We start from the raw sequence: 98,540 nt of genomic DNA on the forward strand, positions 1-98,540 counted from the left end.
CCGAGCCGCTCTCGCTCGTGGTCGTCGACAACGGCTCGACCGACGGCGCCCCCGAACGCCTCCGCGACGCGCGTCCCGAGGCCTCGGTCCTGATGCTGAGCGAGAACAAGGGGTACGGAGGCGCGGTGAACGCCGCCTGCGTCGGCCTCGGCCCCGAGATCGACTGGATCCTGGTCGCGAACCCCGACGTCGAGCTCGGCCGCGGCTCCGTCGACGAGCTGCTCGACGAGCTCGATCGGCACGACGACGTCGCCGCGGTGGGCCCGCACATCGCCGACGCCGCGGGGAGGACCTACCCGTCGGCCCGGCGCTTCCCGTCGTTCACCGACGGCATCGGCCACGCTCTGCTGGTGCGGATCTGGCCCGGCAACCCCTGGTCCCGGCACTACCTGCAGACCAGCACCGCGGTCGAGCCGCGCGACGTCGACTGGCTGAGCGGAGCGTGCATCCTGCTCCGCCGGTCCGCCTTCGACGAGGTCGGGGGCTTCGACGAGCGGTACTTCATGTACTTCGAGGACGTCGACCTCTGCTTCCGCCTCGGCCAGGCCGGCTGGCGGCGCCGCTACCGGCCGTCGTCCGAGATCATGCACGTCGGCGCGCACTCGACCACCACCCGCCAGGCGGCCATGGTCCGGGCCCACCACGAGAGCGCGGCCCGCTTCGTGGCTACGCGGTATCCCGGCCCCCTGTGGGCTCCCGTGCGCGGGCTCGTCCGGGTGGGTCTCCGGGTCCGAGCCGCTCTCGGCACGCGGGCCGGACGCGGCTGAGGCCCACCTCGTCGCTACCATCGAGCGACAGCACTGACCGACGTCGGCCACGGCCGCGGGAGGCGAGATCATCATCGGAACACGGACACCCTCGCTGGGCGACCTGAAGGGCGCCCTCTCCCGATCGTCGGCCGCGTCGCTCGCCCGCCGGGAGGCCTGGGCCCGGCGACTCGATCGCGCCGGAGTCCTCGACCGCGAGTACTACGAGCTGCAGACCGGCGAGGTCTTCCGATCCGATCTCGACGCCCTGCGGCACGCCGTCACGCGGCCGAGCGGCAGCGATCTCTCGATCAGCCCCTTCTTCGAGCCCGAGTGGCTGAGCGCCCGGCACGGTGACGGCACCTCGAGCATGGCGCAGCTGCTGGCGCCGGAGCCCGGCCGCGCCCCCGGGCCGTTCTGGTCCGACCAGGTCGACGTCAGCCCCGTCGAGGCCCTCCGCGCGGCGACCGCCGAGTCCGACCGCGACCCGGGCTCGGCCGAGGCGCGCTTCCGCGCCGCCGTCGTCGCGAACGCCCGGCGACTGCGCACGCTGGCCGACGCCGCCCGCATGGTCGAGACCGCCCCCGCCCCCGCGGCGGGCGGCCCGCTGCCCGTCGACGTCGTCGTGCCCACGGGCGACGACCCCACCGACCTCGCCCTCCGTCTCGACGGTCTGCTCGCGCAGACCACGACCTCCTGGCACGCCGTGGTGGTCGCCGAGCCCCACCCGGGCGAGACGGTCGCGATCGCCCGGAGCTACGCCGACCGCGACGCCAGGGTCTCGGTGCTCGACGCCGAGAGCGGCAGCCACGGCGAGAGCCTCGACGGGGCGATCGCCCAGGGCTCCGCTCCCCTGGTCGCGTTCCTCCCGGTCGGCTCACGCTGGTCGCCGACCCACCTGTCGACCATGACCGCCGCGCTCGGGACCGACCCGACCGCCGTCGCCGTCGCCCGCTCGACGAACACCATCTCGGGTCCCGGGATCGACCGGTCGGCCGGCGTCTCGGCCGAGTCCCTGCTCGTCCTGGGCGACGTCGTGCCGCTCGCGGCCCTCCTCGTGCCCCGCGGAGTCCTCGCCTCGATCGGCCCGGTGGACACGACGCTGGGAGGCGGTCACGACTTCGACCTCGTGCTGCGGATCGTCGAGACCGCACCCGTCCGGCCCGTGCCGGGTGCGCAGGTCCGCCACCGCGCACCCTCTCGGCCCGGCCTCCCGACCTCGCCCGACGACCCCCGTGTCTGGGACAAGCACGTCATCGAGCGTCGCGTCGTCGACTGGGCCGCGCAGCGTGCCGGTCTCGCCGGCCGCACCGCGGGTCGTCTGTCGATCTGCATGCCGACCTACGAGGACTGGTCGATGACGATCCGCGCCGTCGAGGCCGTCCTCGCGACCGCCGACGGGCGCGACGTCGAGGTGATCGTCGTCGACAACGGGTCGCGCCGCTCGGTCTCGAGCATCCTCAGCGGCCGCTTCGCCGACGACGACCGCGTGACGATCGTGCGGGCGCCGCAGAACCTCAACTTCGCCCTGGGCTCGAACCTCGCCTTCGCGCTCTCGACCGGCGCCGAGGTGCTGTTCCTCAACAACGACACGGTCCTGCAGCCGGAGGCCCTCGACCTGCTGGTCGCGCGCCTCCGCTCCGACGACACGATCGTCGCCGTGCAGCCGCTGCTCCTCTACCCGGACGGCTCGGTGCAGACGGCGGGCACCTTCTTCGGCGGCGAGCGCATCCTGCCCTGGCATCTCCTCGCCGGACACCCGCGGGAGGACGCGATCCGCGGCGGCGTCCGGCGATTCAGCGCCGTGACCGCGGCGGCCATGCTGATGCGCGCCTCCGACGTCGTCGCCCTCGAGGGCTTCGACACGCGGTTCACCAACGGCCTCGAAGACGTCGACCTGTGCCTCCGCGGCCTCGCCCTCCGACCGGGCGCCCACCACGAGGTGGAGCACGCGGCCGTCGTCGAGCACCACGAGAGCAAGAGCACCGGGCGCAAGGTCACCAACACGGTCAATCGCGCCCTCTTCGACGAGCGCTGGGCGGGGGCCTACCCCGGCTCCGACCTGCCGCGCTACGAGGCCTTCGGGTTCGACGCCCCGCACCTCGAGTCGACTCCCCCGGCCGAGTTCCGGCTGCTGCGCCGGGCGTACCCGATCGTGGTCCGCCCGCGCCGCGACGTGGTCGACGGCCTCCGGGCCGGCAGCCCGTGCCTCCGCTGGGCCGTCAAGACGCCCGGCGACGGCACGGCACGCGCCCGGGCCCTCGACCCGACCGTCGGCCGGATCGTCGCCGCGCTCGAGCGGAACGGGCAGGAGGTCGTCGTCGACGGCCGCCAGAACCACTACCGGCCCTCGGGCCACCTCGACGACGTCACGCTCACGATCGAGGGCGACGAACCCGTCAGCCCTCAGCCCGGCTCGTTCGCCGTGCTGTGGCGCACCGATGGCCGCACCCTCGACCCCCTCGAGGCCCGAATCCACCACGTCGTCGTCCCCGTCACCGCCGGGCACGACGTCGACGCCGAGACAGACCGCCTCGTCGAGCTCGCGCTCGACCGGGTACGGAAGGACCCCCTGTGACCCTCGCCATGACCATGATGGTCCGAGACGAAGCCGACATCGTCGAGGCCATGCTCGAGTTCCACCTCGCCCAGGGCGTCGACGTCGTGATCGTCACGGACAACGGCTCTCTCGACGGCACCGCCGAGATCCTCGAGCGCTACGCCGCCGACGGCCGGATCGTGCTGCACCACGACCCCGTCCAGAAGAAGCAGCAGGGCGACGTCGTCACGAAGATGGCGCGCGAGGCCCACACCGAGCACGGTGCCGACTGGGTCATCAACGCCGACGCCGACGAGTTCATCCGCCCCGTCGACCCCGAGCTCACGCTCGGCGAGGTCTTCGCCCGGATGCCCGTCGAGCTGCAGTCGTTCCCCGTCCCGGTCACGAACATGGTCGGACGGCCCGCCCGGAGCGGCGCCGGCCTCGACCGCCTCGTCTGGCGCGACCACCGCAGCGAGGCGGCGCTCCGAGCGGTCGGAGTGCACGCCCAACCCACCCCCAACGCCGTGCACGTCGGCTCGCCCGACGTCGTGGTCCGCCAGGGCAATCACTACGTGTCGATCACGAGCAAGGGCCGTCCTCCCGCCGGTCTCGAGCTCGAGGTGCTGCACCTGCCCTGGCGCTCGTGGGCGCAGTTCGAGCACAAGGTCGAGATCGCCGGCCGCTCGTACCGGAACAACCCCGACCTCAAGCCGAGCCCGAACCACCACGGCATGCGCGACTTCGCGCGACTCGAACAGGACCGTCTCCTCCCGGCGTACCTGATCCGGCAGCCCGACCCGCGCCTCCTCGACGCCGACAGCGCCGAGTTCGTCCGGGACGACTCGCTCGCCCGGGCCCTCGCGCAGCTGCCCCGCCCCACCAGCCCGGCGGCGACCGCGGACGACGACGTCATCCCCGACGACGAGGTCGCGGCCCAGCGCGCGATCGGTCTGCACAACCTGATGATCGAGCTCGACGGCCAGGCGATCCTCGAGGCGAGCAGGGTCCGCTGGGACGAGGAGCGCCGCCGCCTCCTGGGCGCCATCGCGACCAAGGACGCCGAGCTCGCGAGCTTCCGTCGTCGCCGGATCGTCCGGATCGCCGACAGGCTCGGCTCCACGCTCCGCCGCGGCTGACAGCCGGCCCCGCCGACCGCCGGCCCGGCCGGCCTCCGCCGGCGGGGTCGCACGTCCCCGGGCCTCAGCGGGCGCGTGCCTCCAGAGCGGCCTCGAGCAGGGTCCGCGCCCGGTGGGCGAACGAGTGCTCGGCCCCGACGGCGAGGGCACGGGCGTGCCGCTCCGCGTCGGTGGGCCAGACCCGTGCCGGATCCAGAGCGGCGGCCATGTCGGTGTCGGATCCGACCTGGACCACGCTGTCGCCGAAGAGCTCGTCGAGGCCGGCCACCGGATCGGAGACCACCCGAGCCCCCGACGCGACGGCGTCGAAGAGGCGGTTGCTGATGAAGCCGCTCTCGGCCATGTCGGCCCAGTGGTCGTTGAGCACGATCCGCGCGCTGCGGTAGGCGGCGGAGAGGGTGTCGTTGGGCAGGAACGGGCCCCGCACGAACCGGGGGTCGATGTGGTCGGCCCAGCCGCCGCCGTACACGGCCAGGTCGGCGCCGGCGCTCACGGCCTCGCGGACCAGGGGGCGGAACTCCCCCCGGGTCGAGCCGACGAACAGGACGTCGGAGGCGAGGTCGTCCACGGGCTCGCCCGGGTGGAACCGGGCCGGGTCGGTGGCCTGCAGCAGGGGATCGATCCGTCGTCCCGTGCGCGCGGAGGTCTCGGCGGCCCAGCGGGCCGACGCCGCGAAGACGCGATCGTAGGGTGCGATCTCGTCGCCGGTGACCTGGTCGGGATGGCTGATCACCCAGAGCAGGCTGGTCACGTCCGCGCGCGGCTCGGGCGACTCGAGGCCGCGGATCACGAGCGAGACGTCGTCGAGCTGGTCGGAGACCGCGCGGCGATGCGAGTGACGCCGGTCGATCACGACGCGCTGTCCGAGCTCGCGCAGCTCGTCGGCGAGGTCGTCGGCGAAGTAGACGTCGCCCCAGGTGTCCCCGAGCGGCCCGGCGCTGGCCGCGATCTTGATCGACCAGCGGAGTCGAGGCAGGCCCTCGACGACGGTGAATCGGGGGTCGATCCGTCCGCCGATCACGGTCGACCGGCCGTCGTCGTCTCGGAGCGACCGGGAGGGGTCGACCGTGAAGCCCGCGCTCTCGAGCACGGCGGCGGCCTCGCCGGCGGGACGCAGCCCCGCGAGGAGGGCGGTGTCCGAGGGTGTCTCGAGACCCCGTTGCACCTTGCCGACCCGGTTGAGCCGTCCGGCGACGACGAAGGAGGCGCCGCCCGGGATCCGACCCGTGACGGCGGAGATGGCCGTCGCCTGATGCCCTGTGCGCGGCGCCGGCGCGAGCTCGGCGGTCGCCGTCGCGAAGGCGGGCTGGTCGGCCGCGGTCACCCGCGACTCGGCGGCGAGCCGGACGTCCTCGATCGGGAACCCCCGGAAGAGCGACTCGTAGGGATCCCCCGGACGATGCCGCACGGCGCCGGCGCTGACGACGACGTCGTCCTTGCTCTGGACGACGGCCTGGACCACGCCGCCGCGTTCGGCATACGCGTCGAGCAGACCGACGACCGTGACGGGCTCGATCTCCAGAGCGCCGTCGACGACGACGGTCGTCGCTCCACGCAGGAGAGGGAGGGACCGGGTGTAGGCGGCCTCCCACGACGGCGCGAGACCCCGACCCGCCCACGTCGCCCCGTCGAGGGCGGGTGCCCGCCACCGCCACGGCGGCGACTTCTCGGGCACGAGGTAGCCCGAGACGACGATCTGGAGCTCGGACGAGGGCAGGGAGCGCCGGAGCCGGTCGACGCGGTCCTGCGTGACGTGCAGGTGGTCCTGACGGACGGTCAGCAGGACGCTCACCGTGGCCGCGTCGAGATCGGCCCGCGGAATGGCCTGCTCGTCGGCCAGGCGCTCCCGCTCGGCCGCCCGCCGCGCCACCGGCGCCGCGAGGCGGGTCAGCGCCGTGCGCGGTCGACGCACCAGCCCCAGAGCCGATCGCACCCGCGTGGTGAGCCCCATGCGATCAGGCGAGCAGTCGACGGAGGTAGACCCCGTAACCGCTCTTGGCGAGCGGTGCGGCGAGCGCCTCGAGCTGGGCGTCGTCGATCCAGCCGGCGCGCCAGGCGATCTCCTCGACGCAGCCGATCTTGAAGCCCTGGCGGTCCTCGATGACGCGCACGTACTCGCTGGCCTGCATCATCGACTCGAAGGTGCCGGTGTCGAGCCAGGCCGTGCCGCGGTCGAGCACCTGCACCCGGAGGCGTCCGGCCTCGAGGTAGCGCTCGTTGACCGTCGAGATCTCGAGCTCGCCGCGCGCGCTCGGCTCGATCGTCTTGGCGATGCGGACGACGTCGTTGTCGTAGAAATAGAGACCCGGCACCGCGTAGTTGCTCTTCGGCTCGGTCGGCTTCTCCTCGATCGAGACGGCCGTGAAGTCGTCGTCGAACTCGACGACGCCGTAGGCGGTCGGGTCGGCCACGTGGTACGCGAAGATCGTGGCGCCCTCGACCTCGGCGTTCTTGCGGAGGTTCGACCCGAGGCCGACTCCGTGGAAGATGTTGTCGCCGAGCACGAGCGCGACGCTGTCGTCGCCGATGAAGTCCTCGCCGATCACGAAGGCCTGGGCGAGCCCGTCGGGCGACGGCTGGACGGCGTACTCGATGGTCATCCCGAGGTGCGAGCCGTCGCCGAGCAGCGCCCGGAACTGGTCGTTGTACTCGGGGGTCGTGATCACGAGGACCTCGTTGATCCCGGCCATCATGAGGGTCGACAGGGGGTAGTAGACCATCGGCTTGTCGTAGATCGGCATCAGCTGCTTGGAGATGCCCTTGGTGATCGGCCAGAGGCGCGTGCCGCTGCCGCCCGCGAGGATGATGCCCTTCATCGTCCGGCCTCCGCCCGCAGGGTGTCGTAGTAGGCGCGCGCGGCGTCCCAGGTCGGCAGCAGGCCCGCCTCGGCGGCCTCGGCCAGCGTCGGGGCGTCGGTGTCCTTCGGCGAGAGCAGGAGCTCGCCGGCCTCGTCCGGGAACGCGAGGGCGACCGTCGCATCGAGCGGGTCGATGCCGTGCTCACGGGTCGGCTGGTAGACGTCGGTCACCAGGTAGCTGACGGTGGCGCCCTCGGTCAGCGCGACGAAGCAGTGGCCGAGCCCCTCGGAGACGAAGATGGCCCTGCGGTCGACGTCGTCGAGGCGCACGGAGTCCCACTGTCCGAAGGTCGGCGAGCCGACGCGGATGTCGACCACGAAGTCGAGGACGGCGCCGTGCGTCGCCGTGACGTACTTGGCCTGGCTCGGCGGCACGTCGGCGAAGTGGACGCCGCGCACGGTGCCGCGCTTGGAGACCGACGTGTTGGCCTGGCGGAGATCGACCGAGCGGCCGGTGGCCTTCTCGAGCTCGTCGAACCGGTACCACTCGAGGAAGGTCCCTCGATCGTCGTCGAACTGGCGGGGGGTCACTTCGTACGCGTCGGGGACGCTCAACTCGCGGATCTGCACGGCCCCGAGTCTAGACGACGCCGTCTCCCCGGCCCAGGGAGGCCTCCGGCTAGCATGGCGGGCGGCCCACCGGCCCGGGAGCGCCTCCCGGGCGTCGACGAAAGGACTGCGTCGTGTCGACCGAGACGCTCACCCCCACGCCCGTCCCCCTGCTCTCCGTCGTCGTGCCCGTCCACGACGTGGCGACCTGGCTGACCGAGTGCCTCGACACCATCGCCGCCCAGCAGGTCGACCTCGAGGTCCTCGTGATCGACGACCACTCGACCGACGGCTCCCTCGCCGTCGCGCGGCGCCACGCGGCGGCCGACCCGAGGTTCCGCGTCGTCGAGGCCGTCGAACGCGGCGGGGCCGCCGCCCGGGACCTCGGGGTCTCGCTCGCCCGCGGCCGGTACCTCGTCTTCGCCGACGGCGACGACCTGGTGCCCCGCGGCGCGTACCGGGCGCTCGTCGAGGCGCTGGAGTCCTCCGGCGACGACGTCGCGGTCGGCGACTTCCTGAAGTTCGACGCCCGGAGCACCTGGCGGCCGTCCGACGGCTTCGACGCCTTCGCGACCGAGCGCCGCGGCGCCTCCCTCGCCGACGTGCCCTCGCTCCTGCGCTTCCGCGCCTGCTGGCACAAGCTGTTCCGTCTCGACCGGTGGCGCGAGCTCGGGGTGACGTTCCCGTCGGTCCCGCGGTCGAACGACATCGTGCCGATGACGACCGTGCTGACCCGCGCCTCCTCGATCTCGGTCGTGACCGACGTCGTCTACGCCTATCGCGACCGTCCGGGGCACGGCTCCATGACGCGCAGGGCGGGGCAGCTCGTCGGCACCCTGAGCTACTTCGACCAGGAGGCGCGGTGCGCGGAGCTCGTCGTCGCCGACGGCCGCGAGGCGGTCGCGTCGGAGTACTTCTCGATGGTGCTGGTCAACGACGGCTGGGTCCACCTCCGGAAGCTCATGGCCGGCGGGCCGGTCGAGATCGACGACGATCGGCGTCGCGCTCTCGGCGCCTCGGTGTCCGCCCTCCTCGAGCAGGCGCCGCCGGAGCTGGTCGGTCGTCTCGGTGCGACGCAGCGTCGGCTCTACCGCCTGGTCGCCACGGGCCGGGCCGACCTCCTCTGGTCGATGCCGGACGTGCCCGGATCGACCGACGACGTCCCCGTCGACGGGGCCGAGGCCACGACGTCGCTGTCCCGGGCCGTCGACCTCGTCGACGTGCTGCGCGGTCTCGGCGAGCACGGCACGGCGACGACGGTGGTCGAGCGGCGCGTGGTGCCGCATCTGATCGCGATCGCCGGGCTCGGCTCGTCCGAGGCGCACGACACGGCCGCCTCGCTGGCCTCGCGGATCCCGGCCGACGCGATCCCGGCGTCGTCGTCCGCGGTCGTCCGACTCGCCCGCGAGGGCTCCTGGCCGGCCCTGGCCCGCCTCGCGGACGTCGTCCGCGACGTCCGCGTCGACGTGACGGGGTTCGAGCGGTCGGCCCCGGTCGTCGTGTCGACGGGAGCACCCGACGCCGGGACGATCACGTTGACGCTGCGTCACGAGACGGGCACCACCGCGACCTGGACGACCCTGACGCCGGGCGCGACGTCGCGGGCGGCCCTGCCCCGTCTCGTCCGCACCACTCCCGGGCGCTGGACGGCCCAGGTCCGGGTCGACCTCCGGGGCTCGACCGCCGAGGTGCCCGCACGGGCGTCGCGACCCGCCCTCCAGCGGCCGGACGGCGCCCTCGCGCCGGTCGTCGTCGCCCAGGTGGACGCCGCGGGCGACGATCTGGTCTTCGTCACCCGATCGCGTCTGATGCGACGCCTGGCCGGGGCGGTCCTGCGGCGGGCGCGATCGGTCGCGCGCCGGGTCAGACGCTGAGCGAGTCGTACAGCGCCAGCATGTCGGTCGACATCGCGTAGGGCGTGTACCGCAGGGCGTAGCGTCGGGCGGCGGCACGGAGGTCGTCCGACGGCGCGAACGCGTCGATCGCGGCGGCGAGGCCCTCCTCACCGCCCTCGGGATCGGAGAACACGACCCACGGCTCGTCCCGGAACTGCTCGACGAGGTGCGCGAACCCGGGCACGATCACCGGCAGGCCGAAGGTCGACGCGAGGTGGATGCTGCCCGAGTTGAGGATGGCGGCGTACGGCACGACGAGCACGTCGGCCGCGGCGAACCAGCGGCCCGCGTCGTCGTCGGGGACGTAGCCGTAATGGGCGTGCACCGTCGCGTCCGAGGGGACGAGCGCCTCCGTCGTCAGGCGGTCGGCGTGCGACACGTGTCCGGCCAGCAGGAGCGTCGCCCCCGTCGTGCCGATCGCGCCGAGGAGGGTCGAGACCCCTTTGTAGGGCTTGATGTGCCCGAAGAACAGCACGGTCTTCTCGGCGGGTCCGAGGCCGAACGAGCCGCGCGCCTCGTCCCGGGTCCAGGCCTGGTCGTAGAGCCCCTCGTAGCTCGGGTGCGGGACGATCGCCTGCTTCTCGAGCGGAATGTCGACGACGTCGGCGACGACGTCGCGGGTCTGGGCCGACATCACGTGGACGGCGCTCGAGAGCCCGACGATCGCCCGGCTGAGCTCGATCTCCTGCCGAGGCCAGGGGCAGTCGTGAGGGAGGCGGTTGTGGACCGTCCAGACCAGCCGGACGCCGCGCCCGGTCGCGTCGGTCAGAGCCCGCACGACGGTCGCGAGCCGGCGGTCCGCCTCGCGCTCGTCGGGCGCGTTCTGGACGAGGAGGGACGTCCAGTGCAGGTGCACCACGTCACCCGGTGCCGCGACGGCCACTGCGTCGAGGAAGCCGGCGAGGTCGCGCTGCTCGGAGATCGTCCAGCCGTCGGCGCGGAGGGCGAGGTAGGCGATGTTCAGGAACGGGTTCTCGGGCCAGTACGGGAACACCACGGCGGTGCCGGTCGATCGGTCGCTCACGGGTCCTCCTGGGGTCTCGGCTCACGATTCTAGGACAGCCCCGGCTCCGGATCGGCGGGCGGCGCCCCTGGTACTGTCGTGACGGATCATCCACGCGCGACCGAGCGCGGCCCGGAAGGACAAGCCCCGTGACAATCGCCGAGACCGGGACCGACGCCGTCGAGCTCTCGGTCGTCGTCCCCGTGCACAACGTCGGCCCGTGGATCGAGCAGTGCCTCACCAGCATCCTCGACCAGGACGTCTCCTCGATGGAGGTCATCGTCGTCGACGACCACTCGACGGACGACACCGTCGAGCGGATCCTCGCCGTCGCCGGAGACGACCCGCGCCTCCGGCTGATCACCGCCCCGCCCCGTCGCGGCGGCGCGCACGCCCGCAACCGCGGAGTCGATCTCGCCGTCGGCGAGTTCCTCGTCTTCGCCGACGGCGACGACCTCGTGCCTCGAGGGGCCTACCGGCGGATGGTGACGGCGCTGCGCGAGTCGGGCGACGACATGGCGGTGGGCGACTTCCTCAAGTTCCGGTCGGGCGCGACCGTGTCCCATACGAAGCGGTCCAAGCTCTTCGTGCGCCCCCGGTCGCACGTGACGATCGTCGACCTGCCGGCGCTGCTGCGCAACCGGGCCATCTGGCACAAGATGTTCCGTCTCCGTTTCTGGCTCGACACCGGCATCACGTTCCCCCAGGCCGCCCGGTCGAACGACATCGTCCCCATGACCCGCGCCGTCACCGAGGCCCGGGGCATCACGATCGTCCCCCACGTCGTCTACCTCTACCGCGACCGCCCCGGCACGCAGTCGATGACGCGCAGGGCCACCCTGCTGACCGGCGTGCTGAGCTACTTCGAGCAGGAGCTCGAGTGCGCCCGCCTCGTCGTGGCGACACGGCACCTGCACGTCATCCAGGAGTACTTCGACGTCTTCCTGTTCGCCGACGGCTGGGTGCACCTGCGCGGCTATCTGCAGACCCACGACGTCGACGCCGATCCCGACGACCTCGAGCGCCTGGCCGCCGCCCTGCGCGGGCTGCTCTCGCTGGCCACCCGACAGCAGCTCGACCGACTCGGCGACTCCGCCCGCCGGTCGTTCCTGCTGATGGCGAACGGCCGCCTCGATCTGGCCCTGCGCCTCCCGGACTTCTCGGGTCGGGCCCCCGTCTCCGATCAGCCCGACCGGAGCGATCGCATCGACCGCGCCGCCCTCGCCGGCGCCCTCGACCTGAGCAACGAGATGTACATGCGGGTCCCCGACGACACCGAGATCATCGCGCGGATCTTCCTCGACCAGGTCGCGCGCCCCCTGGCGCGGGCCCTGCCGACCGCGGCCGACGACGAGGTCGTCGAGCTCGGCGACTTCTTCCGTCGCCTGGGGCGCCGTCACGGACGGCCCATCCGTCAGCACACCGACTGGCGGAGCGTCGAGCCGCTGCTCCGCCTCGGGACGAAGGGCCGGCCCGCGCCGCTGCGCGTCTGGGGCGCCCTCGTCTCCTCGGTGCGCGCCGACGTCTCCGTCGATGGAGCGGATCTCGTGATCGACTCCGTCCGCGGCCCGGTCGGCGACGCGGTCGATCTCTCGGGGACCCGACTCCTCTTCGTCCACACCACCACCGGCGCCCAGGTCGAGGGGCCGGTGCTCGACCTGCCCGTCGGCTCGGCGCGCACGACCGTCGCCCTTCCGGACGAGGTCGCCTCGGGCCCGGGGCCGTGGCGCCTCTACCTGTCGGCGCGCCTCGGCGACGACCACGTGCACCACCGACTCGCGCGGGAGGCCCTGCCGGGCGAACGGCCGAACGGCGGCTTCGTCCCCACGCCGGTGCCGACTCCCGTGGCCCTGCCGCAGACCGCCGGCGCGACGACCTCGCCCTCGCCCTCGCCGACACCCTCTCCCGCCGGCACCGGGCGCTCCCCCGAGGTCGACGGCGTCGACGGCGAGGCCACGCTCGACGAGACGCCCCCGACCGAGCTCACCGCGCTCACGCCGGCGACCCCCGACGAGGCCTGGACGATCGTGGTGCCACCGGCGGCCGTCCGCCCCGTCCACGAGGCCCTGGCCCGCGTCCGACGCCGTCTCGGCCCGCGCGCCGGTCGCTGACCGACCACCCGACCCGTGCCCGACCACCACACCGTCGTCCGCGGGGTGCGGGTCGTCCGCTGGGATCCGTCTCGCCCCGGCCCGGCGGGCCCGCGGCGGGTGGGGAACTTCGGCGATCTCCTCGGCCCCCTCGTCGTCCGCTCCCTCCTCGGCGACGTGCCGGTCGCGGCGCCGTCGTCGCGCCGCCTGGTGGCCGTCGGGTCGATCCTGCATCTCTCGCGACCCGGCGACGTCGTCTGGGGTGCCGGCGTCAACGGCAAGATGCCCCTGCACCTGCGCGACCCCGCCGGCCTCGACGTCCGATCGGTCCGCGGGCCCCTGACCCGCGCGCTCCTCGCCGCGCACGGCGTCGACGTGCCGTCCGTGTTCGGCGACCCGGGCCTCCTCGTCGCCGATGCCGTGCCCGACCTGCACGACGCGGCCGCCCGGAGCCCCCGCCGGGACGTCACGATCGTCCCGAACCTCAACGACCGGGCGGCCTTCCGCGACGACCCCCGCGCGATCGATCCGACGGGACCGGTCCACGACGTCCTGCGGGCCATCGCCGAGAGCCGGATCGTCGTGGCCTCGTCGTTGCACGGTCTCGTCGTGGCCGATGCGCTGGGCATCGACGCCCGACCCCTCGTGTCCCGTTCCGAGCACCCCTTCAAGTACGCCGACCACTACGCGGGCACCGGGCGACCCGAGGTGCGGGCGGCCGCCGACGTCGACGCCGCGCTGGCCGGCGACGGCACGGGCCCCGCCGTCGTCGATCTCGAGGCACTGCGAGCGGCGTTCCCGGCCGACCTCTGGACCGATCCCCCTGCGCCGCGGGGTCGTGACCGCCGGATGCACGACCCCGCCGCCGAGACCGTCTCGGACGCCGAGCGCGCCCGGGCGGACGAGGTCCTCTCGGCGTGGGTCGGGTCGTCAGGGACGCCGAGCGACGGCGGCGGCCCCTCCGGTCACGACGTCGCGGCGACGGCCTCCGAGCGGGGACGCACCCGGCGGTAGAGGTCGAGGAATCTGTTGGCCATGTCCCACGGCGTGTAGCCCCGGGCGTAGTCGCGTGCGGCCCGGCGGTCGGAGTCGGAGGCGCGGAACGCCACGATCGCGTCGGCGAGAGCGGGGGCCCCGCCCTCGGCGTCGAAGAAGTGCACCCAGGGCTGGTCGCCGTACTGCTCGACGAGGTGCGGGAACGACGGCAGCAGCACCGGCAGCCCGAAGGTCGACGCGAGGTGCATGCTGCCGGAGTTGAGGATGCTCGCGTACGGCAGCACCATGACGTCGGCTCCCACGAGCCAGTCGGCCACGGCGCCGTCGGGCACGAAGTCCAGGTGCGTGATCGTCCGGAGGCCGGTGGTCAGCAGGGGCTCGACGATCACGCGATCCTCCTCGCGGGTGCGTCCGGCGACGAGCAGCGCGAGGTCGTCGCGACGGCGGCTCGCCTCGGCGAACGCCTCGATCAGGACGTCGACGCCCTTGTAGGCGCGGACCTGACCGAAGAAGAGGACGGCCGTCTCGCCGTCCGCGACGCCGACCGCGCGACGAGCGTCCGCGCGGTCCACCCCGGAGTCGTAGAAGCCGTCGTAGCTGCTGTGCTCGATGAGCTCGACCTTGGCGGGGTCGATGGGCGACACGTCGGCGACCTCGTCGAGAGTCGCCGGCGAGAGGACGTGCACGACGTCGGCCCGGTCGGCCAGGAACCGCACCAGCGCGCGCTCGGACTCGGGATGCGCCAGCTCGTGCGGCAGCTTGTTGTGGACCGTCCAGAGGAGGCGCACCCCGCGCTCCTGCGCCGCCGTCACCGTCCGTTCGAACCGGTCGAGCCGTGCTCGCGCCTCGGCCTCGTCGGCGGCCGACTCGAGCAGCACGCCCGTCCAGTGGAGGTGGAGGATGTCGCCGGCTCCGCGGAGGTCGACCGACTCGAGGAGCTCGTCGTAATCGCGCTGCCGGTCGACGACGAAGCCGTCGGCCGCGATGGCGAGGTAGGCCATGTTGAGGTACGGGTTCTGCTCCCAGAACGGGAAGACGACGGCGACCGGGCGGGGTTCGTTCGTGCTGTCCACCGTTCGAGCGTACCCGTCGGCCGTCGTCACGCGGAGACCATCGGGCGGAGCCGCTCGACCAGGTACGGTGCGAGCGTCTTGCTGAAGGTCGCCGTGATGTGGTGCTGGTCCCGGTAGACGATGACGTTGCCGATCACGATGGGGCAGGTGTCGTCGCGGCAGAAGAACGATGCGAGGTCGATGACGTCGGCCCCCGTTCCCTGCGCCGCGGTGACGAGGTCGTCCGTGCCGGCGAAGCCGTCGGCCTCGGAGACGGCGCACGACGACGTGTCGGCCCCGGCCGGGGCCTGGGTGACGCAGTCGAGCGCGCCCTGGGTGATGGTCGGGTTGTCACGGACGACCACGACGCGGGTCCCGGCGTCCTGCGCCTGCCGCCAGACGGTCTCGGTCGCCGCCACCCGGCGCTGGCTCGTCGCGGCGGACTCGGCCGGATCGCGTCGCGCCGTCGTGAGGACGACGTCGTAGTCGCCGCCCTGCAGCGCCGTGTCGACGGCCGCCGAGTACTCCCGCTGCGGCCCCGCGCCGACGGTGGTCGGGTCGACCCAGGAGCCGCCCCACCCCACGTAGACGTCGAGGCTCCAACCGAGATCGCCGACCTGCTCGGCGAGACCGGGCACCAGCATGGCGGCGTGCGAGTCGCCGACGAGGGCGACCCGGGGGGCGTCCGACGCGTCCGAACCGAAGTGGCAGGTGCTGAGGTCGGGCGAGTTCTGCGGCCGATAGCAGTCGAAGGCTCCGCCGGTGTCGTCGAACACCGCGGCGGTCGCCGGCACGAGCGTGCCGTCGAGCTCGGGGTTGACGCAGTCGTCGGGGCCGGCGAAGGCCGAGGCGCCGAAGCAGGCGACCTCGCCCGACAGCAGCGCCTGCGCCTCGCGCGCGCTCTCGTCGGCGACGGCCCGGGCCTGGACGATGCCCACGGTGGGCACGATCAGGGCCAGGACCATGCCGACGGCGACGGCGCCGAAGGTCCAGGAGGGACGCCGCAGGGTCAGCGCCTTCGCGGTGCGGGCCGGGTCCTCGATGACGACCTTGGAGATCCAGGCGAGGGCGATCGCCAGCACGAGCAGGACGATCTTGACCGGGGTGTCGAGTGCGCGGCCCAGGATGAACGGCGTGAGGACGATCAGCGGCCAGTGCCAGAGATAGAGGGAGTACGACACGTCGCCGAGCAGCCGCACCGGCCCGAACTCCGCCAGCGGGGTGGGCGACCAGCGACCGTCGGGGCTTCCCGCCGCGATGACGAGGAGGCTCCCGACGACGGGCAGCAGCGCGGTGTAGCTCGGGAACGGCATGGCCCCGGTGTAGGTGAGGACGGAGATCGCGATCATCGCCCATCCGGCCCACGAGACCAGCGTGCGGGTGCGGGCTCCCCTGCGGATGACCTCGGGCGCGAAGATGGCGAGGAGACCGCCGGCCGCGAACTCCCAGGCGCGGGTGTGGGTCACGAAGTAGGCGCTGGCCGGGTCGGTGGCGGTCAGCCAGATCGACAGCGTGAGCGACACCGCGAAGACGACTCCGAGCAGCAGAGCGACCATGCGGCGACGCGCGGGCGCCGAGCCCCGACGGGTGATCAGCAGCGCCAGCGCGATCAGCAGGGGCCAGGCGATGTAGAACTGCTCCTCGACGCCCAGCGACCAGAAGTGCTGGACCGGCGTCTCGACGTTGTCCGCCGCGAGGTAGTCGACCGAGTCGGACGCGAGCACCCAGTTCTGCACGTAGAGGACGCTGCCGCCGATCGCGCGGAAGAACTGCTGCCAGAGGGACTGCGGCACCGCGACGAGCACCGTGATCGCCGTGACGACGAGCACCGTCAGGGAGGCGGGGAGGAGGCGCCGGGCACGTCGCGCCCAGAACTGCCCCAACCGCACGCGGCCGGTCTTCTGCACCTCGCGCATGAGGTGCCCGGTGATCAGGAACCCGGAGATCGCGAAGAAGATGTCGACGCCGACGAAGCCGCCGGGCAGCCGCGCGGGCCAGAGGTGGTAGAGCACCACGACGAGGACGGCCGCCGCGCGGAGCGCCTGGATCTCGGGTCGCAGACCCGAGGGGGCCGGTCGACTGCCGGCTTGCCGTCGTCCCCCGGAAGGGCCGGTCGAGACGGGCGCGCGTTCGGGGGACTGGACTGACACCGGAGGATCATAACCCGGGGGCCGCGGCCGCTCCGGACGCCACGGTGGCGTCAGGGGGCCTGGGCGGCCTCGGTGTCCGCGGACTCCCGGGCGACCCCGACGTCGACGAGGGTCTCGGCCACCGCCTCGGCGATCACCCGGTGACCGGCGTCGTTCGGATGGATGCCGTCGTCGATCATCAGGTCGGGGCGGGCGTACAGCGGCTGGCCGATGTCGAGGTAGGTGCCGTCGACCTTGGCGACCGCCGTCTCGACGATCGCGCCCAGGATGGTGATGGTCGACGGTGTGCGACCGGCGCCCCACAGCGGGGAGACGGCCACGATCTCCGCGTCGGGCAGGGCGATGCGCAGATCGGCGAAGGTCTTGTCGACCTCCTTCTTGAGCTCGTTCAGGTCGTCCGTCGTCCGGACGTCGTTGAGTCCGCCGGAGACGATGACGGCGTCGGGCCTCGCCGCCACGACGTCGGAGATGCGCTTGTCGTAGGCCTTCTTGCACGAGCCTCCCGGGGCGACGTACCCCGATCCGCCGCAGCCGAGGTTGGTCCCCTGCCAGCCGAAGACGTCGTCGAGCTGCGACACCCAGCCGTCGGCCTCCGTGGTGGCGCCGGTGCCCACCGTGTACGAGTCGCCCAGGTACGCGACGCGCGCGGCCGAGGCCGTGGCGCGGGGCGAGGAGGCGGGCGCGGAGGTCCCTGCAGCGGCCGAGGCGGACTCCGGGTCGCGGGGTCCCGACAGGGCGACGCCCGCGACGACGGCCGTCGCGACGACGGCGGTCACGGCCACGGCGGCCAGGATCCGCGGGCCGACGGAGGGTGTGGGGCTCATGCTTCTCCTCTGGGGGCTCGATCCCGGGGCCCGTCGGATGGGTTCGGCGAGATCGTCGCAGGTCGATAATAGAGTGGCGTCGTGTTCAAGACGATGAGCCGATGGCTGCGCGCCGTGTCGCGGGCCCACCGCCTGGACGACCGTCTCACGGCGCTCGAGGCCGCGGTCCGACAGGCCGAGGCCCGAGCCGCCGGGCCCCGTCGTCCTCGCCCGGCGTACGTCGAGATCGGCTCCGGCGCGAAGATCGGCGACCAGGTCGCGTTCTTCGGAACCGACCGCGCTCGCGTGGTCCTGGGCGCCTCGACGCGGGTCCTCGACGGCACGCGGATCTTCGGCCCGGCCTCCGTCGGCGCGGGGACGTTCCTCAACCGCGACGTCTACATCCGGCCTCGGACGACCATCGGCGTCGACGTGTCGGTCGGGCCCTTCGCCCGGTTCGTCACCGAGACGCACGACGTCGGCCCCTCCGACAACCGCACGGGCGCCGGCCGCACCGAGCCGATCGTGATCGGCGACGGGTGCTGGATCGGAGCCGACGTCACCGTGCTCGGCGGTGTCACGGTCGGGCCCGGCAGCGTCGTCGCGGCGGGCAGCGTCGTGATCCGCGACGTGCCGCCGAACTCGCTCGTCGCCGGCGTGCCGGCCCGTGTCATCCGGGCGCTCGACGGCCCGGACGAGAGCGCGGGTCCCGAGGGCGCATCACCCGCCCGGGGCGATCAGCGCCCGGAGTAGTCCGCCGACTGCTTCACGGCCGTCTTCGGCACGGACATCGAGCTCAGCACGTTGTAGAACCCCACGCTGTTGACCTCCCGGTAGGTCACGCCGATCGACTTCAGCGACGAGACCATGGCGGACGTCGAGAGGTGGCGGAGCGTGCGGACGTCGACGAGGCAGGTGAAGCCGCGGCCGACGCCGCTGAGCGAATCGGTGCATCGGAGGATGATCATGGGTTGTTCCTCTGGTGGTGGGACGGTGAGCAGGCGGGCCGGTTCGGTCAGCGACGCCAGTAGTTCGAATCGTTCGTGAGCGCCGCGAGCGGCACGGACAGCGAGGCCATGACGTTGTAGAACACGCTGGCGTTGACCTCGAAGTACGGGGTGGAGATCACACGCATCGAGTTGATCATGTCGATCGTCGACAGGTGCCGGAGGCTGCGCACCCCGAGCAGAGCCGTGTAGCCGGCCGGCATGTTCCCGACGGCCTGCGTGCTGCGGAGGACGACGACGTCGCCGCTGCCGACCTTGGGATTCGCCGTCGCCGACGATCCGACCCAGGCGCCGACGTAGTCGAAGTGCCACGGCTCGGGACGGGAGAAGCCGTTGCCGGTGGGCGTCCAGCCGTACGACGGCCCGTTGGCGTCCATCCAGCGCTTGGCCGTGGTGCCCGCCGTCTCGACGCCGGAGCCGAAGTCGCACGAGATGGCCCAGCCGTGGTTGGACGTGCCGGGGTAGGCGGCGAGGTTGCCGGTGCCGTTCTGGTAGCGGTTCCAGTAGTCGACCTGGCGCGCGTAGGTGCGGTAGCCCTCCGTGATGACGAGGGGGCGTCCGACGGCACGGGAGAACGCCAGGCTCATCGAGAGGTACTGCCTCGCGGCGTCCTCTCGGAGGTACCCCGATCCGGCGACGGTCGAGACGACGGGGGTGAGGGCCGAGACCGGGATCTTGCCGTTCGCGTAGCCGCCCCACGACGAGGCCTGCGCGGCGGCCAGAGCCTGCGCGATGGTCGCGACGCCGTTCGAGGTCTCGCCGAGCGAGGTGGCGGCCGAGGCGGGCAGGGCCTGGGCGCCGGCGAGCGCCACTCCCCCGGCGGCCGCCGCGGCGAAGGTCAGCACGCGTCGGCGGTCGACGGATCGGGAGGCGGCGGGGGCAGCCTCGGCGAGGGCGTCGCGAATGTCCATGGGTACACGTTCACATGGATTTGTCCCCCGATCCACCCCCCGAGTGAGGTTCGGCGGAAGGGGGGACGCCGGCTCCCCGCGGTGTCGCCGACCCTCTCCGGACCCCCTCCCCCTAAGATCGATTGACCCTTCCGCGACCGACCACCAAGGAACAGTGTGAAAATCCTCGTCACCGGCGGCGCCGGCTTCATCGGCTCGAACTTCGTCCGACGCACCCTCGAAGACGCCTACCCGGGCCTCGAAGGCGCCGAGGTGGTCGTGCTCGACGCCTTGACCTACTCGGGCAACGAGGCGAACCTCGCCTCCGTCGCCGACTCCCCGCGCTACACCTTCGTCCAGGGCGACATCCGCGACGGCGCCCTGCTCGACCGGCTCTTCCCCGAGGTCGACGCCGTCGTCCACTTCGCCGCCGAGTCGCACGTCGACCGCTCGGTCCGGGACGCCTCGATCTTCGTCGAGACCAACGTGCTCGGCACGCAGCAGCTGCTCGACGCCGCGCTCCGGAACGACCTGAAGCGCTTCGTCCACGTCTCGACGGACGAGGTCTACGGCTCGATCGCCGAGGGCTCGTGGGCGGAGGACCGCCCCCTCGAGCCGAACTCGCCCTACTCGGCGTCGAAGGCCGGCAGCGACCTGCTCGCCCGCAGCTACCACCGCACGCACGGCCTCGACGTCTCCATCACGCGCTGCAGCAACAACTACGGGCCCTTCCACTTCCCCGAGAAGGTCATCCCCCTCTTCGTCACGAACCTCATCGACGACCAGCACGTCCCCCTCTACGGCGAGGGGAACAACATCCGCGACTGGCTGCACGTCGACGACCACACCCGCGGCATCGCCATGGTGCTCGTGGGCGGCCGCGCCGGCGAGATCTACAACATCGGCGGCGGCACCGAGCTGACCAACAAGGAGCTCACCGGGATGCTGCTCGAGTCGACCGGCAAGGACTGGTCGTACGTCGACCGGGTCCAGGACCGTCTCGGGCACGACCTCCGCTACTCGGTCGACATCTCGAAGATCCGCGAGGAGCTCGGCTACGAGCCGCTCGTCCCCTTCGAGAAGGGCCTGGCCGAGGTCGTGCAGTGGTACCGCGACAACCGCGAGTGGTGGGAGCCCCTCAAAGAGCGCGCGGCTCTCTCGTGACCTCCGCTCAGAACCGCCGGTACCTCGTCACCGGAGCCCGGGGCATGCTCGGCTCCGACCTGCTCGAGGCGCTCTTCGGACGTGAGGTGACCGTGCTCGGCCGGGCCGACCTCGACGTCACCGACCGCGACGCCGTCTTCGCCGCCGTCGCCGGCCACGACGTCGTCATCAACGCCGCCGCCTACACCGCGGTGGATGCGGCGGAGACGGACGAGGAGGCGGCGCTGGCGGTCAACGGGACCGCAGCGGGCCTGCTCGGCGAGGCCACCGCCTCCTCGGGCGCCCGGCTCGTCCAGGTCTCGACCGACTACGTGTTCGACGGCCGGGCCACGACGCCCTACGCCGAGTCCACGCCCCTGGCGCCGGTCAGCGCCTACGGTCGCACGAAGGCCGAGGGCGAGCGCCTCGCCCTCGAGGCGAACCCCGACGGCACCTACATCGTCCGCACGGCCTGGCTCTACGGCCGCCACGGGTCGAACTTCGCGCGCACGATGCTGAAGCTCGCCGCGACCCACGACACGGTGAGCGTCGTCGACGACCAGGTCGGGCAGCCCACCTGGACCCTCGACCTCGCCGAGCAGATCGTCCGGCTGGTCGACTCCGACGCCCCCGCGGGCGTCTATCACGGCACCAACGGCGGGCAGGCCAGCTGGTACGACTTCGCCCGGGCCGTCTTCCAGGAAGCCGGTCTCGACGCTGCTAGGGTCGAACCGACCGATAGCTCGAGCTTCGTCCGCCCTGCGCCTCGACCCGGCTACAGCGTGCTCGGTCACGACGCGTGGGCGACGGCGGGGCTGGCCCCGATGCGCGCATGGAACGACGCCTTGACCGAGGCCGCCAGCAGGGGAGTTCTCGAGACCGATGACAACGCTTCGAGTGGTCGTTGACCAGATCCTCGCTCCCGTCCCGGGCGGGATCGGCCGCTACACCGTCGAGCTCACCCGGGGCCTGATCGCGACCGCCCCTCGGTCGTGCGACGTCGAGGGCGTGGTCGCGGCGCACCCGCAGGCCGAGTACGACCGGCTGACCGATCTGCTGCCGGGCCTCTCCGGACTCGCCAAGGCCCCGCTGGGCCGCCGTGAGCTGTCGGTCGCCTGGCAGACGGGCGTGGTCGGTCTGCCCGGTCGGGGCATGATCCACTCCACGAGCCTGCTCGCGCCGCTCTTCCGCCACGACCGCTCCCTGGACCCGGCGACCCAGTCCGTGGTCACCATCCACGACACCGTCCCGTGGACGCACCCGAAGACCCTCACGCCGCGCGGCGTCCGCTGGCACAAGGCGATGGCCAGGAGGGCGCACCGCTTCGCGGACGCGGTGGTCGTCCCGACGCACGCCGTGGCCGACGAGCTGTCGGAGCACTTCGACTTCGGCGACCGCCTGCGCGTGGTCGGCGGGGCCGTGAGCGCCGATCTGAGGGTCCCCGACGACGCCGACTCGCTCGCCGACGACCTCGACCTGCCTCCCGCCTACGCGCTCAGCGTCGGCACGCTCGAACCCCGGAAGGGCATCGAGCCGCTCATCCAGGCCATGGGGCACCCCGACGCCCCCGACGTCCCCCTGCTGATCGTGGGTCCCGACGGATGGGGCGAGGTCAGCATCGCCGACATCGTCGCCCGCGAGGGCCTGGCCGAAGGCCGCGTCCGATCGCTCGGGTTCGTCTCCGACGCGCAGCTCGCGGTGCTGCTGCAGCGAGCCAGCGTCTTCGTGTTCCCGAGCCTCGCCGAGGGGTTCGGACTGCCGGTCATCGAGGCCCTGAGCCTCGGCACCCCCACCGTGATCTCCGACACCCCGGCGCTCGTCGAGGTGGCGGCCGACGCCGCCATCGTGGTCCCCCGTGACGACCCCGAGCACTACCCCGAGCGGCTCGCCCAGGCCATGTTCCAGGTCGTCGGCGATCTCGAGCTGAGCACGCGTCTCGGGGTCATCGGCCTCGACCGCTCGCACGCGTTCAGCTGGACGGACTCGGCCGACAAGGTCTGGCAGCTGCACGCCGACCTCTGACCCCCGGCCCGACGAGCACCGAGGCCGTTCCCGCGGCAGCGCCGTGCGACGAGCCGGTGGGCGGGTCGCTCAGCCTGCGGACGACGCCGTCGCCGCCGCCACGTCGGCGCGGATCACGCTGAAGTCCGGGTAGACGTTGTCGTAGGTCGGCGGCACGATCTCGAGGTCGGCGATCTCCTGGCCCTTCGTCTTGAGCGCGAGCTCGACGAACGCGCTCAACGCACCACGAGGGATGTCCGTGTCGACGGTCTGCACCCCGGCGCTGGCCACCGACTGGAACTTCGCCAGCACGGTCGCCGGCTGGAACTGCGTCAGCAGCGCCTGCTGCACCTCGCGCTGCCGGGCCATCCGGTGGTAGTCGTCCGACCCGTGGCGGGCGCGGGCGTACCAGAGGGCGTGGTACCCATCCAGGGTCTGCTTGCCGGGCTCGATCCAGCCGTCGACGTTGATCGGCTGACCGGCGGCGTCGACGCCGCCGTTGATCGGCAAGCGCCCCTCGGTGTTGTCGACCTCGATGCCGCCCAGGGCGTCGATCAGCTGAGCGAAGCCCTCCATGTCGATGAGCACGTAGTACTGCAGGGTCAGCCCCGTGACGCCGGAGATCGCGTCGCGCATGGCCTCGACGCCCGGGTTCGACCCGTTCTCCTCCGCGTCGGGATACAGCTCGGGGTGCTCCTCGCCGTAGGTGTACAGGTAGCTGACGAGACAGTCGTCGCCACAGGAGTAGCCGTCGGGGTAGGCGCCCCAGAGGGGCGACCCCTCCGAGAACGGCGCGTTGTAGAGGTTGCGCGGGATGCCGATCAGGGTGGCCGCACCGGTCTCCGCGTCGATGCTCGCCACCGAGATGCTGTCGGGCCGCAGACCGGTGCGGTCGGCCCCGGCGTCGCCGCCGAGCAGCAGGATGTTGTATCGACCGTCGACGGGATCGGCGGCCTGCGCCTGCGACGTGAAGAGATCGTTGAGCAGCCCGTGCTGGACTCCCGACAGGTACGCGCCCCACGCCGCGGGACCCACCGTCGCGAACAGCAGCAGCGCCATGGCGCCCGCCAGGAATCCGCGCGCGGTCGGGGCCGTCCGGACGATGCGCAGCAGCCGGAGGGTGTCGAGCGTCAGCACCACCCAGAGGACCGCGTAGTACACCAGGAAGACCTGGACCACGGTGAGGGCGACGACGCTCGTCGCCATCTCGATCAGCGGTCGTCGGAAGAACAGCGCCAGCGCGATCATCACGACGGCGACGGCCCAGAACACCAGGGTGGACGCCAGCCCGATCCGTCCGAGGCGACGGTTCCCCGCGAGGACCTGCGCCGACCCGGGCACCAGCACGTTCAGCACGACCAGCACCCAGGCGCGCCGGGTCATGAACGGCTCCGACCCGAGGTCGGGATGCCGGACGGGCAGCGTGGCGCTCACAGCGACCGCTGGAGGGCCGTGTTCTTCTCCTCGACGAGTTCGCCGAGGCTGATCGCGTACTCGGCCAGGCGCGTCGCGACGCCGGGGTCCGAGACGCCGAGGATGCGCGCGGCGAGCAGTCCCGCGTTCGCCGCGCCGCCGATCGACACCGTCGCGACCGGGATCCCCGCCGGCATCTGCACGATGGACAGCAGCGAGTCCAGGCCGTCGAGCTTCGCCAGGGCGACCGGGACGCCGATCACCGGGAGGGTCGTGACCGAGGCGAGCATCCCCGGCAGGTGCGCCGCGCCTCCTGCACCCGCGATGATCACGCCGAGCCCGCGGCCCGCGGCCTCGCGCCCGAAACGGATCATCTTGTCGGGAGTGCGGTGGGCGGACACGACCTCGACCTCGTGGGCGACGCCGAACTCCGAGAGGATCTCGGACGCGCTGCGCATGGTCGGCCAGTCGCTGTCCGACCCCATGACGATGGCCACCCGAGGCGGCACGGACGGGTCGTTCGGCGTCGAGGGAGCGGAGGAGGCGCGGTTCGGGTCGGACACGGACTTGAGGATAGCGTCAGCCCTGGAAGAACTCCGCAGCGGCGCGCGCCCGATAGGTCGCGTCGTCGAGGTCGTCGCCGGTGGCCGTGACGTGGCCGACCTTGCGGCCGGGTCGCGGATCCTTGCCGTAGTCGTGCACCTTGACCGAGGGCAGGTCCTCCATCAGAGCGGGGAGGCGCGCGGCGAGGGTGCCCTGCTCGGGCCCGCCGAGCACGTTGACCATGACGCTCCAGCGGTCGTGCATGCCCGTGTCGCCGAGCGGCAGGTCGAGCACGGCGCGCAGATGCTGCTCGAACTGGCTCGTGGTCGAGCCGTCGATGCTCCAGTGGCCGGTGTTGTGCGGGCGCATCGCCAGCTCGTTGACCAGCAGGCGGTCGTCGGTGGTCTCGAAGAGCTCCACGGCGAGGACGCCGGTCACCCCGAGCTCGTCGGCGATGGTCCGCGCGATCTGCTCGGCGACGTCCGCGAGTCGGCCCGCGCTGTTCGGGGCGGGGGCGATCACCTCGGCGCAGACGCCGTCGCGCTGGATGCTCTCGACGAGGGGCCACGCGACGATCTCGCCGCTCGGCCGCCGGGCCACGGACTGGGCCAGCTCGCGACGGAACTCGACCAGCTCCTCGACCAGCAGCGCCTCGCCCTCGGCGAGCGCGGCGAACCAGTCGTCGGCCCCGTCGGCGGACCGCACGACCCGGACGCCCTTGCCGTCGTAGCCTCCTCGCGCCGTCTTGACGACCGCGCGCCCGTCGTGCTCGGCGAGGAAGACCCCGAGGGCGCCCGCGTCGCGGACGGCGGCCCAGTCGGGCACGGGGAGGCCGAGGTCGGTGAGTCGTCGACGCATGACGATCTTGTCCTGCGCGACGAAGAGGGCCTCCGGGGACGGGTGCACGGCGACGCCGGCGTCGACCAGAGCGGCCAGGACGTCCTGCGGCACGTGCTCGTGGTCGAAGGTGACGGCGTCGACGTCACGGGCGAAGGCCAGGACGGTCTCGGCGTCGTGGTAGTCGCCGACCCGGGTCGCCGCCAGCCGGGCCGAGCTGCCCTCGGTCTCGGCGAGGACCCGGATGTCGAGTCCGAGGTGGATCGCCGGGGGCACCATCATGCGGGCCAGCTGCCCGCCTCCGATCACGCCGATCACGTAGGCCATGCTGTCTCCTCGGTGCGAGGCGCCCTCGCGATCGCCTCCGACTCGAAGCCGGGGCGGCGCAGGGGGCGCGGTACGATCTCTGGGGCTCGTCGAGCCCCACCCATCTTGGCCGATCACCCGAGGAGGCGCATGCGCCGGCTCGTCCTGCAGCTCGCGCGGTACGGCACGGTCGGAGCGCTCGGCGTCGTGGTCGACCTCGGTCTCTTCAACGTCCTCCGCGCGACCGTGTTCGATCCGGAGCGACTGGACTCCGGCCCCGTGCTCGCCAAACTGGCCTCGGGGCTGATCGCCATCGTCGTCGTCTGGCTGGGCAACCGCTACTGGACGTTCCGCGCGACGCGACGCCGTCGGGCGTTCCGCGAAGCCGCGGAATTCTTCGCCGTCGCGCTCGGGGGTCTGCTGATCGGGCTCGCCTGCCTCGGCGTGTCGCACTACGTGCTCGGCTTCCGCTCCGCGGCGGCCGACAACCTGTCGAGCAACGTGATCGGCCTCGCCCTGGGCTCGGCCTTCCGGTTCACCCTCTACAAGCTGTGGGTGTTCCACCCGGCTCGCACGTCCGTCGAGACGGACCCGGCACCGGCGCGCTGACCGCGGGACGCCGAGACGGGCGGGCGCCGGGCCTCGGCCCGTGCACCCGCCCGTCTCGGCTCCCCCGGCTCAGGGGCGGCCGAGACCGCGGTACTCGAATCCGGCGGCGCGGTAGGCGGCCGCGTCCAGCGTGTTGCGACCGTCGACGACGCGGGCGTGCGACACCAGCCCGGCCACGGCGGCGGGCTCGAGCTCGCGGAACTGCTTCCACTCGGTCAGGACGAGCACGACGTCGGCGCCGCGCAGAGCGGACTCGACGTCGGCGGCGTACTCCAGCTCGGGGGCGACGCGGCCCGCCGTGCCGTTCGCCTCGGGGTCGAAGGCGACGACCGACGCGCCCCGGCCGTGGAGGCGGCGAGCCACGTCGAGGGCGGGCGAATCGCGGACGTCGTCGCTGTCGGGCTTGAAGGCGAGACCGAGGACGGCCACCCGGGCGCCGGAGACGTCGCCCACGAGCTCCTCGGCGAGAGCCACGACGCGGTCACGGCGGCGCAGGTTGATCGCGTCGACGTCGGAGAGGAACGCGAGCGAGTCGAGACCCAGCTCGTCGGCGCGCGCCTGGAAGGCGCGGATGTCCTTCGGCAGGCAGCCGCCGCCGAAGCCGATGCCGGCGTTGAGGAACCGACGGCCGATGCGGGCGTCGTGCCCGATCGCGTCGGCGAGCTGGGTGACGTCCGCCCCGGTCGCCTCGGCGATCTCCGCTATGGCGTTGATGAACGAGATCTTCGTGGCCAGGAAGGCGTTGGCCGAGACCTTGACGAGCTCCGCCGTGGCGTAGTCCGTCACCAGTCGCGGCGTACCCGCCTCGAGCGCGGTGGCGTAGATGGCGTCGAGCTGGGCCGTGGCGCGCTCCCCCGCCTCGCCCGCCGGGACGCCGTACACGAAGCGGTCGGGGGTGATGGTGTCCTTCACGGCGAAACCCTCGCGGAGGAACTCGGGGTTCCAGGCGAGGTCGGCTCCCGAGGAGGCGCGGACGAGCTCGCCGAGGCGGCTGGCCGTCCCGACCGGCACGGTCGACTTGCCGACGACGAGGTCGCCGTCCGCCAGGTGCGGCAGGAGGCCGCGGACGGCGGCGTCGACGTAGGTCAGGTCGGCCGCGTGGCTGCCCTTGGTCTGCGGCGTGCCGACGGCGACGAAGTGGACCTCGGCGCCCGCGGCGTCGGCGAGGTCGGTCGAGAAGCGCAGCCGTCCCGACTCGAGCGCACGGGTCAGCACCTCGGGGAGCCCGGGCTCGAAGAACGGCGCCCGGCCGGCCGACAGCTCGTCGACCTTGTGCTGATCGACGTCGATGCCGACGACCTCGTGGCCGAGTTCGGCCATGCAGGCCGCGTGCACCGCGCCGAGATAACCGCAGCCGATCACAGAAATACGCATGAAGACACCTTTTGTCGTTCGAGGAGCGGAACGGGGCTAGTCGCCGTTCCAGAAGGTCGATCCGTCGGCGCCCGCCGACTGATCGTGTTGCCGCCGCTGCGCGACGAAGTTCGTGTTCGATTCCATCATGTCGTGAAGCGTCGACTGCACGAGGTCCGCGCCCGGCACGTCCCACAACACGACCGGACGGTCGAGTCCGCTGTTGATCAGCACGTCGCCGCTGCGGAAGAGGCTCTGCACGCCGTTCTTCCGGACCGTCAGGTCGTAGCCGCGGCTGTGCAGGAGCTCCTGGCGGGTGCGGACCAGCAGGCCGCGACGCAGGATGATGCGCCGGGTGGTGATCACGTAGTGACGGCCGAGCCACACCAGCAGCGGCACGACCCAGACCAGCACGATGACGACGACGGCCGCCCCGAGCAGCGCCCAGTTCTGCCAGTCCGCCTCGAAGCGGCCGCCGAAGTAGCCGGCGGCGCCGCAGACGGCCACGAGGGCGACGGACGGCCAGAACATGACCCGCGAGTGCGGTCGGAGCCGCGCGACGACGGCCTCGGGGGCCTGCTGGTCGACGGAGCTCATGGGGTCATTCATAGCGCAGATGGGTGACGTCACCGGAGGACACCGCCACGTCGTGTCCGGAACGGGACCGGACGACGAGTCGACCCGAGGGGTCGAGCTCCGTGGCGACCCCCACCAGATCGGACCCGTCGGGCAGCTCGACGCGGACGTCCCTCCCGAGGGTCGTGCATTCGGACGAGACGCGGGAGCGCAGCCCGGCGGCCTCGGCGTCGCCGCCCGCGGCCGACAGCGCGTCGAGCGCGGAGAGGACCTCGTCGAGGAACCCGGCCAGGACCCGGTCCGCGATGTCGGCGGCCGGGCCGTCGACCCCGTGCAGGGCGAGGGACGTCGACGTGGGGGTGGGCAGCCGGTCCGCCGGGATGGTGAGGTTCACGCCCACGCCGACCACGACCGCGCCGTCGGGTCGGAGCTCGGCGAGGATGCCGCACACCTTGAGACCGTCGATCTGCACGTCGTTGGGCCACTTGACCCCGATGACCCCGGCGTCGGCCGCCACCAGGCCGGACAGGGAGGCGCGCATCGCGACGCCGGCGATCAGCGGCAGCCAGCCCAGCGCGGCCGCGTCGAGCCCGCGGGGCTCGAGGACGACGCTCGCGGCCAGGGTCTCGCCGTCGGGCGCCGACCACGACCGGTCGAGACGGCCACGACCGGACGTCTGACGGAGCGTCGCGACGACGCTGCCGTGCCGGAGGTCGGTCCGGCCGAGCAGATCGGCGTTGGTCGACCCGGTCGTCTCGGGATGCTCGAGGTGCGCCGCCCGCGAGGAGCTGAGAGGGAAGGTCACCGCGACAGCCTACGGCTCGTGGCGCCGGGTGTTGACGAGTTCCACCACAGAGCGGTCCGCGCACGCGTGGAAACCTCCAACGGCTCGCGTCGACGTGGTCAGTAGAGTGAAGCGCGTGACTTCCGACGCGACTCCCTCCCCCGAGACGACCGACAGCGCCCAGCCCGATCTGCACACGACGGCCGGCAAGCTGGCCGACCTCCGGGCCCGCTATCACGAGGCCGTGACCGCGAGCGGCGAGGCGGCCGTCGCCAAGCAGCACGCCAAGGGCAAGAAGACGGCCCGCGAGCGCATCGACCAGCTGCTCGACCCGGGGTCCTTCGTCGAGCTCGACGAGTTCGTCCGGCACCGCACCCACGCCTTCGGCATGGAGGCCAAGCGCCCCTACGGCGACGCCGTGGTCACCGGCACGGGCACCATCCACGGGCGTCAGGTCGCCGTCTACAGCCAGGACTTCACCATCTTCGGCGGATCGCTCGGCGAGGTCGCCGGCGAGAAGATCATCAAGGTCATGGAGCTCGCCATCAAGACCGGCGTGCCGATCCTGGGCATCCTCGACTCCGGCGGGGCGCGCATCCAGGAGGGCGTCGTCGCCCTCGGCAAGTACGGCGAGATCTTCCGCCTGAACACGGCCGCCTCCGGCGTCATCCCGCAGATCTCGCTCATCATGGGCCCGGCGGCCGGAGGCGCGGTGTACTCCCCCGCGCTCACCGACTTCGTGATCATGGTCGACAAGACGAGCCACATGTTCGTCACCGGACCGGACGTCATCAAGACCGTCACCGGCGAGGACGTCGGCTTCGAGGAGCTCGGCGGCGCGCTGACCCACAACAAGGTCAGCGGCGTCTCGCACTACCTCGCCAGCGACGAGGACGACGCGCTCGACTACGCCCGGTCGCTGCTGTCGTTCCTGCCCGACAACAACCTGTCCGAGCCCCAGATCTTCGAGCGGACCGTCGAGCTCGAGACCACGGACCACGACCGCGTGCTCGACACACTGATCCCCGACAGCCCCAACCAGCCCTACGACGTGACGACCGTCATCGAGCACGTGGTCGACGACGGCGAGTTCCTCGAGGTGCAGCCGCTGTTCGCCCCGAACATCGTGATCGGCTTCGGCCGGGTCGAGGGCCGCTCGGTCGGCATCATCGCGAACCAGCCCTCCGCGATGGCCGGCACGCTGAACATCGAGGCCGGCGAGAAGGCGAGCCGCTTCGTCCGGTTCTGCGACGCGTTCGGCATCCCAATCCTCACGCTCGTCGACGTGCCGGGCTACCTGCCCGGCACCGACCAGGAGTGGACCGGCGTCATCCGACGCGGGGCCAAGCTGCTCTACGCCTACGCCGAGGCGACGGTCCCGCTCGTGACCGTCATCACCCGCAAGGCCTATGGCGGCGCGTACATCGTCATGGGCTCCAAGCAGCTCGGAGCCGACATCAACCTCGCCTGGCCGACGGCGGAGATCGCCGTCATGGGCGGTCAGGGCGCGGTGAACATCCTGTACCGCAACGAGATCAAGGCGGCCGAGGCCGCAGGCGAGGACGTCGCCGCCGTCAGGACCCGACTCGCCAACGAGTACACCTACAACGTGGCGAGCCCGTTCCTCGCCGCCGAGCGCGGCGAGCTCGACGGCGTGATCGAGCCCTCGGCGACCCGGGTCGCCGTCGTCAAGGCCCTCCGCGCCCTGCGCACGAAGCGCGCCACCCAGCCGCCCAAGAAGCACGGGAACATCCCCCTGTGAGCGGGCGGCACGCGGCGGAGACTCCGGTGGACCCCGAGGAGGCGCGCCCGATGGACGACGTCGTGCTCCGGGTCGTGGCGGGTCGGCCCACCGACGACGAGCTCGCGGCCGTGACCGCGGTGCTCGCGGCGCTGGAGGCCGAGGCGGCCGCCACCGCCGAGGTGGCGCACGCTCCCGCGGCGGTGTCGGCCTGGTACCGCTCCTCTCGCCGGCTCCGTGGCCCCGTCGTGCCCGGCCCCGGGCACTGGCGCGGGTTCTCCGGCTGACCCCGCGTCCACCGGTCCGCTCTCCGTACCATCTGGTTTGTCCCCCGGCCCGACGGGTCGATCGCGCCTCCTGATCGGCCGATCCCCGCCGTTGCGGGCACCCGAACGGGGGTAGACCGGTCAATCGTCCCCTGACTGTCCCCCTAAATGACGACTTTGCACTTCGAGCCGCGACCGGCATTATTACTTGTGCTAGGTGTCTCTCTCAGAGTTACACCACCGTTTGAGAACCAACTAGGGTAAGCGGGTTCTCTTTCGGGGGCGGGTCAGGGCGGCATTCGGGTTGCCGCCCTGATCCGGGATCTTCCAGAAGGGCCGGACATCGTCCGGCCCTTCTGTTCGTCCCCCGCCGTTCGCTTCCGCCGACGCGTCCCGTGGCCTCGGAGGCCGGGACTCAGGCTCGGACGTCGTCCGACGACCGCGGGATCTGCAGCCAGAGCTGGACCTCGTCGTCGTCGTCGTCCTCGTCGGCACCGACCGAGCCGGCCCGGCCGAGGGCGTTCGAGCTGAGGTCCGGCGACCCCAGGCCCACGACCGTCACGGCGTCGTCCCCGCCGCCGGGGACGGTGCGGATGATGATGCGGTCCGCCGTCGATCCGTGCAGGGCCTCCGCCAGCGACCGATGGATGCGGGCCAGCTCGTCGCCCTCGATGTCGTCGATGCCGCCCTCGTCGAGCAGGCTCACCACGGCGCCGCGTCGCCGGGCCGCCATGACCTCGCGTCGGACGTCGTCGTCGAGGAGGCGCCTCCCGCGGATCTCGTCGCGGATCGCGCCCTCGAGGTTGAGGCACTCCTGTCGCTGCTCGGGCGTCAGGTCGCCGTCCTGCGCGACGATGGCGAGCAACATGGGCCGCGCGGTCCGGCCGGTCTGCACCAGACGGTACTGGCGCTCGTTGATGTGCGCCTCCTGGGCCGCCTGCCAGTCCGCCGCCTCGTGCTCCGCGAGGATGAACTCCCGGGTCTCGCGACTGGCCCGCGTGAGGGTCGACGAGATGGCCGTGGCGAACGCCACCCAGGTCACGCTCCCGACCACGCCGAGGTCGGCGAGCGAGCCGAGGCCGCTCCACGCCACGCCGTGCACCGCCATGAACCCGACGCCCAGCCACGCGAACCACTGACGTCGCCGCGTCGCGACGATCACCATGAGGGTCCCGATGGCGGCCACGTACCAGGTCGCGTAGCCGTTCGCGTCGCCGGGGTCGAGCTGAGAGGTGATCTGGAGCGGGATGACGACGCTGACGGCGAGGGCGAAGGCGGCCGTCCAGGCCGGCATCGCCGCGCGCCTGCTCGGCCACAGCGCGGCCACCGTCGCGGTCGCGTAGGCGACCATGCAGGCGAGGACGGGCCACGGGTCGTCGAACCGGTCGAGGGAGACCCCCGCGAGCACCAGGTGGTAGCAGGAGAAGACCGCGGCGAGGAGGACGATGAGCCACCGCGGGACGGAGACCCTCACGAGAGGCGCCCCGGCAACGGCCCGGCGACGTCGCCGCTCGGCCAGAGCAGGCGAATGACGGTCCCGACCCCCGGGCGCGACTCGATGCAGGCCCGACCGCCGGCGTTGCCGAGGCGCTCCACGATCGAGACGCGCACTCCCAGCCGCTCCGCCGGGACGACCTCGGGGTCGAAGCCCGCGCCGGTGTCGCCGACCTCGATCAGGGCGCCTCCCTCGGGGCTCGCCTCGACGCTGATCCACCGGTGCACGCCCGGTCCGTCCCCCGCGTGCTGCGAGCTGTTCACGAACGCCTGGACGGCGGCACTGTACAGGGCCTCCGCGGCCGCGGCCGGGACGGAGCGATCGCCGAGGTCGTGCGCCCGCAGCTCGACGGCCACGCCCATCTCGGCGCTGACCGTCACGAGCCTCCCGCGCATCGACTCGAGGGTCGTCGTCGACTCGTCGAACGGCGTCGACGCGGCCGCCGACGCCAGGTGGGCGACGGCGTTCCGAGCCATGTTGGTCGCGAGCACCCTCTCATCCGGCGAGTAGGCGCGAGCGGCCTGGATGAACGTGGTCAGCACGCTGTCGTGCACGATGGCGTCGACCTGCACGCGCTCGAGCTCCGTGGCGTGCTCGCGGATCGCGTTCGAGTATCGGGCGACGGCCGTCGCCTGGGCGGCGTCGACGTTGGCCGACGCCTGCCGCAGGATCAGCACGAGGATGAGCACCGCACCGCCGAGCAGGATCGCGTACGTCGAGTCCAGGGTCGCCCGCGACAACGACACCGCGCCTCCCGACGGGGTCAGCCGGATGAGCCCGTAGACCAGAGGCGCGACGAAGAGGTACCCGATGGCGATCCACGCGGTGAACGCGTAGGCCGCGGCCGCCGTGGCGACGGTGCAGAGGTACCAGAGCCAGGGCACCGACGGCTGGACGACGCTCGGATCCTGGACGGCGAGGGGCCAGGTGATCAGGGCGATCAGGTACGAGATCGCGACGAACGCGCTGGCGGTGTCGACGCCCCGGACGACGACGCTCGCGACGCCGATGGCGAGGAAGCCGCCGAACATGGCGATGCCGAAGATCCACGCCCAGGCGATCTGCATGGTGCCGATCTGGCCGAGCATCGTCGGGAACGTCTGGATGCCGAAGACGAGTCCGGCCACGGCGACGACGCGGCCGAGCACCTTCTCGAACAGAGCCCGACTGATCGGGTTCCGCGAGGTGCGCGGCGGCGGGGTCGGCCCGGCGGGTGCCGGGTCAGCGGCCATCGCCGCCGTCCGCGTCGAGGCCGGGCAGGATGCCGTCCTCGACGGCGCGGCGGAGCAGGTCGACCTTGGTCGGCGCCGGGCGGCCCACCTCGACGTACTTCACCCGGATCCGGTCGAGGTACTCCCGCGCCGTGGAGTAGCCGATGCCGAGCTGCTGCGCGGCCAGCTTGAGGGGCAGGCCCGAGGCGTAGAGATGCAGGATCTCGCGCTCGCGTCGACCGAGCTGGGCCTTGGCGAAGTCGCGGTCGGCGTCGATCGCGCTGGCCCACTCGAGGTTGTTCAGCACGTCGCCCCGGGCGACGGTGGCGACGGCGGCCATGACGGTCTTGGTCGCGGACGATTTGGGGATCACGCCGGCGGCGCCGGCGGCGAGGGCCTCGCGGACCGAGGCGACCCGGTCGGCGATGCTGTGCACGAGCACGGCCGAGCCGGTCGCCTGGACGCGCTTGACGTTCTCGGTGACGGTCGACCCGTCGCCGAGCGAGAGGTCGAGCACGACGACGTCGACCTCACGGCCGGCGAGGTTCTCGACGAACTCCTGCACGCCGGCCGCGGTGAGGATCACGTCGAAGCCCTCGTTCTGACAGGCGGCCGGGATGCCGAGGCGGACGGACTCGTGGTCGTCGACGATGGCGACGCGGACGGCCGGGGACGAGGCGGCGTGGGTGGTCGGGTCCGTCGAGAGCTCTGTCACGGTGTTCCTTCGGTCGATGTGCGTCCGGGTCCCTGAATTCCCGGGCGTGCACGTCGGCCATCGTATCGGCTGAACGAGGGCCGGACAGAGCCCGGGGCTACGGCCGGATCAGCCTGGCGACGGTCTCGACGTGGTGCGTGTTCGGGAACAGGTCATGGGCGGTCAGGGCGTCGACCTCGTACCCGCGGTCGCGGAACAGGGCGATGTCCCGCGCCAGTGCGACGGGATCGCACGCGACGTAGACGACCTGCGCCGGCGCCAGCTCGGCGATCTCGGCGACCACGTCGCGTCCGGCTCCCGACCGCGGCGGGTCGAGCACGACCGTGGCGGCCCGATGGCGGGCCCGCTCGAGCGAGCCGGCCTGGGCGGCGGTCTCGCGGATCCACCGCTCGACCCGGCCCGTGACGGCGGAGGCGCCCAGCCAGTCGGCGAGGTTCTCCGAGGCGTGCTCGGTCGCGCGTTCGTCGCTCTCGACGCTCGTGATGCGGGTGCCGGCGCCGAAGGCGTCGCCGACCGCGGCCGCGAGCAGACCGACGCCGCCGTAGAGGTCGAGGTTGGCGGCCTTCGGGTCGAAGAGGTCGGCCCGGATCATGCGCTGCACGGACGCCGTGAGCGTCGAGGCGGCCTCGCGGTGGACCTGCCAGAAGCCCCCGTCGTCGAGCTGGAACTCGCGATCGCCGACCACCTCGGTGATGGTGCTGCGCGCCTGGTCGCCGATGATCAGGCGGGCGCCGCCGGTGCTCGGCGACAGCACGTCGACGTGCGCCTCGCCGGGGAACGCGTCACCCAGGGGCGCCGCCTCGACGAGCTCGGGCGTCGCGAGGGGGAGGTCGTCGACGTGGACGACGGTGTGCGAGCGCGCGGCGTAGGGCCCGGGACGGCCCTCGGCGTCGAGGTGGAGCCGGACGCGGGTCCGCCAGCCGGTGCCGCCGTGCTCGTCGTCGCCGGGCAGCGGCTCGACGACGACGTCCGACCGCTCGGCGTCGAGACCGCCGGTGCGGGTGAGCGCATCGCGGATGACCTGCCGCTTGAGCTCGCGCTGGTGAGCGAGGTCGATGTGGCCGAACTCCGCCCCGCCCGCCCGGTCGACCGGGTCGACCTCGAGCGCCGCGGCCCCCCACACGTGCGGGCGGCGGTGCTCGCTCGCCTCGAGGACCCGGACCGTGTCGGCGCGCCAGAACGACTTCTTGCGGTCCTCGGTGATGCGCGCCACGACGCGTTCGCCGGGCAGGGTGTCCGAGACGAACACCACCCGGCCGTCGAGTCGGGCGACCGAGATCCCCCCGTGTGCGATGCCCGTCACGTCCAGTTCGACCTCTCGGCCCTGCATGTCTCCCATGCGTCGAGTCTGACAGGCTGGTCGGCATGACCGTTCCCCTGTACCTGGCGAGCACCTCTCCCGCCCGGCTGGCGCTGCTGCGCGCCGCGGGCGTCGAGCCGATCCTGATCAGCCCCGGAGTCGACGAGGACGCGGCCGTGGCGGAGGCGGAACGCGCGGCGGGGCGCCGCCTCGACGCCGCCGAGACGGTGTCGCTGCTGGCCCGGGCGAAGGCCGAGGCCGTGCTCGACGTCCGCATCGGCGGCGCTCCCCTCGACGGCCTCGTGCTGGGCGGCGACTCGGCCTTCGAGTTCGACGGCGAGGTGCACGGCAAGCCGCACGAGCCGGCCGTGGCCCTCGACCGGTGGCGGCGGATGGCCGAGGTCGGCCACGGGACGCTCTGGTCGGGGCACTGGCTGATCGACCACCGCGGCGGGGCTCCGCGGGCCACGCCCGAGAACCCGTCAGGAGGCGCGGGTCGCGTCGCGAGCGCCTCCCTCGCCTTCGCCGACGACCTCGACCCGCGCGAGATCGCCGCCTACGTCGAGACCGGCGAGCCGCTCGAGGTCGCCGGCGCCTTCACCATCGACGGCCGCGCCTCGGCCTTCATCACGCACATCGAGGGCACCCCCAGCGCCGTGGTGGGGCTCTCGGTGCCGGTGCTGCGCTCGCTGGTGCGCGGCTTCGGGATCGCGTGGTCGGATCTCTGGACCCCGCCCCGGGGGGCCGACTTGTAGGTCTCGTCACGCGCCTCCCGGGCGTTTTTGTGCACGTCAGCCAAAGAAGGGTGCGGGAGGCGCAATAGGCTGGGGAACTATGCCGCGTATCAGCAAGGTCCTCATCGCCAACCGTGGAGAGATCGCCGTCCGGGTGATCCGGGCCGCGCGAGACTCCGGCATCGGCTCCGTCGCCGTCTACGCCGACCAGGACCGCGACGCCCAGCACGCCCGCCTGGCCGACGAGGCCTACGCCCTCGACGGCACGACGAGCGCCGACACGTACCTCGTCATCGACAAGATCCTCTCGGTGGCCCGCCGTTCCGGCGCCGACGCCGTGCACCCCGGCTACGGGTTCCTCGCCGAGAACGCCGACTTCGCCCGCGCCGTGCAGGCCGCGGGACTGATCTGGATCGGCCCGTCGCCCGAGGCCATCGAGCAGCTCGGCGACAAGGTCTCGGCCCGTCACATCGCCGAACGCGTAGGGGCCCCGCTCGCCCCCGGCACCCTCAACCCCGTCTCGGGCGCCGACGAGGTGCTCGAGTTCGTCGACCAGCACGGCCTGCCCGTCGCGATCAAGGCGGCGTTCGGCGGCGGCGGTCGCGGCCTCAAGGTCGCCCGCACCCGCGACGAGGTCCCCGAGCTGTTCGAGTCGGCCACCCGCGAGGCCGTCGCCGCCTTCGGACGCGGCGAGTGCTTCGTCGAGAAGTACCTCGACCAGCCGCGCCACGTCGAGACCCAGTGCCTGGCCGACGAGCACGGCAACGTCGTCGTCGTGTCGACCCGCGACTGCTCGCTGCAGCGCCGCCACCAGAAGCTCGTCGAGGAGGCCCCCGCGCCGTTCCTGACCGACGCGCAGACCGCCGAGCTCTACGAGTCGTCGAAGGCCATCCTGCGCGAGGTCGGCTACGTCGGGGCCGGCACCTGCGAGTTCCTGATCGGGAGAGACGGGACGGTGTCGTTCCTCGAGGTCAACACCCGGCTGCAGGTCGAGCACCCCGTCTCGGAGGAGGTCACCGGCATCGACCTGGTCCGCGAGCAGTTCCGTCTCGCCGAGGGCGGCGTGCTCGACTACGCCGACCCCGAGGCCCGAGGCCACTCGTTCGAGTTCCGCATCAACGGCGAGGACGCCGGTCGGGGCTTCATGCCCGCCCCCGGCCCGATCCACGTCTTCAAGGCCCCCGGCGGCCCCGGCGTGCGCGTCGACAGCGGCGTCCAGGCCGGCGACGAGATCAGCGGCTCGTTCGACTCGCTGCTGGCCAAGCTGATCGTCACGGGATCCTCGCGAGAGGACGCCCTCGAGCGCTCGCGCCGCGCCCTCGCCGAGTTCGAGGTCGCCGGGCTCCCGACCGTGCTGCCGTTCCACCGCGCGATCGTCGACGACCCCGCGTTCGCACCCGCCGACGGCGAGCCGTTCTCGATCTACACCCGCTGGATCGAGACCGAGTTCGACAACACCATCCCGGCGTGGAGCGGCGAGGCCGAGGCCCCCCGACCCGACGACGAGCGCACCACGGTCGTCGTCGAGGTGGGTGGCAAGCGGGTCGAGGTCTCGCTGCCGGCCGGCCTGGGCGCCCGCACCGCGCCTCCCGCCGCCGCCCCCAAGCGACGCGGAGCCTCGCGCGCGGGCGTGGTCACGGCCACCGGCGCGTCGGTGACGTCCCCGATGCAGGCCACCGTCGTCAAGCTGGCGGTCGCCGACGGCCAGCAGGTCGTCAAGGGCGACCTGCTGCTCGTCCTCGAGGCCATGAAGATGGAGCAGCCCGTCGCCGCGCACCGCGACGGCGTGGTGTCGTCCATCGACGCCACCGTCGGCCAGACGGTGTCGTCCGGTCACGTCCTGCTCAGCATCGACTGACGCCGCGGCCGCGCCTCGCGTCCGCCGCCTCTCGCGGCCCGGGAGGCGCGGCTCGGCGGTTCGACGGGCGAGCAGACTCTAGAGTGGTCGGCATGTCTGAGACACCCACGCACCCGCTCGACGACCGCGCCGCCGACCCGTTCGAGGTCGCCCGCACCGCCGCCGCCGAGATCGCCGAGAAGACCGGCGTCGCCCGGCACGACATCGCCCTGACCCTGGGCAGCGGCTGGGCCAAGGCCGCCGACCTGATCGGCGAGACCGTCGCCGAGGTCCCCGCCACCGAGATCACCGGGTTCAGCGCCTCGGCCGTCGTCGGCCACACCGGCTCGATCCGCAGCATCGCGCTGCCGAGCGGCAAGCACGCCCTCGTCATCGGCGCTCGTACGCACTACTACGAGGGCCACGGCGTCCGCCGCGTCGTCCACAGCGTCCGCACCGCCGCCGCGACCGGTGCCGACACGATGATCCTCACCAACGGCGCCGGCGGCATCCGCGAGACCTGGACACCCGGCACGCCCGTGCTGATCAGCGATCACATCAACCTCACCGCCGACTCGCCCCTCGAGGGCGCCACGTTCATCGACCTGACCGACCTGTACTCGGCCCGGCTCCGCGAGATCGCCCGCGGCATCGACCCGACCCTCGACGAGGGCGTCTACACGCAGTTCCGCGGCCCGCACTACGAGACCCCGGCCGAGGTCCAGATGGCGAAGGCCATGGGCGGGCACATCGTCGGCATGTCGACCGCCCTCGAGGCCATCGCCGCCCGTCAGGCCGGCATGGAGGTCCTCGGCATGTCGCTGATCACGAACCTCGCCGCCGGCATCCAGAAGACCCCGCTGAGCCACGCCGAGGTGCTCGAGGCCGGTCGGGACGCCGAGGCGGGCATCAGCGCCCTGCTCGCCCGCATCGTGGCGGCGCTGTGAGCGACGGCACCACGTCGGACGGCGCCGTCGACGGCCGGGACGCCCTCCTGGCGACCGCGCGGGCCTGGCGCGACCAGGACCCCGACGACCGGACCCGTGCCGAGCTCGACGCCGTGATCACCCGCGTCGAGAGCGGCGACGACGCCGCGGCCGCCGACCTCGCCGACCGGTTCGCCGGTCGCCTGCAGTTCGGCACGGCCGGGCTGCGGGGCGCTCTCGGGGCCGGCTCCAACCGGATGAACCGCGTCCTCGTCGCCCAGGCGGCCGCCGGCTTCGCCGCGTTCCTCCTCGGGCGCGAGGCCGAGCCGTCGATCGTCATCGGCTACGACGGCCGGACGAACTCCGACGTGTTCGCCCGCGACACCGCCGAGATCATGGCGGCCGCCGGCGTCGCGGCGACCATCCTGCCGCGTGCCCTGCCGACCCCCGTGCTCGCGTTCGCGGTCCGCCACCTCGACGTCAGCGCGGGCGTGATGGTGACCGCGAGCCACAACCCGCCACAGGACAACGGCTACAAGGTGTACCTCGGCGGCGTCGACCGCGGCTCGCAGATCGTCTCCCCCGTCGACGGCGAGATCGCGGCGGAGATCGAACGCGCCGCCGCGGCCCCCGTCACGGGCATCGCCCGCTCCGACGACTACCGCGAGGCCGGTGACGACCTCGTCATGGAGTACGTCCGCCGCACCGCCGCCGTGGCCGGGACGGCCGCCACCGGTCGGCAGCCGCGCGTCGTCTACACGGCCCTGCACGGAGTCGGGTGGGAGGTCGCCCGACGCGTCTTCGCGACGGCCGGCTTCGCCGAGCCGATCCCCGTCAGCGAGCAGAGCGCCCCCGACGCGGCCTTCCCGACCGTGGCGTTCCCGAACCCGGAGGAGCCCGGGGCGATGGACCTCTCGTTCGCCACGGCGGACCGCGTCGAGGCCGACCTGATCATCGCCAACGACCCCGACGCCGACCGCCTCGCCGTGGCGATCCCGGTCGACGGCGGCTGGCGCCGACTCAGCGGCAACGAGGTCGGCTCGCTGCTCGGCTGGCGCGCGGCCGAGCGCGCCCGCGAGGCCGACGTCGACGGCACCCTCGCGGCGAGCATCGTCTCGTCCCCCGCGCTGCGGGAGATCGCCCGGGTCCACGGACTCGACTACGTCGACACCCTCACCGGGTTCAAATGGGTGTCGCGCGTCGGCGGCTTGCTCTACGGCTACGAGGAGGCCCTCGGCTACCTCGTCGACCCCGACGTCGTCCGCGACAAGGACGGCATCTCGGCCGCCGTCGACCTGCTGGCCCTGGCGACGGAGCTGCACACCGCGGGCTCGAGCCTCGCCGAGCACCTCGTCGCCTTCGACGAGCGGTTCGGAGCCTACGCGTCGTCGCAGGTCTCGATCCGCGTCGACGACCTCGCGACGATCTCGGCCCTGACGGCACGACTGCGCCGCCAGCCGCCCGCCGCCATCGGGTCGCGCCGCGTCGACCGCGTCGACGACTTCCGCGACGGTTTCGGCGCGTTCCCGGCCGGCGACATCCTCCGCTACTGGCTGACCGACGGGTCGCGGGTCATCGTCCGTCCGAGCGGCACCGAGCCCAAGCTCAAGGTCTACATCGACGCCTCGAGCACCGAGGGCGACGCACGGGCACGCCGTGCGTCGGCCGAGGCGGCCGTCGCCGACCTCGAGTCGGGCATGCGCGGGCTGCTCGCCTGACGTCGGCCACGGCGGCCGAGGCGACCGCCTCGACGACGGAAGGAGCCCCGGAGGCGCGCATCGCGCCTCCGGGGCTCCTCTCGTCTCGCGGGCGGCCGGTCGACACCGCCCCGTCGGGCTCAGCCCAGCGACTTCTGCAGCTTGTCGGCCAGCTCCTGCTGGTCGAAGTGGTTCTGGATCACGATCACGTCCGCGAAGGTCCGACCGATCGCGTCGACGAACTCGGCCGACGTCAGGATGACCTGGGCGTCGTCGGCCACGGCCGCGATGGACGCGATGTCGGCCGCGACCACGTCGGCCTCGATGTCGAGCCGGGCCAGCACCCGCTCGGCGTTGACCTTGAGGATGCCGCTGCTGCCGATGCCGGCGCCGCAGATGGTGACGATCTTCATGAGAGGGCTCGCGTTCCGTCGAGGGGGGTCATGCGGTGACGCCCATCAGGCCGCGGACCTCGTCGGCGGTCGTCGCGGCCGCCAGCGCCGGGATCACGGCGGCGTCGTTGAAGACGTTCGCCAGGTCGGCCACGGACTCGAGGTGCGCGCCGACCGTCGGCAGGGCGAGGCCCAGCACGACCGACACGGGATCGTTGTGCGGGTGTCCGAAGGGGACGGGTTCGGCCAGGGTGACCACGGCCAGCCCGTCGCGGACCACGCTGTCGCCGGGTCGGGCGTGGGCGAGCACGAGACCCGGGGCGATGACCACGTACGGGCCGTGCTCCTCGATCATCCGCACCATCTCGTCGCCGTAGCCGTCGAGCGCGGCACCCGACGCGACCAGTGCCTCGCCGGCGACCCGGACGGCGGCGCGCCAGTCGTCGACCTCGGTCGAGATGACGATGGCGCTGTCGGGCAGCGGAGGCAGCGCCATGTCAGACCGCCTCGAAGCCGAGGGTGATGCGGTCGGCCAGGTCGTCGCGGTCCTCGAGCGGCAGGAACGACGCCGCCGCCGCGTTGAGCTGGAACGCCAGCACGTCGGAGAGGTCGTAGTCGAACGCCTGCGTGAGCAGGGCGAGCTCGCGACTGAGGCTGGTCGCGCTCATCAGGCGGTTGTCGGTGTTCACCGTCACCCGGTAGCCGAGCTGGTAGAGCAGGTCGAAGGGGTGGTCGTCGAGGTCGGCGCCCCACGCGGCGATGGCGCCGGTCTGCAGGTTCGACTGGGGCGCGAGCTCGAGGGCGATCTCGCGGTCGCGGACCCACGACGCGATCGGCCCGAGCTCGACCGTGGTCTGACCGCCGCGGCTCTGAATCACACGGATGTCCTCGGCGATGCGGACGCCGTGACCGAGCCGGAGCGCCCGGCCGTCGAGCAGCGCCCCGCGGATGCTGTCGAGCCCGTCGGCCTCGCCGGCGTGCACGGTGACGGGGAGGAACTCGCGGGCCAGGAGGTCGAAGGCGGCGCGGTGGTCGCCGGCCGGGTGCCCCTCCTCGGCACCGGCGATGTCGAAGCCGAGCACCCCCGCCTCGCGGTGGCGGACGGCCAGCGTCGCGATCTCGAGCGAGCGGTCGGCGTGCCGCATGGCGGACAGGATCTGACCGACCGAGAGCTCGTGGTCGTCGTCCGCGAGAGCGCTCACGGCCTCGTCGATGCCGGCCTGGACCGCCTCGACCGCCTGGTCGAGCGAGAGCCCGCCGCGCAGGTGCTGCTCGGGCGCCCAGCGCACCTCGGCGTGCACGACGCCGTCGGCCGCGAGGTCGAGCACGAACTCGCGGGCCACGCGCTGGAGGGCGGACTCGGTCTGCATCACGGCAACCGTGACGTCGAACGTCGCGATGTAGTCGGTCAGGCTGCCGGCCGTCGCCGACTCGACGAACCAGCGGTCGAGATCCGCTGACCCGCCGGTGACGGGCAGCGTGACGCCGGCCTCGTCGGCGAGCTCCACCACGGTCTCGGGTCGGAGACCCCCGTCGAGGTGGTCGTGCAACGACACCTTCGGGAGCGAGGCGATGCTCGGCCCTCCGTTGGGCATGCGGTAGTCCTTGTCCGGTGCGCTCATGCCCTCAATCTACCCGCGCGCACCCGACCGGATCTGGACGCGGGCCACAAGGTTCCGGGACGAGCGTTGGAGGCGCGCCCCGCGCCTCCGACGCCCGTCCCGGAGGCCGACCGCGACCGGCTACGAGATGCGCTCGGCGACGATCCGGCGCGCCGCCGGCGCCTCGTCGCCGATGGCCCATCCGCCGTCGACGGCCTCGAGGGCGCGGGCGAAGCGGTCGGGCTCGTCGGTGTGCAGCGTGAAGAGCGGCTGCCCCTCCACCACGGAGTCGCCCGGCTTGGCGTGCAGCTCGATGCCCGCCGCGGCCTGGACGGGGTCCTGCTTGCGGGCACGACCCGCGCCGAGGCGCCAGGCGGCGATGCCGAAGGGGAGGGCGTGCTGCTCGGTCACGAAGCCGGAGCGCTCCGCGGTCACGACGTGGGTCTCGCGGGCGGTCGGCAGCGCGGCGTCGGGGTCGCCGCCCTGCGCGCGGATCATGCGCTTCCAGGCGTCCATGGCGCGACCGTCGTCGAGGGCCGCCTCGACGTCGGCGTCGGGCAGTCCCGCCGAGGCGAGCATCTCGCGCGCGAGCGCCACGGTCAGCTCGCGGATGTCGGCCGGCCCGCCTCCGGCGAGCGTCTCGACCGACTCGCGGACCTCGAGCGCGTTGCCGATGGTCAGCCCGAGCGGGACGTTCATGTCGGTCAGCAGCGCGGTGGTGGCGACGCCGGCGTCGGTGCCCAGGTCGACCATGGTCCGCGCGAGCAGCCGCGACTGGTCGATGTCCTGGATGAACGCGCCCGAGCCGAACTTCACGTCGAGCACGAGGGCCGCGGTGCCCTCGGCGATCTTCTTGCTCATGATCGACGACGCGATCAGGGGGATCGCCTCGACCGTGCCGGTGATGTCGCGCAGGGCGTAGAGCTTGCCGTCGGCGGGCGCGAGACCCGATCCGGCCGCGCAGACCACCGCGCCGCTGTCGGCCATGATCTCGCGCATCCGGTCGTTCGAGATCGACGCCTGCCAGCCCGGGATCGACTCGAGCTTGTCGAGGGTGCCGCCGGTGTGGCCGAGTCCCCGGCCCGAGAGCTGCGGCACGGCGACGCCGAACGACGCGACGAGCGGGGCCAGGGGCAGCGTGATCTTGTCGCCCACTCCCCCGGTCGAGTGCTTGTCGACGGTCGTCTTGCCGAGGCCGGTGAAGTCCATCGTCTCGCCGCTGCGGATCATGGCCATCGTCATGTCGCGGATCTCGCGCCGGTCCATGCCGTTGAGGAAGATCGCCATCGTCAGGGCGGACATCTGCTCGTCGGCCACGTAGCCCCGCGTGTAGGCGTCGATCAGCCAGTCGATCTGGGCGGTGCTCAACTCGCCCGATCCCCGCTTCACGCGGATCAGGTCGACGGTGTCGAACGGTTCGACGGTGGTGGCCATGGTTCTCCTTCGCGGCGCGCGGGGTCGGTACCGCCGCCTCCGCCATGGTGCCAGATGCACCGAGGAGGCGCGGGCCGGGTCGACCGCGGCCCCTACGCCTGCGAGGCCCTGAACTCCTCGAGCTGGCGCGGGCCGAAGGCGTCGGGAATGACCTCGTCGATCGTCTTGAAGCCGGAGACCGTGTCGAGCACCATCGACGCGTCGGAGTGCTCGTACAGCAGCTGCCGGCAGCGCCCGCAGGGCATCAGCACGTCGCCGTTGCCGTCGACGCAGGCGAAGGCGACCAGGCGGCCTCCTCCGCCCATCACCAGGTCGGTGACGAGGGAGCACTCGGCGCAGAGCGTGATGCCGTACGACGCGTTCTCGATGTTGCAGCCCGACACCAGACGCCCGTCGGTGGTGATCGCGGCCGCCCCCACGGGGAACCTCGAGTACGGCACGTAGGCCTTGGTCATCGCCGTCCGGGCGGCCTCGCGGAGGGCCTCCCAGTCGGTCGTCTCGACGACGCTCACGATTTGATGTAGGGCTTGCCCGACGCGGCGGGACCCCGGGACTGGCCGACGAGCCCCGCGACGGCGAAGATCGTGACGATGTACGGCAGCATGAGCATGAACTCGCTCGGCACCGGCGACCCGATGGCGCCGAGCACGTTCTGCAGGTTGCTGGCGAAGCCGAACAGCAGGGCGGCCAGAGTGGCGCGGATCGGGTCCCACCGTCCGAAGATGACCGCGGCCAGCGCGATGAACCCGGCGCCCGCCGTCATCTCCTTCTGGAAGTTGCCCAGCGAGCCGAGGGTGAAGTACGCCCCGCCGAGCCCGGCGATGGCGCCGGCGAGCGAGACGTTCCAGAAGCGGGTCGCGTTGACCTTGATGCCGACCGTGTCGGCGGCCTGCGGGTGCTCGCCGACCGACCGGAGGCGCAGACCCCAGCGCGTGCGGAACAGGCCGTAGAAGACCAGGGCGATGGCCACGTACATCAGGTAGACGATGATCGTCTGACGGAAGAACACCGGCCCGATGATCGGGATCTGGCTCAGGACCGGGATGTCCAGCTGCGGGAACCGCACGCCGCGGCTGAGCGAGTCGGATCGGGCCAGCACCTGCGAGTACAGGAAGCTCGTCAGACCGGTCACGAGGACGTTGAGCACGACGCCGACGATCACCTGGTCGACGATGTAGCGGATGCTGAACACGGCCAGCACCATCGAGACCAGCACGCCGGCGATCATCGCGCCGATCAGGCCGACGTAGGCCGAGCCCGTGGCGGAGGCGACGAGCGCCGAGACGAAGGCGCCGGCCAGCAGCTGCCCCTCGATCGCGACGTTGACGACGCCGACGCGCTCGGAGATCACGCCGCCGAGGGCGCCGAAGATCAGCGGGGTGCTGAGCGCCAGCGCGCCCAGCAGCAGCCCGGGCACGGGGATCGTGGCGCCGGCGCTCGTCCAGGTGAGGAACGCCACCAGGAACACCACGCCGAAGACGGCGACGAGCCAGATCGGGACCTTCTGCGCCCGGACGACGAGGGCGACCGACGCCCCGGTGATCAGCGCGAGGACGATCGACAGCACCAGACCGGTGCCCGAGGAGGGCAGCACGGCGTCGGGCAGGGCGAAGAAGTCCGTCGCGGTGGCGAGACGGAACGTGCTCGACCCCTCGCGGCCGAAGCCGACGAAGAGGACGAAGGCGACGACCGTGAAGACGCCGAACGCGAGGGGCGCCTTGTAGCTGCGGGTGACCGCACGGGCGAGATCGGGCGACGCGGCGGCGGGGACCGCGGTGTCGGGGCTGAGGGTGCTCACTTGGTGACCACCGCCTCCTTGGTCGAGGCCTTGCGCACCGGGCGGGCGCCCGGAGCCGGCAGACGGAAGATGCTGCGCACGAGCGGCGGGGCCGCTACGAACAGCACGATGAGGGACTGCACGACGAGCACGATGTCGATCGGCACGCCGTTGGCGGCCTGCATCGAGTACCCGCCGGCCTTGAGCGCGCCGAACAGCACGCCGGCGGCGAACACGCCCCAGGGGCGGGACCGGCCGAGCAGCGCCACGGTGATCGCGTCGAAGCCGATGCCGGCGTCGATGCCCGAGGTGAAGCCCGACGTCAGCGTGCCGAGCACCTGGGTCGAGCCGGCCACGCCGGCCAGGGCCCCGGAGATGAGCATCGCGTAGAGGTAGATGTTCTTGACGTTCATCCCCGCCGTGCGGGCCGCGTGCGGGTTCTCGCCCACCGCCCGGAAGCGGAAGCCGAGCGTCGAGCGGTTGATCAGCCACCAGACCGCCGCCGTGATCGCGATCACCAGGATGAAGCCCCAGTTCAGGCCGTAGCTCGGGCCGAACAGGTCGGGCAGGATGGCCGTCTCGAGCGTGGCCGGCGACTTCGGGTTGTTGCTGCCCGGCGCCTGGAGGAGGCCCTGCGTGCGCAGCATGAAGGCCAGCAGGTAGAAGGCGATGTAGTTGAGCATGATCGTGAGGATCACCTCATGCGCACCGGTGCGGGCCTTGAGCAGACCCACGATGCCGCCCCAGAGGGCGCCGGCCGCGATCCCCGCCGCGAGGGCGAGGGGCAGGTGCAGGGCGAGCGGCAGGTGGAACGAGAACCCGACCCAGCCCGCGGCGGCCGACGCCATCAGCATCTGCCCGCGGGCGCCGATGTTGAACAGGCCGACGCGGAAGGCCACCGCGACGCCCAGACCCGCCGCGATCAGCGGCACCGCGTAGTTGAGGGTCTCGGTCAGCGGCCGGATGCCCGCGGCGAAGCCGTCGACCCGGAAGTTGTAGACGGCGCCCTGGAAGAGCGACACGTAGGCCCCGCCCACCGAGGCGCCGAACGCCTGCAGGAAGTCGGTCGGGCGCGAGAAGAAGTACCCCATCGTGCTCTGGACGTCCTGGTCGGTGAACCCGATCAGGAGGCCCGAGACCACCAGCGCGAGCACGACGGCGAGCACGGAGATCGCGGCGTTGCCGGTCGTGATCTCCCGGAGGAGGCGCGAGCCGCGCGAGTCGCCGCCGTCGCCTCCCGAGGGGGTCGGCGGGGTGGGGACGGTCGGCGGGGTCGCGCCCGACGTCGTGGTGGTGGCGTCGCTCACGCTGCCTGCTCCGTTCCGTGCGGCATCTCGCCGGCCATCATGAGCCCCAGCACCTCGCGGGGCGTGTCCGCCGGCACGATGCCGACGATCGTTCCGCGGTACATCACCGCGATGCGGTCGGCCAGGGCGGCGACCTCGTCGAGCTCGGTCGAGACGACGATGACGGGCACGCCCTGATCGCGGGTCTCGACGATGCGCTTGTGCACGAACTCGATCGAGCCGACGTCGATGCCCCGGGTCGGCTGCGCCGCCACGAAGAGCCGGAGGTCGCGGCTCAGCTCGCGCGCGAGCACGACCTTCTGCTGGTTGCCGCCCGAGAGACGACCGGCCGGCGTGGTGATGCCCTGCGTCCGGATGTCGAACTCCCGCACCTTCTCGACGGCGAAGGCCGCGAGCTGGGCCAGCTTGAGCGAGCCGCGTCGGACGAACGGACCGGACTGCGACCGGTCGAGCATGAGGTTCTCGGCGACGGTGAACTCGCCGACGAGGCCGTCCTGGTTCCGGTCCTCGGGCACGAAGCCGACGCCCGCGTCGAGCACCTGGCGGACGCTGCGGCCGGTGATGTCGCGGCCGTCGAGCGAGACGCGCCCCTCGACCCGCGGCTGCAGCCCGAGGATCGCCTCGGTCAGCTCGGTCTGGCCGTTGCCCTGCACGCCGGCGATCGCGAGGATCTCGCCGCGGCGGACCTCGAACGAGACGTCGTCGACCACGACCTGGCCGATCGGATCGACCACCCGGAGGTGCTCGACGACCAGAGCGGCCTCACCGGCCCGGGCCGGGGCCTTCTGCACGGTGAGCTCGACGGCGCGGCCGACCATGAGGGCCGCCAGCTCGCCGTTCGACGCGCTCGGCTCGGCCTCGCCGACGACGCGGCCGAGACGGATGACCGTGATGCGGGTGGCGACCTCGCGCACCTCGCGGAGCTTGTGGGTGATGAAGACGATGGCGGTGCCCGCGTCGCGCAGCTGCCGCATGATCACCATGAGCTCGTCGGTCTCCTGCGGGGTGAGCACGGCGGTGGGCTCGTCGAAGACGAGCACCTTGGCGTCGCGGGAGAGGGCCTTGATGATCTCGACCCGCTGCTGCACGCCGACGGGCAGCTCCTCGACGAGGGCGTCGGGGTCGACGTCGAAGCCGAAGCGCCTGCTGATCTCGCGCACCTTCGCACGGGCGGCGTTGAGGTCGAGGAGCCCGCCGGCCTTGGTCTGCTCGTGACCGAGCATGACGTTCTCGGCGACCGTGAACACGGGCACGAGCATGAAGTGCTGGTGCACCATGCCGATGCCGGCCGCCATCGCGTCGCCGGGACCGGCGAAGTCCTGGACGACGTCGTCGAGCAGGATGTCGCCCTCGTCGGCTTGGTAGAGACCGTAGAGGACGTTCATCAGCGTCGACTTGCCGGCGCCGTTCTCTCCGAGCAGGCAGTGGATCTCACCCGGCTCCACGGTCAGGCTGATGTGGTCGTTGGCGGTGAGAGCGCCGAAGCGCTTCGTGATGCCCCGCAGTTCGAGCTTCATCTCAGGTGTCTACCTCGGGTCGGGTGTCGAGTCGGGCGCGGGGAGCACGTCGGGTCGGCGTGCGCCCGCAGGCGTTGCGAGGGCCGGGAGCGACGGGGTGGCCGTCGCTCCCGGCCCTGGGTCAGTCGATGCTAATCGATGACGGGAGGTGCGTCGTTACTCGGTCAGCGCCGACGGCGACTCGACGGTGATCGAACCGTCGATGATGCCGGCCTTGATCGTGTCGAGCTCGTCCTGCAGACCGGAGTCGACCTGGTCCTCGTAGTCGTGGAACGGCGCGATGCCGACGCCGTCGTTCTCGAGCGTGCCGACGTAGGGCTCGTTCGTGAAGTCGCCGTCGGCGGCCTGCGTCACGACGTCGTTCGTCGCCTGCTTGATGCCCTTGAGCACCGAGGTGAGGAACAGGTCGCTGTTGGCGCTGTCGGTCTCGTAGGTGTCGCTGTCGGCGCCGATCAGCACGATCTCGTCGCCCGAGTCGCGGATCGCCTCGGCGGCGCTCTGGTAGATCGGTCCGCCGACGGGCAGGATCACGTCGGCGCCCTGCTCGATCAGCGTCTGCGCGCTCTGCTTGGCGACGGTGCCGGCCTCGAAGCCGCCCGTGAAGGTGCCCGTCTGGCTCTCGACGTCCCAGCCGACCGTCTTGACGTCGGTGCCCTTCTGCTCGTTGTAGTACTCGACGCCGTCGGCGAAGCCGTCCATGAAGATCGTGACGGTCGGGAACTGCATGCCGCCGAAGGTGCCGACGGTTCCGGTCTTCGTGAAGCTGGCCGCCGCGTAGCCGGCGAGGAACGCCGCCTCGGAGGTGTTGAACGTGATGGGGCGGATGTTCTCGGCGTCGTTGGCCGCGTCGTCGATCGTCGCGTAGTCGATGTCGGGGTTCGCCGCGGCGGCGGTGCCGGTCGCCTCGGAGAGCGCGAAGCCGACCGTGACGATCAGGTTGCAGCCCTCGGCGGCCAGGTTCGACAGGTTGGCGTCGTAGACGGTCTCGTCGGCCGACTCGACGTCCTTGGGCGTCGCGCCGATGGCGTCCGCGGCCTCGTTCAGGCCCTCGAAGCCGAGCTGGTTGAACGACTTGTCGTCGAACCCGCCCGCGTCGGAGACCATGCAGGGGATGAAGTCGCTCGTGGCGGCGTCGGTCGAGCCGCCGTCGGCCTCGGGAGCCGAGGCACAGCCGGCCAGGATCGCGGCGGTGCCGAACAGGGCGATACCGCTGAGCACGGCCTTGCGCGCAGTTGTAGTCAAGTTGTCCTCCAAGATGCAGCCCGGCAGAGCAGCCGGGCACGTATGGCTGTCAGGTTACCCAGTGCGACGGACGCCGATGACCGCGGAGGTGTAGTGATGCCGTCCTGTTACACAAGCGGGACCACCGCGTAACGGGCGCGAAACGTCGCGCCCGCTCCGGGGGTCAGAGGACGTCGCTGCGGCCGCTCAGCTTGAGGGCGTCGACGACCGACTTCACGCGCTGCGCGTTCGCCGTCGTGGTCACCAGCAGGGCGTCGGGGGTGTCGACGACGATGATGTCGTTGACGCCGATCAGCGAGATCAGCCGGTCGCTGCCGGCGACGACGATGCCGCTCGACGCGTCGGCGAGCACCCGCGCGTTCTCGCCGAGGATGGCGAGGTCGCTCTTGCGACCGCCCGAGTGCAGCTTGGCGATCGAGGCGAAGTCCCCCACGTCGTCCCAGTCGAAGTCTCCCGGGATCACGGCGAGCCGCCCGGACGCCGCGGCGGGCTCGGCGACGGTGTAGTCGATGGCGATCTTCTCGAGCGACGGCCACACGGCGTCGACGACGGCGCCGCGCCGCGGGGTGTCCCAGGCCTCGGCCAGCTCCTCGATGCCGGCGAGCAGCGCGGGGCTGGTCTCGCCCAGCTGCTCGAGGAGGCGGTCGGCGCGCGAGATGAACATGCCCCCGTTCCAGAGGTAGTCGCCTCCCGCCACGTACTGCTCGGCCGTCTCGAGGTCGGGCTTCTCGACGAAGGACTCCACCATGCGGGCCGAGGGGGCGCCCTCGACCGGGAGCGCGCCGCCGACGTGGATGTAGCCGAATCCGATCGCGGGCTCCGTCGGCGTGATGCCGATCGTGGTGATGTACCCGGCGTCGGCGACCACGATGGCCTCGCGCACGGCGCGCCCGAACCCGCGGGTGTCGGCGATGACGTGGTCGGCTGCGAACGACCCGATGATCACGTCGGGCTCGCGGCGGCGGAGGATCGCCGCGGCCAGGCCGATGGCCGCCGTGCTGTCCTTCGGCTCGCTCTCGAGCACGACGTTGTGATCGAGGAGCGCCGGGAGCTGCTTCTCGACGGCCGCCCGGTGCGCTCGCCCGGTCACGACCATGATCCGCTGCTCGCCGTTCAGCGGCGCCAGGCGGTCCCAGGTGCCCCGGAGCAGCGTCGAGCCGCTGCCGGTCAGGTCGTGCAGGAACTTGGGGGCGTCGGCCCGGCTCAGCGGCCACAGCCGGGAGCCGATGCCACCGGCCGGGATGATGCTGTAGAACCGGTCGAGGCTGTCCTGGGTCGTCATGGACCCCACCCTAGCGATCAGGGGCCGACCGGCCGGGCGACGACGCGACCTCGCGGGCGAGGAGCCACCCGGCGGCTCACCCGGGCGTTCACGCACCCGCCACCCGGCGGCCACGGCAGGGCACCGCCGCCGACACGTCACCGGCGCAGCCTGGGCTCACCACGAGCCTGAGGAGACACCGGTGAGAGTCGTCGTCGTGACCGAGAGCTTCCTGCCCACCGTGAACGGGGTGACGACCAGCGTCCTCCGGGTCCTAGACCACCTGGCGGCCCGCGGCCACGAGGCGCTGATCGTCGCACCGGCCGGACGCGGGCACGAGTCCTACGCCGGGTTCCCCGTCCACCGGGTGCCGTCCGTGGCCTACCGGCAGTTCCCGGTCGGGCTGCCCAACCCCCAGGTCGCGAGCGCGATCGCCGCCTTCGGGCCGGACGTGGTGCACGTGGCCTCCCCGTTCCTCCTCGGCGCCCAGGCGATCTCGGCCGCGACGCGCCTCGGCGTCCCGAGCGTCGCGGTGTTCCAGACCGACGTCGCCCGCTACGCCGCGGCCGCCGGTCTCGGGGCGACCGGCGCCTCCCTGGCCTGGCGCCTCGTCCGTCGGATCCACGACCAGGCCACGCTCACGCTCGTCCCCTCGTCGGCGTCCCGTCGCGATCTGGAAGCGGCCGGGGTGACCCGCCTGGCGACCTGGGGTCGCGGCGTCGACGCCGTGCGGTACCACCCGAACCGACGGCACTCCCCCGCCACGGCCGCCTTCCGGGCCACGCTGGCCCGGCCGGACGAGGTCGTCGTCGGCTACGTCGGCCGGCTCGCCGCCGAGAAGGAGGTCGACCGTCTCGCGGCGCTCCGCGCCGTCGACGGGCTGCGGCTGGTCGTCGTGGGCGGTGGACCGAGCCTCCCGGCCCTCCGACGGCGACTGCGTCACCTCGACCCCGTCTTCACCGGCCCCCTGCACGGCGACGACCTGGCGACGGCCTACGCGGTGCTCGACGTGTTCGTCCACACGGGCACGACGGAGACCTTCGGCCAGACGATCCAGGAGGCGCACGCCAGCGGCGTTCCCGTGGTGGCGCCCGCCGCGGGCGGACCGCTCGACCTCGTCCGGCACGGCGTGGACGGCTACCTGGTCGATCCTCGGCACGACCACTCGCTCCGTCTGGCCGTCCGACGACTCGTCGGCTCGCCCGAGCTGCGCGCCCGCTTCGGCGAGGCCGGTCGGCGAGCCGTCGTCGGACGGACCTGGCAGCGCCTCGGCGACGAGCTGATCGAGCACTACGACACGGCCCGTCGAGCCGCCGTGGCGCCGACGCCCGTGGCCCTCCGCCGGCGCCCCGCCGCACCCGGTCGCAGTGTCTCGACATCGAACTAGTTAGGCGGGCCTTGGCGGCGCCGCGAGCGGGGCCGACCGTAGACTGCAGACGTTCTGAGAACGAATACGGCGGACACGGCTGTCCTCTCCCGACGACAGCCTCACCGCCCACGTCCGCGAGGAGGGCCGGTCATGGCCGAGCAGTCGACAGGAACCCTGCCACCACCGGCGGGTCGACGGGGAGCACCCGAGATCGGCGCCCCGCGCGCGAAGAACCGCCTGGCGGGCACGCTCTACCGCGGCCGGGAGGGCATGTGGTCGTGGGTGCTGCACCGCATCACCGGCGTGAGCATCTACTTCTTCCTCCTGGTGCACATCCTCGACACGGCCCTCGTGCGGATCAGCCCCGAGGCCTACAACGCCGTCATCGGCACGTACAAGAACCCGGTCATGGGGCTGGGCGAGACCGCCCTGGTCGCGGCCATCCTCTTCCACGCCCTCAACGGCCTGCGGATCATCCTCATCGACTTCTGGGGCCCCGGCACCAAGTACCAGCGGGTCATGTTCTGGATCGTCATCGGCCTGGCCGTCGTGCTGTTCGCCGGCTTCGCTCCCCGCCACCTCATGAACGTCTTCTCGGAGTAGAACGATGACCACCGACACCATCGAGGCCCCCCGTTCGGCTCGCCCCGCCTCGCGCAGCAGCAACCTCGAGAAGTGGGGCTGGATCTACATGCGCGCCAGCGGGGTCGTGCTCGTCGTCCTCGTCTTCGGGCACCTCTTCATCAACCTGCTCGCCGCCGAGGGCGGCATCAAGGCGATCGACTTCGCCTTCGTGGCCGGCAAGTGGGCCTCGCCGTTCTGGCAGGTCTACGACACCCTCCTGCTCTGGCTGGCTCTGATCCACGGTTCGAACGGCATGCGGACCATCGTGAACGACTACGTCTCGAAGCCCCTCGTGCGTCGGGTGCTGCTCGGAGCCCTCCTGGTCTCGGCCGTCGTGCTCCTCACCCTCGGCACCCTCGTCATCTACACGTTCGACCCGTGCCCGGCCGGCGCCCCCGCCGACCTGCTGCCCTCGATCTGCTCGTAGACCGACCCGCGCCTCCTCGCCCACACGCCCGCACCACCCACCGACGGAAAGCACCGTGACCACACCTTCTCCCGCTCCCGAGAGCACCATCGTCGACGGCATCCACTACCACCAGCACGACATCGTGATCGTCGGCGCCGGCGGCGCAGGCATGCGGGCGGCCATCGAAGCCGGGCCGAACGCCAGCACGGCGGTCATCTCGAAGCTCTACCCGACCCGGTCGCACACCGGCGCCGCGCAGGGCGGCATGGCCGCGGCCCTCGCCAACGTCGAGGACGACAACTGGGAGTGGCACACCTTCGACACCGTCAAGGGCGGCGACTACCTCGTCGACCAGGACGCCGCGGAGATCCTCGCCAAAGAGGCCATCGACGCCGTGCTGGACCTCGAGAACATGGGCCTGCCGTTCAACCGCACCCCCGAGGGCAAGATCGACCAGCGCCGCTTCGGCGGGCACACGGCCGAGCACGGCAAGAACCCCGTCCGCCGGGCCTGCTACGCCGCCGACCGCACCGGCCACATGATCCTCCAGACGCTCTACCAGAACTGCGTCAAGCACGGGATCAACTTCTTCAACGAGTTCTACGTGCTCGACCTGATCATGGGCGAGATCGACGGCGAGGAGCGCCCGGCCGGCGTCATCGCCTACGAGCTCTCGACGGGCGACCTGCACGTGTTCCAGGGCAAGGCCGTCATCTTCGCCACCGGCGGCTTCGGCAAGATCTACAAGACGACCTCGAACGCCCACACCCTCACCGGCGACGGCGTCGGCATCATCTGGCGCAAGGGCCTCCCCCTCGAGGACATGGAGTTCTTCCAGTTCCACCCGACCGGTCTCGCGGGCCTCGGCATCCTCCTCAGCGAGGCCGCCCGCGGCGAGGGCGCCATCCTGCGCAACAGCGAGGGCGAGCGCTTCATGGAGCGCTACGCCCCCACGATCAAGGACCTGGCTCCGCGCGACATCGTCGCCCGCTGCATGGCGACGGAGATCCGCGAGGGGCGGGGCGCGGGTCCCCACAAGGACTACGTCTACCTCGACATCACGCACCTCGACCCGGCCGTGATCGACGCGAAGCTCCCGGACATCACCGAGTTCGCCCGCACCTACCTCGGCGTCGAGCCGTACACGGAGCCCGTCCCCGTGCTGCCGACCGCGCACTACGCCATGGGCGGCATCCCGACCAACGTCAAGGCCGAGGTGCTCCGCGACAACACGACCGTCGTGCCGGGTCTGTACGCCGCCGGCGAGTGCGCCTGCGTCAGCGTGCACGGGTCGAACCGCCTCGGCACGAACTCGCTGCTGGACATCAACGTCTTCGGCAAGCGCGCCGGCAACAACGCCGTGGAGTTCGTCAAGGACGCCCCCTGGGTCCCGCTGCCCGACGACCCCGCCGCATTCGTGCGCGGGCTCGTCGACGACGTCCGATTCGCCACGGGCACCGAGCGCATCGCCACGCTGCGCAAGGAGCTGCAGGACAGCATGGACCGCAACGCCCAGGTCTTCCGCACCGAGGAGACCCTCGACGAGGTGACCCACGTCATCGCCGACCTGCGCGAGCGGTTCAAGAACATCAGCGTGCAGGACAAGGGCAAGCGGTTCAACACCGACCTCCTCGAGGCCATCGAGCTCGGATTCCTGCTCGACCTCGCCGAGGTCGTCGTCTACTCCGCCCGGTCGCGGCAGGAGAGCCGCGGCGGGCACTTCCGCGAGGACTACCCGACACGCGACGACGAGAACTGGCTGGTGCACACGATGGCCTACCTCACCGGCGACGCGCACTCGTCGCTGGCCGGCGACCACATCCGCCTCGACACCAAGCCCGTCGTGATCACGAACTACCAGCCGATGGAACGGAAGTACTGACATGAGCACCGCAGTCCTCGAGAACTCCCCCGCGGGCGCCGACGCCGTCCCCACCTTCACGGCCACGCTGATCATCCGTCGATTCGACCCGGAGGTCGACAGCGAACCGCGCTGGCAGGACTTCGACGTCGAGGTCCTCCCCACCGACCGCGTCCTCGACGCGCTGCACCAGATCAAGTGGGAGCAGGACGGCTCGCTCACGTTCCGTCGCTCGTGCGCCCACGGCATCTGCGGCTCCGACGCCATGCGCATCAACGGCCGCAACCGCCTCGCCTGCAAGACGCTCATCAAGGACCTCGATCTGACGCAGCCGATCTACGTCGAGGCCATCAAGGGGCTCCCTCTCGAGAAGGACCTCGTCGTCGACATGGAGCCCTTCTTCAAGTCCTACCGGGAGATCCAGCCGTTCCTGATGGCGTCGAGCAAGCCCGAGAAGGAGCGCCTGCAGAGCGCGACCGAGCGTGCCCGCTTCGACGACACGACCAAGTGCATCCTCTGCGCGGCCTGCACCTCGAGCTGCCCCGTCTTCTGGACGGACGGCCAGTACTTCGGCCCCGCCGCCATCGTCAACGCGCACCGCTTCATCTTCGACTCGCGCGACGAGGGATCCCAGGTCCGCCTCGACATCCTCAACGACAAAGAGGGCGTCTGGCGCTGCCGCACGACCTTCAACTGCACCGAGGCCTGCCCCCGCGGCATCCAGGTGACCCAGGCCATCGCCGAGGTCAAGCAGGCGGTGCTGCGCGGCCACGCCTGAGAGACGATCCTCACGACGGCGCCGGGCTCACGCCCGGCGCCGTCGTCGGTCGTGGCGTGGATCCGGCGCAGGTCAGTCGTCTTCGACGATGCAGACGGCGTCGAGCGCCAGGGCCAGTCGCAGGGCGACCGAGACGCCGATCTCGCCGTCGTCGCCGAGCGGGGCCGACGCGTCGATCCAGAACACGGGGAGGCTCACCTCGGGAGGGTGGGGCAGCAGCCGTTCGATCTCTCCGGCGGTCGCCAGCTCCTGGGCGCCGTAGACGGTCAGAAGCGCCCGGCCGCCGCGGGCGAAGACCTGCGACGCCGTACCGCCGTCGATCTCGCGTACGCCGAACGACTCGTCGACGGCGCGGGCGGCCGTGGCGAGGTCGAGCCCGTCGGGGATCTGGGGACTCAGGATCGTGACGTCACGGGGCACCGTCGCGTGCCTCCTCGGCTCCGTCGTCGTCCGGGTCGGCGTCGCTCGCCGACGACCCCGCGATGCCGATGACGCCGGGCATCCGGCTCTCGTGCAGCAGGTCGAACTCGTGGAGGTCCTCCTCCCACGCCTGGAGGAGAGGCGTCGACACGAGGGTCGCGAGCCGATCCGGGCCGACGGCCTCGAGCGTCTCGTGGAGGGCGTCCCAGCCCGACGTCGTGGCATCGCCGAGAGGGACGACGTAGGCCGGCAGTCGAGGGCGACCCACGACCCTGACGGTGTCGCGGGTGGGCAGCACCGACAGGTCGAGGCCGAGGCGCTTGACCGACGGCGCACCGATCAGGAGGGCGACGGGGTTCGGGGGCGGGTAGGTGACGGCCCGCGCACAGCGATCGATCTCGCCCTCGCGCGCGACGACGAGCGCGAACGTGGGCAGGGTCGTCTCGGCGATCTCGGTGAGGGCGTCGGTGAGCCGGCCGATGGCCGCGTCGAGGTCCCGACCGTCGACCGGGTGGGTGACGTCGGCGGTCAGAGCGGTGGTCTCCTCGATGCCGTGCTCGGTCACCCGGGCGGTGATCGTCGCCGACACGTGCGGCCCCTCGGCGATGAAGCGCACGGTGTCGGGGGCGGAGTGCCGCGCGTGCTGCGTCATCACCCAGCGGTCCCAGCCGTGCAGGAGCGGTTCGGTGGTGCCCCAGGAGACCGGCGACCCGCCTGAGATGGCCGACGTCAGGACCTCGAGCGCACCTCCGAGGCTGGTGTCGTGGGAGGCGCGGTGCAGGACGGTCAGGTCGACGGTCAACTGCGGGGTCGTGTCGACGGCGGGGCGGATGACGGGCGGCGCGGCGGCGACGGAGCCGTCCTCCTCGACCGGCGCTCCGGCCGCGTCGACGTCCTCGTAGGGCAGGCCGCTCAACCCGTCGCGATAGCCGCCCTCGTCGTCCCGGACGACCCAGGCGCCACCCGCCTCGACCAGGGCGGAGCGGAACCCGACGGTCAGACGAGAGCGTTCTCCCGTGACCAGGACGACGCGTCGTCGGTGGCGCTTCCGTCTCAGGAGGTCGGACATCGGCCGGCTGAGGCGGACGACCCCGGCACGACCGTCGATGCGGACGACGCGCGGAGTGACCGCATCGACCAACGGGTGTCGTATTGGGGTTCCCACACCACCAGTCTGCTCCGCGGACGTCCGAGTCGACCGGATCCACGACGATCGACCAGGAACCGCGGGGAGCGACGAGGGCGCCGTGACGGGCGGCGCACCGACCGGGACGGTCCGCCTAAGCTGGTGAGAGCTCCTCACGGGTCGGCACATCCCCCGCGGCGGCGCAGACCCCCACCCCGACCGAGAGGCCGAGACGCATGGACGTCACCCGCCAGCAGCAGCTGCAGAACGAGATCGCCGCGACGTTCGCGGAGTCGCTCGTCGATCACGACTGGGCGGAGGCGACGCTGTTCCTGATCGAGGTCGGCTCGATCTCGCGCGTCTGGGTCGATGCCCTCGACGCGACGGGCAGCGCCCGACAGGGCCTCTCCGTGCCCGACGTGGCGCCGACCGGCTCGCTCCTCCGCGAGACGATGGCCGACCCCGACAAGGGCGCCTGGTTCTCGCTCGCACTGACCCTGACGCGCGACGGCTCGTTCACGGCGAGGTTCAACCTCGATCGCCGTGTCTACGACGACGCCGCCTCGCCGTTCGAGCCCGGTGGGGCCGGCGAGGTGCCGTCGGACTCCGACTACCTCGCCGACCTCGAACGGTTCCCGCGGGCGGAGAAGTACCGCCCGTCGTGGCTGCCGGTCGGCTGACCGGGCCGCCCGTGGGCTAGACGGCGACGGCCTCGGCCGCTTCGCGGGCTCCGGAGGCGGTGCTGGCGTCGACCGCGGCGGCCGCCAGCGCGCGTGCCTGCTCGAGCGTGTACTTCGACAGCTCGAGACGGACGTCGGCGAGCGCCGCGGGGGTCATCGACAGCGTGGTCGCGCCGAGTCCGACGAGCACGACGGCCAGCAGCGGATCGGCCGCGGCCTCGCCGCAGATGCCCACCGGCTTGCCGGCGGTCGCGCCGGCCTCGCCCAGGGCGCGCACCAGCCGCAGCACAGCGGGGTGCCACGGGTCCTGATAGGACGCGACCGACCCGAGCATGCGGTCGGCGGCGAGGGTGTACTGCGTGAGGTCGTTCGTCCCGATGCTGACGAAGTCGGCACTGCGGAACACCTGGTCGGCCAGCACGGCGAGCGACGGCACCTCGGCCATCACGCCGACGGTCTTCAGGCCGAGCTCCCGGCCGAGGGCCACGAAGTACTCGGTCTCCTCCGCGTCGCTGACCATCGGGGCCATGACCCAGAGATCGGCCGTCGTGGCGGCCTGCGCCGCGGCGAGCGCCGTGAGCTGGTCGCGCAGGATCTGCTCCTTGACGCGCAGCGCGCGGAGTCCGCGGAGGCCGAGGGCCGGGTTCTCCTCGTGGGCGTCGTTGAGGAAGCTCAGGGGCTTGTCGGCGCCGGCGTCGAGCGCCCGGACGACGACCTTCTTACCCGGGAACGCCTCGAGCAGTGCGGTGTAGCTGGCGGTCTGACTCTCGACGGTCGGGGCGGTCGACGAGCCGAGGAAGAGGAACTCGGTTCGGAACAGGCCGACGCCCTCGGCTCCGAGCGCGACGGCACCCGCCGCCTCGTCGGGCGACCCGAGGTTGGCGAGCAGGGGCACGGCGTGGCCGTCGGCGAGGGCGCCGTCGGTGAGGGGCGCGGCGGCGGCGACGAGGCGGTCCGCGATGCGCTTCTCGGCGGCCGCGACCTCGTCGGCGCCGGGGTCGACGGTCACGACGCCGGTCGCGGCGTCGGCCACGACGACGGTGCCGTCGGCGAGGTCGAGAGCGCCGGTCACGCCGACGATGGCGGGGATCGACTTCGACCGGGCGAGGATCGCGGTGTGCGAGGTCGGCCCCCCGTCGCGGGTGATCAGCGCCAACACCTTGTCGAGGTCGAGCAGCGCGGTGTCGGCGGGGGCCAGGTCGGGTGCGACCAGGACGAACGGGGTGTCGCTCTCGGGGACGCCGGGGGCCGGCACGCCGCGCAGGGAGGCGATGACGCGCTGGGAGACGTCGCCGAGGTCGGCGGCCCGCTCGGCCATGTAGCCGCCCATTCCCACGAGCATGTCCTGGAAGGCCGCGAACGCCTCGAAGACGGCCCGCTCGCCCGTCGCGCCGTCGGCGATCCGCTGCTCGACGTCGTCGGTGAGGGTCGGGTCCTGCGCCATGAGGGCCTGGGCGTCGAGGACGTCCTTCGCCTCGCCGCCCGCCTTCTCGCCTCGGGCGGCGAGGTCGTCCGCCACGAGTCCGAGCGACCGGGTCACCGCGGCGAACTCGACGTCCGCCTCGGCCGTGCGCTTGTCGGCGCTCGGCTCGGGGAGGGGATCCGGCATCCGGAGGATCGGGCCGACGGCCACTCCGCGTCCGACGCCAACGCCCTGTAGTGCCACTGTGAAACCTCTTCGTGTCGGTGAGTCCGGGTACGCGAGCGCGGGCACCCGGTGGTGCGCGTCGTGCTCGCAGTCGCCTGACATCGTACGCGAGAGCCGCCTGGGAGCGGGGACCGGACGCGGGGTCCGACCGCCCCTAACCTGGGACGATGCGACGACGACGAGACGATGAGCCGTCGACGGACGCGCCGGGGTCGGTCGAGGCCGGGCCGCAGGGCGACGCTCGCGCCCGACCCGCGACCGCGGTGCGGGCGACCGGCGCGCGCGTCGCCGCCGCCCGCCCGGTCCGGGTCGTCGGCCGCTACGTGGCCGCCAAGGGGCCGCTCCTGGCGGCCGGTCTCACCTACCAGGCCCTGTTCGCGCTCTTCGCGGGGCTCTGGGTCGGCTTCTCCGTCGCCGGGTTCGTCGTGTCCGGCGACGAGGCCCTGAGCGATCAGCTCGTGGTCTTCATCCGCTCGGCGGTGCCCGGTCTCATCCAGGACGAGTCCGGCGCCGGCGTCGTCGACCCCGAGGCGCTGCTCGACGCGAGCGTCTTCGGCTGGACGGGCGCCATCGCCCTCGTCGGTCTGCTCTTCTCGTCGATCGCGCTCTTCGGCAGCATGCGGGACTCCGTCCGCACGATCTTCCGGGCCGCCTCCCCCGCGACCCCGCTCGTCCGCCTGCTGCTGCGCGACCTGGCCCTCGCGCTGGCGTTCGGGGCCGCCGTGGTCGTCTCGGCCGCCCTGTCGCTGCTCAGCACCTCGGCCGTCCGCTGGGTCCTGCATCTGCTCGATCTGTCGACGACCTCCCCGACGGCGGTCGTCCTGCTGCGCGTGACGGCGCTGCTGCTCGTGTTCGCCTTCGACGCCGCCGTGCTCGCCGCTCTGTTCCGGGTGCTGGCGGGGCTGCACATCCCCGGCCGGCGCCTCCTCGTCGGATCGTCGATCGGCGCCGCGGGCTTCGTCCTGCTCACGGTCGTCGGCGCGACGCTGCTGCGCGCGACGGGCAACAACCCGCTGCTGGCGTCGTTCGCCGCGATCATCGGGCTGCTGATCGTGATCGACCTGCTCTGCCAGGTGCTGCTGCTCGCGGCCTCGTGGATCGCCGTCGGCATGGACGACATCGGCGTGCTCGCCGATCCGCACCAGGAGGCCGAACGTCTGCGGCTGCTCGAGGAGGAGCGGATCGCCCAGGAGGCGCGGGTCGCGACCCGGTCGGGGCGCCTCGTCGAGGCCGTCCGAGGGGTCGTCCACCGCCTGCCCCGGCCCTCACGCGGTCGCGGCACGGGTGACGGTGGCCGCCGGTAGTGTTCTGCCCATGGGTTCACGTCTCCGCCTCGCATCCGTCAACGTCAACGGCATCCGCGCCGCGTTCCGCAAGGGCATGGGCGACTGGCTGGCCGATCGCGACGTCGACATCCTGACCCTCCAGGAGGTCCGCGCCTCGACCGACGACCTCGAGGGCCTGCTCGGTCCCGAGTGGAACGTCGTGCACCACGCCGCCACCGCCAAGGGGCGGGCCGGGGTCGCCATCGCCTCGCGAGGCGCGGCGACCATCCACCGGGTCGATCTCGGCGACGAGGGCTTCGACAGCGCCGGCCGCTGGCTCGAGGCCGACTACGACGTCGACGGCACCCTGGTGACGGTCGTCAGCACCTACGTGCACTCGGGCGAGGTCGGCACCCCCAAGCAGGAGGAGAAGTGGCGGTTCCTCGACGCCATGAGCGAGCGGCTGCCCCAGCTGGCGGCCCACAACGAGCTCGCCGTCGTCACGGGCGACCTCAACGTCGGGCACCGCGAGCTCGACATCAAGAACTGGAAGGGCAACGTCAAGCGCGCCGGGTTCCTCCCCCGAGAGCGGTCGTACTTCGACCGGTTCTTCGGCGACGCCGGCCAGGAGGTCGAGACGGTCGACGGGACCGGCGGGACGGGCCTCGGCTGGGTCGACGTCGGACGCCGTCTCTCCGGCGAGGTCGAGGGACCCTACTCGTGGTGGTCGTGGCGCGGACAGGCCTTCGACAACGACACCGGCTGGCGGATCGACTACCACGCGGCCACCCCCGCCCTGGCCGACCGGGCGAGCGGCTACACGATCGACCGGGCGCCCTCGTACGACAAGCGATGGTCGGATCACGCCCCCGTCGTCGTCGACTACGACATCTGATCGCCCCCACCCTCCAGAGGACCTCATGACCAGCACCACCCCCGCCCCCGCCGCCTCGACGGGCAAGCCCCGCCTCTTCTCGGGCATGCAGCCCTCGGCGGACTCCCTGCACATCGGCAACTACGTCGGAGCCCTCCTCCAATGGCGCGAGCAGCAGACGACGCACGACGCCCTGTTCTGCGTGGTCGACATGCACGCCATCACCGTGGCGCAGGATCCCGCCACCCTGCGCGAGTCGACCCGACGCACCGCGGCGCAGTACATCGCCGCCGGCATCGATCCGACCCTGTCGACCCTCTTCATCCAGTCGCACGTGCCCGCGCACGCCCAGCTGGCCTGGGTGCTGAACACCCTCACCGGGTTCGGCGAGGCGAGCCGGATGACCCAGTTCAAGGACAAGGCGGCCAAGCAGGGCGCCGACTCGGCGTCGCTCGGGCTCTTCGCCTACCCGACGCTGATGGCCGCCGACATCCTGCTCTACGGCGCCGAGGTCGTGCCGGTCGGCGACGACCAGCGCCAGCACGTCGAGCTCACCCGCGACCTCGCGACCCGGTTCAACTCGCGGTTCGGCCCGACGTTCGTCGTCCCCGAGGCGACGATCCAGAAGGAGTCGGCCCGCGTCTACGACCTCCAGAACCCCGAGTCCAAGATGAGCAAGTCGGCCGCGACCGAGTCGGGTGTCGTCTGGATGCTCGACGAGCCCAACCGGACGGCGAAGAAGATCAAGTCGGCCGTCACCGACACCGAGCGCGAGATCCGCTTCGACCGGGGTGCCAAGCCCGGCGTCTCGAACCTGCTGACCATCCAGTCGGCCTTCACCGGCACGAGCGTCGCCGCCCTCGAGGAGCAGTACGCCGGTCGCGGCTACGGAGATCTCAAGAAGGACGTCGCCGAGGTGGTCGTCGAGACGTTCACGCCCATCCGCGCCCGCGCTCTCGAGCTCCTCGACGACCCGGCCGAGCTCGACCGCGTGCTGGCCGGCAACGCCGACCGCGCGAACGAGATCGCCCAGTCGACCCTCGACACGGTGCACGACCGCATCGGCTTCCTGCGCAAGGCCTGACGATGCGCCCGTTCGTGCTCGAGTCCGATGCGGTGCGTCTGTCCGTGCCCGAACGGGGCGACATCGACGCCATCGTCGAGTCCTGCCAGGACCCCGAGCTGCAGAGGTTCACCACCGTCCCGACGCCCTACGACCGGTCCGACGCCGAGTTCTTCCTGGCGCGCATCGTCGATCACGGTTGGTCGACCGGCCGCGAGTACACCTGGGGTCTGCGAGCGCCCGGATCGTCGGAGCTCGTCGGCATGGTGAGCCTGCGGTTCGGCGACCACGACATCGGCTTCTGGACCTCCCCCGCGGCCCGCGGCCGCGGCCTCATGTCGGCCGCGGTCCGGCTCGTCGCCGACTGGGCCTTCGAGCAGGGCGACGTCGCGCAGATCTACTGGGAGGGCTATCTCGACAACGACGGGTCCGCCGCCGTCGCCCGCTCGACCGGCTTCACCTACACCGGAGTCGGCGAGGGCCTCCACCCCGGCCGGGACGGGGCCCGACCCCTGTGCCGCAAGGGGCTGCTGCGAGCGACCGACGACCGGACGGTCAAACCGGGCTGGCCGCTGCCCGCCGCGTCGGCGGAATACCCGCGCCCTGCGGACGTTGATCTCAGAGGTCCGGCCGCGAACGACTCCGTGACCGGACCGGAGAGACCATGAGCACCCCGTCGAGCCGACGCGACGACTCCGGTCCCGACGACGGCTCGACGACCGCTGCCGCGGGAGAGACGTCCGACCTCCCGTCCGACGGACCCTACGACCACGCCATGCGGCGGGCCCTCGCGCTCGCCCTCGGCGGGACGAGCCTCGGCCCCAACCCGCAGGTGGGCTGCGTCCTGCTGCGCGCCGACGGGACGATCGCCGCGGAGGGCTGGCACCGCGGAGCCGGCACCGCCCATGCCGAGGTCGACGCCCTGTCGCACCTCTCCCCCGACGAGCCTCAAGGGCTGACCGCCGTCGTGACGCTCGAGCCCTGCGATCACACCGGGCGGACGGGCCCGTGCAGCGAGGCCCTGATCCGAGCCGGGGTGGCGCGGGTCGTGTACGCGGTCGACGACCCGGGCGACGCCTCCTCGGGTGGCGCCACGCGCCTCCTCGGGGCCGGGATCGACGTCGTGTCGGGCGTCCTCGCCGACGAGGCCGAGGAGACCATCCGCCCGTGGCTCGTCGCCGCGCGGTCGGGTCGCCCGTTCGTCACGCTCAAGTGGGCTTCCAGCCTCGACGGGCGCTCGGCCGCCGCCGACGCCACCAGCCGCTGGATCACCGGCACGGCGGCACGTCAGCACGTCCACGAGCAGCGGGCCGCGCACGACGCGATCCTCGTCGGCACCGGCACCGTGCTGGCCGACGACCCCAGCCTGACGGCGCGCGGCGACGCCGGCGAGCTGCTCCCCGACCAGCCGCTGCCCGTCGTCGTCGGACGCCGTGCCGTTCCCGCGGACGCCGCCCTGCGTCGCCATCCCCGCGAGCTCGTCGAGACCGGCACGCGCGACCTCCACGCCGTGCTCGCCGACCTCTTCGCCCGCGGCGTGCGGCGGCTCTTCGTCGAGGGCGGCCCGACCGTCGCCAGCGAGTTCGTCCGCCTCGGGCTCGTCGACGACTACCTCGTGTACCTCGCACCGACCCTGATCGGCGGCCCCCGCGTGGCCCTCGGCGATCTCGGCGTCGACACCATCGGCGATCAACGCCGACTGACCGTGACCCGTGTCACCCCCCTCGGCGACGACCTGCTGATCGCCGCCCGCGCCCAGCCCCGGAGAACACCATGACCGCCACCCCCTCCGCCTCCTCGCAGGTCTCGTTCGAGGTCGAGACGACCGTGCCGACCACCCACGGCACCTTCACCTTCCGCGCCTACCGCGACACCGTCACGGGCGCCGACCACGTCGCCGTCGTCGCCGCCGGCCCCGACGGGAGCGCGCCCTCCGACGGCGCCCTCGTCCGCGTGCACTCCGAGTGCCTCACCGGCGAGGCCTTCGGCTCGCTCAAGTGCGAGTGCGGCCCGCAGCTCGACGCCGCCCTCGACACGATCCGCGAGCACGGCGGCGTCGTGATCTACCTCCGCGGGCACGAGGGGCGCGGCATCGGGCTCGTCAACAAGCTGCGGGCCTACCGTCTGCAGGAGGACGGCCTCGACACGCTCGACGCGAACCTCGCGCTGGGCCTCCCGGCCGACGCCCGTCAGTACGGCGCCGCCGCCGACATGCTGCGCGACCTCGGCATCGGCGGGATCCGACTGCTCAGCAACAACCCCGAGAAGCGTCGTCAGCTGACCGAGCACGGCATCGTCGTCTCCGAGCTCGTGCCCCTCGTGGTCGGCGTCGGCGCCTTCAACGAGGGCTACCTCGACACGAAGCGCGACCGCATGGGCCATCAGCTGCCGGGCCACCTCCCGACCGACGGCTGAGGACGGCCCGCGACGCGGTAAGATAGGCGACGGCTGTCACGAGCGGCCTCCTCCACCACCGGCGTCGTGCGCCCCGCTGATCCCGAGCCGCCCACGTCCGCGACGTTCCTCCCGCGCCCCACCCGGCGCCGCGCCTCCTCGTCGTCGCCGGCATCACCTCCACCCGCCGCTCCGGAGCACCCTCATGTCTGCTGACACCGTCGCCTCGTCGACGCACCCCGCACCTCCCGCCAACAAGCGCTCGCGCGTCATCGTCGCCAGCCTCATCGGCACGTCGATCGAGTTCTACGACTTCTACGTCTACGCGACCGCCGCCGTGCTGGTCTTCCCGACGATCTTCTTCGCGAACGACGACCCCGCCGTGGCGCGCCTCGCGTCGTTCGCCGTCTTCGGCGTGGCCTTCATCGCCCGCCCGGTCGGATCGATCCTCTTCGGGCACTTCGGCGACCGCATCGGGCGCAAGGGCACCCTCGTGGCGTCGCTGCTCACCATGGGCATCGCGACCGTGCTGATCGGCTGCATCCCGGCGGGCACCACCCCGGGCTGGGCCGTCGCCGGCCCTGCCTGCCTCGTCGTGCTGCGCTTCTGCCAGGGGCTCGGCCTCGGAGGCGAGTGGAGCGGCGCCGCGCTGCTGGCGACCGAGAACGCACCCGCGAACCGCCGGGCCATCTACGGGACCTTCCCGCAGCTGGGCGCGCCGATCGGGTTCATCATCGCCAACCTGCTGTTCGTCCTGCTCAACACCACGCTGACCGAGGAGCAGTTCATGAGCTGGGGCTGGCGTCTGCCGTTCCTCGCCAGCGCGCTGCTCGTCATCATCGGACTCTACGTGCGCTTCAAGCTGATCGAGACGCCGGCGTTCCAGAAGGTCGTCGACTCGGGCAACGTCGCCAAGCTGCCGCTGGCCCGGGTGTTCACGACGAGCTGGCGACCGCTCATCCTCGGCACGTTCATCATGCTCGCCACGTACACGCTCTTCTATCTGATGACGACGTTCACCCTCACGTTCGGCACGGCCGACGCGGCCGGCGAGCCCGCCGGGCTCGGCATCCCCCGCACGCAGTTCCTCTGGATGCTGATCATCGGGGTGGTGTTCTTCGGCATCTTCACGCTGGTCTCGGGGCCGCTCGCCGAGAAGTACGGCCGACGGTCGACGCTGATCGTCGTCACGGCGGGCATCCTCGTCTTCGGGTTCCTGTTCGCGCCGCTCTTCGCGGCCGGCGTGCTCGGCGCTCAGGCGCTGCTGATCATCGGGTTCGTGCTGATGGGCCTGACCTTCGGACCGATGGGCGCCGTGCTGCCCGAGCTGTTCCCGACCAGCGTCCGGTACACGGGCTCGGCGATCAGCTACAACGTCGCCAGCATCCTCGGGGCCGCCGTCGCGCCGTTCATCGCCGTCGCGCTCTGGACCGCCGCCGGCGGCAGCACCTGGCTCGTCGGGCTGTACCTCTCGTCGATGGCCGTGCTCACCCTCGTCGCGCTGATCCTCAGCAAGGAGACCCGCGACGTCGACTACCAGGCGAACGACTGATCCGTCGCCGGTCCCTCCGACCGGCACCGCGCCTCCTCGGGCCCGTGTCCCCCTCGTGGGACCGGGCCCGTCGGCGTCTCCGGCGCCCCGCGCACGGCCGGCGAGCAGGTGGCGGGCTCGCGGACGAAGTACGGTCGTAGTCGGCGACCGTCAGGGCCGCCACGGTCAGCCGCCGCGAACCCCGCGGTCGCCCGGCACGAGAGGCACCATGAGCTCCGACACGAGTGCGCCCACAGCGTCGACCTCCACCGAGGAGGCGCGGGTCGACCCTCCGAGACGTCGCCGCGGTCTCGGACGACGTCCGGTCCCCGAGGGGCCCCGGGCGACCTTCCGCCAGCTGCTGCCGTTCCTCTTCGAGCACAAGAAGGTGATGGCGGTCATCATCGTGCTGAGCATCCTGGGCGCCGCCGCCTCGCTCGGCCAGCCGTTGCTGGTGCAGCGCGTGATCGCCGTCGTCGAGGAGGGCCGGCCGCTCGGATCCCTCGTCTGGGCGCTCGTCGCGCTCGTCGTCGCGGCGGGTCTCCTCAGCGGGTTCCAGCACTACCTGCTCCAGCGCACCGGCGAGGGGGTCGTGCTCTCCAGCCGCCGCCGACTCGTCGGCCGCATGCTGCGCCTGCCGATCAGCGAGTTCGACACCCGCCGCACCGGCGACCTCGTGTCGCGCGTCGGCTCGGACACCACCCTCCTTCGCGCCGTCCTGACCCAGGGGCTCGTCGAGGCGATCGGGGGCAGCCTGACGTTCGTCGGCGCGCTCGTCGGGATGTTCCTCATCGATCCCGTGCTGCTCGGCCTGACGGTGCTGGTGGTGGCCGTCTCGGTCGTCGTCGTGGTGCTGCTCTCCGGTCGTATCCGGGTCGCGAGCCGTCAGGCGCAGGAGAAGGTCGGCGACCTGACCGCGGCCGTCGAACGCGCGATCAGCTCGGTCCGCACCATCCGGGCCTCGGGCGCCACCGACCGCGAGATCGCGGCGGTCGAGCTCGACGCGGAGGGCGCCTACCGCCGGGGTCTGCAGGTGGCGCGCATCTCGGCGCTCGTCGTGCCGATCTCGTCGATCGCCCTGCAGGCCTCGTTCCTGGTCGTGCTCGGGGTCGGCGGCTACCGCGTGGCCAGCGGCGACATCACGGTCGCGTCGCTGGTGTCGTTCGTGCTGTTCCTGTTCCTGATGATCATGCCGCTCGGGCAGGCCCTCGGAGCCGTGCTGAGCGTCAACCAGGCCCTGGGGGCGCTGGGCCGCATCCAGGAGATCCTCGACCTGCCCGGCGAGGACCACGACGACGCCCGCACGGCCCGCGAGCTGGCCGGGGTCGGTCGCGTGACGACGACCGACGCCGTGACGTTCGACGACGTCCACTTCCGGTACCCGGCGGCGCCGGTCGCGACCCCGGGCGACGCCTCCTCGGGTGCCGCGGTCACGGGCGCCGCCGTCACGGGCGCCCCCATCACGGACGGTGTGCCCGACGACGACCTCACGGTGCTGCGCGGCGTCAGCTTCTCGGTTCCGGCCGGCAAGCGGACCGCCCTCGTCGGACCCTCCGGGGCCGGCAAGAGCACGATGCTCGCGCTCATCGAGCGGTTCTACGACCCCACGTCCGGTGTCGTCCGTCTCGACGGCGTCGACGTGCGCACCCTCGACCGCGTCGCCCTGCGCGCGCAGATCGGCTACGTCGAGCAGGACGCCCCCGTGCTCGCCGGCACGATCCGCGACAACCTGACGCTCGGCTCGCCCGACGCCACCGACGACGACTGCCGGCGCGTGCTCGAGGCCGTCAACCTGACGGCCGTCCTCGAACGCGGCGACGAGGGCCTCGACGCCCAGGTCGGCGAGGACGGCGTCATGCTCTCGGGCGGCGAAAGGCAGCGACTGGCGATCGCCCGCACCCTGTTGTCGGCACCGCCGATCCTGCTGCTCGACGAGTCGACCTCGAGTCTCGACGGCGTCAACGAGCAGCGCCTGCGGGGCGCCATCGACGCCGTCGCCGAGGACCGCACGCTGATCGTCATCGCCCACCGGCTCTCGACGGTCGTCGACAGCGACCAGATCGTCGTCGTCGACGGCGGCCGCGTGGTCGGGGTCGGAACGCACTCGGAGCTCGTGGTGAGCACGCCGCTCTACCGCGACCTCGCGAAGCACCAGCTGCTGGTCTGACCGGACGCGGCGGGCGCGCGGGGACGAGCGGGCGAGCAGGGGCGCAGGGCGAGCTCGCCGGGCCCCGGCCGGCGGAGCGCCCGCGTCGACGGGACTAGCGTGGGCGCCATGAGCGACGACGCCGACGACCGCCCCATCGTGACCGAGATCGTGGACGGAGTGGGGGTGCTGACCCTCTCCCGCCCGCGGAAGATCAACGCCGTGACCGTCGAGATGCTCGGCCTGATCGACGCCGCGCTGGACGGCTGGCAGCACGATCCCGCAGTGACGGCGGTGGTCCTGCGCGGTGCGGGCGAGCGCGGCTTCTGCGCCGGGGGCGACATCACGCAGATCCACCGCAACGGCACGACCGATCCCCGTCGCAGCGTCGACATGTGGCGCCGGGAGTACCGCGGCGCCCTCCGTCTCTCCCGGTTCCCGAAGCCGGTCGTCTCGCTGATGGACGGACTGGCCATGGGTGCCGGAGTCGGCCTCGGCGGACATGTGGCCCTCCGGGTCGTCACGGAGCGCAGCGCCGTGGGCATGCCCGAGACCCTGATCGGACTGACGCCCGACGCCGGCGGCAGCTACCTGCTCTCGCGCGCTCCCGGCGAGCTCGGCACGCACCTGGCCCTCACGGGTCGGGCGATGACCGGCGCGGACGCGATCGCCACGGGCTTCGCGGACGTCATGCTGGCCTCGTCCGACCTCGACCGCGTGATCCCCGCTCTGACCGCCGGCGGCGTCCCGGCCGTGCGCTCGCTGGCCGTCGATCCCCCACCCGCCCCGCTGCTCTCCGCAGCGGGCTGGATCGACGACGCCTACCGAGGCGACGACGCGCGGGCCATCGTGGCGCGCCTCCGTCGGCTCGGGTCCGAGGGCGTGGCGGACGCGGGAGGCGCGGCGGACGACATCGAGGCCGCGTCGCCCACCTCGGTGGTGCTGACCCTCCACGCCCAGCGCCGCGCCCGTCGCCTTCCCGACCTGGAGGCGGTGCTGGGTCAGGAGCTCGCGCTCGTCAGCGCGCTGGCCGCCTCGCACGACCTCGTCGAGGGGATCCGAGCGCGCGTCATCGACAAGGACCGGTCGCCGCGCTGGTCACCGCCGACCCTCGACGAGGTGGACGTCGAGGGGATCGTCGACTCGATCGACTGGGACACCCGGCTCTGACCGGAGGCCGCGGTCAGCGGACCGAGCGCCGGGCCCGCTCGATGACCTCGAGCGCCGCCACCGCGTCTCGCGGGTCGACGGGCAGCTCGCCCTCGCCGCGCAGGGCCGCCGCGAGACGCTCGTAGAAGACCGGGTAGCGACCGCGGTCGGTCGGTTCGACCCGCGCCTCGTCGCCGATGCCGAGGCGACCGTGCCGTGCGGGGTCGACGAGCCCGTAGCCCTCGTCCGTCGGGGGCATGCCGCCGGCCAGCTGGGCCTCCTGCGGGTCGAGACCGGAGACGACGTACGCCCCCGTCGAACCGAGGACCCGGAGGCGCGGCCCGGGCTGGGCGGCCACGTGGCTCATCCAGAGACGCGACCGCACGCCGTTCTCGTGCCGCAGCGAGAGCAGCACGTCGTCGTCGGCCGCAGAACCCCGTCGGCGGGTGGCGATCTCCGCCTGCACGTCGTCGACCGGACCGAAGAGCCGGAGCGCCTGGTCGACGAGGTGGGGGCCGAGGTCGAACAGGATGCCGCCGCCGTCGGCGACCGTCGCGGAGGACTTCCAGCCGGCGCGGTTCGCGGTCTTCCAGGGTTCGAAGCGCGACTCGAAGGTGTGCACGTCGCCCAGGGCGCCGTCGGCGATCACCCGCGCGGCGGTCAGGAAGTCGCCGTCCCACCGGCGGTTCTGGTAGACGGTGAGAGGGCGCCCGGTCGAGGCGGCGAGCTCGATGAGCTCGCGCGCCACCGCGGCGGTCGGCGCGAGGGGCTTGTCGACGACGACCGCGGATCCGGCACGGAGCGCGTCGGCCGCGACCTCGGCGTGGGTGGCGTTCGGGGTCGCGACGACGACGAGGTCGAGCCCCATGCCGGCGAGGTCGGCGTTCGACGCCACGACCTCGGCCCCGGGGTGCCGGCGCGCGGCGTCGGCCGCGCGGTCGGCGTCGCGGGTGACGACGGCGGCGACCTCGTACGACGGATCGGCCGCGAGCAGAGCGCCGTGGAAGACCCGACCGGCGAGTCCGTACCCGACGATCCCGACCCGGATCGGCGCGGGCGCGGTCATTCGGCGCCCACGAGATCAGCGGTGGTCACCAGGGTGGCGCCCGCGGCGGTCATCTCGGCGAGCGCGGCCTCGCTGGGCCCCGGGGCCACCCCGGCCACCAGGTCGGTGACGACGCGGACCTCGAAGCCGGCGGCCCGGGCGTCGAGCACGGAGGCGCGGACGCAGTGGTCGGTCGCGAGGCCGACCACGTCGAGCTGCTCGACGCCGTGCCGGCGCAGCACGTCGGCCGCGGTGCCGCCGTCGTCGGTCACCCCCTGGAACGCCGAGTACGAGGGCGAGCCGGTGCCCTTCGTCAGGTGGACGTCGATCAGCGACGTGTCGACGGCCGGGTGGTACTCGGCGCCGGCCGTGCCGCGGACGCAGTGGACGGGCCACGAGTCGACGAGGTCGGGCGTCGCCGAGAAGTGGCCGCCGTTGTCGGTCTCGCCCTCGTGCCAGTCGCGGCTGGCGAGGACGACCTCGTAGGCGTCGGAGGCGCGGCGGAGGTACGCGGTGACCGCCTCGGCGACGCGGGCGCCGCCGGTGACGGGCAGCGCGCCTCCTTCGGTGAAGTCGTTCTGAACGTCGATGACGACGAGTGCTCTGGCCATGCCGTCATTCTCTCGTGCCCCCGCCGACATCGCACGTCGACCGGGGCGTCAGGCTCCGGAGAGGTCGGACCCGCAGCGGTAGACGGCGGTCGTGAGGGTGTCGAGCGCGACCCGGGCGTCGTCGCGGACGTCGCCGATGGCGTAGAAGGCGAAGGCCAGCCGGGTGCCGTCGGCCGCGTCGACGCTGCCCGCCAGCGTGTAGGCGGTGTCGATCCACCCGGTCTTGGCGTGCACCGCGCCGCGGGCCACCGCGTTCGACCCGGTGAAGCGCGAGGCGAGCGTGCCCGTCCGCCCCGAGATCGGCAGGGCGTCGAAGACCACGCCGAGCCCGTCGGACCGGTCGGCGACCCGGATCATCAGCCGCGCGACGACGGTCGCCGGCACGGCGTCGTTCTCGCTGAGGCCGGACCCGTCGATGATCGTGATGGCCGAGGTGTCCAGGCCGTAGGCGTTCGCGAGGACCGTCCGGTAGAGCTGCGTCAGCGAGGCCGACGACCCGTCGGCGCCGGACTCGCGCGACGACACCCGGGCGAGCATCTCGGCGAGCGTGTTGTCGGACGTGGGCAGCAGCTGCGAGACGAGCGTCGAGACCGGCTGCGAGCGGACCTCGCCGAGCACGGTGGCGCTGCTCGAGGCGCCCTGGGACAGGGTCGCGGTGTCGGCGCCCACGACGCCGGCGGCGACCAGGGCGGCGCGGAACGCCTCGCCGGCACGCGCCACCGGGTCGGTGCTGCGGGGGCTGGTCTGCGCGGCGGGATCGGCCCGGTCGCCGTCGACCATGAGGGCCGTCACCTCGGAGTGGTAGCCGATGGTCTGCTCGGTGCGCTTCCACGACGGATCCCACTTGTCGGCCTGGCTCCAGTAGCCGGCGTCGAGCGTGATGGTCGAGACGCGGCCGTCGCCGAGACGCGACTTGACCTGCGCGGCCAGGTCGCTGAGCTTGGGCGCCCCCGCGTAGACGCTGCTGCCGCCGGTCGCGCTGAGCGTGGCGTCGCCGCCGCCCACCAGCGCGATCGAGCCGCTGCCCGGATCGCCGGTCACCCGGGTGGTCAGCCGGTGGTCGGGGCCGAGCACGGAGAGCGCCACGGCGCTGGTCAGCGTCTTGAGCACGCTGCCCGTGCGAGCCGGCGTCGAGCCGTCGCGTTCGAAGAGGACCTCTCCGGTCGCGGCGTCCACGACGGACCCCTCGAACTGCGCCAGACGGGGGTCGCTCGCGGCGGCGGCCACCGAGCAGGTGCGCAGCGGCGTGGCCGCGGGCACCTCGCTCGGCACCGATCGGGTGGGCGGTGCCGCGGTCGTCGGCGGCGGGGTCACGGTGACGACGGGGGCCGGGTCATCGGAGGCCGCATCCGTCGCCGCGGACGACGCGCTCGGAGCCGAGGAGGCGGCGGTCACGTCGTGCGGAGCCGTCGCGGCCCCGGCGGCCACCGCTCCCCCAGCGAGCAGCGCGAACGCCGTCGCCGCCGCGGTCACCCGTGTCGCCCGGGGGTGCCGGGCCACGAGGCCTGCCAGAGTCGATCGCACGTTCATCGGGAGACAGTGTACGAAACCGACGCCGCGCCTCCTACTCTCCGGGGTAGCGGACGCCCATCTGCCGGCGCATCTCGTCCATGGTGCGCATGACGTCGACGATCTCGGCCGTCGGCAGCAGGGGGCTCTCGGACTCCCCCGCGGAGACCACCCGGTCGAGCTCGATCGCCTGGTGGTGCATGCCGCGCAGCGACCCCTCGTCGGCGTCGTAGCGCTCGATCACGGCGTCGTCGGAGTCGTAGACGGTGAAGCCGACCGGGTTGTACCAGGTGGCGTCGACCTCGATCCGACCGGCCGTGCCGTGCACGACCGCGATGTTGCGCCCCGTCGAGTCGAGGGCGGAGTACAGCTGCGCCGTGGCGCCGTTCGCGTAACCGAGAGTCACCGCATGGCGGGCGTCGACGCCCTGGTCGCTGAGCACGCCCACGGTCGCGATGTCGGTCGGGGCGCCCAGCAGGTCGTGGGCGAACGAGACCGGGTAGACGCCGAGGTCGAGCAGCGCGCCGCCGCCGAGGGCGGGGTCGTTGAGCCGGTGACGGGGGTCGGTCGGCAGGGACTGGAGGTGCAGGGCCGTCAGGAGGCGCACCTCGCCGATCGCACCGGACCTCACCACCGAGCGCAGTCGCGCGCTCTGCGGCAGATAGCGCGTCCACATCGCCTCGAGCACGACCACACCGGCCGCCGCGGCCGCGTCGACCACGGACTGCGCCTCGGTCGCATTGATCGTGAAGGCCTTCTCGACGAGCACGTGCTTGCCGGCGGCGATCGCCAGCAGCGCCTGCTCGGCATGGAAGACGTGGGGCGTCGCCACGTAGACGGCGTCGACCGTCGGGTCGGACACGAGGTCGTCGTAGCCGCCGTGGGCGTGGGCGATGCCGAAGCGCTCGGCGAACTCGCGCGACTTGGCGGCGTCACGGGAGCCGACGGCCGACACCGGCAGGCCGGCCCCGAGCAGGTCGGAGGTGAAGGTCGCGGCGATGCCGCCGGCACCGAGTATTCCCCATCGAATCGTCATGACACCTGTCTACCAGTCCCCGAGGACCCGCCACCTGGCGGGGTCGTCGATCGGCGGGATCCGCGGGTGCAGGCGCCCCGCGGGCCTCTCACGAGGAAAGCCGGCCCCCGTCGGTGACGAGGCGCCACCTGCCCCGTGAGACTGCTCAGATCCGCGGCCGACCGGAGGCCGCATGCCCATGCGCCTGGTCGTTGATGGCCGCGGCGAGCCTCGCGGCCTGCCCGTACCTCTTTGCGGGGAACGATCGACGGATCGTGAAGTCGGCATGCTCGACGACGAGCCAGCACACCCCGGAGGGGTGTCCCAGGGCGCGCAGGCGCGGCAGAGCAGCCGGCACGAGCACCGCTGCGGCACCCGAGACCGACTCCCGACGGACGTAGTACTCGAAGCGCCATGCGAGGAGACCGCCACTGAGACTGACGTCGCCGAACCTGACGGGTCTCGCGGTGCCGGCGAGGTCCTTGGACGTGCGTTCGTGCATCCAGCGCCGGGCTGCGGTCAGAGTCGTCACGTCCGCAGCATGCGCCGCCGACAGGTATTTTGCAAGCTCTGCAACAATTTCGAGACATGCGGAGCTGCACGGCCGTCGCGGGGCGGACGCGCCATGATGGGCCCCGGGCGTCCCGGTGACGAGAAGAGCTCCGGCCTGTAGCGGACCGGGGCTCTCGTGGAGCCGCTTTGGGGAATCGAACCCCAGACCTTCTCATTACGAGTGAGACGCTCTACCGACTGAGCTAAAGCGGCGGATCCCGGTCGAGACCGGGAACCCGTGCCTCTCGGCACGATTAGATACTGTACCGGATTCTCAGAGTTCTCGTGACACGAGGCGCTGCAGGTCGGCGAAGCTGTCTTCCATCCGGGCACGGAGGCTGAAGCGGTAATCCTCGAGGTGACCGGCGTCGTCGTCCTCGATCCACTCGGCCCAGGCGTGTCGGAGAGCCGCGATCACGACGAGCGCGACGAGATGGGCGCGGCTCGCGACGAAGGCCTCGCCGTCCGCCCCGTCGGCTCCGCTCGTCTCCGTGGAGAGTCGGGGATCGGTGGCGAACCGTCGCTCGACGATGGCGGACAGGCGCTCTTCGAAGACCCTCACCGAGGCCATCCGCCGGGCGAAGAGCTCGGGGTACGCCTTCAGCACGGCCCGACGCCGCTGCACCAGTTCGCGGTCGGCCGTCGCGGCCACGGTGGCGTGGTCGAGCAGCTCGATCAGGCCGTCGAGCAGCGAACCGTCGTGATCGGCGACGAAGCGCTCGAGCTGCTCGCTGTTGATCAGCTCGGGCGGGTCGCCGACGACGGCCTCCTCTTTGGAGGTGAAGTAGTTGAAGAAGGTGCGCGGGGAGACGTCGGCACGGCGGCTGATCATGTCGACGGTGACGCCGTCGAGGCCGGTCTCGTTGATCAGGTCGAGGACCGAGACCTGGATGGCTCGGCGGGTGGCCAGACGCTTGCGCTCGCGCAGGCCGGGGGCGGCTATCGGGTCGCTCATCCGGCCATCTTGCCTCACCTGACCGCGTGTCTGCTGACGGCCACCAGCATCGCCTCGAGCGCCAGCGCGGGCGAGACGTTCGACTCGATGCGCCGCCTGGCCACCGCGATCGCGTCCATGACGGCCAGGGTGCTGGCCGGCGAGGAGGCGCGCGTCGCCTCGTCGAGTCGGGCCCGCATGCTCTGGTTGATCGGCTCGTCGTCGACTCCCAGGTGCAGCAGCAGCACGTCGCGATAGAGCGACAGCAGGTCGACCATGATCCGGTCGATCCCGTCGCGGAGGCTGCGCGTCGCCCGCCGCTTCTGGTCGTCGTCGAGTGCTCGGAGCTGACTCCGCAGCGCGGGTGGGACGGTGCCGCCCGGCTCGATGCCGAGCGACCGGAGGGCCGACGCCCGCTCGTCGGCGTCGCGCTCCTCGGTGATCGCCTTTGCGTCGTCGCCCGCGACCGCGAGCAGGGTGGCCGCCGACAGGACGGCGTCGGAGACGGATCGGATCGAGAGGGCGGTCTCGAGCGTGCGCCGTCGACGGTCGCGCGCCTCGGGGTTCGTCGCGAGCCGGTGCGCCATGCCGATGTGGCTCTGCGCCTCGCGGGCGGCGACCAGGGCCGTCTCGGCGTCGACGCCGTCGCGCCGTTCGAGCAGCGCGGCGACGTCGGCCACCGACGGCACGCGGAGCCGGACCCCGCGGACCCGTGACCGGATCGTCGGGATGAGGTCGGCCTCGCTGGGAGCGCAGAGGATCCACACCGTGCGCGGCGGCGGCTCCTCCAGGGCCTTGAGCAGGAGGTTCGACGTGCGCTCGGTCATCCGGTCGGCGTCCTCGATCACGACGACCCGGTAGCGCCCCACCGACGGGGAGAACTGCGACGCCGCGACGAGGGTGCGCACCTCGTCGATGGTGATGATGATCCGTTCGGTGCTGAGGACCGCGAGGTCGGGATGCGACCGCGCGCCCACCTGACGGATCGTCGCCTGCGCGTCGTCGTCGCCTCGGGCGAGCAGCGCCGCGGCGAACGCGTAGGCGAGGTTCGATCGGCCCGACCCGGGCGGTCCCGTGATCAGCCACGAGTGGGTCATGGCGGAGTTGCCCGGATCGGTCGACGCGGCCGAGCGCAGGGTCTCGATGGCGTCCGCCTGACCGGTGAGGCCGTCCCAGAACGACATGGCGGCCACGGTCGTCACGCGAGGAGTCCGGCGACCCGCTCGCGCACGAGCGTGGCGATGTCGGCCTCGGGGAGGGACGCGTCGACGACGAGGAAGCGCTCCGGCTCGGCCTCGGCGAGGGACAGGTACGCGGCGCGCACGCGCGCGTGGAACTCCGCCTTCTCGGCCTCGAGCCGGTCGTACGTCGTCCGCGACGCGTCGAGACGGCGGCGACCCTCGGTCTCGTCGAGGTCGAGCAGGATCGTCAGGTCGGGCATGAGGCCGTCGGCGGCCCAGAGGGAGAGATCCCGGACCTCGTCGCCGCCGAGCACCCGACCGGCGCCCTGGTAGGCGACGGAGGAGTCGATGTAGCGGTCCTGGATGACCACGTCGCCGCGCTCGAGCGCGGGGCGGATCAGCGTCTCGACGTGGTGCGCCCGGTCCGCGGCGTACAGCAGGGCCTCGGCCCGCGGGGCGATGTGCCCGCGCCGATGCAGCACGATCTCCCGGAGCTCGAGACCGAGGTCCGTGCCGCCCGGTTCGCGGGTCCGGACGATCGACCGGCCGCTCTCGGTCAGCCAGGCCTCGAGCCGACCGGCCTGCGTCGTCTTGCCCGAGCCGTCGCCGCCCTCGAGCGTGATGAAGAGCCCTTCCACTACTCGGGCTTCTTCGCCGCGGGCTTCTTGGCAGCCGGCTTCGCGGCGGTCGCCTTCGCAGCCGTCGTCTTCGCAGCCGTCGTCTTCGCGGCGGCCGGTTTCTTGGTCGCCGGCTTCTTCGCGGCCGGCTTCTTCGCGGCGGGCTTCTTGGCCGCCGCCGCCCGCGGCTTCGCCGGCCCCTTGGCCCGCTTGTCCGCGATCAGCTGCACGGCGCGGTCGAAGTCGACCTCCTCCACCGTCTCGCCGCGGGGGATGGTCGCGTTCGTCTCGCCGTCGGTGACGTACGGACCGAAACGGCCATCCTTAACCTTGATCGGCTTGCCGCTGACCGGATCGGCCTCGAACTCCTTGAGGGCGCTGCTCGCACGACGAGCGCCGTACTTCGGCTGGGCGTAGAGCTCGATCGCTCCGGCCAGGTCGATGTCGAAGATCTGGTCCTCGCTGGTGAGCGACCGGGTGTCGGCGCCCTTCTTCAGGTACGGGCCGTAGCGACCGTTCTGAGCCTGGATCTCCTCGCCGCTCTCGGGGTCGAGACCCACGACGCGAGGCAGGTCGAGCAGCTTCAGCGCGGTCTCGAGGTCGACCGTGTCGACGTGCATGCTCTTGAAGAGCGACGCTGTGCGCTCCTTCGGGGCCGCCTTCTTGGCCGGAGCCTTCTTCGCCTTCGCCGTGGGCGCGTCGGCCGACACGGGCTCGACGACGGCGCCCGTCGCACTCGGCGCCGACGCGGCGGGAGCCGTCTCGACGACCTCGCCGGTGGCCGGGTCGGCCTGCACCTCCTCCGGGACACGCTCGGTCACGTACGGGCCGAAGCGACCGTCCTTCGCGACGACCTCCTTGCCCGACTCGGGGTTGACCCCGAGCACGCGGTCGCCGACGACCGGGGCGTCGATGAGCTCGCGAGCCTTCTCGGCGGTGAGCTCGTCGGGGGCGAGGTCCTCGGGCACGTTGACCCGACGCGGGGTCTCGGGGTCGCTGCCCGGCGCCTCGAGGTACGGCCCGTAACGACCGATCCGCAGCGTCACTCCGTCGGCCAGCACGATCGAGTTGATGTCGCGGGCGTCGATGTCGCCGAGGTTGTCGATGACCTTGCGGAGACCCCGGTGGTCGTCGTTGCCGAAGTAGAAGCCGTTCAGCCAGTCGACCCGGTCGGCCTCGCCGCCCGCGATGAGGTCGAGGTCGTCCTCCATGCTGGCCGTGAAGTCGTACTGGACGAGGTCGCCGAAGTACTCCTCGAGGAGGCGCACCACCGAGAACGCGATCCAGTTCGGCACCAGCGCGGTGCCCCGGGGCGTCACGTAGCCGCGATCGACGATCGTCGACATGATCGCCGCGTAGGTGGACGGACGTCCGATGCCGAGCTCTTCGAGCGTCTTGACCAGGCTTGCCTCGGTGTAGCGGGGAGGAGCGCTCGTGTCGTGCCCCTTGGCCTCGACGCCGGCGAGCGTGAGGGCCTGCCCCTTGGTCAGCGGAGGCAGCTTGGCCTCGGAGGGCTCGGCGGTGCCGTGCCGGTCTTCGTCGCGCCCCTCCTCGTAGGCGTTCAGGAACCCGCGGAACGTGATGACCGTCCCCGAGGCGGTGAACTCGGCCAGGGTTCCGGCCTCGCTCCGCGTGGGGATGCCGTCGACCGCGCCGGCCGTGGTCGCCGCCACGACCACCGAGGCCGTCGACCCCTTGGCGTCGGCCATCTGCGACGCGACCGTGCGCTTCCAGATGAGGTCGTAGAGCTTCCAGTCGTTGCCGCGCAGGGTGCTCGACATCTCGGAGGGGGTGCGGAAGGTGTCGCCCGAGGGGCGGATCGCCTCGTGGGCCTCCTGTGCGTTCTTGCTCTTGCCCGTGTAGACGCGGGGCTTGGCCGGGACCGTCTCGGCGCCGTAGAGCTTCGAGGCCTGGCTGCGGGCGGCGTCGATCGCCTGCTGCGAGAGCGACGGCGAGTCGGTTCGCATGTAGGTGATGTGCCCGTTCTCGTAGAGCGACTGCGCGACGCTCATGGTCTGGCGCGCCGAGAAGCGGAGCTTGCGGGCCGCCTCCTGCTGCAGCGTCGACGTGGTGAAGGGCGCCGCCGGGCGACGGGTGTAGGGCTTCGACTCGACCGAGGTGACCTCGATCGCGACGCCGTCGGCCTCGAGCGCACGGGACAGGGCGAGCGCCGTCGTCTCGTCGAGCGAGACCGAGTCGCTCTTCAGCTGACCGCGGTCGTCGAAGTCGCGACCGCTGGCCACGCGCGAGCCGTTGACGCGGACGAGTCGGGACGAGAACGGAAGCGACTCGGTGGACGGCTCGAAGGTCGCGGTGAGGTCCCAGTAGGACGCCGACACGAACGCGAGACGTTCACGCTCGCGGTCGACGACGAGGCGCGTGGCCGCCGACTGGACCCGACCGGCGGACAGGCCGGGGCCGACCTTGCGCCACAGCACGGGCGACACCTCGAATCCGTAGAGGCGGTCGAGGATGCGGCGCGTCTCCTGGGCGTCGACGAGGGCGGTGTCGAGCTCGCGGGTGTTCTCCTGCGCCTTCTGGATGGCGTCCTTCGTGATCTCGTGGAAGACCATCCGCTTGACGGGGACCTTCGGCTTGAGCTCCTGGAGGAGGTGCCACGCGATGGCCTCGCCCTCGCGGTCCTCATCAGTGGCGAGGTAGAGCTCGTCGGCGGACTTGAGGGCGCGCTTCAGGTCGGTGACCGTCTTCTTCTTGGCGTCCGACACGACGTAGTAGGGCTCGAAGCCGTTCTCGACGTCGACGGAGAACTTGCCCAGCGAGCCCTTCTTCAGCTCGGCGGGGAGGTTCTTCGGCTCGATGAGGTCGCGGATGTGGCCCACGGATGCGAGGACCTCGTATCCGCTGCCGAGGTACTGGGCGATCGTCTTAGCCTTCGCGGGCGACTCGACGATGACCAGTTTCTTCGTGCCTGGCACGGGACTCCTTGGATTGTGGAACGAGATCGTCCGGTCACGGACGATCGGGAGGGTGGCCGGCGGGGACGACGCCCCTCCGGCCGAGGGCGACAGTGGTGGCTGCCGACAGGCACACCATACACACACCGCTCTCGCGACTCGCTCACGGTGACCCCGCCGGAGGGGACGACCCCGGGGGCGGAGGACCGGCCGTCGCCGACGCGCTCACCGGCACGAGGCCGACGGACGACGAGACCCTCACCGTCACCACCGCCCCGTCGACCGAGCACCCGTCGAGCCTCGCGCCGTTGGCCGTGGCGAGGCGGCCCGCCGCCTCGCAGGAGGTCCCGGCGACGAGGCCCGCGACGACGTCGGCCGCGGCGAGCGCAGCCGCGTCGGCGGCACCGGCGACCCGGCTCCGTTCGACGAGGATCCGCGACGCGCCGAGCGCCGCACCGGCCCCGAGCGCGACCGCCACGAGCACCGCGACGACCATGATCGACGCGCTTCCGGCGTCGTCCGACGTCCGGACGATGGGCCGTCGGCCGGCGCGGGTCACCCGCCGGCCTGCGGGGCGCAGCTGCGGCCGGTCAGCGCGACCGGCCCGACGAGGGGGCCGAGCGAGACGGCCCGGGTCAGGTGGACGCAGGTCAGCTCGCCGTCGACGGTCGTCGCGATCACCGCGCCGGGTGCCAGCGCGGCCAGTGTGCCGGGGACCGACGCGGCGTCGCCCCGGGCGGTCTGCCGGGCGGCGACCGCGGCGGCGTCCGCGAGCCGGACGGCCTGGACCCCTGCCCCCACGCCGATGAGAGCCGCGCCGACGACGGCCACGACCGCCGGGACGACCACGGCGAACTCGGCGACGACGCTGCCGTCGTCACCGCGCAGCGCGCGGAGAAGAGGAGTGGGGCCGCGCAGCGGTGAGCGACGAGCGGTGCGGCGAGCGGTGCGAGGAGGCACGGGCGAGCAGGTCATGCGCGTCTCGTCAGCCGACGGTGAGGGCGGAGCGGACGAGGTCGGACAGCGTGCCGCGCACCTCGTCCGATCGCATGATCACGACGAGGAGACCCGCGAACCCGACCGCGGCCATGATGACGATGGCGTACTCGGCCGTCGCGGCGCCGTCGTCGGCGACGAGGATGCGTCGGGCGGCCCGCAGCCGGGCGTGCCGGGTTCGCGGCGATCCGCTCGGTCGAGCGCTCGGACGGAAGGCGTCGTGCGGGGTCATGGTGTTCCTTACTCTTAGAGGGGGCCACGCGTCGTGGCGTGTCTCGAGTCTCGAAGACGCGACCGGGTCGTCGCGGTCGTCCGCCTCGCCGCTGGGGACCGTCGTCACCAGGAGGCCGTTGTGGAGGACACGAGCGACACCACCAGCGGCACCACGGCCACGACGAGGAACGCCGGCAGGACGCAGAGGCCGAGGGGCAGCATGAGCGTCGAGCCGAGCCGCGCGGCGGCCGACTGCGCCTCGGCGGCTGCGTCGAGCCGTCTCTCGCGTGCCGTGGCGCGGAGCAGCTCGACGGCCGGCGCGCCGGCCCGCCGCGAGAGGTCGAGCACGGAGACGCAGTCGTCGACACCCGACTCCCTCGCCTCGGCCCCGATGCGCCCGTCGGCGTCCCCGTCGTCCGCGCCGAACCGCTCGAGCGAGGTGCGGACGGACTCGAGGCCGTCGTCCCACGAGGCTCCGCCCGACAGCGCGACCGCCAGGAGCTCGAGCCGCAGACCGGGCACCGGTCCGCTGGGCGTCGCCCCCGCGACGAGTCGACGGTTCCACACCCTGGCCGCGGCGACGAGTCCGACTCCGATGCCCAGACAGCACCAGCCGACCGGCGAGCCGAGGAGCACGCCCGCGGTGTCGAAGCCCATGCCGAGCGAGAAGAGCAGCCCCACCGGCGGCAGCGCCAGGACGATGCGGCCCGTCGAGCGCGGCCCGCTCAGGGCGACCTCGACATCCCGGCGGGCGGCCTCGGCGGCTCGGAGTCCCACGACGAACGTCCGCAGGCAGTCGGCGAGCGGCGCCCCGCTGCGCTCGGCCACGGCCCAGGCGCACGCCACCTGACGCCAGTCGCCGTCGTGTCTCGCCCCCTCCCGATGACCGTCGAAGGGGTTCCGATCGAGGACGTCCCGGAGCGCCTCGGAGACCGGCGTGCCGGTCGCCGCCTCCGTCGCCACGGCCCGGGTCAGCTCGCGGACCGGTCCCGCGGGCTCGGAGTCCGACACGTGCCTCCACGACGACGCCGGGGCGACCCCGGCCGACAGCAGGACGGCGATCCGCTCCACGACGGTGGCGGCGGCCGTGACCGGTGCCCGTGCGAGACGGACACCGGCTCCGGGCCGCGGCGCCCCGGCCGGGGACGCGGCCTCAGTCGAGACCATGGGCCGGCCCGGGCGCGGTGGTCAGCGCACCGTCCGCGTCGAGGGTCAGATGTCCGATCTGCGCCAGCCGGCGACCGACCGGCGTCCGCTCGAGGTGGAACACGGCGTCGATGGCGCTGACCGCCTGACGTGCCAGGGCGGTCGGGGTCAACCCGGCGATCGCCCCGAGCGCCTCGAGCCGGGCGGGCACGTCGGCGAGGCCGTTGGCGTGCAGCGTGCCCGCTCCCCCGTCGTGCCCGGTGTTCAGGGCCGAGAGGAGATCGCGCACCTCGACGCCGCGGCACTCCCCCACGACCAGCCGATCGGGCCGCATCCGCAACGCCTCGCGCAGCAGACGCGCGAGATCGACTCCGCCGACGCCCTCGAGGTTCGGCTGCCGGGTCTCGAGGGACACGACGTGCGGGTGGTCGATGCGGAGCTCGGCGACGTCTTCGACGGTGACGATCCGGTCCCCCGGGTCGGCCGCGGCCAGGAGACCCGCCAGGAAGGTGGTCTTCCCCGCGCCGCCTGCTCCCGTGATGAGGAGGTTCGCGCGCCGGGCGACGCACCGACGCACGGCGTGCTCGTCGACGTCCTCGAAGAACCCCTGCGCGGCCAGCGCGTCGAGCGACAGCGGACGGTCCCGCGGCAGCCGGATGGAGAGCAGGGTGCCACCGGTCGAGACGGGAGGCAGGACGACGTGCACGCGGATACCGGCGTCGAGACGCACGTCGACGCACGGGCTGGCCTCGTCGACGTGCCGTCCACCCGCGGCGACGAGACGGACCGCGAGGGCCCGCGTCGCCTCGTCGGAGAGGTGGACTCGGCCGTCCGGCCGCGCCCCGTGTCCGCGATCGACCCAGGTCCCGCCCCCGGCGTTGACGAAGACGTCGGTCACCCCCGGGTCGTCGACGATCTCGCGCAGCGGCCCGAACAGCGCACCACGCGAGCGGCGCCCGCTCGGTCGTACCCCGAAATCCGATCTTGTACCCCGAGGGGATCCGCCGGGCATCGGCATGGCCGGGACGAACCGGGCGGTCGCCGCCGGACGGGTGAGCGACGGGTGATCGTCGATGGGCGGCGGTGCGGACGAGAGCGATGAGGCGGTCATCCCCGAACGCTACGAACGAGCCCGTTCGGGCAGACCGATCGGTTTCCGGAACTGGGGAGGAAGCTGGTCTCGCACAGCATGGGGAGGGATCACCCGACTCACCCCTCGCGGGTGATCAGCGGGTTAAACAAGAGGGGCGGCGCCGGTTGGGGGGAACCGGCGCCGCCACCGCAACGCGCGATTGGGGGGAATCAGCGCGTTGCGTGTCGGAACGAATCCGACTGCGTCCACTGTACCCCACGAACGCACCATCGCGCCACGTGCGCCCGCACGATCGACGGCGTGTCCTTCGACGTCGTACGACCCGGCCTCCGGAGTAGTCTCGGCATCGACGCGGCTCGCCCCGCGCCTCCCGCAATGACGCGAAAGGACCGACATGGTCGACGGAACCCCGACCCTTCCGAGCGAGGCGCGCACCTTCGCCCCGGACCCCGCCTTCGTCGAGCAGGCGGTCGCCGGCGCCGGTCTCGCGGAGAGCGCCTCCCGTGATCGGATGGCGTTCTGGGCCGCCCAGGCGGACGAGCTCGTCACCTGGGCCCGCCGCCCCACCGAGACGCTCGACTGGTCGAACCCGCCCTTCGCCCGCTGGTTCGCCGACGGCACGCTCAACGTCGCGTACAACTGCCTCGACCGGCACGTCGAGGCGGGCCACGGCGACCGGGTCGCCCTGCTCTGGGAGGGCGAGCCCGGCGACAGCCGAGCCATCACGTACGCCGAGCTGACCGCCGACGTCAAACGGGCGGCGAACCTCCTGTCGTCGCTCGGCGTCGGCCCGGGCGACCGGGTCGTCATCTACCTGCCGCAGATCCCGGAGGCGGTGGTCGCCATGCTCGCGGTCGTCCGGCTGGGTGCGGTGCACTCGGTCGTGTTCGGCGGGTTCAGCGCCGAGAGCCTGCGCGCCCGCATCGACGACGCCGAGGCGACGCTGGTCATCACCGCCGACGGGGGCTGGCGCAAGGGCTCCGTGTCGCCGCTGAAGCCGGCCGTCGACGCGGCGCTGGCCGTCGGCGGCGAGTCGAGCGTCGAGAACGTGCTCGTGGTCCGCCGTGGCGAGAACCCGGTCGACTGGGTCGACGGCCGCGACCTCTGGTGGCACGAGGCCCTCGAGGGGGTCGACGACGAGCACGTCGCCGAGGCCTTCGAGGCGGAGCACCCGCTGTTCATCCTCTACACGAGCGGGACCACCGGCAAGCCGAAGGGGATCCTGCACACGTCGGGCGGCTACCTGACGCAGGTCGCGTACACCCACCGCAACGTCTTCGACCTGCACCCCGAGACCGACGTCTACTGGTGCACGGCCGACGTCGGCTGGATCACCGGCCACAGCTACGTCGTCTACGGCCCGCTCGCCAACGGCGCGACGCAGGTGCTCTACGAGGGCACCCCCGACTCGCCGGCTCCCGGCCGCTGGTGGGACCTCATCGAGAAGTACGGCGTCACCATCTTCTACACGGCGCCCACGGCCATCCGGGGGTTCATGAAGGCGGGCAGGGAGATCCCGCAGGCGCGCGATCTGAGCTCGCTGCGCCTCCTCGGCTCCGTCGGCGAGCCGATCAACCCGGAGGCCTGGCTCTGGTACCGCGAGGTGATCGGCTCGGGGCGGACGCCCATCGTCGACACCTGGTGGCAGACCGAGACCGGCGCGATGATGATCTCCCCTCTGCCCGGCGTCACGACGACGAAGCCCGGCGCCGCTCAGTCGCCCCTGCCCGGCGTGCTCGTCGACGTGGTCGACGACCACGGCTCACCCGTCGCGGACGGCGAGAGCGGCCTGCTGGTCGTGTCCGAGCCGTGGCCGTCGATGCTCCGCGGCATCTGGGGCGACCCCGACCGGTACGTCGAGACCTACTGGAGCCGCTTCGGCGACCGCTACTTCGCCGGCGACGGGGCCCGACGCGACGACGACGGCGACATCTGGCTGCTCGGCCGGGTCGACGACGTGATGAACGTCTCGGGCCACCGGCTCTCGACCGCCGAGATCGAGTCCGCGCTCGTGTCGAACCCGCTGGTCGCGGAGTCGGCCGTCGTCGGAGCCGCCGACGAGACCACCGGGCAGGCGGTCGTGGCCTTCGTGGTGCTCCGCAACAAGAAGAGGAAGAGCGTGACGCCCGAGGAGGCGGTGGTCCGGCTGAGAGCGCACGTCGCCGACCGCATCGGCGCCATCGCGCGTCCCCGCACGATCGTGCTGGTCGACGAGCTGCCCAAGACGCGCTCGGGCAAGATCATGCGGCGCCTGCTGCGCGACGTCGCGGAGGGACGCGAGGTCGGAGACACCACGACCCTCGCGGACTCGGCGGTGATGAGCGTCATCACCGCCGAGATGCGCTGAGGGCGGGCGCAGTCGTCCGTCAGACCGCGGGGCGGACCTCGAGGACGATCTCGACCTCGACGGGCGAGTCGAGGGGCAGGACGGCGACGCCGACCGCGCTGCGGGCGTGGACGCCCGCGTCGCCGAAGACGTCTCCGAGCAGCTCGGAAGCGCCGTTGATGACGCCGGGCTGGCCCGAGAAGGCCGGGTCGGACGCGACGAAGCCGGTCACCTTGACCACCCGCACGACGTCGTCGAGCGAGTCGAGCACCGAGGAGGCGGCCGCGAGGGCGTTCAGCGCGCAGGTGGCGGCCATCTCCTTCGCGGCGGCGGGGTCGACGAGGTCGGAGGCGTCACCGACCTTGCCCGTGGCCGGCAGCCGGCCGTCGACGAAGGGCAGCTGTCCGGCCGTGTAGACGTACGAGCCGGTCCGCACGGCGGGGACGTACGCCCCCGCCGGCGTCGCCACGGCCGGCAGCGCGAGCCCCAGCTCGGCGAGCCGGTCGGCGATCCGGGCCATCAGTCGGCCTGCTTCTGACGCTTGAACCAGGCGACCGGGCCGCCCTCCGGCCCCTGCGTCACCTGCACGAGCTCCCAGCCGTCACTCCCCCAGTTGTTCAGGATCGCGGTGCTGTTGTGCACCATGAGCGGCGTGGTCATGTACTCCCAAAGGACCATTTGTGGTTCCGTTCAGCTTCGATTTCCGGGTTGTCACTTACCCTGATCTTATGTCTGCCCAAAAATCGAAGCCGACGTCCGTCGTCGGCGCGCTCTTCGGCTTCGTCGGCTTCAGCGTCCTCGCCGGTCTGCTCGTCACCATCGGGGTCACTCCCGCCATCGCCGTCGCGGGGATGACCGCGTCCAGTTCCATCGGCGTGTTCGAGTCGATCCCCGAGTACATCGAGATCGGCAAGCTGCAGCAGCGCAACGTGCTGTACGGCAAGCACAACGGCGAGGACGTCCCGTTCGCGACGCTCTACGCCCAGAACCGCGTCGCCCTCAAGTGGGACGAGGTCTCGCCCAACCTCAAGAACGCGGTCGTCGCGGGTGAGGACCGCCGCTTCTACGAGCACGGCGGTGTCGACCTCACGTCGCTCGTCCGAGCGGGCGTCGGCTCGCTCGCCGGCGGGCTCGGAGAGAGCGGCGGCGGCTCGACGCTCACCATGCAGCTCGTCCGCAACATCCGTCTCGCCGAGGCGCAGGAGCTGACCGGCGACGCTCAGACCGCGGCCGTCAAGGACGCCAAAGAGGTCACCGTCGAGCGCAAGCTCCAGGAGATGAAGTTCGCGATCGGCCTCGAGAAGAAGTACAGCAAGGACGACATCCTCCTCGCCTACCTGAACATCGCCTACTTCGGCGATCAGGCCTACGGCGTGCAGGCCGCCGCGCAGCACTACTACAACAAGGAGGCGTCGAACCTCACCGCCGTCGAGGCCGCGAGCCTCATCGCGATGGTGCAGTACCCCGAGAAGCGCAACCTCGCGACCCCCGACAACTACCAGGCCAACGTCGACCGCCGGAACGTCATCCTCGCGAGCATGCTCAAGGAGGGCTACATCGATCAGAAGGCCTACGACGCCTCGATCGACGACGCTCCCGAGACGTACGTCAAGCTGACGCAGCCGACGCAGGGCTGCGCCGCCGTCACCTACCCGGGCGCCCAGCAGTTCTGCGACTACGTCAAGAAGAGCATCAAGGACCTCCCCTCGCTCGGCAAGAGCGAGGAGGCGCGCCTCGCCAACTGGAAGACCGGCGGCTACAAGGTCTACACGACCATCAACCTCGATCTCACGGCCAACGCCCGCGCCCAGATCGACCGCTACGCTCCTCCGACCGAGACCGCTCTGCTCCTCGGCAGCGCCGTCAACTCGGTCGAGGCCGGCACCGGCCGCGTGATCGTCATGGCGCAGAACCGGAACCTGAACGAGGACCCGGAGGTCACCGACCCCAACGTCACGGCGCTGAACTACAGCACCGACCGGGACTACGGCGGATCCTCCGGCTTCCAGACCGGTTCGACGTACAAGCCGTTCACCCTGATCAACTGGCTCCAGAACGGGCACGGGCTGAGCGAGGTCGTCAACGGCACTCCTCGGGCCTTCACGCCGATGACCGTCGATGGTCAGCAGTACAGCACCGTCGACGGCGAGTTCCCGCGCGGATACGCCCCGAAGAACGACGACGGAGGCAACCCCGGGTACGTGAGCGCGCAGCGGGCCACGGCGCTGTCCATCAACACGGCCTACACCGCCATGGCCCAGAAGCTCGACCTGGCTGACATCCGAGAGGTGGCGAGCTCGCTCGGTGTGCATCGCGCCGACGGGCAGGAGCTGCTCGACAACACGTCGTCCTTCCTCGGTACGAACGAGATCGCGCCGCTGACCATGGCCGCCGCCTACGCGGGCATCGCCGCGGGCGGCAAGTACTGCAAGCCGATCATCGTCGACCAGATCGTCGACTTCGACGGGAAGGAGATCGGCGGCCAGCCGCAGGAGTGCAACCAGGCCCTCGACCCCGCCATCGCGGCGGCGACCATCCAGGGCATGTCGCAGCTCTGGGCGAACGGCGGCACCGGCGTCGGCGCCCTGCCCGCCGACGGCATCCCCGAGATCGGCAAGACCGGTACCACGACCGAGAAGGACCAGATCTGGCTCATCGGCTCGACGAGCAAGCTCGCCACCGCGGTCTGGATGGGCAACGTCAAGGGCAAGGTGAGCCTCCGCACCGCGTACTCGCCCGCCACCGGAACCACGTACGCCAACGCTCGTGCCCAGTTCTTCCGCGATGTGCAGACGGTCAACAACACCGTCTACGGAGGCTCGGCGTTCCCGACGGCCGACCCGTCGGTCGTCCGGGGCAACTCGGCCCAGGCCGTCCCCGACCTCAGCGGCAAGACGGCCGAGGAGGCCGCGAGCACGCTCCGCGGACTCGGCCTCAGCTATGTGGACGGCGGCCAGCAGGAGTCGACCGCACCGATCGGCACCGTCTCGGCCACCTCGCCCGCCACCGGCACCCAGGTGTCGCAGGGCACGGCAGTGACCGTCTACACGAGCGTGGGGACCAACGCGGCCACCGTGCCCGACGTCGTCGGCACCTCGTACCGTGACGCCGTCGGCGCCATCGGCGCCGCCGGCTTCAGCAAGATCGTCCTGGCCGGATACACGGTGGGCAACGCCGACAACCAGTGCGAGGTCTCGCTGATGGAGCCGGGCGGAGGGGCGTCCGTCGACAAGGGCAGCCAGGTCGCGATCCAGCTCTACGGCAACGCCGAGGGCCGCGACCCCGGCAACTGCACGTGAGTCCTCTGAGCGCCGGAAGGGCGACGGCCGCGACCGCGATGGTGGGCGCGGCCGTCGGCCTCGGCACCTTCGCCTGGGGATCGCTCGTCGAACGCAACCGCTTCACGGTGCGCCACGAGGTGCTGCCGATCCTCGAGCCCGGGTCGCGCAGCCTCACGATCCTGCACCTGAGCGACCTGCACCTCGCCCCGTGGCAGAGCGAGAAGCAGGAATGGGTGCGCGGACTCTCCGTCTACGAACCCGACCTGATCGTCAACACCGGCGACAACGTGGGCCACGTCGACGCCCACGCCGCGCTCGAGTACACCCTCGAGCCGTTCCGCGACGTCGCCGGCGTCTTCGTCCACGGGTCGAACGACTACTACGGCCCGACCCCCAAGAACCCGCTCGCCTACTTCGGCGGGCCCAGCAAGGCGCACCGCACCCCCACCGCGCTCGACATCGGCCGCATGGAGTCGTTCTTCACCGGACTCGGCTGGCTCGACCTCAACAACACGGCGCGCGCGATCGAGGTCCGCGGCTCCCGCCTCGAGTTCTTCGGCGTCAACGACGCCCACCGCGGCTGGGACCGCCTCGACCGCCTCCCCGGGGCCCTCGACGACATGCGCGAGAACGTCGGCTGGCAGGACGACCGCGGCGGGCCCGAACCCATCGGCATCGCCCTCACCCACGCGCCCTACCAGCGGGTGCTCAACTCGTTCGTCACCAACGGCGCCGACGTCATCTTCGGCGGCCACACGCACGGCGGACAGGTGCGCGTGCCGGGCTACGGGGCGCTCGTCACCAACTGCGACATCCCCCGCAGCAAGGTCAGCGGACTCAGCACCTGGAGCCATGCCCGCCGCACCGCGCACCTCGAGATCTCCGCCGGCCTCGGCACCTCGATCTACGCCCCCGTGCGCTTCGACTGCCGACCCGAAGCCGTCGTCGTCACCCTCACCGCCTGACCCCACGCGGACGGTCACGGAGACCCCGAATCGTTTGCTAACATGATCAGGTTGCTCCGGTCGAAGAACATCTCGGTCGAGACAACGGGGTGTGGCGCAGCTTGGTAGCGCGCCTCGTTCGGGACGAGGAGGTCGTGGGTTCGAATCCCGCTACCCCGACACGAAAATTGGCTCCACCTTTGGGTGGGGCCAATTTTGTGTTGTGCTTATTGGTTCGCCCTTCGGGCGACACGCCAAAATGGCTCCACCCTTGGGTGGGGCCATTTTCGATTAGTGCTTGTTGGTTCGCCCTTCGGGCGACACGCGAGAATGGCTCCACCTTCGGGTGGGGCCATTTTGAATTTGTGCTTGTTGGTTCGCCGTTCGGGCGACACGAGACGGGAAGCCGCCCGACCGCCGCTCTGCCGGCGCTGTGCGGCGCTGTGCGGGCTCGGGTCAGGAGAGACGGCCGCCGCTCTCGGCGAGGTAGCACGCGCCGCACAGCGACTCGTAGGTGACCTCGTGGCCGTCGATCGCGACCTGGTCGCCGTCGAACACGAACCGTCCGTCGACCGTGCGCGCGTTGAAGACCGCCTTGCGACCGCACCGGCAGATCGTCTTGAGCTCTTCCAGCGAGTGCGCCACCTCGAGCAGACGACGACTGCCCGGGAACGCCGTCGTGCGGAAGTCCGTGCGGATGCCGTAGGCGAGCACCGGCACGCCCTCGAGGATCGCGATCCGCAGCAGATCGTCGACCTGCTCCGGCTCGAGGAACTGCACCTCGTCGACCAGGAGGCACGCGATGTCGCTTCCCGTCGCCTCGCGCACCCGGGCCCGCTCGGCGCAGAACACCTCGAGCACGTCGTCCCCGGGGGCGAAGGCCACGTCGGCCGTGCGGGTCACACCGAGACGCGACACGATCTGATCGTCGCCCTTGGTGTCGACCCGGGGCTTGGCGAGCACGACCCGCTGGCCGCGCTCCTCGTAGTTGTACGCGGCCTGCAGCAGAGCCGTGCTCTTGCCGCTGTTCATCGCTCCGTAGCGGAAGTAGAGCTTCGCCACTACTGCAGGTAGCCGTCTTCGGCCGCGCGCCGGATCAGCTCCGACTTCTTGCTGGCCGGCCGGTTCGCCTTCGCGTACTTCTCGCGCACCCGGCGCAGGTACGTCTTGGCCGTCTCGTACTGCACGTTCATCTGCTGGGCGACCTCGTTGGTGCTGAAACCCGACACGTACAGGCGGAACGCCTCGGACTCGCCGGCGCTCAGCTTCGGACGGCTCTGATTCGTCGCCCCCACCGGCAGCGGACGCCAGTCGCGCTGCGGCGACGAGTCGCGGGCGACGCCCATCACCTGTCGGGCGGCGTCCATCACCTCGCGCATCGGCAGCGCCTTCGACAGGAACGCCGACGCCCCGGCCTCGAGCGCGCGCTCGCGCGACTCGCGGGTGTCGAGGCTCGAGAGGACGATGACCTTCGCCCCCGCCGCCCGGCAGGTCCGCACGCGGGCCTCGATCGAGACGGGCTCCTTCAGCTGGAAGTCGAGGAACACCAGGTCGGTCGGGAAGTTGTCGCTGTGGACGAGCTGCAGCCAGGTGTGCGCGGTGAGCACGAGGTCGAAGTCGAAGGCGTTCACGTTGATCCAGCTCGAGAGGCTGTCGAGCAGGACCTCGTGGTCGTCGAGGATCGCCAGACGCACCCGGCGCGTCGCGGGGTTCTCACCGGTGGGTCCGACGGTGCTCCACGACGGGGCCGCTGCGGGCCGGGAGAAGCCCGGACGGAGGGACGAGCGGTCGCTCGGCTCAGTGCTGGTCATAAGAAAACCTTAGTGTGAGGAGAGACAGGCTCGGGTCGACGTGCAGGTCGTCGAACACCACCCGCAACACGGCGAAATAGGGCGTCAGGCGATGACGCACGACGAGGTCGGAGGCGGTGGTGGCGACGGTGATCCGGGCGTGGACCCGCGCCTCCTCGGCTCGGAGCACGACGCTGACGTCGTCCGCCGCGACCACGCCGGTGTCGGCGAAGGCCACGAGCAGCGCCCGCAGCGCGGTGCGGTGCTCGGTCGTCATCTCGCCGGCCACGTGACCTGGGTCGGCGACGACGCCGCGGACCCCGGCCGACGACGTCGAGAGGAGCTGCTCGAGCCAGGTCCGATCCGCCTCGGCCACCATGGTTCCGCGCAGCGTGTCGGAGATCGCCCGTGCCCGGCGGCTGTCGTCGGCGGTGACCACCCCGGCCTCGACCAGGCCGCTGAAGAACGGCACGACGTCGCGGTTGAGGATCGTCACCCGGTCCTGCTGAACCGAGCGGGCGATCCGGGCACGCAAGTCGTCGGTGCCGGCCCGTCGATACGAGGAGGCGCGCTCGATCCATCCCTCGACCAGCGTGACGAAGGCGGCCGAGAACGCCGCCCCCGCGAACGCCAGGGCGATCACGGGGGTCATGGCGACGACGACGAAGACCACGCCCGGCACGTCGGTGACGAACGTCGGCACCTCGAACACGACCACGACGCCGACGGCGACCGCCGTGACGATCCCGGCCACCGCGATCTCCCGACCGGGCCGGTACGGCGCGAGCCCGAGCAGCAGCACGCCGGCCGAGAGGGACAGCCAGTCGTCGCGCACCAGCCCGTTCTGGCCGGCCGTCGACAGGGCCGACAGCACGGCCGTGACCACGAGCAGGACGACCAGGACGACGACGGACCGCCGGCCGAAGGGCGCGCGCGCGGGGTGGGCCGCTGTGACGAGCACGGCGCCGGCGGCCACGAGGGCGGCCAGCGACAGCCCCGCGAGGGGCCACGAGACGAGGTCGGAACGGGTCACCAGGGTCATGACGACGGCGTAGACCACCGACGCCACGGCCGCGAGCAGCGTGATCGGCCCCGCGCTCAGCGCGCCGAGAGGGTCGATCTGCTGCGGGCTGCGTTCGCGGCGCCTCACGCCGCGCCACCGGACAGAGCGTGGTCGGTCTCTCCCGTGGACGCCCGCGGCGACTCGACGGGCACCCGGATCACGACGCTGGTCCCGCTGCCGACCGACGACCAGATCTGGACCGAGCCCCCGACGCGCTCCATCCGGGCTCGCACCGAGTTCTTCAGGCCCAGACGATCCGCCCCCGTCGAGGACACGTCGAATCCGACGCCGTCGTCGATGACCATGACCGACAGGTCGTCGCCGTCGGCGTAGACCACGACCTCGGCACGCGAGGTCCCGCTGTGCTTCTCGACGTTGACCAGGCACTGGCCCACCGCGAGCCCGAGAGCCGACGCCGACGTGGAGCTCAGCCTCGACACCGCCCCGATGTCACCGGTGACACCGACCTCGAGCCCGCCCTCGCGGGCGCTCTCGACGGCCTGAGCGAGCTCGCTGCGGTGCCAGTCGCGGGTCGTGCCCACGGGGGCGCTCGCGTCGAGCCATTCCCGTCCGACGAGGGTCTCGAGGTCGGACGCCATCGACCGGGCGACGCGGGGGTCGATCGGGCCGGGAGCGCTCGTGGCGATCGCGGCGAGGTGGTTCAGCACCGTGTCGTGGAGCAGCGCGGCGGCCTGCTGCTCGATGTCGTGGCGCATCCCCTGCATCTGCTGGTCGAGGGCGGCCCGGTGCAGACTCGGCTGCGCCCGTCGCGCCCGGTCGCGCGCGACGATCCCCCAGCCGACCGTGACGACGACGAGGGCCAGGGCGAGGGCCGCCGTGACGTCGAAGCGGGAGGACTGCCCGGTCTGCCAGGTGGCGAGCTGGGTCGCGACCTCGCCCAGGACGAACCCGCACACCGCCCAGACGAGGCTCCGCCGAGGCCGCCGCCCGCTGCCGCCGACCATGATCAGGGCGATCTTCGGCAGCGTCAGGGAGAACGCGTCGGAGGTCTGGACGACGGCCACCTGGGCGAAGAGCGTCACGGCGTACAGGTAGAGGCAGGCGGAGCCGATCAGCAGATACGCGGCGATCGCCGTGGGCGTGCGCTTCTTCTCGACCACGACGAGCAGCACGATCATGACGGCGAGGGCGATCATCGCGGGCCAGAGGATGAGCCCGCGCACCACGATCTGGTTGACGACGAGCACCAGGGCGGCGCTGGCGAGCAGGACGCAGGCGAGCACATGGCATGCGCGGGCGATGGCACGGCCCGTGCTCTGCGGAGCGAGGTGAGCCGGGAGGCCGAGCAGCATGCGGCCTCCTTGATCGTCGACGGCTGACAGAAGAAGTATGCCGGAACATGGATCGTCGGTGTACCCCGTTATCAGGGGTCACGACCCCTCTGGAGGGCGTCCACGGGTGTTTTTGTGCCCCGCCTGGTGGGCCCGGGTCAGAAGAGCCGAGGATGCGCGGCGCGAGCCCCGCCCGGGAGTTCTGCTGCGATCAGGGCCCGGGTCGTCGCCGGGGCGGGCGCCAGGCCCGGGCCCGCGGCGCGCAGCCCGAGCTCGTCGTGGACGCGCGACCGCATCGAGCCCGTCGACGGATCGGCTCGCCCCCGGTCGAGGCCGTACTCGGCCAGCAGCGGGCGCATCCGCGCCGCGAGCCACTTGCGGTACCCCGTCGGAGCGTAGGTGCCCCGCGCGTACAGGTCGCTGTACCGGGAGACGACCTCGGGATGCTCGCGTTCGAGCCAGGCGAAGAACCACTCCTTGACCCCCGGCTTGAGGTGGAGGGCGCTGTACATGACGCTCGACGCCCCCGAGTCGCGGATGGCCGCCAGGGCGGTGCGCAGGTGCTCGACCCCGTCGGTGAGGTGCGGCAGCACCGGCATCATGAAGACGGAGACGTCGAGACCGCTGTCTCGGGCGGCGCGCACGGTCGCGAGACGCGCGGCCGTGGTCGGGGTGCCCGGCTCGAGCGACTGCTGGAGGTCGTCGTCGTAGATCGCGATCGACATGGCGATGTCCACCGGGACGTGCTCGGCGGCCTCGGCCAGCAACGGGAGGTCCCGCCGCAGCAGGGTGCCCTTCGTGAGGATGCTGAGCGGCGTGCCCGACTCGGCGAGAGCGGCGATGATGCCGGGCATCAGGCGGTAGCGCCCCTCGGCCCGTTGGTAGGGGTCGGTGTTGGTGCCCAGGGCGACGGGTGCGTGCTGCCAGGACGGACGCGCCAGCTCGCGTGCCAGCACCTCGGCGACGTTCACCTTGACCACGATCTGCCGGTCGAAGTCGTCTCCGCCGTCGAGGTCGAGGTACTCGTGCGTCGGACGTGCGAAGCAGTAGACGCAGGCGTGGCTGCACCCGCGATAGGGATTGATCGTCCACCCGAAGGGCAGGGCCGAGTCGCCGCCCGGCACGCGGTTCAGCGCGCTCTTCGCCAGGATCTCGTGGAAGGTGACGCCGGCGAACTCGGGAGTGCTCACTGACTTCACCAGCGACGAGAGCCGGGCGAGAGCCGGCAACGCGGCGTCGTTCGCGACCGCAACGTCCTGCCCGCTCCACCTCATACGCTCATTCGAACACATGTTCGAACGAGAGTCAATCGCCGAGGATGGCGACCGTCACGCCTGGATGCGCAGCGCCTCCGCGGTGGACCCCAGAGTGGCGGCGGCCCGGGCCTCGTCGGTGGCGAGCTGCTCGCCGTAGGTCGGGATCATGCGCCGGAGCGTCGGCTGCCATCCCTCGATGCGCGACGGGAAGCAGCGCTGGAGCACGTCGAGCATGATGGGCACGGCGGTCGAGGCTCCCGGCGAGGCACCCAGCAGACCGGCGATCGTCCCGTCGGCGGCGGCCACGACCTCGGTACCGAACTGCAGCACCCCGCCCTTCTTCGGGTCCTTCTTGATGACCTGCACGCGCTGCCCCGCGGTGATGCGGTACCAGTCCTTCGGGTCGGCGTCGGGCACGAACTCGCGCAGCGCCTCGAACTTGGTGCTCTTGCTCGCGAGGAGCTGGCCCACGAGGTACTTGACCAGCGACAGGTTCGCGACCCCGGCCCGGATCATCGGGTAGAGGTTGTGCGGCCGGATCGACGCGAAGAGGTCGAACCATGAACCGCTCTTGAGGAACTTGGGACTGAACCCGGCGTAGGGCCCGAACATCAGGCTCGCCTGCCCGTCGACGACGCGGGTGTCGAGGTGAGGCACCGACATCGGCGGCGACCCGACGGCCGCCTTGCCGTAGACCTTGGCCTGGTGCCGGGCGACGACGGCGGGGTCGTCGGTGCGGAGGAACTCCCCGCTGACCGGGAAGCCGCCGAAGCCCTCGATCTCCCGGATGCCGGACTTCTGCAGCAGGTGCAGGGCTCCCCCGCCGGCGCCGACGAAGACGAATCGGGCGTCGATCGTCCGGGCCGTGCCGCCCGTGGGCCGCACGGCGATCCGCCAGCCGCCGTCGGGACGCCGCGTCAGATCGGTGACCCGGTGTCCGAGCTCGAGGACGGCGCCCTTGGACTGCAGATCGGTCATGAGGAGGCGCGTGAGGCTCCCGAAGTCGACGTCCGTCCCCGCGGCGATGCGGGTCGCGGCGATCGGCTGCCCGAGCGCGCGACCCGCCGTGAGCAGCGGCGCCCACTCGGCGATCCGTTCGCGGTCGGTGCTGAACTCGAGACCCTGGAAGAGAGGGTGGTCGCGGAGGGCCTCGTGGCGCTTGCGGAGGTACTCGACGTTCTTGTCGCCCCAGACGAAGCTCATGTGCGGGGTGGAGTTGATGAACGCGTCGGGTTCGGGCAGGGCGCCTTCGGCGACCAGGTAGGACCAGAACTGGCGGGACACCTGGAACTGCTCGTTGACCTTGACGGCGCTGGTCGTGTCGATCATGCCGTCGGCCTTCTCGGGCGTGTAGTTCAGCTCGCACAGGGCCGAGTGGCCGGTGCCGGCGTTGTTCCAGGGGTTGCTCGACTCGAGGGCGACGTCGTCGAGGGCCTCGAGGATCTCGATGGACCAGTCGGGCTCGAGCTGCTTGATCATGGCGCCCAGGGTCGCGCTCATGACGCCCCCACCGATCAGGGCGACGTCGACGGGCTTCTTCGCATCGTTCACGGACGCCAGTCTAGGCCCCGGGCGCCCGCCGTTCCGAGGGCGCGCGATCGGGGTCTCTCGACGTCGAGACAGAGCAGTCGGTGGCCGGTCAGGCCGTGGCGAGGCGGCGGGCGGCGACGATCTCGGCGATCTGGACGGC

The 98,540-nt window shown here is 72.1% G+C and carries 88 protein-coding genes, 2 tRNA genes and 1 pseudogene; 36 read left to right on the plus strand and 55 right to left on the minus strand.

The window, feature by feature from the left end; all coding sequences use genetic code 11:
• The 3 genes from FFA01_RS07240 to FFA01_RS07250 form a co-directional block, all read left to right on the plus strand.
• A partial coding sequence (locus FFA01_RS07240; protein WP_146854485.1) for a glycosyltransferase family 2 protein occupies positions 1-767 on the plus strand: 767 nt, incomplete at its 5' end.
• 349 nt (positions 768-1,116) lie between these two features.
• Positions 1,117-3,324, plus strand: coding sequence for a glycosyltransferase family 2 protein (locus tag FFA01_RS07245; RefSeq protein WP_146854487.1), 2,208 nt, complete (start codon positions 1,117-1,119; stop codon positions 3,322-3,324).
• Positions 3,321-4,424, plus strand: coding sequence for a glycosyltransferase family 2 protein (locus FFA01_RS07250; RefSeq protein ID WP_244289742.1), 1,104 nt, complete (start codon positions 3,321-3,323; stop codon positions 4,422-4,424). Before FFA01_RS07245 ends, FFA01_RS07250 begins: the two co-directional genes overlap by 4 nt.
• Before the next feature lie 64 nt (positions 4,425-4,488).
• Here the strand turns inward: FFA01_RS07250 and FFA01_RS07255 are convergent, their stop codons facing one another.
• Genes FFA01_RS07255 through FFA01_RS07265 form a run of 3 tightly spaced genes read right to left on the minus strand, consistent with a single transcriptional unit; the run spans position 4,489 to position 7,851 of the window.
• Positions 4,489-6,375 carry a CgeB family protein gene (locus tag FFA01_RS07255; protein WP_146854489.1) on the minus strand — a complete coding sequence of 629 codons (1,887 nt, stop codon included), beginning with the start codon at positions 6,373-6,375 and terminating at the stop codon, positions 4,489-4,491.
• A gap of 4 nt (positions 6,376-6,379) precedes the next feature.
• The gene (rfbA, locus tag FFA01_RS07260; protein WP_146854491.1) at positions 6,380-7,240 is read right to left on the minus strand and encodes a glucose-1-phosphate thymidylyltransferase RfbA; all 861 of its coding nucleotides are present in this window, start codon (positions 7,238-7,240) and stop codon (positions 6,380-6,382) included.
• Positions 7,237-7,851: a dTDP-4-dehydrorhamnose 3,5-epimerase family protein gene (locus tag FFA01_RS07265; RefSeq protein WP_146854493.1), complete on the minus strand. Its 615-nt coding sequence runs from the start codon at positions 7,849-7,851 to the stop codon at positions 7,237-7,239. Before FFA01_RS07265 ends, rfbA begins: the two co-directional genes overlap by 4 nt.
• Positions 7,852-7,964: 113 nt before the next feature.
• On the opposite strand from FFA01_RS07265, the gene FFA01_RS07270 reads away from it, so the two are divergent.
• Complete coding sequence (locus tag FFA01_RS07270; protein WP_146854495.1) at positions 7,965-9,704, plus strand: glycosyltransferase family 2 protein; 1,740 nt, start codon at positions 7,965-7,967, stop codon at positions 9,702-9,704.
• On the opposite strand, the gene FFA01_RS07275 is transcribed toward FFA01_RS07270, so the two are convergent.
• On the minus strand, positions 9,694-10,749 hold the full coding sequence (locus FFA01_RS07275) for a glycosyltransferase (protein WP_146854497.1): 1,056 nt from the start codon (positions 10,747-10,749) through the stop codon (positions 9,694-9,696). The genes FFA01_RS07270 and FFA01_RS07275 overlap by 11 nt on opposite strands.
• Positions 10,750-10,877: 128 nt before the next feature.
• Here FFA01_RS07275 and FFA01_RS07280 point away from each other — a divergent pair, with 128 nt between their 5' ends.
• Positions 10,878-12,839 carry a glycosyltransferase family 2 protein gene (locus tag FFA01_RS07280; RefSeq protein WP_167627310.1) on the plus strand — a complete coding sequence of 654 codons (1,962 nt, stop codon included), beginning with the start codon at positions 10,878-10,880 and terminating at the stop codon, positions 12,837-12,839.
• A 15-nt stretch (positions 12,840-12,854) separates the two neighbouring features.
• On the plus strand, positions 12,855-13,832 hold the full coding sequence (locus tag FFA01_RS07285) for a polysaccharide pyruvyl transferase family protein (RefSeq protein WP_146854501.1): 978 nt from the start codon (positions 12,855-12,857) through the stop codon (positions 13,830-13,832).
• On the opposite strand, the gene FFA01_RS07290 is transcribed toward FFA01_RS07285, so the two are convergent.
• From FFA01_RS07290 to FFA01_RS07300, 3 genes are read right to left on the minus strand one after another with little or no spacing between them, the layout of a single operon-like run.
• On the minus strand, positions 13,784-14,887 hold the full coding sequence (locus tag FFA01_RS07290) for a glycosyltransferase (protein WP_146854503.1): 1,104 nt from the start codon (positions 14,885-14,887) through the stop codon (positions 13,784-13,786). The two genes, FFA01_RS07285 and FFA01_RS07290, sit on opposite strands and share 49 nt — an antisense overlap.
• 26 nt (positions 14,888-14,913) lie before the next feature.
• Positions 14,914-17,016 (minus strand): acyltransferase family protein, encoded by a 2,103-nt coding sequence (locus tag FFA01_RS07295; protein ID WP_167627311.1) that lies wholly within the window; start codon positions 17,014-17,016, stop codon positions 14,914-14,916.
• A gap of 50 nt (positions 17,017-17,066) precedes the next feature.
• Entirely contained in the window at positions 17,067-17,840 is a 774-nt protein-coding gene (locus FFA01_RS07300; protein ID WP_146854507.1) for an SGNH/GDSL hydrolase family protein, read from the minus strand.
• 81 nt (positions 17,841-17,921) lie between these two features.
• On the opposite strand from FFA01_RS07300, the gene FFA01_RS16405 reads away from it, so the two are divergent.
• On the plus strand, positions 17,922-18,572 hold the full coding sequence (locus tag FFA01_RS16405; RefSeq protein WP_280178064.1) for an acyltransferase: 651 nt from the start codon (positions 17,922-17,924) through the stop codon (positions 18,570-18,572).
• On the opposite strand, the gene FFA01_RS07310 is transcribed toward FFA01_RS16405, so the two are convergent.
• Entirely contained in the window at positions 18,557-18,787 is a 231-nt protein-coding gene (locus FFA01_RS07310) for a hypothetical protein (protein ID WP_146854509.1), read from the minus strand. The genes FFA01_RS16405 and FFA01_RS07310 overlap by 16 nt on opposite strands.
• A gap of 47 nt (positions 18,788-18,834) precedes the next feature.
• Positions 18,835-19,737, minus strand: coding sequence for a M15 family metallopeptidase (locus FFA01_RS07315; RefSeq protein ID WP_146854511.1), 903 nt, complete (start codon positions 19,735-19,737; stop codon positions 18,835-18,837).
• 156 nt (positions 19,738-19,893) lie between these two features.
• Here FFA01_RS07315 and rfbB point away from each other — a divergent pair, with 156 nt between their 5' ends.
• Genes rfbB through FFA01_RS07330 form a run of 3 tightly spaced genes read left to right on the plus strand, consistent with a single transcriptional unit; the run spans position 19,894 to position 22,881 of the window.
• Positions 19,894-20,880 carry a dTDP-glucose 4,6-dehydratase gene (gene rfbB / locus FFA01_RS07320; RefSeq protein ID WP_146854513.1) on the plus strand — a complete coding sequence of 329 codons (987 nt, stop codon included), beginning with the start codon at positions 19,894-19,896 and terminating at the stop codon, positions 20,878-20,880.
• A complete protein-coding gene (gene rfbD / locus FFA01_RS07325; RefSeq protein WP_280178065.1) occupies positions 20,877-21,767 on the plus strand; it encodes a dTDP-4-dehydrorhamnose reductase in 891 nt (296 codons plus the stop codon). Before rfbB ends, rfbD begins: the two co-directional genes overlap by 4 nt.
• Positions 21,757-22,881 (plus strand): glycosyltransferase family 4 protein, encoded by a 1,125-nt coding sequence (locus FFA01_RS07330; protein WP_307725042.1) that lies wholly within the window; start codon positions 21,757-21,759, stop codon positions 22,879-22,881. The genes rfbD and FFA01_RS07330 overlap by 11 nt, the downstream gene beginning before the upstream one ends.
• 69 nt (positions 22,882-22,950) lie before the next feature.
• Here the strand turns inward: FFA01_RS07330 and FFA01_RS07335 are convergent, their stop codons facing one another.
• Genes FFA01_RS07335 through FFA01_RS07345 form a run of 3 tightly spaced genes read right to left on the minus strand, consistent with a single transcriptional unit; the run spans position 22,951 to position 25,980 of the window.
• A complete protein-coding gene (locus FFA01_RS07335) occupies positions 22,951-24,294 on the minus strand; it encodes an LCP family protein (RefSeq protein WP_146854517.1) in 1,344 nt (447 codons plus the stop codon).
• Positions 24,291-24,836: a 5-(carboxyamino)imidazole ribonucleotide mutase gene (gene purE / locus FFA01_RS07340; protein WP_371859186.1), complete on the minus strand. Its 546-nt coding sequence runs from the start codon at positions 24,834-24,836 to the stop codon at positions 24,291-24,293. Before purE ends, FFA01_RS07335 begins: the two co-directional genes overlap by 4 nt.
• Before the next feature lie 16 nt (positions 24,837-24,852).
• Positions 24,853-25,980, minus strand: a complete 1,128-nt coding sequence (locus FFA01_RS07345) for a 5-(carboxyamino)imidazole ribonucleotide synthase (RefSeq protein ID WP_146854519.1) — start codon at positions 25,978-25,980, stop codon at positions 24,853-24,855.
• 129 nt (positions 25,981-26,109) lie between these two features.
• On the opposite strand from FFA01_RS07345, the gene FFA01_RS07350 reads away from it, so the two are divergent.
• Positions 26,110-26,568: a GtrA family protein gene (locus tag FFA01_RS07350; RefSeq protein ID WP_146854521.1), complete on the plus strand. Its 459-nt coding sequence runs from the start codon at positions 26,110-26,112 to the stop codon at positions 26,566-26,568.
• 69 nt (positions 26,569-26,637) lie between these two features.
• Here the strand turns inward: FFA01_RS07350 and FFA01_RS07355 are convergent, their stop codons facing one another.
• The 3 genes from FFA01_RS07355 to FFA01_RS07365 are packed head-to-tail and all read right to left on the minus strand — an operon-like array spanning position 26,638 to position 29,302.
• Positions 26,638-27,942, minus strand: a complete 1,305-nt coding sequence (locus tag FFA01_RS07355; protein WP_146854523.1) for a UDP-glucose dehydrogenase family protein — start codon at positions 27,940-27,942, stop codon at positions 26,638-26,640.
• A gap of 36 nt (positions 27,943-27,978) precedes the next feature.
• The gene (locus FFA01_RS07360) at positions 27,979-28,518 is read right to left on the minus strand and encodes a PH domain-containing protein (RefSeq protein ID WP_146854525.1); all 540 of its coding nucleotides are present in this window, start codon (positions 28,516-28,518) and stop codon (positions 27,979-27,981) included.
• Between the two features lie 4 nt (positions 28,519-28,522).
• The gene (locus FFA01_RS07365) at positions 28,523-29,302 is read right to left on the minus strand and encodes a biotin--[acetyl-CoA-carboxylase] ligase (RefSeq protein WP_146854527.1); all 780 of its coding nucleotides are present in this window, start codon (positions 29,300-29,302) and stop codon (positions 28,523-28,525) included.
• 115 nt (positions 29,303-29,417) lie between these two features.
• On the opposite strand from FFA01_RS07365, the gene FFA01_RS07370 reads away from it, so the two are divergent.
• Positions 29,418-31,043 carry an acyl-CoA carboxylase subunit beta gene (locus tag FFA01_RS07370; RefSeq protein ID WP_146854529.1) on the plus strand — a complete coding sequence of 542 codons (1,626 nt, stop codon included), beginning with the start codon at positions 29,418-29,420 and terminating at the stop codon, positions 31,041-31,043.
• A 50-nt stretch (positions 31,044-31,093) separates the two neighbouring features.
• Positions 31,094-31,309 (plus strand): acyl-CoA carboxylase epsilon subunit, encoded by a 216-nt coding sequence (locus FFA01_RS07375; RefSeq protein WP_146854531.1) that lies wholly within the window; start codon positions 31,094-31,096, stop codon positions 31,307-31,309.
• A 394-nt stretch (positions 31,310-31,703) separates the two neighbouring features.
• On the opposite strand, the gene FFA01_RS07380 is transcribed toward FFA01_RS07375, so the two are convergent.
• From FFA01_RS07380 to FFA01_RS07395, 4 genes are all read right to left on the minus strand, one after another.
• Complete coding sequence (locus FFA01_RS07380) at positions 31,704-32,762, minus strand: DUF8320 family protein (RefSeq protein WP_146854533.1); 1,059 nt, start codon at positions 32,760-32,762, stop codon at positions 31,704-31,706.
• The gene (locus FFA01_RS07385) at positions 32,759-34,015 is read right to left on the minus strand and encodes an ATP-binding protein (protein WP_146854534.1); all 1,257 of its coding nucleotides are present in this window, start codon (positions 34,013-34,015) and stop codon (positions 32,759-32,761) included. The genes FFA01_RS07380 and FFA01_RS07385 overlap by 4 nt, the downstream gene beginning before the upstream one ends.
• On the minus strand, positions 34,005-34,709 hold the full coding sequence (locus FFA01_RS07390; protein WP_146854536.1) for a response regulator transcription factor: 705 nt from the start codon (positions 34,707-34,709) through the stop codon (positions 34,005-34,007). Before FFA01_RS07390 ends, FFA01_RS07385 begins: the two co-directional genes overlap by 11 nt.
• A gap of 97 nt (positions 34,710-34,806) precedes the next feature.
• Positions 34,807-36,048 carry a class I SAM-dependent RNA methyltransferase gene (locus FFA01_RS07395; protein WP_146854538.1) on the minus strand — a complete coding sequence of 414 codons (1,242 nt, stop codon included), beginning with the start codon at positions 36,046-36,048 and terminating at the stop codon, positions 34,807-34,809.
• Positions 36,049-36,074: 26 nt separating this feature from the next.
• On the opposite strand from FFA01_RS07395, the gene FFA01_RS07400 reads away from it, so the two are divergent.
• The 4 genes from FFA01_RS07400 (at position 36,075) to FFA01_RS07415 (ending at position 41,224) form a co-directional block, all read left to right on the plus strand.
• The gene (locus FFA01_RS07400; protein ID WP_146854540.1) at positions 36,075-36,764 is read left to right on the plus strand and encodes a Maf family protein; all 690 of its coding nucleotides are present in this window, start codon (positions 36,075-36,077) and stop codon (positions 36,762-36,764) included.
• Between the two features lie 79 nt (positions 36,765-36,843).
• Positions 36,844-38,601, plus strand: a complete 1,758-nt coding sequence (locus tag FFA01_RS07405; protein WP_146854542.1) for an acetyl/propionyl/methylcrotonyl-CoA carboxylase subunit alpha — start codon at positions 36,844-36,846, stop codon at positions 38,599-38,601.
• Between the two features lie 92 nt (positions 38,602-38,693).
• On the plus strand, positions 38,694-39,527 hold the full coding sequence (locus FFA01_RS07410; RefSeq protein WP_146854544.1) for a purine-nucleoside phosphorylase: 834 nt from the start codon (positions 38,694-38,696) through the stop codon (positions 39,525-39,527).
• Complete coding sequence (locus FFA01_RS07415) at positions 39,524-41,224, plus strand: phospho-sugar mutase (protein WP_146854546.1); 1,701 nt, start codon at positions 39,524-39,526, stop codon at positions 41,222-41,224. Before FFA01_RS07410 ends, FFA01_RS07415 begins: the two co-directional genes overlap by 4 nt.
• A gap of 119 nt (positions 41,225-41,343) precedes the next feature.
• On the opposite strand, the gene FFA01_RS07420 is transcribed toward FFA01_RS07415, so the two are convergent.
• The 10 genes from FFA01_RS07420 to FFA01_RS07465 form a co-directional block, all read right to left on the minus strand.
• Complete coding sequence (locus FFA01_RS07420; protein WP_146854548.1) at positions 41,344-41,616, minus strand: PTS sugar transporter subunit IIB; 273 nt, start codon at positions 41,614-41,616, stop codon at positions 41,344-41,346.
• Between the two features lie 28 nt (positions 41,617-41,644).
• On the minus strand, positions 41,645-42,091 hold the full coding sequence (locus FFA01_RS07425; protein WP_146854550.1) for a PTS sugar transporter subunit IIA: 447 nt from the start codon (positions 42,089-42,091) through the stop codon (positions 41,645-41,647).
• A gap of 1 nt (position 42,092) precedes the next feature.
• Entirely contained in the window at positions 42,093-43,217 is a 1,125-nt protein-coding gene (locus FFA01_RS07430) for an adenosine deaminase (protein WP_146854552.1), read from the minus strand.
• Between the two features lie 120 nt (positions 43,218-43,337).
• Entirely contained in the window at positions 43,338-44,630 is a 1,293-nt protein-coding gene (locus FFA01_RS07435) for a thymidine phosphorylase (RefSeq protein ID WP_146854554.1), read from the minus strand.
• Between the two features lie 92 nt (positions 44,631-44,722).
• Positions 44,723-45,142 (minus strand): cytidine deaminase, encoded by a 420-nt coding sequence (locus FFA01_RS07440; RefSeq protein WP_280178066.1) that lies wholly within the window; start codon positions 45,140-45,142, stop codon positions 44,723-44,725.
• A complete protein-coding gene (locus FFA01_RS07445; RefSeq protein WP_146854556.1) occupies positions 45,139-46,428 on the minus strand; it encodes an ABC transporter permease in 1,290 nt (429 codons plus the stop codon). Before FFA01_RS07445 ends, FFA01_RS07440 begins: the two co-directional genes overlap by 4 nt.
• A complete protein-coding gene (locus FFA01_RS07450; protein WP_146854558.1) occupies positions 46,425-47,714 on the minus strand; it encodes an ABC transporter permease in 1,290 nt (429 codons plus the stop codon). Before FFA01_RS07450 ends, FFA01_RS07445 begins: the two co-directional genes overlap by 4 nt.
• Complete coding sequence (locus FFA01_RS07455) at positions 47,711-49,231, minus strand: ABC transporter ATP-binding protein (RefSeq protein WP_146854560.1); 1,521 nt, start codon at positions 49,229-49,231, stop codon at positions 47,711-47,713. The genes FFA01_RS07450 and FFA01_RS07455 overlap by 4 nt, the downstream gene beginning before the upstream one ends.
• 156 nt (positions 49,232-49,387) lie before the next feature.
• Positions 49,388-50,473 carry a BMP family lipoprotein gene (locus FFA01_RS07460; protein ID WP_146854562.1) on the minus strand — a complete coding sequence of 362 codons (1,086 nt, stop codon included), beginning with the start codon at positions 50,471-50,473 and terminating at the stop codon, positions 49,388-49,390.
• A gap of 163 nt (positions 50,474-50,636) precedes the next feature.
• On the minus strand, positions 50,637-51,755 hold the full coding sequence (locus tag FFA01_RS07465; protein WP_146854564.1) for a mannose-1-phosphate guanylyltransferase: 1,119 nt from the start codon (positions 51,753-51,755) through the stop codon (positions 50,637-50,639).
• Positions 51,756-51,936: 181 nt separating this feature from the next.
• Between FFA01_RS07465 and FFA01_RS07470 the strand changes: the two genes are divergently transcribed.
• The 5 genes from FFA01_RS07470 (at position 51,937) to FFA01_RS07490 (ending at position 56,775) form a co-directional block, all read left to right on the plus strand.
• Positions 51,937-53,121 carry a glycosyltransferase family 4 protein gene (locus tag FFA01_RS07470; RefSeq protein ID WP_146854566.1) on the plus strand — a complete coding sequence of 395 codons (1,185 nt, stop codon included), beginning with the start codon at positions 51,937-51,939 and terminating at the stop codon, positions 53,119-53,121.
• 132 nt (positions 53,122-53,253) lie between these two features.
• Entirely contained in the window at positions 53,254-53,706 is a 453-nt protein-coding gene (sdhC, locus tag FFA01_RS07475; protein WP_146854568.1) for a succinate dehydrogenase, cytochrome b556 subunit, read from the plus strand.
• Between the two features lie 4 nt (positions 53,707-53,710).
• Positions 53,711-54,154, plus strand: a complete 444-nt coding sequence (sdhD, locus tag FFA01_RS07480) for a succinate dehydrogenase, hydrophobic membrane anchor protein (protein WP_146854570.1) — start codon at positions 53,711-53,713, stop codon at positions 54,152-54,154.
• A 55-nt stretch (positions 54,155-54,209) separates the two neighbouring features.
• A complete protein-coding gene (gene sdhA, locus FFA01_RS07485) occupies positions 54,210-56,018 on the plus strand; it encodes a succinate dehydrogenase flavoprotein subunit (RefSeq protein WP_146854572.1) in 1,809 nt (602 codons plus the stop codon).
• 1 nt (position 56,019) lies between these two features.
• Positions 56,020-56,775, plus strand: coding sequence for a succinate dehydrogenase iron-sulfur subunit (locus tag FFA01_RS07490; protein ID WP_146854574.1), 756 nt, complete (start codon positions 56,020-56,022; stop codon positions 56,773-56,775).
• A 72-nt stretch (positions 56,776-56,847) separates the two neighbouring features.
• Here FFA01_RS07490 and FFA01_RS07495 read toward each other — a convergent pair whose 3' ends face one another.
• The gene (locus FFA01_RS07495; RefSeq protein WP_146854576.1) at positions 56,848-57,195 is read right to left on the minus strand and encodes a hypothetical protein; all 348 of its coding nucleotides are present in this window, start codon (positions 57,193-57,195) and stop codon (positions 56,848-56,850) included.
• Positions 57,185-58,360 carry a DUF6177 family protein gene (locus tag FFA01_RS07500; RefSeq protein WP_146854578.1) on the minus strand — a complete coding sequence of 392 codons (1,176 nt, stop codon included), beginning with the start codon at positions 58,358-58,360 and terminating at the stop codon, positions 57,185-57,187. Before FFA01_RS07500 ends, FFA01_RS07495 begins: the two co-directional genes overlap by 11 nt.
• Before the next feature lie 197 nt (positions 58,361-58,557).
• Here FFA01_RS07500 and FFA01_RS07505 point away from each other — a divergent pair, with 197 nt between their 5' ends.
• Positions 58,558-59,001, plus strand: coding sequence for a hypothetical protein (locus FFA01_RS07505; protein ID WP_146854580.1), 444 nt, complete (start codon positions 58,558-58,560; stop codon positions 58,999-59,001).
• A gap of 16 nt (positions 59,002-59,017) precedes the next feature.
• On the opposite strand, the gene ptsP is transcribed toward FFA01_RS07505, so the two are convergent.
• On the minus strand, positions 59,018-60,667 hold the full coding sequence (ptsP, locus tag FFA01_RS07510) for a phosphoenolpyruvate--protein phosphotransferase (RefSeq protein ID WP_280178067.1): 1,650 nt from the start codon (positions 60,665-60,667) through the stop codon (positions 59,018-59,020).
• A 149-nt stretch (positions 60,668-60,816) separates the two neighbouring features.
• Between ptsP and FFA01_RS07515 the strand changes: the two genes are divergently transcribed.
• The 9 genes and pseudogenes from FFA01_RS07515 (at position 60,817) to FFA01_RS07555 (ending at position 71,092) form a co-directional block, all read left to right on the plus strand.
• Entirely contained in the window at positions 60,817-61,953 is a 1,137-nt protein-coding gene (locus FFA01_RS07515) for a YihY/virulence factor BrkB family protein (protein WP_146854584.1), read from the plus strand.
• Between the two features lie 10 nt (positions 61,954-61,963).
• Positions 61,964-62,809 (plus strand): exodeoxyribonuclease III, encoded by an 846-nt coding sequence (locus FFA01_RS07520; RefSeq protein ID WP_146854586.1) that lies wholly within the window; start codon positions 61,964-61,966, stop codon positions 62,807-62,809.
• 25 nt (positions 62,810-62,834) lie between these two features.
• A complete protein-coding gene (gene trpS, locus FFA01_RS07525; protein WP_146854588.1) occupies positions 62,835-63,872 on the plus strand; it encodes a tryptophan--tRNA ligase in 1,038 nt (345 codons plus the stop codon).
• A gap of 2 nt (positions 63,873-63,874) precedes the next feature.
• Entirely contained in the window at positions 63,875-64,519 is a 645-nt protein-coding gene (locus tag FFA01_RS07530; RefSeq protein ID WP_146854590.1) for a GNAT family N-acetyltransferase, read from the plus strand.
• Between the two features lie 107 nt (positions 64,520-64,626).
• Positions 64,627-65,628: a bifunctional diaminohydroxyphosphoribosylaminopyrimidine deaminase/5-amino-6-(5-phosphoribosylamino)uracil reductase RibD gene (gene ribD / locus FFA01_RS07535; protein ID WP_146854644.1), complete on the plus strand. Its 1,002-nt coding sequence runs from the start codon at positions 64,627-64,629 to the stop codon at positions 65,626-65,628.
• Positions 65,613-66,266: pseudogene (gene ribA, locus FFA01_RS07540) on the plus strand (GTP cyclohydrolase II); the annotation flags it as partial. The gene ribD and the pseudogene ribA, both read left to right, overlap by 16 nt.
• A gap of 184 nt (positions 66,267-66,450) precedes the next feature.
• On the plus strand, positions 66,451-67,797 hold the full coding sequence (locus tag FFA01_RS07545) for an MFS transporter (protein ID WP_146854594.1): 1,347 nt from the start codon (positions 66,451-66,453) through the stop codon (positions 67,795-67,797).
• A 208-nt stretch (positions 67,798-68,005) separates the two neighbouring features.
• Entirely contained in the window at positions 68,006-69,943 is a 1,938-nt protein-coding gene (locus FFA01_RS07550) for an ABC transporter ATP-binding protein (protein WP_146854596.1), read from the plus strand.
• A 108-nt stretch (positions 69,944-70,051) separates the two neighbouring features.
• The gene (locus FFA01_RS07555) at positions 70,052-71,092 is read left to right on the plus strand and encodes an enoyl-CoA hydratase/isomerase family protein (RefSeq protein WP_146854598.1); all 1,041 of its coding nucleotides are present in this window, start codon (positions 70,052-70,054) and stop codon (positions 71,090-71,092) included.
• Between the two features lie 13 nt (positions 71,093-71,105).
• On the opposite strand, the gene FFA01_RS07560 is transcribed toward FFA01_RS07555, so the two are convergent.
• From FFA01_RS07560 to FFA01_RS07630, 15 genes are all read right to left on the minus strand, one after another.
• A complete protein-coding gene (locus FFA01_RS07560) occupies positions 71,106-72,137 on the minus strand; it encodes a Gfo/Idh/MocA family protein (RefSeq protein WP_146854600.1) in 1,032 nt (343 codons plus the stop codon).
• Positions 72,134-72,727 carry an isochorismatase family protein gene (locus tag FFA01_RS07565; RefSeq protein WP_146854602.1) on the minus strand — a complete coding sequence of 198 codons (594 nt, stop codon included), beginning with the start codon at positions 72,725-72,727 and terminating at the stop codon, positions 72,134-72,136. Before FFA01_RS07565 ends, FFA01_RS07560 begins: the two co-directional genes overlap by 4 nt.
• Before the next feature lie 48 nt (positions 72,728-72,775).
• A complete protein-coding gene (dacB, locus tag FFA01_RS07570; RefSeq protein WP_146854604.1) occupies positions 72,776-74,257 on the minus strand; it encodes a D-alanyl-D-alanine carboxypeptidase/D-alanyl-D-alanine endopeptidase in 1,482 nt (493 codons plus the stop codon).
• Between the two features lie 34 nt (positions 74,258-74,291).
• Positions 74,292-75,272: a Gfo/Idh/MocA family protein gene (locus FFA01_RS07575; protein WP_146854606.1), complete on the minus strand. Its 981-nt coding sequence runs from the start codon at positions 75,270-75,272 to the stop codon at positions 74,292-74,294.
• 145 nt (positions 75,273-75,417) lie between these two features.
• On the minus strand, positions 75,418-75,783 hold the full coding sequence (locus FFA01_RS07580; RefSeq protein WP_146854608.1) for a hypothetical protein: 366 nt from the start codon (positions 75,781-75,783) through the stop codon (positions 75,418-75,420).
• Positions 75,784-75,940: 157 nt separating this feature from the next.
• Positions 75,941-76,016, minus strand: a tRNA-Thr gene (locus tag FFA01_RS07585).
• A 61-nt stretch (positions 76,017-76,077) separates the two neighbouring features.
• Positions 76,078-76,758, minus strand: a complete 681-nt coding sequence (locus FFA01_RS16115; RefSeq protein ID WP_208720863.1) for a TetR/AcrR family transcriptional regulator — start codon at positions 76,756-76,758, stop codon at positions 76,078-76,080.
• A gap of 14 nt (positions 76,759-76,772) precedes the next feature.
• Entirely contained in the window at positions 76,773-77,921 is a 1,149-nt protein-coding gene (locus FFA01_RS07595) for a DNA polymerase III subunit delta' (RefSeq protein ID WP_146854646.1), read from the minus strand.
• 14 nt (positions 77,922-77,935) lie between these two features.
• Positions 77,936-78,556, minus strand: a complete 621-nt coding sequence (tmk, locus tag FFA01_RS07600; RefSeq protein ID WP_146854610.1) for a dTMP kinase — start codon at positions 78,554-78,556, stop codon at positions 77,936-77,938.
• On the minus strand, positions 78,556-81,471 hold the full coding sequence (topA, locus tag FFA01_RS07605; protein WP_146854612.1) for a type I DNA topoisomerase: 2,916 nt from the start codon (positions 81,469-81,471) through the stop codon (positions 78,556-78,558). Before topA ends, tmk begins: the two co-directional genes overlap by 1 nt.
• Positions 81,472-81,613: 142 nt before the next feature.
• A complete protein-coding gene (locus FFA01_RS07610) occupies positions 81,614-82,009 on the minus strand; it encodes an Rv3654c family TadE-like protein (RefSeq protein WP_244289744.1) in 396 nt (131 codons plus the stop codon).
• Positions 82,006-82,425: a TadE family type IV pilus minor pilin gene (locus FFA01_RS07615; RefSeq protein WP_208720865.1), complete on the minus strand. Its 420-nt coding sequence runs from the start codon at positions 82,423-82,425 to the stop codon at positions 82,006-82,008. The genes FFA01_RS07610 and FFA01_RS07615 overlap by 4 nt, the downstream gene beginning before the upstream one ends.
• A 10-nt stretch (positions 82,426-82,435) precedes the next feature.
• Positions 82,436-82,678, minus strand: coding sequence for a DUF4244 domain-containing protein (locus tag FFA01_RS07620; protein WP_146854614.1), 243 nt, complete (start codon positions 82,676-82,678; stop codon positions 82,436-82,438).
• 104 nt (positions 82,679-82,782) lie between these two features.
• Positions 82,783-83,826, minus strand: coding sequence for a type II secretion system F family protein (locus tag FFA01_RS07625; RefSeq protein ID WP_146854615.1), 1,044 nt, complete (start codon positions 83,824-83,826; stop codon positions 82,783-82,785).
• Complete coding sequence (locus tag FFA01_RS07630; RefSeq protein ID WP_244289745.1) at positions 83,813-84,916, minus strand: TadA family conjugal transfer-associated ATPase; 1,104 nt, start codon at positions 84,914-84,916, stop codon at positions 83,813-83,815. Before FFA01_RS07630 ends, FFA01_RS07625 begins: the two co-directional genes overlap by 14 nt.
• 376 nt (positions 84,917-85,292) lie before the next feature.
• Here FFA01_RS07630 and acs point away from each other — a divergent pair, with 376 nt between their 5' ends.
• Positions 85,293-87,245, plus strand: a complete 1,953-nt coding sequence (acs, locus tag FFA01_RS07635; RefSeq protein WP_146854617.1) for an acetate--CoA ligase — start codon at positions 85,293-85,295, stop codon at positions 87,243-87,245.
• Between the two features lie 19 nt (positions 87,246-87,264).
• Here the strand turns inward: acs and FFA01_RS07640 are convergent, their stop codons facing one another.
• Both FFA01_RS07640 and sp36 read right to left on the minus strand, forming a co-directional pair.
• Positions 87,265-87,744 carry a RidA family protein gene (locus tag FFA01_RS07640; RefSeq protein ID WP_146854618.1) on the minus strand — a complete coding sequence of 160 codons (480 nt, stop codon included), beginning with the start codon at positions 87,742-87,744 and terminating at the stop codon, positions 87,265-87,267.
• Positions 87,744-87,902, minus strand: a complete 159-nt coding sequence (sp36, locus tag FFA01_RS15895) for a Sp36 family protein (protein WP_167627312.1) — start codon at positions 87,900-87,902, stop codon at positions 87,744-87,746. Before sp36 ends, FFA01_RS07640 begins: the two co-directional genes overlap by 1 nt.
• Positions 87,903-87,952: 50 nt before the next feature.
• Here sp36 and FFA01_RS07645 point away from each other — a divergent pair, with 50 nt between their 5' ends.
• The 3 genes from FFA01_RS07645 (at position 87,953) to FFA01_RS07655 (ending at position 91,629) form a co-directional block, all read left to right on the plus strand.
• Positions 87,953-90,523, plus strand: a complete 2,571-nt coding sequence (locus FFA01_RS07645; RefSeq protein WP_146854620.1) for a transglycosylase domain-containing protein — start codon at positions 87,953-87,955, stop codon at positions 90,521-90,523.
• A gap of 5 nt (positions 90,524-90,528) precedes the next feature.
• Positions 90,529-91,470: a metallophosphoesterase gene (locus tag FFA01_RS07650; protein WP_371859187.1), complete on the plus strand. Its 942-nt coding sequence runs from the start codon at positions 90,529-90,531 to the stop codon at positions 91,468-91,470.
• Positions 91,471-91,555: 85 nt separating this feature from the next.
• Positions 91,556-91,629: transfer RNA gene (locus FFA01_RS07655), tRNA-Pro, on the plus strand.
• 276 nt (positions 91,630-91,905) lie between these two features.
• On the opposite strand, the gene FFA01_RS07660 is transcribed toward FFA01_RS07655, so the two are convergent.
• The 6 genes from FFA01_RS07660 to FFA01_RS07685 form a co-directional block, all read right to left on the minus strand.
• On the minus strand, positions 91,906-92,511 hold the full coding sequence (locus tag FFA01_RS07660; protein ID WP_146854622.1) for a thymidine kinase: 606 nt from the start codon (positions 92,509-92,511) through the stop codon (positions 91,906-91,908).
• Positions 92,511-93,260 carry a response regulator transcription factor gene (locus FFA01_RS07665; RefSeq protein WP_146854624.1) on the minus strand — a complete coding sequence of 250 codons (750 nt, stop codon included), beginning with the start codon at positions 93,258-93,260 and terminating at the stop codon, positions 92,511-92,513. The genes FFA01_RS07660 and FFA01_RS07665 overlap by 1 nt, the downstream gene beginning before the upstream one ends.
• Positions 93,247-94,389 (minus strand): hypothetical protein, encoded by a 1,143-nt coding sequence (locus FFA01_RS07670; protein WP_146854626.1) that lies wholly within the window; start codon positions 94,387-94,389, stop codon positions 93,247-93,249. Before FFA01_RS07670 ends, FFA01_RS07665 begins: the two co-directional genes overlap by 14 nt.
• The gene (locus tag FFA01_RS07675) at positions 94,386-95,615 is read right to left on the minus strand and encodes a sensor histidine kinase (protein WP_146854628.1); all 1,230 of its coding nucleotides are present in this window, start codon (positions 95,613-95,615) and stop codon (positions 94,386-94,388) included. Before FFA01_RS07675 ends, FFA01_RS07670 begins: the two co-directional genes overlap by 4 nt.
• 137 nt (positions 95,616-95,752) lie before the next feature.
• Positions 95,753-96,868 (minus strand): Rv2578c family radical SAM protein, encoded by a 1,116-nt coding sequence (locus tag FFA01_RS07680; RefSeq protein WP_146854630.1) that lies wholly within the window; start codon positions 96,866-96,868, stop codon positions 95,753-95,755.
• Between the two features lie 54 nt (positions 96,869-96,922).
• Positions 96,923-98,401, minus strand: coding sequence for a malate:quinone oxidoreductase (locus FFA01_RS07685; protein ID WP_146854632.1), 1,479 nt, complete (start codon positions 98,399-98,401; stop codon positions 96,923-96,925).
• Between the last annotated feature and the right edge of the window lie 139 nt (positions 98,402-98,540).

Origin of the sequence: Frigoribacterium faeni (assembly GCF_007988805.1) — a bacterium.
Classification (GTDB): Bacteria; Actinomycetota; Actinomycetes; order Actinomycetales; family Microbacteriaceae; genus Frigoribacterium; species Frigoribacterium faeni.

Bases quoted from the DNA above. Each gene is read 5' to 3' on its own strand.
- FFA01_RS07245 (WP_146854487.1), top strand. From the start codon at position 1,117: ATGGCGCAGCTGCTGGCGCCGGAGCCCGGCCGCGCCCCCGGGCCGTTC.
- FFA01_RS07520 (WP_146854586.1), top strand. From the start codon at position 61,964: ATGGGTTCACGTCTCCGCCTCGCATCCGTCAACGTCAACGGCATCCGC.
- FFA01_RS07420 (WP_146854548.1), bottom strand. From the start codon at position 41,616: ATGAAGATCGTCACCATCTGCGGCGCCGGCATCGGCAGCAGCGGCATC.
- FFA01_RS07255 (WP_146854489.1), bottom strand. From the start codon at position 6,375: ATGGGGCTCACCACGCGGGTGCGATCGGCTCTGGGGCTGGTGCGTCGA.
- FFA01_RS07300 (WP_146854507.1), bottom strand. From the start codon at position 17,840: ATGAGCCCCACACCCTCCGTCGGCCCGCGGATCCTGGCCGCCGTGGCC.
- FFA01_RS07345 (WP_146854519.1), bottom strand. From the start codon at position 25,980: ATGGCCTACGTGATCGGCGTGATCGGAGGCGGGCAGCTGGCCCGCATG.
- FFA01_RS07625 (WP_146854615.1), bottom strand. From the start codon at position 83,826: ATGGTCTCGACTGAGGCCGCGTCCCCGGCCGGGGCGCCGCGGCCCGGA.
- sp36 (WP_167627312.1), bottom strand. From the start codon at position 87,902: ATGGTCCTTTGGGAGTACATGACCACGCCGCTCATGGTGCACAACAGC.
- FFA01_RS07360 (WP_146854525.1), bottom strand. From the start codon at position 28,518: ATGAGCTCCGTCGACCAGCAGGCCCCCGAGGCCGTCGTCGCGCGGCTC.
- FFA01_RS16115 (WP_208720863.1), bottom strand. From the start codon at position 76,758: ATGAGCGACCCGATAGCCGCCCCCGGCCTGCGCGAGCGCAAGCGTCTG.
- FFA01_RS07595 (WP_146854646.1), bottom strand. From the start codon at position 77,921: ATGTCGTTCTGGGACGGCCTCACCGGTCAGGCGGACGCCATCGAGACC.
- FFA01_RS07640 (WP_146854618.1), bottom strand. From the start codon at position 87,744: ATGGCCCGGATCGCCGACCGGCTCGCCGAGCTGGGGCTCGCGCTGCCG.
- FFA01_RS07615 (WP_208720865.1), bottom strand. From the start codon at position 82,425: ATGACCTGCTCGCCCGTGCCTCCTCGCACCGCTCGCCGCACCGCTCGT.
- FFA01_RS07680 (WP_146854630.1), bottom strand. From the start codon at position 96,868: ATGAGGTGGAGCGGGCAGGACGTTGCGGTCGCGAACGACGCCGCGTTG.
- FFA01_RS07530 (WP_146854590.1), top strand. From the start codon at position 63,875: ATGCGCCCGTTCGTGCTCGAGTCCGATGCGGTGCGTCTGTCCGTGCCC.
- FFA01_RS07310 (WP_146854509.1), bottom strand. From the start codon at position 18,787: ATGATCATCCTCCGATGCACCGATTCGCTCAGCGGCGTCGGCCGCGGC.
- FFA01_RS07425 (WP_146854550.1), bottom strand. From the start codon at position 42,091: ATGGCGCTGCCTCCGCTGCCCGACAGCGCCATCGTCATCTCGACCGAG.
- FFA01_RS07630 (WP_244289745.1), bottom strand. From the start codon at position 84,916: ATGACCGCCTCATCGCTCTCGTCCGCACCGCCGCCCATCGACGATCAC.
- FFA01_RS07315 (WP_146854511.1), bottom strand. From the start codon at position 19,737: ATGGACATTCGCGACGCCCTCGCCGAGGCTGCCCCCGCCGCCTCCCGA.
- FFA01_RS07405 (WP_146854542.1), top strand. From the start codon at position 36,844: ATGCCGCGTATCAGCAAGGTCCTCATCGCCAACCGTGGAGAGATCGCC.
- FFA01_RS07665 (WP_146854624.1), bottom strand. From the start codon at position 93,260: ATGACCAGCACTGAGCCGAGCGACCGCTCGTCCCTCCGTCCGGGCTTC.
- rfbA (WP_146854491.1), bottom strand. From the start codon at position 7,240: ATGAAGGGCATCATCCTCGCGGGCGGCAGCGGCACGCGCCTCTGGCCG.
- FFA01_RS07645 (WP_146854620.1), top strand. From the start codon at position 87,953: ATGTCTGCCCAAAAATCGAAGCCGACGTCCGTCGTCGGCGCGCTCTTC.
- FFA01_RS07565 (WP_146854602.1), bottom strand. From the start codon at position 72,727: ATGGCCAGAGCACTCGTCGTCATCGACGTTCAGAACGACTTCACCGAA.
- FFA01_RS07395 (WP_146854538.1), bottom strand. From the start codon at position 36,048: ATGGGAGACATGCAGGGCCGAGAGGTCGAACTGGACGTGACGGGCATC.
- acs (WP_146854617.1), top strand. From the start codon at position 85,293: ATGGTCGACGGAACCCCGACCCTTCCGAGCGAGGCGCGCACCTTCGCC.
- dacB (WP_146854604.1), bottom strand. From the start codon at position 74,257: ATGAACGTGCGATCGACTCTGGCAGGCCTCGTGGCCCGGCACCCCCGG.
- sdhC (WP_146854568.1), top strand. From the start codon at position 53,254: ATGGCCGAGCAGTCGACAGGAACCCTGCCACCACCGGCGGGTCGACGG.
- FFA01_RS07490 (WP_146854574.1), top strand. From the start codon at position 56,020: ATGAGCACCGCAGTCCTCGAGAACTCCCCCGCGGGCGCCGACGCCGTC.
- FFA01_RS07545 (WP_146854594.1), top strand. From the start codon at position 66,451: ATGTCTGCTGACACCGTCGCCTCGTCGACGCACCCCGCACCTCCCGCC.
- trpS (WP_146854588.1), top strand. From the start codon at position 62,835: ATGACCAGCACCACCCCCGCCCCCGCCGCCTCGACGGGCAAGCCCCGC.
- FFA01_RS07550 (WP_146854596.1), top strand. From the start codon at position 68,006: ATGAGCTCCGACACGAGTGCGCCCACAGCGTCGACCTCCACCGAGGAG.
- FFA01_RS07620 (WP_146854614.1), bottom strand. From the start codon at position 82,678: ATGACCCCGCACGACGCCTTCCGTCCGAGCGCTCGACCGAGCGGATCG.
- FFA01_RS07430 (WP_146854552.1), bottom strand. From the start codon at position 43,217: ATGAGCGCACCGGACAAGGACTACCGCATGCCCAACGGAGGGCCGAGC.
- FFA01_RS07575 (WP_146854606.1), bottom strand. From the start codon at position 75,272: ATGACGATTCGATGGGGAATACTCGGTGCCGGCGGCATCGCCGCGACC.
- sdhD (WP_146854570.1), top strand. From the start codon at position 53,711: ATGACCACCGACACCATCGAGGCCCCCCGTTCGGCTCGCCCCGCCTCG.
- FFA01_RS07375 (WP_146854531.1), top strand. From the start codon at position 31,094: ATGGACGACGTCGTGCTCCGGGTCGTGGCGGGTCGGCCCACCGACGAC.
- FFA01_RS07455 (WP_146854560.1), bottom strand. From the start codon at position 49,231: ATGAAGCTCGAACTGCGGGGCATCACGAAGCGCTTCGGCGCTCTCACC.
- FFA01_RS07385 (WP_146854534.1), bottom strand. From the start codon at position 34,015: ATGGCCGCTGACCCGGCACCCGCCGGGCCGACCCCGCCGCCGCGCACC.
- FFA01_RS07355 (WP_146854523.1), bottom strand. From the start codon at position 27,942: ATGCGTATTTCTGTGATCGGCTGCGGTTATCTCGGCGCGGTGCACGCG.
- FFA01_RS07505 (WP_146854580.1), top strand. From the start codon at position 58,558: ATGGACGTCACCCGCCAGCAGCAGCTGCAGAACGAGATCGCCGCGACG.
- FFA01_RS07675 (WP_146854628.1), bottom strand. From the start codon at position 95,615: ATGCTGCTCGGCCTCCCGGCTCACCTCGCTCCGCAGAGCACGGGCCGT.
- ribD (WP_146854644.1), top strand. From the start codon at position 64,627: ATGCGGCGGGCCCTCGCGCTCGCCCTCGGCGGGACGAGCCTCGGCCCC.
- FFA01_RS07400 (WP_146854540.1), top strand. From the start codon at position 36,075: ATGACCGTTCCCCTGTACCTGGCGAGCACCTCTCCCGCCCGGCTGGCG.
- FFA01_RS07435 (WP_146854554.1), bottom strand. From the start codon at position 44,630: ATGGCCACCACCGTCGAACCGTTCGACACCGTCGACCTGATCCGCGTG.
- FFA01_RS07350 (WP_146854521.1), top strand. From the start codon at position 26,110: ATGCGCCGGCTCGTCCTGCAGCTCGCGCGGTACGGCACGGTCGGAGCG.
- FFA01_RS07465 (WP_146854564.1), bottom strand. From the start codon at position 51,755: ATGACGACCCAGGACAGCCTCGACCGGTTCTACAGCATCATCCCGGCC.
- FFA01_RS07560 (WP_146854600.1), bottom strand. From the start codon at position 72,137: ATGACCGCGCCCGCGCCGATCCGGGTCGGGATCGTCGGGTACGGACTC.
- FFA01_RS07410 (WP_146854544.1), top strand. From the start codon at position 38,694: ATGTCTGAGACACCCACGCACCCGCTCGACGACCGCGCCGCCGACCCG.
- FFA01_RS07515 (WP_146854584.1), top strand. From the start codon at position 60,817: ATGCGACGACGACGAGACGATGAGCCGTCGACGGACGCGCCGGGGTCG.
- FFA01_RS07555 (WP_146854598.1), top strand. From the start codon at position 70,052: ATGAGCGACGACGCCGACGACCGCCCCATCGTGACCGAGATCGTGGAC.